The 115343-nt window shown below is 64.0% G+C and carries 92 protein-coding genes and 1 riboswitch (2 of these 93 only partly in view); of the genes, 52 read left to right on the forward strand and 40 right to left on the reverse strand.

All coding sequences use genetic code 11. The features are described from left to right. The 4 genes from glmS to M2343_RS02145 form a co-directional block, all read left to right on the forward strand. Nucleotides 1-1151 carry the 3' portion of a glutamine--fructose-6-phosphate transaminase (isomerizing) gene (gene glmS, locus M2343_RS02130; RefSeq protein WP_264575414.1) on the forward strand. The gene continues 673 nt to the left of window position 1, outside the view, so 1151 of the gene's 1824 nt are visible here — the last part of the coding sequence; its start codon lies beyond the left edge, outside the window; the stop codon is at nt 1149-1151. Nucleotides 1152-1621: 470 nt separating this feature from the next. Continuing rightward, a complete protein-coding gene (locus M2343_RS02135; protein WP_264573218.1) occupies nt 1622-1963 on the forward strand; it encodes a hypothetical protein in 342 nt (113 codons plus the stop codon). Nucleotides 1964-1983: 20 nt separating this feature from the next. Further along, nucleotides 1984-2877, forward strand: coding sequence for a hypothetical protein (locus tag M2343_RS02140; protein WP_264575415.1), 894 nt, complete (start codon nt 1984-1986; stop codon nt 2875-2877). Beyond that, the gene (locus M2343_RS02145; protein ID WP_264575416.1) at nt 2874-3905 is read left to right on the forward strand and encodes a tetratricopeptide repeat protein; all 1032 of its coding nucleotides are present in this window, start codon (nt 2874-2876) and stop codon (nt 3903-3905) included. The genes M2343_RS02140 and M2343_RS02145 overlap by 4 nt, the downstream gene beginning before the upstream one ends. Before the next feature lie 94 nt (nt 3906-3999). Here the strand turns inward: M2343_RS02145 and M2343_RS02150 are convergent, their stop codons facing one another. Continuing rightward, entirely contained in the window at nt 4000-4665 is a 666-nt protein-coding gene (locus M2343_RS02150; RefSeq protein ID WP_264575417.1) for a GntR family transcriptional regulator, read from the reverse strand. Between the two features lie 111 nt (nt 4666-4776). Between M2343_RS02150 and M2343_RS02155 the strand changes: the two genes are divergently transcribed. The 11 genes from M2343_RS02155 to M2343_RS02205 are packed head-to-tail and all read left to right on the forward strand — an operon-like array spanning nt 4777 to nt 19498. Beyond that, the gene (locus M2343_RS02155) at nt 4777-6513 is read left to right on the forward strand and encodes a CocE/NonD family hydrolase (protein ID WP_264575418.1); all 1737 of its coding nucleotides are present in this window, start codon (nt 4777-4779) and stop codon (nt 6511-6513) included. 35 nt (nt 6514-6548) lie between these two features. Continuing rightward, nucleotides 6549-9233, forward strand: coding sequence for a TonB-dependent receptor plug domain-containing protein (locus M2343_RS02160; RefSeq protein ID WP_264575419.1), 2685 nt, complete (start codon nt 6549-6551; stop codon nt 9231-9233). 13 nt (nt 9234-9246) lie between these two features. Next, nucleotides 9247-10362 carry a CapA family protein gene (locus M2343_RS02165; protein WP_264575420.1) on the forward strand — a complete coding sequence of 372 codons (1116 nt, stop codon included), beginning with the start codon at nt 9247-9249 and terminating at the stop codon, nt 10360-10362. Beyond that, nucleotides 10359-10811, forward strand: coding sequence for a TRAP transporter small permease subunit (locus M2343_RS02170; RefSeq protein WP_181560754.1), 453 nt, complete (start codon nt 10359-10361; stop codon nt 10809-10811). Before M2343_RS02165 ends, M2343_RS02170 begins: the two co-directional genes overlap by 4 nt. Next, complete coding sequence (locus tag M2343_RS02175) at nt 10808-12118, forward strand: TRAP transporter large permease (RefSeq protein WP_264575421.1); 1311 nt, start codon at nt 10808-10810, stop codon at nt 12116-12118. The genes M2343_RS02170 and M2343_RS02175 overlap by 4 nt, the downstream gene beginning before the upstream one ends. A gap of 2 nt (nt 12119-12120) precedes the next feature. Continuing rightward, nucleotides 12121-13005 (forward strand): hypothetical protein, encoded by an 885-nt coding sequence (locus M2343_RS02180; protein ID WP_264575422.1) that lies wholly within the window; start codon nt 12121-12123, stop codon nt 13003-13005. After that, nucleotides 13002-15086, forward strand: a complete 2085-nt coding sequence (locus tag M2343_RS02185; RefSeq protein WP_264575423.1) for a CaiB/BaiF CoA-transferase family protein — start codon at nt 13002-13004, stop codon at nt 15084-15086. Before M2343_RS02180 ends, M2343_RS02185 begins: the two co-directional genes overlap by 4 nt. Further along, a complete protein-coding gene (locus M2343_RS02190; RefSeq protein ID WP_181560752.1) occupies nt 15083-16384 on the forward strand; it encodes a 2-hydroxyacyl-CoA dehydratase subunit D in 1302 nt (433 codons plus the stop codon). Before M2343_RS02185 ends, M2343_RS02190 begins: the two co-directional genes overlap by 4 nt. Further along, on the forward strand, nt 16381-17418 hold the full coding sequence (gene dctP, locus M2343_RS02195) for a TRAP transporter substrate-binding protein DctP (protein WP_264575424.1): 1038 nt from the start codon (nt 16381-16383) through the stop codon (nt 17416-17418). The genes M2343_RS02190 and dctP overlap by 4 nt, the downstream gene beginning before the upstream one ends. Then, nucleotides 17415-18338 carry an alpha/beta hydrolase family protein gene (locus M2343_RS02200; RefSeq protein WP_264575425.1) on the forward strand — a complete coding sequence of 308 codons (924 nt, stop codon included), beginning with the start codon at nt 17415-17417 and terminating at the stop codon, nt 18336-18338. Before dctP ends, M2343_RS02200 begins: the two co-directional genes overlap by 4 nt. Then, nucleotides 18335-19498, forward strand: coding sequence for a CaiB/BaiF CoA transferase family protein (locus M2343_RS02205; RefSeq protein ID WP_264575426.1), 1164 nt, complete (start codon nt 18335-18337; stop codon nt 19496-19498). The genes M2343_RS02200 and M2343_RS02205 overlap by 4 nt, the downstream gene beginning before the upstream one ends. Before the next feature lie 519 nt (nt 19499-20017). Here M2343_RS02205 and M2343_RS02210 read toward each other — a convergent pair. Then, entirely contained in the window at nt 20018-20503 is a 486-nt protein-coding gene (locus M2343_RS02210) for a MarR family winged helix-turn-helix transcriptional regulator (protein WP_264575427.1), read from the reverse strand. 293 nt (nt 20504-20796) lie between these two features. Between M2343_RS02210 and M2343_RS02215 the strand changes: the two genes are divergently transcribed. Next, complete coding sequence (locus tag M2343_RS02215) at nt 20797-23616, forward strand: TonB-dependent receptor plug domain-containing protein (RefSeq protein ID WP_264575428.1); 2820 nt, start codon at nt 20797-20799, stop codon at nt 23614-23616. Beyond that, complete coding sequence (locus M2343_RS02220; protein ID WP_264575429.1) at nt 23613-25001, forward strand: MFS transporter; 1389 nt, start codon at nt 23613-23615, stop codon at nt 24999-25001. The genes M2343_RS02215 and M2343_RS02220 overlap by 4 nt, the downstream gene beginning before the upstream one ends. Nucleotides 25002-25582: 581 nt before the next feature. On the opposite strand, the gene M2343_RS02225 is transcribed toward M2343_RS02220, so the two are convergent. The 3 genes from M2343_RS02225 to M2343_RS02235 form a co-directional block, all read right to left on the reverse strand. Then, nucleotides 25583-26602 carry an aromatic ring-hydroxylating dioxygenase subunit alpha gene (locus tag M2343_RS02225; RefSeq protein WP_264575430.1) on the reverse strand — a complete coding sequence of 340 codons (1020 nt, stop codon included), beginning with the start codon at nt 26600-26602 and terminating at the stop codon, nt 25583-25585. A 25-nt stretch (nt 26603-26627) separates the two neighbouring features. Beyond that, a complete protein-coding gene (locus tag M2343_RS02230) occupies nt 26628-27566 on the reverse strand; it encodes a fumarylacetoacetate hydrolase family protein (protein WP_264575431.1) in 939 nt (312 codons plus the stop codon). 116 nt (nt 27567-27682) lie between these two features. Beyond that, nucleotides 27683-28612 (reverse strand): VOC family protein, encoded by a 930-nt coding sequence (locus tag M2343_RS02235; RefSeq protein ID WP_264575432.1) that lies wholly within the window; start codon nt 28610-28612, stop codon nt 27683-27685. 130 nt (nt 28613-28742) lie between these two features. On the opposite strand from M2343_RS02235, the gene M2343_RS02240 reads away from it, so the two are divergent. From M2343_RS02240 to M2343_RS02255, 4 genes are all read left to right on the forward strand, one after another. Further along, nucleotides 28743-29672, forward strand: a complete 930-nt coding sequence (locus M2343_RS02240) for a LysR family transcriptional regulator (RefSeq protein WP_264575433.1) — start codon at nt 28743-28745, stop codon at nt 29670-29672. A gap of 146 nt (nt 29673-29818) precedes the next feature. After that, nucleotides 29819-30487, forward strand: a complete 669-nt coding sequence (locus M2343_RS02245; protein ID WP_264575434.1) for a TonB-dependent receptor plug domain-containing protein — start codon at nt 29819-29821, stop codon at nt 30485-30487. Nucleotides 30488-30520: 33 nt separating this feature from the next. Then, nucleotides 30521-32242 (forward strand): TonB-dependent receptor, encoded by a 1722-nt coding sequence (locus tag M2343_RS02250; RefSeq protein WP_264603854.1) that lies wholly within the window; start codon nt 30521-30523, stop codon nt 32240-32242. Nucleotides 32243-32317: 75 nt separating this feature from the next. Then, nucleotides 32318-33370 carry an aromatic ring-hydroxylating dioxygenase subunit alpha gene (locus M2343_RS02255; protein ID WP_264575436.1) on the forward strand — a complete coding sequence of 351 codons (1053 nt, stop codon included), beginning with the start codon at nt 32318-32320 and terminating at the stop codon, nt 33368-33370. 9 nt (nt 33371-33379) lie between these two features. Here M2343_RS02255 and M2343_RS02260 read toward each other — a convergent pair whose 3' ends face one another. From M2343_RS02260 to alr, 3 genes are read right to left on the reverse strand one after another with little or no spacing between them, the layout of a single operon-like run. Further along, nucleotides 33380-33727 carry a RidA family protein gene (locus M2343_RS02260; RefSeq protein WP_264575437.1) on the reverse strand — a complete coding sequence of 116 codons (348 nt, stop codon included), beginning with the start codon at nt 33725-33727 and terminating at the stop codon, nt 33380-33382. A gap of 37 nt (nt 33728-33764) precedes the next feature. Continuing rightward, nucleotides 33765-35021: a D-amino acid dehydrogenase gene (locus M2343_RS02265; RefSeq protein WP_264575438.1), complete on the reverse strand. Its 1257-nt coding sequence runs from the start codon at nt 35019-35021 to the stop codon at nt 33765-33767. After that, nucleotides 35018-36157 carry an alanine racemase gene (alr, locus tag M2343_RS02270; RefSeq protein ID WP_264575439.1) on the reverse strand — a complete coding sequence of 380 codons (1140 nt, stop codon included), beginning with the start codon at nt 36155-36157 and terminating at the stop codon, nt 35018-35020. Before alr ends, M2343_RS02265 begins: the two co-directional genes overlap by 4 nt. 137 nt (nt 36158-36294) lie before the next feature. Here alr and M2343_RS02275 point away from each other — a divergent pair, with 137 nt between their 5' ends. The 3 genes from M2343_RS02275 (at nt 36295) to M2343_RS02285 (ending at nt 37778) form a co-directional block, all read left to right on the forward strand. Continuing rightward, nucleotides 36295-36762, forward strand: coding sequence for an Lrp/AsnC family transcriptional regulator (locus M2343_RS02275; RefSeq protein WP_264570985.1), 468 nt, complete (start codon nt 36295-36297; stop codon nt 36760-36762). Nucleotides 36763-36885: 123 nt separating this feature from the next. Beyond that, nucleotides 36886-37401 carry a hypothetical protein gene (locus tag M2343_RS02280; protein ID WP_264570984.1) on the forward strand — a complete coding sequence of 172 codons (516 nt, stop codon included), beginning with the start codon at nt 36886-36888 and terminating at the stop codon, nt 37399-37401. Between the two features lie 11 nt (nt 37402-37412). After that, on the forward strand, nt 37413-37778 hold the full coding sequence (locus tag M2343_RS02285; protein WP_264570983.1) for a c-type cytochrome: 366 nt from the start codon (nt 37413-37415) through the stop codon (nt 37776-37778). 80 nt (nt 37779-37858) lie between these two features. Here the strand turns inward: M2343_RS02285 and M2343_RS02290 are convergent, their stop codons facing one another. Together M2343_RS02290 and M2343_RS02295 are read right to left on the reverse strand one after the other, a co-directional pair. Then, complete coding sequence (locus M2343_RS02290; protein WP_264575440.1) at nt 37859-39265, reverse strand: amino acid permease; 1407 nt, start codon at nt 39263-39265, stop codon at nt 37859-37861. A 47-nt stretch (nt 39266-39312) separates the two neighbouring features. Next, nucleotides 39313-41310, reverse strand: coding sequence for an NAD(P)/FAD-dependent oxidoreductase (locus M2343_RS02295; protein WP_264575441.1), 1998 nt, complete (start codon nt 41308-41310; stop codon nt 39313-39315). 655 nt (nt 41311-41965) lie between these two features. Here M2343_RS02295 and M2343_RS02300 point away from each other — a divergent pair. Then, the gene (locus M2343_RS02300; protein WP_264575442.1) at nt 41966-44569 is read left to right on the forward strand and encodes a TonB-dependent receptor plug domain-containing protein; all 2604 of its coding nucleotides are present in this window, start codon (nt 41966-41968) and stop codon (nt 44567-44569) included. Between the two features lie 156 nt (nt 44570-44725). Here M2343_RS02300 and M2343_RS02305 read toward each other — a convergent pair whose 3' ends face one another. Further along, complete coding sequence (locus tag M2343_RS02305; protein WP_264570979.1) at nt 44726-45070, reverse strand: tRNA-binding protein; 345 nt, start codon at nt 45068-45070, stop codon at nt 44726-44728. A gap of 175 nt (nt 45071-45245) precedes the next feature. Here M2343_RS02305 and M2343_RS02310 point away from each other — a divergent pair, with 175 nt between their 5' ends. Continuing rightward, nucleotides 45246-46730: an NAD-dependent succinate-semialdehyde dehydrogenase gene (locus M2343_RS02310; RefSeq protein WP_264575443.1), complete on the forward strand. Its 1485-nt coding sequence runs from the start codon at nt 45246-45248 to the stop codon at nt 46728-46730. Nucleotides 46731-46759: 29 nt separating this feature from the next. Further along, nucleotides 46760-47830: a tartrate dehydrogenase gene (locus M2343_RS02315; RefSeq protein WP_264575444.1), complete on the forward strand. Its 1071-nt coding sequence runs from the start codon at nt 46760-46762 to the stop codon at nt 47828-47830. A gap of 46 nt (nt 47831-47876) precedes the next feature. Here the strand turns inward: M2343_RS02315 and M2343_RS02320 are convergent, their stop codons facing one another. Genes M2343_RS02320 through M2343_RS02330 form a run of 3 tightly spaced genes read right to left on the reverse strand, consistent with a single transcriptional unit; the run spans nt 47877 to nt 50488 of the window. Continuing rightward, entirely contained in the window at nt 47877-48371 is a 495-nt protein-coding gene (locus M2343_RS02320; protein ID WP_264570976.1) for an Lrp/AsnC family transcriptional regulator, read from the reverse strand. Between the two features lie 28 nt (nt 48372-48399). After that, nucleotides 48400-49125, reverse strand: a complete 726-nt coding sequence (locus tag M2343_RS02325; RefSeq protein ID WP_264575445.1) for a haloacid dehalogenase type II — start codon at nt 49123-49125, stop codon at nt 48400-48402. Next, on the reverse strand, nt 49112-50488 hold the full coding sequence (locus tag M2343_RS02330; protein WP_264575446.1) for an aminotransferase class III-fold pyridoxal phosphate-dependent enzyme: 1377 nt from the start codon (nt 50486-50488) through the stop codon (nt 49112-49114). The genes M2343_RS02325 and M2343_RS02330 overlap by 14 nt, the downstream gene beginning before the upstream one ends. A 425-nt stretch (nt 50489-50913) precedes the next feature. On the opposite strand from M2343_RS02330, the gene M2343_RS02335 reads away from it, so the two are divergent. The 3 genes from M2343_RS02335 to M2343_RS02345 all read left to right on the forward strand — a co-directional run bounded on the left by M2343_RS02335 (nt 50914) and on the right by M2343_RS02345 (nt 64415). Continuing rightward, nucleotides 50914-52056, forward strand: a complete 1143-nt coding sequence (locus tag M2343_RS02335; RefSeq protein WP_264575447.1) for a pyridoxal phosphate-dependent aminotransferase — start codon at nt 50914-50916, stop codon at nt 52054-52056. A 279-nt stretch (nt 52057-52335) separates the two neighbouring features. Then, nucleotides 52336-52410, forward strand: a riboswitch (cyclic di-GMP riboswitch). A gap of 191 nt (nt 52411-52601) precedes the next feature. Beyond that, entirely contained in the window at nt 52602-58658 is a 6057-nt protein-coding gene (locus M2343_RS02340) for an autotransporter domain-containing protein (RefSeq protein ID WP_264575448.1), read from the forward strand. 258 nt (nt 58659-58916) lie between these two features. Next, nucleotides 58917-64415 carry an autotransporter domain-containing protein gene (locus M2343_RS02345; RefSeq protein ID WP_264575449.1) on the forward strand — a complete coding sequence of 1833 codons (5499 nt, stop codon included), beginning with the start codon at nt 58917-58919 and terminating at the stop codon, nt 64413-64415. A 111-nt stretch (nt 64416-64526) separates the two neighbouring features. Here the strand turns inward: M2343_RS02345 and M2343_RS02350 are convergent, their stop codons facing one another. Together M2343_RS02350 and M2343_RS02355 are read right to left on the reverse strand one after the other, a co-directional pair. Next, complete coding sequence (locus tag M2343_RS02350; protein ID WP_181560134.1) at nt 64527-64712, reverse strand: hypothetical protein; 186 nt, start codon at nt 64710-64712, stop codon at nt 64527-64529. 105 nt (nt 64713-64817) lie between these two features. Continuing rightward, nucleotides 64818-65720: a LysR family transcriptional regulator gene (locus tag M2343_RS02355; protein ID WP_264575450.1), complete on the reverse strand. Its 903-nt coding sequence runs from the start codon at nt 65718-65720 to the stop codon at nt 64818-64820. A 143-nt stretch (nt 65721-65863) separates the two neighbouring features. On the opposite strand from M2343_RS02355, the gene M2343_RS02360 reads away from it, so the two are divergent. From M2343_RS02360 to M2343_RS02370, 3 genes are all read left to right on the forward strand, one after another. Further along, nucleotides 65864-66565, forward strand: a complete 702-nt coding sequence (locus tag M2343_RS02360; RefSeq protein WP_181560132.1) for a nuclear transport factor 2 family protein — start codon at nt 65864-65866, stop codon at nt 66563-66565. A 65-nt stretch (nt 66566-66630) separates the two neighbouring features. Beyond that, a complete protein-coding gene (locus M2343_RS02365; protein ID WP_264575451.1) occupies nt 66631-68727 on the forward strand; it encodes a PQQ-dependent dehydrogenase, methanol/ethanol family in 2097 nt (698 codons plus the stop codon). A gap of 50 nt (nt 68728-68777) precedes the next feature. Further along, nucleotides 68778-69677: a formylglycine-generating enzyme family protein gene (locus M2343_RS02370; RefSeq protein ID WP_264577474.1), complete on the forward strand. Its 900-nt coding sequence runs from the start codon at nt 68778-68780 to the stop codon at nt 69675-69677. A gap of 39 nt (nt 69678-69716) precedes the next feature. On the opposite strand, the gene M2343_RS02375 is transcribed toward M2343_RS02370, so the two are convergent. Next, entirely contained in the window at nt 69717-70385 is a 669-nt protein-coding gene (locus tag M2343_RS02375; RefSeq protein WP_181560131.1) for a GntR family transcriptional regulator, read from the reverse strand. 234 nt (nt 70386-70619) lie between these two features. Here M2343_RS02375 and M2343_RS02380 point away from each other — a divergent pair, with 234 nt between their 5' ends. Genes M2343_RS02380 through M2343_RS02390 form a run of 3 tightly spaced genes read left to right on the forward strand, consistent with a single transcriptional unit; the run spans nt 70620 to nt 72957 of the window. After that, on the forward strand, nt 70620-71630 hold the full coding sequence (locus M2343_RS02380; RefSeq protein WP_264575452.1) for an amidohydrolase family protein: 1011 nt from the start codon (nt 70620-70622) through the stop codon (nt 71628-71630). Continuing rightward, nucleotides 71627-72301, forward strand: a complete 675-nt coding sequence (locus M2343_RS02385; protein WP_264575453.1) for an RraA family protein — start codon at nt 71627-71629, stop codon at nt 72299-72301. Before M2343_RS02380 ends, M2343_RS02385 begins: the two co-directional genes overlap by 4 nt. After that, a complete protein-coding gene (locus tag M2343_RS02390; RefSeq protein ID WP_264575454.1) occupies nt 72298-72957 on the forward strand; it encodes an RraA family protein in 660 nt (219 codons plus the stop codon). Before M2343_RS02385 ends, M2343_RS02390 begins: the two co-directional genes overlap by 4 nt. Before the next feature lie 13 nt (nt 72958-72970). On the opposite strand, the gene M2343_RS02395 is transcribed toward M2343_RS02390, so the two are convergent. From M2343_RS02395 to M2343_RS02435, 9 genes are all read right to left on the reverse strand, one after another. Further along, nucleotides 72971-73615 carry a GntR family transcriptional regulator gene (locus M2343_RS02395; RefSeq protein ID WP_264575455.1) on the reverse strand — a complete coding sequence of 215 codons (645 nt, stop codon included), beginning with the start codon at nt 73613-73615 and terminating at the stop codon, nt 72971-72973. Nucleotides 73616-73709: 94 nt separating this feature from the next. Continuing rightward, nucleotides 73710-74816, reverse strand: coding sequence for a zinc-dependent alcohol dehydrogenase (locus tag M2343_RS02400; protein ID WP_264577475.1), 1107 nt, complete (start codon nt 74814-74816; stop codon nt 73710-73712). Nucleotides 74817-74854: 38 nt separating this feature from the next. Then, nucleotides 74855-75715 (reverse strand): amidohydrolase family protein, encoded by an 861-nt coding sequence (locus M2343_RS02405; RefSeq protein WP_264575456.1) that lies wholly within the window; start codon nt 75713-75715, stop codon nt 74855-74857. Nucleotides 75716-75898: 183 nt separating this feature from the next. Next, the gene (locus M2343_RS02410) at nt 75899-77068 is read right to left on the reverse strand and encodes a WD40/YVTN/BNR-like repeat-containing protein (protein WP_264575457.1); all 1170 of its coding nucleotides are present in this window, start codon (nt 77066-77068) and stop codon (nt 75899-75901) included. A gap of 55 nt (nt 77069-77123) precedes the next feature. Next, on the reverse strand, nt 77124-77930 hold the full coding sequence (locus M2343_RS02415) for an amidohydrolase family protein (protein ID WP_264575458.1): 807 nt from the start codon (nt 77928-77930) through the stop codon (nt 77124-77126). Nucleotides 77931-78010: 80 nt separating this feature from the next. Further along, nucleotides 78011-79417 (reverse strand): MFS transporter, encoded by a 1407-nt coding sequence (locus M2343_RS02420; protein WP_264575459.1) that lies wholly within the window; start codon nt 79415-79417, stop codon nt 78011-78013. 30 nt (nt 79418-79447) lie between these two features. After that, nucleotides 79448-79651: a hypothetical protein gene (locus tag M2343_RS02425; protein WP_181560124.1), complete on the reverse strand. Its 204-nt coding sequence runs from the start codon at nt 79649-79651 to the stop codon at nt 79448-79450. Between the two features lie 18 nt (nt 79652-79669). Beyond that, nucleotides 79670-80119, reverse strand: coding sequence for a hypothetical protein (locus tag M2343_RS02430; RefSeq protein ID WP_264575460.1), 450 nt, complete (start codon nt 80117-80119; stop codon nt 79670-79672). Nucleotides 80120-80157: 38 nt separating this feature from the next. Then, the gene (locus tag M2343_RS02435) at nt 80158-81393 is read right to left on the reverse strand and encodes an acyl-CoA dehydrogenase family protein (protein ID WP_264575461.1); all 1236 of its coding nucleotides are present in this window, start codon (nt 81391-81393) and stop codon (nt 80158-80160) included. Nucleotides 81394-81591: 198 nt separating this feature from the next. On the opposite strand from M2343_RS02435, the gene M2343_RS02440 reads away from it, so the two are divergent. Then, nucleotides 81592-82584, forward strand: a complete 993-nt coding sequence (locus M2343_RS02440) for a protocatechuate 3,4-dioxygenase (RefSeq protein ID WP_264575462.1) — start codon at nt 81592-81594, stop codon at nt 82582-82584. Nucleotides 82585-82620: 36 nt separating this feature from the next. On the opposite strand, the gene M2343_RS02445 is transcribed toward M2343_RS02440, so the two are convergent. Further along, entirely contained in the window at nt 82621-83214 is a 594-nt protein-coding gene (locus M2343_RS02445) for a hypothetical protein (protein ID WP_264575463.1), read from the reverse strand. A gap of 54 nt (nt 83215-83268) precedes the next feature. Beyond that, entirely contained in the window at nt 83269-83562 is a 294-nt protein-coding gene (locus tag M2343_RS02450; protein ID WP_181560119.1) for a hypothetical protein, read from the reverse strand. A 135-nt stretch (nt 83563-83697) separates the two neighbouring features. On the opposite strand from M2343_RS02450, the gene M2343_RS02455 reads away from it, so the two are divergent. Next, entirely contained in the window at nt 83698-84960 is a 1263-nt protein-coding gene (locus tag M2343_RS02455; RefSeq protein ID WP_264575464.1) for an aromatic ring-hydroxylating dioxygenase subunit alpha, read from the forward strand. Continuing rightward, nucleotides 84960-85250: a YciI family protein gene (locus tag M2343_RS02460; RefSeq protein WP_264573187.1), complete on the forward strand. Its 291-nt coding sequence runs from the start codon at nt 84960-84962 to the stop codon at nt 85248-85250. Before M2343_RS02455 ends, M2343_RS02460 begins: the two co-directional genes overlap by 1 nt. Nucleotides 85251-85265: 15 nt before the next feature. Here M2343_RS02460 and M2343_RS02465 read toward each other — a convergent pair whose 3' ends face one another. After that, on the reverse strand, nt 85266-86153 hold the full coding sequence (locus tag M2343_RS02465) for an MBL fold metallo-hydrolase (RefSeq protein ID WP_264575465.1): 888 nt from the start codon (nt 86151-86153) through the stop codon (nt 85266-85268). Nucleotides 86154-86259: 106 nt separating this feature from the next. Here M2343_RS02465 and M2343_RS02470 point away from each other — a divergent pair, with 106 nt between their 5' ends. After that, nucleotides 86260-86739, forward strand: a complete 480-nt coding sequence (locus M2343_RS02470; protein ID WP_264575466.1) for a hypothetical protein — start codon at nt 86260-86262, stop codon at nt 86737-86739. After that, nucleotides 86736-86879, forward strand: coding sequence for a hypothetical protein (locus M2343_RS02475; RefSeq protein WP_264575467.1), 144 nt, complete (start codon nt 86736-86738; stop codon nt 86877-86879). The genes M2343_RS02470 and M2343_RS02475 overlap by 4 nt, the downstream gene beginning before the upstream one ends. Nucleotides 86880-86887: 8 nt before the next feature. Here M2343_RS02475 and M2343_RS02480 read toward each other — a convergent pair whose 3' ends face one another. Further along, nucleotides 86888-88213, reverse strand: a complete 1326-nt coding sequence (locus M2343_RS02480) for a sugar porter family MFS transporter (protein ID WP_264575468.1) — start codon at nt 88211-88213, stop codon at nt 86888-86890. 130 nt (nt 88214-88343) lie between these two features. On the opposite strand from M2343_RS02480, the gene M2343_RS02485 reads away from it, so the two are divergent. The 3 genes from M2343_RS02485 (at nt 88344) to M2343_RS02495 (ending at nt 92529) form a co-directional block, all read left to right on the forward strand. Beyond that, on the forward strand, nt 88344-89252 hold the full coding sequence (locus M2343_RS02485) for a dienelactone hydrolase family protein (RefSeq protein ID WP_264575469.1): 909 nt from the start codon (nt 88344-88346) through the stop codon (nt 89250-89252). Between the two features lie 49 nt (nt 89253-89301). After that, nucleotides 89302-90825: a carboxylesterase/lipase family protein gene (locus M2343_RS02490; protein WP_264575470.1), complete on the forward strand. Its 1524-nt coding sequence runs from the start codon at nt 89302-89304 to the stop codon at nt 90823-90825. A gap of 132 nt (nt 90826-90957) precedes the next feature. Further along, nucleotides 90958-92529 carry a tannase/feruloyl esterase family alpha/beta hydrolase gene (locus M2343_RS02495; RefSeq protein ID WP_264575471.1) on the forward strand — a complete coding sequence of 524 codons (1572 nt, stop codon included), beginning with the start codon at nt 90958-90960 and terminating at the stop codon, nt 92527-92529. Nucleotides 92530-92571: 42 nt separating this feature from the next. Here the strand turns inward: M2343_RS02495 and M2343_RS02500 are convergent, their stop codons facing one another. Further along, entirely contained in the window at nt 92572-93714 is a 1143-nt protein-coding gene (locus tag M2343_RS02500; RefSeq protein ID WP_264575472.1) for an alpha/beta hydrolase, read from the reverse strand. 135 nt (nt 93715-93849) lie between these two features. Here M2343_RS02500 and M2343_RS02505 point away from each other — a divergent pair, with 135 nt between their 5' ends. From M2343_RS02505 to M2343_RS02530, 6 genes are all read left to right on the forward strand, one after another. Then, a complete protein-coding gene (locus M2343_RS02505) occupies nt 93850-95283 on the forward strand; it encodes a sialidase family protein (protein WP_264575473.1) in 1434 nt (477 codons plus the stop codon). A gap of 131 nt (nt 95284-95414) precedes the next feature. Continuing rightward, on the forward strand, nt 95415-96044 hold the full coding sequence (locus M2343_RS02510) for a hypothetical protein (RefSeq protein ID WP_264575474.1): 630 nt from the start codon (nt 95415-95417) through the stop codon (nt 96042-96044). A gap of 84 nt (nt 96045-96128) precedes the next feature. Continuing rightward, nucleotides 96129-98999 (forward strand): TonB-dependent receptor plug domain-containing protein, encoded by a 2871-nt coding sequence (locus tag M2343_RS02515; protein WP_264575475.1) that lies wholly within the window; start codon nt 96129-96131, stop codon nt 98997-98999. Between the two features lie 73 nt (nt 99000-99072). Then, nucleotides 99073-99621 (forward strand): hypothetical protein, encoded by a 549-nt coding sequence (locus M2343_RS02520; RefSeq protein WP_264575476.1) that lies wholly within the window; start codon nt 99073-99075, stop codon nt 99619-99621. A 6-nt stretch (nt 99622-99627) separates the two neighbouring features. After that, nucleotides 99628-100791 carry a hypothetical protein gene (locus M2343_RS02525; protein WP_264575477.1) on the forward strand — a complete coding sequence of 388 codons (1164 nt, stop codon included), beginning with the start codon at nt 99628-99630 and terminating at the stop codon, nt 100789-100791. Between the two features lie 322 nt (nt 100792-101113). Then, nucleotides 101114-103924 (forward strand): M10 family metallopeptidase C-terminal domain-containing protein, encoded by a 2811-nt coding sequence (locus M2343_RS02530; RefSeq protein ID WP_264575478.1) that lies wholly within the window; start codon nt 101114-101116, stop codon nt 103922-103924. A gap of 33 nt (nt 103925-103957) precedes the next feature. Here the strand turns inward: M2343_RS02530 and M2343_RS02535 are convergent, their stop codons facing one another. From M2343_RS02535 to M2343_RS02560, 6 genes are all read right to left on the reverse strand, one after another. Beyond that, nucleotides 103958-105451, reverse strand: coding sequence for a carboxylesterase/lipase family protein (locus M2343_RS02535; protein WP_264575479.1), 1494 nt, complete (start codon nt 105449-105451; stop codon nt 103958-103960). 12 nt (nt 105452-105463) lie between these two features. Beyond that, nucleotides 105464-106852 carry an MFS transporter gene (locus tag M2343_RS02540; protein ID WP_264575480.1) on the reverse strand — a complete coding sequence of 463 codons (1389 nt, stop codon included), beginning with the start codon at nt 106850-106852 and terminating at the stop codon, nt 105464-105466. 76 nt (nt 106853-106928) lie between these two features. After that, a complete protein-coding gene (locus M2343_RS02545) occupies nt 106929-107558 on the reverse strand; it encodes a dipeptidyl peptidase 3 (protein WP_264570769.1) in 630 nt (209 codons plus the stop codon). 97 nt (nt 107559-107655) lie between these two features. Then, nucleotides 107656-108735, reverse strand: coding sequence for a TAXI family TRAP transporter solute-binding subunit (locus tag M2343_RS02550; RefSeq protein WP_264575481.1), 1080 nt, complete (start codon nt 108733-108735; stop codon nt 107656-107658). Nucleotides 108736-108942: 207 nt separating this feature from the next. Beyond that, nucleotides 108943-110046 (reverse strand): aromatic ring-hydroxylating dioxygenase subunit alpha, encoded by a 1104-nt coding sequence (locus tag M2343_RS02555; RefSeq protein WP_264575482.1) that lies wholly within the window; start codon nt 110044-110046, stop codon nt 108943-108945. Between the two features lie 152 nt (nt 110047-110198). Next, nucleotides 110199-110492 (reverse strand): 2Fe-2S iron-sulfur cluster binding domain-containing protein, encoded by a 294-nt coding sequence (locus M2343_RS02560; protein ID WP_264575483.1) that lies wholly within the window; start codon nt 110490-110492, stop codon nt 110199-110201. Nucleotides 110493-110657: 165 nt separating this feature from the next. On the opposite strand from M2343_RS02560, the gene M2343_RS02565 reads away from it, so the two are divergent. Beyond that, nucleotides 110658-112244, forward strand: coding sequence for an FAD-binding protein (locus M2343_RS02565; RefSeq protein WP_264575484.1), 1587 nt, complete (start codon nt 110658-110660; stop codon nt 112242-112244). A gap of 21 nt (nt 112245-112265) precedes the next feature. On the opposite strand, the gene M2343_RS02570 is transcribed toward M2343_RS02565, so the two are convergent. From M2343_RS02570 to M2343_RS02580, 3 genes are read right to left on the reverse strand one after another with little or no spacing between them, the layout of a single operon-like run. Then, nucleotides 112266-112835 carry a MarR family winged helix-turn-helix transcriptional regulator gene (locus tag M2343_RS02570; RefSeq protein WP_264575485.1) on the reverse strand — a complete coding sequence of 190 codons (570 nt, stop codon included), beginning with the start codon at nt 112833-112835 and terminating at the stop codon, nt 112266-112268. Further along, nucleotides 112832-114190: a methylenetetrahydrofolate--tRNA-(uracil(54)-C(5))-methyltransferase (FADH(2)-oxidizing) TrmFO gene (gene trmFO / locus M2343_RS02575; RefSeq protein ID WP_264575486.1), complete on the reverse strand. Its 1359-nt coding sequence runs from the start codon at nt 114188-114190 to the stop codon at nt 112832-112834. Before trmFO ends, M2343_RS02570 begins: the two co-directional genes overlap by 4 nt. Then, nucleotides 114187-114543 carry a DUF952 domain-containing protein gene (locus tag M2343_RS02580; protein WP_264575487.1) on the reverse strand — a complete coding sequence of 119 codons (357 nt, stop codon included), beginning with the start codon at nt 114541-114543 and terminating at the stop codon, nt 114187-114189. The genes trmFO and M2343_RS02580 overlap by 4 nt, the downstream gene beginning before the upstream one ends. On the opposite strand from M2343_RS02580, the gene M2343_RS02585 reads away from it, so the two are divergent. Further along, nucleotides 114542-115343, forward strand: partial view of an acyl-CoA thioesterase gene (locus M2343_RS02585; RefSeq protein ID WP_264575488.1) — the 5' portion only. It continues 206 nt past the right edge of the window; 802 of the gene's 1008 nt are visible here — the first part of the coding sequence; its start codon is at nt 114542-114544; its stop codon lies beyond the right edge, outside the window. The two genes, M2343_RS02580 and M2343_RS02585, sit on opposite strands and share 2 nt — an antisense overlap.

Here is a 115343-nt window from a genome sequence, read left to right on the forward strand (position 1 = left end):
CCAACAATCCCGTCGAGCGCGCGGTCACCATTTCCGGCGTGTCCGGCGCGATGATCGATAAGGGCAATCACCGCCACTTCATGCTCAAGGAGATTTACGAGCAACCCGTGGTGGTGGCGCAGACGCTGCGCAGCTACCTCCGGCGGATCGACGACACGCTCTCGCTGCCGATTCCGGACTTCGACCTGTCGGCCATCGGCCGGGTTACGATTGTTGCGTGCGGCACCAGTTTCTATGCCGGCATGGTCGCCAAATACTGGTTCGAGCAGTTCGCCCGGGTGCCGGTCGATCTCGATTTCGCCTCGGAATTTCGCTATCGCGAGCCGGTGATGGAGGCGGGCGGCCTTGCCCTCTTCATCTCCCAGTCCGGCGAGACGGCCGATACGCTCGCGGCGTTGCGCCATGCCAAGGCGGAAGGGCAGAAGATCGCCGTCGTCGTCAACGTGCCGACCAGCTCGATGGCGCGCGAGGCGGACCTGCTGCTGCCGACCCATGCGGGCCCGGAGATCGGCGTCGCCTCGACCAAGGCCTTCACTTGCCAGCTCGCCGTGCTCGCGGCGCTCGCGGCCAATCTCGCCCGCGCCAAGGGGCGGCTGACGCGCGAGGAAGAGCAGCGGATCGTCGGCCACTTGGCCGAGGCCCCGGCCGCGATCAATCAGGCGCTGATGCAGGACGAGGCGATCCAGGCCCTCGCGCCGCATATCGCGCCCGCGCGGGATGTGCTCTATCTGGGGCGCGGCACCGATTATCCGCTGGCCCTCGAAGGTGCGCTGAAGCTCAAGGAAATCAGCTACATCCATGCCGAAGGTTATGCGGCGGGTGAAATGAAGCATGGCCCCATCGCGCTGATCGACGAGGCGGTGCCGGTCATCGTCATCGCGCCCTCAGGCCCGCTGTTCGAGAAGACCGTCTCCAACATGCAGGAAGTGCAGGCCCGCGGCGGCAAGGTCGTGCTGATCTCGGACGAGGAGGGCATCGCCGCCGCCGGCGAAGGCTGCCTCGCGACGCTCGCACTCCCCAAGGTCCACCCCCTCATCGCGCCGATGGTCTATGCCGTACCCGTGCAACTGCTCGCCTACCACGTCGCGGTGCTCAAGGGCACGGATGTCGACCAGCCCCGGAATTTGGCGAAGAGCGTGACGGTGGAGTAGGTTCGACCTCTGAGCGTGGCCCCTTGCGGCGCGTATAGTTTTTTAAATGGCGATTAAAATTCGCCGATTTCGAATTTGCGACAATTAAAATTGTCAGATTATTCCGAAATAATATAAGTATTTAGGCATTGGTATCTTCAAAAGTGCATCTTGTCGAAAGGGCATGCCAGTGGCCGGGTGGTTAGCATCTGAGCAAGAATGATAGTACAGATCGGCCATGCACCGGACCTCCGGTCTTAACGCCGATCCGCTAGTTGCGCAGGGTGGCTGCTGCTCATGCGTGCCCACGCAACCACGGCACCTTACTGGCGGCCGAAGTAGGGTGTGCGTGTTTCCGTCGACCGTCGTGCCAACGGCAGCGTCGCACGGCTGGACGATCGATTGGGAAAAACAGTTTCATATCCTGCGCATCGGTGGCCACAAGAGCCTGTTTCCGCTTGTAGAGGTCTCATCCTATGCTCATGATAACAATGCTGGTCGCTGCCGCGGCCCCACCGCAAGATGTGGTGAGGGCAGATCCTGTCGCCGGCATGCTGCCCGCCGGTATCGGCGAAGATGAGGTCGTGATTGCCGGGATCACGGATAGCGCCGTTCAGAAGTGCGTTCGGTTTTTCGAAGAAGAGCTGGCGCCGGAGGCGGGCATGCGTATCGACCGCAGTGCGATGACGTCCAGCCCGGAGCAAGGGCAAATCTGGCGGGCAGATGCGGTGAGCGTGCAACCGCCCCTGCGCGCGTCGCGGTTTACCTGTACCAAGGACGGCAAATCCATTGAGCCGCTAGGCGCGCCAGAGGCGGAATCGCCCGGCAAATGACCATGAGGAAAGGACAGCTGTTGAACGGCAAAATCGGTACGTTGCTATGCGGTCTGCTCGCGCTGGCGCCGATGGCCGCCCAGGCGCGCTCTTCGCAGTGGTGGTTCGTGGCACAGGGTGCAGACCGGGTTCTTTTCGTTGATGTGGGCTCCATCGAGCGTGAGGGCGATATCGTCCGGTATCAGGCCAGCCAGGTGATCCGCGATCCCAATGATCCAGCGGCCCTCATCCGCGCCTATATGGTGACCGACTGCAAGAAGCGCACCGAAAGCTGGGATATGGCGATGCGCTATGACGCTGAGGATCAACGGCTCGACGAGACCGCCGTGAGCTTTCCGACCGAAGCCGTCCTGCCCAACACGATCGGCGATGCGCAATTGCAGTTCGTCTGCGCCGCGGATCGCGCGCAGAGTGACGGCTTCCCCCTGCAGATCGACGAAGTCGCTTTTGCCGAAGCCCTGATCGCTGACACCCAGGCGTCGGAAAGCCCGGCGGCAATCCACGAACGCATGCGCCTTGATCCCAAGGTGCCAGTCATTCGCTCGAAGGCGCCCGGCGTTGAAACCTTCGGCACCCCGCAGACCACGCGGGCGGGACATGCCGTCGTTCCGCCACGGGATTATGCGAAGGGTGTGCAGATCCCCATCGCCAGTGATTACGACACGGATGTGGTCGGGCAGATTTATGACATTGCCTATCTGGGCGTGAAGAATGGCGAGTTGGTGTTCGAGAAGCGTGGCTACAGCATCGACGACCTCGCTCATGCCGGTTCCGGCCAGCCCATGCGCTTTCCGCGAGCGCAAAAGACAGTTCATATCGGCGACTTCATGATCGACGTGCTTGAGGCTACGCCGCAATCGCTGCGCTTTCGCGCACAGCTCGTCCGGGAGGGCGCCGAGGGACAAGGCGGATGACCTCGGCCTTGCGGCCCATGGTCGTCCTCGCGCTGGCAATCGCCTCCGTGGTGCCTCCTGCGCAGGCGCAGGAAGTCGCGACAGCAACGCAAGCGCCCCCAGGAATGGAGGCGTCACAAGAGGACGCGCTGACCTCCGTGCCGGACCTTGTCACGCGCTGCGACGGAGAGGATGCGGACAGTTGCGCCGAACTGGGCGAGCGCTACCGTGAAGGCCGGGGTGTCGCCCGCGATCTGGTGCGGGCGACCTATTTTGCCGGCAAGGCGTGCAATCTTGGTGATATGGCAAGCTGCACCATGGCCGGCTTCGCTTATGGGCAGGGGCAGGGCGTTGCCCTGTCGATGGACCGAGCCACCGCTTATTATGCCTATGCCTGCCGGAGCGGCGATGCCACCGGATGCTCGAACCTCGGCCTCGCTTATATTCGCGGGGATGGCGTTACGAAGGATGACGTCCGCGCCGCTGCTCTCTTCAGGCAAGCCTGCGACAAGGGATCGTCCGACGGATGCATGAACCTCGGCGCTGCCTATTCGCTGGGCAAGGGATTGCGCCGGAATCATGCAGAAGCCGCGCGCCTGTTCCGGCAAGGCTGCGACGCGGGCGATGACAAATCATGCTATAATCTCGGCGTTCTCTATCGGGACGGCCTCGGCGTGCCGCGTGACTATGTGCGGGCTACGGAATTGTTCGAGAAGACGTGTCAGACTGGCGACGCGAGCGCTTGCGGCAATCTCGCGATGATGATCCACCGGGGTCAGGGAGTCCGTAAAGACCGTAGCGGCGCGCTCGGCATGTTCGACAAGGCGTGCGGGCTCGGGGAGGCGGAAAGCTGCTTCATGCTTGGGAAGGCCGAGTTGGACGGGAAGCAAGGTCGTGATCGCAATCATGCGCGAGCGATTGCCTTGCTGGAGCGATCCCTGAAGCTGGACCCGAAGGCCTCCTTCGCCGGCAAGGCGAGGAAGGCGCTCGCCGATGCACGCGCTGCGGCAAGCGCTTCAAGCGCGGTCGAGGATGGCGGAGAGGAATAGCGCTGAGGTGCGCGCCCCGGATTTATCGCGGGCTAGGCCGATTCTGTCAGTGGCCACCGTTCCTGACAATCGATGAACACCGCTCTCACGAACCTCATCGATAAAATTCACTCTCGATTTTTGACAGTGTTTTGAACCCGTCACCGATGTGGCTGCGCATGGCCGTTTCGGCCGCATCGGCCTCTCCGGCCAAAATGAGGCGCAGCATGTTCTGGTGGTCCGCGTTTGCGGTACGCAGGCGCTCCTCATCGTAGAAACTCTCGAACAGCATTCGGTGAATGGGAACATTCAGGCGTTTGAGCAACTCGGCAATGACCGTGTTGCCTGAGCCTTTCACAATGAGTCGATGCCACTCGATATTCAGCCGCCCAAACTTATCCGGCGCCCGATCGTTCACGCATTTGTCGAGTTGCTCCTGGACGATGCACAACTGGTGCTTCTGTTCCTCCGAGGCGTTTCGTGTGAAGTCGGCGGCGCAGATACCTTCTAGGGCAAGACGCGCCCGATAAATTTGCGCAGCTTCCTCAAGGCTGGTGCTTCGGACGGATGCCCCGCGGAATTCTTCGATCAGCACCAGGCCTTCGCCTTCCAGCCGCTGCAACGCTTCGCGCACCTTCGACCGACTAGCGCCGGTTTGCCGGATGATGTCCACTTCGACCAACCGCTGGCCGGGCACAAAACGGCCTGTGCGAATGCGGTCACGCACCCAGTCGGCGACCTCGACGGCCGAGGGTGCCCGCTTGTCCAACTGCTCGTTCATGTGAGGAGCGTCTAATCTCCTGACAATATTGTCAACAATATTGTCATCTGTTTTTTGATTGCATCCGGCGGGTTGATCGCTGATGAAATTGTCAACAATAGGAGAGCGAGGATGCGGGCGGTTGGATGGATCGGCGCGCTGGCTGCCGTTACGGCAGCCGTGCCGGGTCCGGCTAAAGACTATGCAGATGTGCAACGCAGCTCGCTCTACGTGCCTGTGCGGGACGGGACGAAGCTGGCCGTCAATATCTATCGACCGGCCAGTGACGGCAAGGTGGAAGAAAAGCGCCTTCCGGTCATCTTCGTGTTCACGCCCTATCGCGCTCGTTTCAAGGATAAGGACGGCGCGATCAGGGAAGCCGCGCTGGAGGACGGCCTGGCGCTGCGCTCGCTGATTTCGGCCGGTTACGTGGTCGCAGTCGCCGATATTCGCGGCAAGGGCGCGTCCTTCGGCGCGCGGCGGGGTTTTCAGGACCGCACGGAGGCGAAAGATGGCCATGATCTGGTCGAGTGGCTGGCGCGCCAGCCCTTTGCCAGCGGCAAAGTCGGCATGATCGGATGCTCCTATCTGGGGGGCACAACATTTCACACCGCGACCACTGCGCCCCCGGCGCTCAAGGCGGTTTTCATTGGTGCGTCGGACCTCGACAAATATGCTTTCGTGCGGCGCGGCGGTATCACCGCACAGTTCAACACCCGGCCGGACGAGCCGTTGAGCGACGATCTGGCGAGCGTCCCGGTCGATGGCGACGCGGACGGGCAGCAGCTTAAATCAGCCGTTGCCCAGCATGCCCAGAACACGCCGATGGCCGCCCTCTGGTATGGAATGCCCTATCGCGACAGCGTTTCCGCCTTCACTGGAAATCGCTTCTGGGAGGAAGTCGGCGTCTATAATTATCTCGACGCGATCCAGCGGGCGGGCATCGCCACTTATTTCTGGAGCAACTGGCATGACGAGCCAACGGCCCAGTCCATCTTAAGCGCGGCGAACCTCAAGGGATCGAAGTTTCTCGCGGGGCCTGGCAGCCACTGCGTGCCGCCGCCTGGATTCGACTTCACTGGCGAAGTCGTGCGCTATTTCGACCATTATCTCAAAGGCGCGGACAACGGCATCGAGAAAGAGCCGCGTGCGACTTATTGGGTCGAGGGATTGGACGGGAAAGGTGGCTATGCCCGCTCCGACGCGTTGCCGGGTGCCAACGTCACGCCAATGCAGTGGTTCCTGAACGGCGGTCGCAGTGGCACCGCGCGATCGGTGAACGACGGAACGCTCGGTGCAAAGCCGGATCGCGCGGGCGCGGACAAGTTCACGGTGCGCTACGACTTGCCCGGCGCAGACTATTTTGCCTTCTGGGCCAAGCCCATGGACGACAAGGGGCTGAGCTATACCAGCGCCCCGCTGGACGAGCCGCTCAAGCTGATCGGCTATCCCGTCGTGAACCTGCGCGTCTCGGCGGACAAGCCCGATGCCGATGTTTTCGTCTATCTGGATCAAGTGGCGGCCGACGGACAGGCGGAGGTCGTGGCCTTCGGCCGGCTGGCACTAGCGCATCGCAAGAATGGCAAGGCACCCTATGACGTCATGGGTCTGCCCTGGCACTCAGGGCGCAAGGCGGATGTAGCACCTCTCCCGGTCGGCCAGCAGGCCAATCTGGTGATCGATCTGACGCCGGTCTCGCGGATCGTGCCGGCTGGCGCGCGTTTGCGCGTGACCATCGCCGGTGCGGACCCCCGCCAGCGCAATCTCAAGGAAATACAACAGACTCCCGCCCCGGTTTTCACGGTCGAGCGGGGCAGCGCGGGCGGCTCCTGGGTCAAATTGCCGGTCGCGAACGGAAACGTCGATTAAACATAAAAGCCGCAGGGGCGGTGAGGGAGGTTGGGATGAGCAAGGATTATAAGGGCAGGATCACTCCAGGAACGGCACTGAAGCTGGGCAGCAGCCTGATAGCACTGGCTCTGCCCGCCATGGCGGTGGCGCAGAACGAGGAGGCGGCAGCGCCGGACATCGTCATCACCGGCAGCCGCGTGCGCGGCGAAGCGCCGGTCGGGTCGACTGTCACGACACTTGGCCGGGCCGAGATGGAGGCCTCGAGCGCGGTCACCGTCGATCGCATGATTAAGGAAATCCCGCAGGTCTTCGACCTCGGCGTCTCGGAAAATTCGCGTGGCCAGTCGGGCGGAAGCGGCAACATCACCTATGGCAACTCGGTGAACCTGCGCGGCATCGGGCCTTATGCGACGCTGGTGATGATCGACGGGCACCGCGTGACCAACAACAGCCGTTCGATTGATCCGTCGGTCCTGCCGTCGCTGGGTGTCGAGCGGGTCGAGGTGGTCGCCGACGGCGCATCCGCCATCTACGGTTCGGATGCGGTCGCGGGCGTGGTGAATCTTATTCCCCGTCGGTCACTCGACGGCGGCGAGGTGTTCGCGCGCTCGGGCATATCGTCGCGGGGCGACTTCCATGAGACGACGCTGGGCGCCGCCCTCGGCAAGGTGTTTGAACGCGGGCAGATCATGGTCGCCTACGAGCATGTCGAGCGCTCGAACCTGAGTGGCGACGATCGCGGCTTCTTTACCAGCAACCAGACGAGCTTCGGCGGCGGGGATTACCGGATCGTGCGGTGCGCCCCGGGTAACATCAATGCGAACGGTACGACCTACGCCATCCCGGCGGGGGGCGTGACCCAAGCGACGGCAGGATCGCTGGCGGCAGGCACGCTCAACAGGTGCGACGAGCTGGACAATCAGGATCTCATTCCGGAGCAGCGCTACGACTCATTCAATAGCACGGGTCGCTTCGACCTGACCGACTGGCTGAGCGTCTTCTATGACGGCTTCTATTCAAAGCGTAATTTTTACCGGAATTCCGCCTATTCCAACGCGCGCCTGACGGTGCCGCAGACGAACGCCTTCTTCGTGCGGCCCGCTGGCTTTAGCGGGACCAGCTATACACTCGACTATAATTTCGGCAGCAGCGTGCCGATCAATGACTCGTTCGGTTCTGCGGAAAGTTGGCAAATCACGCCCGGCCTTCGTGCTAAGCTGCCCCATGACTGGGAAGCCGAAGTGCTGTTCGGCTATGGCAAGACCAATGATTTCTCAGGCTCTTATCACGGCATCAACAACGCCGCGCTGAACGTCGCGCTCGCCAGTAGCAACCCCGCGACGGCGTTTGACCCGTACAGCCGTGGTCGCACCAGCGCCGCAGTGCTGGCCGGGATTGCCGACCAGATCTTCCTGGCTCCAACCAATGGCCACCTGACGACCTATGAAGGTCGCCTCAACGGCTCGCTCTTCGCGCTGCCGGGCGGCGACGTGAAGCTGGCGGCGGGTTATGAGCGGCAGGACTTCAACGTCGCGCTTGGCTCCGCTCGCGGCGGGCCGACGACGCCGATTACCTACCGCTATTTCGGCCGCGAGGTGGACTCCTTCTATGGCGAACTCTACATCCCGATCTTTGGGGCGAACAACGCGGTTCCCGGTTTCGAGCGGCTGGAACTCAACGCCGCCGTGCGCCACGACAAGTATAGTGACGTGGGCAGCACCACCAACCCCAAGTTCGGCCTGAACTGGCAGCCGGTGCGCGGCGTCAAGCTGCGCGGTAGCTACGGCACGTCGTTCCGTGCGCCGACTATCCCCGAGATTTACGGCAACTCGAACAACATATTCGGCCAGAGCTACCAGAACCCGGCGGGCGGTGCGCCGCTGCAGGGCTATGCGCTTTCCGGTCCCAATCTGGACCTGAAGCCGGAGACGGCGACCACCTGGTCGGTCGGCTTGGACTTCGAGCCGACATCGAATCTGAGTTTCGGCGTCACCTATTGGGATGTCAAATATGAGAATCAGGTGCTGGCCAACCTCTCCAACCTCACCATCCTGGGTAACGAGGCGCAATATGCCGGCACGGGCATAATTCTGCGTGGATCGGCGGCGGCGGCGCGGGTGCAGCAGTTGCTGAGCCAGGGCGTCGCGCTGGCCGGAGGTTCCTTCCCCGGCGGCGATCCGGCCAATGTGACACTGTTCGTGGACGGACGCAGCCAGAATCTGGGCGTGTCGATCACGCGCGGGATCGACTTCAGCGGAACCTGGAAAGCGGACATCGGTGCGGACGACCATCTGCTCTTCAACGTGTCGGGTACCTACCTCACCAAGTATAACATCGCCGTGACGCCAGCCGCGCCGCTGGTCGACCGGCGCAACGTCATCTTCAATCCGCTCAAGTTCAAGGCGCGGGCCAGCATCACCTGGGATCACGGGCCACTGAGCGCGCGTGTTCTGGCCACGCATGTTGGTGGATACACCAACAACCTTTCCAACCCGGTGCAGTCCGTGAAGAGCTATACCCCTGTCGATTTGACGCTGACGTGGCGCATCGGGGATCCACAGGCGACCGGCTTCTTCGAGAAGGGGCTCACGCTCGCGATGGAAGTGCGCAACGTCTTCGATATTGCGCCACCCTATGTCAATCTGGCGCCCAACGGCAATGGCGGCGGTGGCTATGACGCGACGGCGAGCGATCCCATTGGGAGGCTCTTCGCCGTCAGCGTGCGCAAGTCCTTCTAAGGGAGCGGAGTGCGTGGCGAAGGAGGCGATCTCGATTGTGCTGGCAGGCGATCTGGTTCTGGATGAGCCGGATGGCGCCTATTGGCTGGCTGGGATCGCCCCCGCCCTGCGCGCTGCCGACCTCGCAGTGGGGCATCTGGAAGTGCCCCACACGGCGAGTGTCGTCGAACTGAAGGGAGATGTGCCGGCGCCCGGTGCGCCGCCCGAAAATCTCGCCGCCATCGCGCAGGCAGGGTTCGGGATGCTCAGTCTTGCCGGCAATCACATCGCCGATTGCGGCTCGCAGGGCATTGCCGACACGCTGGCCGGTCTCGATGCGCAAGGCGTGCATCACACCGGCGCGGCGCTGACGCTTGCAGCCGCCCGCGCGCCAGCGATCGTGACGCGCGGTGGCCATCGGATCGCGCTGCTGAGCTATAATTGTGTTGGCCCGGAAAACAGTTGGGCCGGTAAGGATACTGCCGGCTGCGCCTTTCTGCGGGTCGATACGGCAGACGGCGCGCCGATTGCGCCGGCGGCTGCGCTCACCACGCTGACCGCAGAGGCCGTCGCGACCTTGCGGGAGGATATCGCGGCCGCGCGCCAGCAGGCGGACATCGTGCTCGTGGCGCTCCACAAGGGTATCGTCCACACACCCGCGCAACTCGCGCCTTACGAACGAGCGGTTTCCCACACTGCAATCGATGCGGGGGCGGACGTCGTGATTGGTCATCATGCGCATATCGTGCGCGGTATCGAATTTTATCGTGGGAAACCGATCTTCCATGGACTTGGCAATGGCTGCGTCGTCACCAGTGCGCTCAGTCCGGCGCAGGATCATCCGGCACGCGCGGAATGGGCGGATCGGCGGCGCAAGCTTTTCGGTTTCGAGCCGGACCCGGCCTACACGCTCGCGCCCTTTCATCCTGAAGCGGTGAACGCCTTTCTCGGCACCATCCGTCTCCATGGTGGCGGCGCGATGGACGTGGGCATTATCCCCGTCGATGTCGACGCGCCGGGGCGGCCCGTGCTTGCTTCGCCAGCCCGCGCGGCGGACATCCGGACCTATGTCGAGCGTATCACGCAAAAGGCGGGACTGCCTGCCATCGCAATAGCGGCCGATGGTCGCGTCGAAGAGGTTGGCGCATGAATTCTGCCAGGGTTGCCATGGTCTGGATCGGGGGGGGCGCCCTGATCGCGGCCGCGCTGTTGAACCTGCTCGCCGTGATCGGGCGGCACACGGGCCTGCCGCTCAAGGGCGCGATCGAGCTGGTTCAGGTCGCGGTTCTGGTCGCCGGAGCGCTGGCGCTCGTGGCGGCGACGATCGCCCGGAACCATGCCCGCGTGCATCTGATCCTCGATCGGCTGACGGGCGTTCGGCGCGACATTGCCGAGCGCACCTGCACGGCGCTCTCGATCGTCTTCTATGCAGGGTTGCTCGCCGGCTCCTGCTGGCTCGCGTCCGATCTCTGGAATAGCCAGGAAGTGAGCGAACTGGTCGGCGTGCCATGGCGGTGGATGCGCGCCTTCCTCAATGCCTCGCTTGTTGTCGTCATTGTCCTGCTGGTCCGCCAGCTCGCCGAGCGGCCCCGCTCATGATGTTCGCCACACCCGAGACAGGCTTTATCGGCCTGCTGATTCTGTTGACCATTCTCATGGCCGGCTTGCCGATCGGCGTGTCGCTCGGCCTTGTCGGCGTAGGCGGCTTGATGATCGTGCTGGGGCCGGAAGCGGCGCTCATCAAGGCGGGCGTCGTCGTGGTCGAGACGCTGACCCGCTACGAGCTGGGGACGCTGCCGCTCTTCATGCTGATGGCGCATCTCTTCTTTTCCGCCAATGCCAGCAGCGACCTGTTCGATGCCGCGGCCAAGATGATCGGTCACCGGCGCGGCGGCCTCGCTTATGCGTCGGTGGGCGGGTGCGCCGGCTTCGGATCGATCAACGGATCGAGCCTGGCGACGGCGGCGACCATCGGCCTCGTCGCCCTGCCGGAAATGCGCCAGCGCGGCTATTCCGACGCCCTGGCGACCGGCACGGTCGCGGCGGGCGGCACACTGGGCCAGATGCTGCCGCCATCCGGCGCGTTGATCGTTTATGGCATCATTGCCGAGCAATCGATCGGCAAGCTGTTCACTGCGACGCTGATCCCGGGCATCTCGCAGATGCTCTTCTATTGCCTGGTCATCTGGCTGCTCTGCCGCTGGAAGCCCTCGATCGCCCCGGCCAGCGCGCGTGCTAGCTGGCCCGAGCGTGGCCGGGCGATGCTCAAGATTGCAGACATGCTGCTGCTGGTCGCCGTGGTGCTGGGCGGCATCGTGCTGGGCTGGTTCAGCCCCTCGGAGGCCTCGTCCATCGGCACGGCTGGCGCGCTGGTCATCACGGCCTGGCGTGGCCGCCTGAATCGGGATGTGCTGTTCCGCGCCTTCTCGGAGACCTTGCGCACTGCCGGCCTTATCTTCCTCGTCATCATCGGGGCGATCACCTTCTCGGTCTTCATCAGCGTCACCGGTCTCACCGAGGCAGTGGGCAGCAGCGTGACGCAGATGGGCCTCGGCACCATCCCCACGCTCCTCGTCGTGGCGGTTCTGCTGCTGCTGCTCGGATCGGTGCTGGATGGCCTTGCGCTGATGCTGCTCACCACGCCGATCCTGCTCCCGATCGTCGAGAGCGTGGGCATGTCGCCCATCTGGTTCGGCATCTTCATCACCCGCGCGATGGAGATCGGCTTCGTCCATCCGCCGCTCGGCATGAACCTCTACGTGATTCAGGGCGTGGCGAAGGATGTGCCGCTCGGCCGCATCTTCCGGGGCGTGATGCCCTTCCTTGCCAGCGATCTCATCCACCTGCTGCTCATCATTCTCTTCCCGGCCATGGTGCTGTGGCTGCCCACCGTATTTGGACAATGACCATGATCGCTTATGTCGGCCCCGATCTGCCGCAAGACTTGCTCGCCGCGACGGGCGCCTGTTCCGGCCCGGTGGCCTGGAATGTCGATCGCGCCATGCCCACTGCCGACCGCTGGCTGGAAAGCAAATTTCCGCTCTGGGCGCGATCTATTGTGCAGGACTGGGCGGATGGGGTCCTGGACAGTCTCGACGCCGTCATCTTCTCCCGAGCGGACGACGCTGCGCAGCGGCTCTATTACTATATCTGCGAGCTACGCAGACAGGGAGAGGTCAGGGGCCCCAAGCCGCTGATCTTCGACGTGGCGCGGATCGCCCGCTCGAGCAGCGCGGCGCATATGGTGGCCGCTGTCCGCCAGCTTGCCGATCGGCTGGGACTGGATGCCCCCGCACTGGAGCGTGGCATCGCCGAAACGAACCGGCGTCGCGCATCGGCCAACGGGATGGCGGGCATGGCTGCGCCTTGTTGCCTGCTGGCTGGCACGCCGCCGCCTGATCGCCGTCTCCATGCCGTCATCGAGGCGGCCCGCTGGTCCGCATGCGGACCGACGCTGGCGGACGCCTGGCAAGATCCGGGCGTGGCGATTGAGGAGGCGAGCGGCGATCCGATAACTGCTATCGCGCGCCAGCTCCATGCCGCCTCGCAGAGCGGCCGCGCCTTTTTCGATCGCGCATCGGATCTGGTCGACAGGGCGCGGACACTCGGCACCTCGGCGGTCGTGCTCTGGTTTGCGGAGGAGGATGAGGCGCGCATCTGGCATCTGCCCGCGCAGCGTGAGGCCTTGTCACAGGCCGGCATTCCCCACCTCATCATGACGCGGCGCGACTGGCGCGGAACTGACCGCGCGGCCGGCGAGATTACGCAATTTCTGAAGGAGCTTTCTGCATGATGCCGTTATCCGGTCATCGCGTCGCCATTCTGGGCGGCATGGCGGATCGGCCACTGGCCCGCTTCCTGGCTTCGATTGGGGCGGAGCTGGGCGGTCCGGTGGAGGGCGCATCGTTCGTCATCGACGATATTGGGCTGGAGGGGTTGGGGGGCATTGCCATCCCGGAGACTGCCGTGCACGTGTCAGTCACCAGCTTCGGCTCGGGTGGTCCACGGTCGCAATGGAAAGGCGGCGAGCTGGTGGCCTCTGCCATGGGAGGTGCCCTCCGCGTCACCGGCGAGCCGGATCTGGCACCGGTGAAGGAAGCGGGGGATGCCTGCACCTTCCACGCGGATATGGTGGCTGCGGCCGGGGCAATGGCCGCTCATTATTCGCGCGGCACGCACGGAAAGGGGCAACATGTCGATGTCTCGATCCAACAGGTGGCCTTCAGTCGCAATTTCAACGGCGTGCTGTGCTGGCAGTTCGACCGGCGCAAGCTCACGCGCGTGGGCGGTGCGCTCGCTTATGGCAAAGCGACCGTGCGGGCCATCTGGCGGCTGGCGGACGGCTGGTGCTTCCACTCGCTGATGACCGGGCGGCTCGGCGCGCCCGCCAATCAGGCCCTCTCGGACTGGATGGACGAAGTCGGTGTTCCCAATCCGCTGCACGGCACCGACTGGCTGAGCTACAATCGCTCCACGCTGCCGGCCGACACGCGGGCGCTGTGGGAAGCGGCGATCGCCGCCTTCTTCCTCTCGCGTACCAAGCATGAGATCGCGACCGAAGGGCTGAGGCGCGGCATCAATGCCTGCGTGGCGAACGAGCCAGGCGATGTGCTGGCCGATCCGCATCTGGCGGCGCGCCACTTCTTCGATACGCCTTCGGGCCTGCCGGAGCGCTTCGCGACGATCCGCAAGGGCGCTGCCATTGCCGCGCCCGCCATCCACACCGGCGAGCGGCCGGGGCCGCTGGCGGGCGTTCGGGTGCTGGATTTCGCCTGGGCACTGGTCGGATCGATCACGACCAAGACGCTCGGCGATCTTGGCGCGGAGATCGTGAAGATCGAGAGCCGCACGCGGCCCGATCTTGCCCGTCTCGACGTGCAGGTTTCCGTGTCCAGCCCAGGCAATTGGGACGACAAGCCCTGGTTCGCGCATCTCAACAGCTCCAAACGCAGTTTGTCGCTGAACATGAAGAAGCCTGATGCGCGTGAACTCATCGATCCGCTGATCGACTGGGCCGATGTGGTGGTCGAGAATTTCTCCCCCGGCACGATGAAGAAGCTTGGCCTCGATTATGATGCACTGGCGGCGCGCAACCCGGGCATCGTCATGGTGTCGGGCAGCGTGTTCGGCCAGACCGGTCCGCTGGCGCAGGAATGGGGTGTCGACGGGACCGGTGGCGCGCTCTCCGGGCGGACCTTCCTCACCGGCTATTCCGACCGCGACCCCGTCATCCCTGGCGCGGTGCCCTATGGCGACGTCATCGTGCCTTTCGTCATGGCAGGATCAGTGGCGGCGGCGCTGCAGCATCGCCGCGAAACCGGGCTTGGTTGTCATATCGATGCCTCGATGTACGAGATCTGCGTGCAACAGATGCGGGACTATCTGGCGGCGGCGCGGCGCGGCGAGCGCCCGCAGCGCTCGGGCAATGCGGATCCCGCTGTCTTCTTTCAGGATGTCTTCCAGGCGCAGGGCGAGGATCGATGGGTGGCGATCAGCCTGAGGGACGAAGCAGAGCTTGCCAGACTCCACGCCATTGCCGGCGGCGACGTCGCGGCGTGGGTCGCGCAACGCGCTGACCATGCCATTATGGCCGAGCTTCAGGCCGCCGGCATCGCCTGCGGTGTGGTGCAGGATTGTGAAGACATGATCGATCACGATCCGCAACTTGCCGGGCGCGGCGCGTTGGTGACGCTTGACCACCCGCTGCTTGGGCCGTTCGGCCACATCGCAACCCCCATCAAGTTTTCGCATGATCGCTTGGAGCCGTTCCGCGCGCCGCGCATGGGCGAGCATGCTCACACCATCGCCCGCGACACCTGCGGCCTCTCGGAGGCCCGCATCGCACAGCTCGACGCTGCAGGAGTTTTTGAATGAGCCAGGATGTCACGACGCGGGCAACAGGGCAGCGCAGCCGCAAGGATCTGGCCTGCACGGCAGCAGCCAGCGCCTATCAGAAGCAGTTCGGTGCGGATCTGCGGCGACGGGTCGTGGATGAGGGCGAGCCTTTTGCTATCGTGCAGGCCGACACGCCGCACGAAATCTTCCACGTGATGGATATTCCGATCATCACCAACCAGTGGTGGTCGGCCTATATTTCGGCAAAGCAGCTCTCGAACCAGTATTTTGAGGTAATGGCCCGGCATGGCTATCCCGAGAATAGCTGCAAATATTGCTCGCTGGGCCTCGCCTGCACGCTCGCTAACGATCCTAAGACCGCCCCCTGGGGAGGCCTGCCCACGCCGACCGTGCTGGTGGCGCGGCTGACCTGCGACTGCATCCAGCATGTCTTCGGCCAATGGGCGCAGGCGCTGGGCAGCGAATTTTTTGCGATGGAGGCGCCGGCATGGGAGCACAAGGACCCGCGCTGGTTCGAGCATAGCCGGGGCGACTGGCGCCAGGTCTACGATGCCGATCGTATCGCGCTGATGGTCGCGGAGATGCGTGATCTTATCGCCCTGCTGGAGAACCGCACCGGGCGAAAGTTCGACGAGGCGAAGCTCCACTATCTGATGGAACGGATCAACGAGCAGGAGGGCTATATCTGGGAGGCGGCGCAGGCCATCGGCCGGGCGCGGCCTTGCCCCGTGTCGATCGCTGAGCAGATGCCCAACACGATGATCCCGCAATGGCATCGCGGATCGGATTGGGCGGTCGCCCATGCCAAACGTTTCCGCGATGAGGTGATGGAGCGCATCGCAAATGGTACCGGCTCTGCCAGCAACGAGAAGGTCCGCCTCATGTGGATCGGCGCGGGTGTGTGGCACGACCCCGGCTTCTATCAGGCCCTGGAGGAACGGCTCGGCGCGGTCTTCGTCTGGTCGATGTATATGCCGTTCGCCGGGCCGCAATATATCCGTGAACTGCAGGGCGAGCCAATGGATGCGCTGGCCAGCCGTATCTGCTCCATGAACGAAGTACTGCACCTGCCGCCTTGGATGAACGGCTGGATGACCAGCGAGGCGGAGCGTTGCGGCATCGACGCCTGCGTTGTGTTGCTCCCGCCGGACAACCGCCTCTCGCAATCGGGCACAAAGCTGACCGCGCTGTCGCTGGAGGCAGCAGGCGTGCCGGTGCTGACCATTGACGCCGACATGGTGGACGCCAAGAACTGGGACCATGACAGGATGGTGGCGACGGTGGCCAGCTTCCTTGCCGAGCGGGGGCTTGCATGAGGCTGCGGGCGTTCCTGCCTTCGCTACTGCTGCTGCTGGCGTCCTGCGCTCGGCCCGTGTCGCAGGATGTGACGGAACTCACTTATGCAACGCCCTACAGCCCCAATCATCCGTTTAGCAAAGCGGATCAGGCGTGGATGGCGTTTGTCGAGCAGCGCTCGCACGGCCGCATCCGCATCCGGCCGAGCTGGTCCGGGGCGCTGCTTTCGTCCGACATGTCGATGGAGGAACTGCGCCACGGTGTCGCGGATGTGGGCCTCATCACGCCCATCTACGCGCGTGGCGGCGCCCATCTCATCCGCATCCAGACGGGTTTCTACAGCGGTGCGGACAGCATTGAATCCCAACTGGCGCTCTATCGTTGCATCGCGGCGGCGAACCCCGAAATTGGCCATGAGCTGGAAGGGCTCAAGGTGTTGGCGGTGCAGGGCGGATCGCTGGCCGGCGTCGTCACCACCAGCAGGCAGGTGAACACCTTGGCCGATCTGCGCGGCCTGCGTCTGCGCGCGCCGACGGAGCTGCTGAGCGTGCTCGAATCCCTCGGCGCCGATCCGGTGAACATGCCGATGGCTGACGTCTATTCGGCCATGGCGAAGGGTGTGATCGATGGCGTCATCGCACCTGGCGACACGTTCAAGTCGCTACATTTCGCCGAGGTCGCCCGCCACTATAACAACCTCGCTATTCCACGCGGCGCCTATCCTGCTCGGGCGATGGGGATGGAGCGCTGGAATCGGCTGAGTGCGCAGGATCGGGCTATCCTCGAGGAGTCGCAAGCGGTCTGGGAAGCAGCGCTCGCGCGCGAGATTTATGCTGCGCTTGAAAAGGGACTGGAAGAAGCGCGCGCGCAGCATGTGACGATCAATGGCGTGTCGCGTCAGGAGCAGGCGCGATTCGATGCGCTCTATCTGCGCGATTCGGAGGGCAATGCCCGCGACCTGTCCCGCTTCGGCATTGATGGTCTCAGGGCGTTCCGCACCGCACGCGCTTCCGTGCAGGGTCGCGACAAAATCCAGTGTGGAGGAAATCAATGAAGCACGTCGCGCCGCTGCTCTGTGCTTTGGCTGCCATCCTGCAGGCCCCGTCCGCATCGGCCCAGATACCTTCTGGCATCATCGGAGCGCCCGGCGGAACAGGCGATCTGCCCGCGATTGCGGAAGGGCGAGCGGACGCGCCCGGCTACACCATCTATCGCCCGGCGAAGCTGCCACAAAGACGCCTGCCGTTGGTGCTGTGGGGTAATGGTGGCTGCCGCAATGACGGGCTGTCGGCCAGTGGCTTCCTGCGCGAGATCGCCAGCCATGGCTACATCGTCATCGCCAATGGGGCTCCGAAAGGGGAGAGGCCCTCGACGGAACCGGCTGCTGGAAACCAGCGGGGACCCGAGCCGCCCATGCCGCCACCCACAACCGCGGACGAAACCTCAGTGGACCAGCTCCTCGCTGCAATCGACTGGGTGAAGGGTAGCCCCTACGGACGCGACGTCGATACCAAGCAGGTTGCCGTGATGGGACATAGTTGCGGTGGCCTGCAGGCGCTTGCCGCCGCTGCCGATCCGCGCATTCGCACGGCCGTCATCTTCAACAGCGGTGTGTACAACCGGCCAGGCAATGGCCTTAGCCGCGTCTCGATCGCCAAGGACGATCTGCGCAAGCTGCATACACCGGTCGCATACATCTTGGGCGGGCCGACCGACATCGCCTATCCCAACGGGAATGACGATGTGGGCCGCATTGCTCATGTGCCCGTTTTCTACGCCAACAAGAACACGGGCCATGGCGGAACGTTCGGCGCGGTGAACGGCGGGGACTATGGCCGGATCGCGGTGGCGTGGCTCGATTGGCAACTCAAGCGTGACGCGAAGGCGGGTCAACTCTTCACGGGGGCGTCCTGCGGCCTTTGCAAAGACCCCGCATGGACGATCGTTCGCAAACAATTTCCGGAAAAACCATGACCCAACCGCTTGCGGGCATCCGCATCGCCGATTTCAGCCATGTGATGGCCGGGCCTTATGCGTCGCACCTGTTGCGGCTGATGGGGGCCGACGTCATCAAGATCGAGTCGCCCAAGGGCGACAATTTCCGCAGTTACGGATCGGATCCGCGCTTTGAAGGTCTCTCACCTGCATTCATTGCGGCCAATGCAGGGAAGAAGTCGATCATGCTGGATCTCAAGGATCCCGCCGACCTCGACATCGCCCACGCGATCGTGGCGCGGTGTGACGTGATGCTGGAGAACTTCCGGCCCGGCGTCATCACACGTCTCGGCCTTGGCTACGAGGCAGTTCGAGAACTGCGGCCGGATATCATCTTCTGCTCGGTGTCCGGCTATGGGCAGGACAGTCCTCAACGCGACTGGCCGGCCATCGACAATATCGTGCAGGCGACCAGCGGGATGATGATGCTGAGCGGCGAAGAGGGTGACCCGCCGGTGCGCGTCGGCTTTCCCATTGTCGATACGCTGACCGGCCAGACCGCGGCACTTGCCATCCTGTCCGCACTGGTGCGGCGACTGCAGGGTGGCGGCGGCAGTTATATCGATGTGTCGATGTTCGATGCCAGCTTGGCCTTCATGACGTCGGCCGTGACGCCTTATCTGCTGACCGGGCAAGCGATGTCCCGCATGGGTAATACTGGCTATAGCGGCCTGCCCACCGCTTCGTTGTTCACAGCCAGGGACGGGCGGCAGATTTCGCTCGGCGTCGTGCAGCCCAACCAGTTTGCCGCGCTTGCCCGGTTCACCGGACGAGAGGACTGGCTGACTGATCCACTGTTCGCCACGCCAGAAGCACGGCGGGCCAATTTCGACGCCATGAAGGCGGAACTGGAGAGGGTGTTCGCCACAAGGGATGCGGCCGCCTGGGAAGCAGGATTGAGCGAAGCTGGCATCCCTTGCGGGATGGTGCGCCGGGTCGATGAAGCGGCCGAACTGGCGCGTCCGGATGCGCTTGTATCCTTCGATATCCCCGAGGGACCTCTTACGGGACCAGTGCGCTACCCCGGTGCCGGCTTCCGCCTCACTCCCGGCCTTCAAGTCGGCGAAGTCCCGCCTCGCCTCGATGAAAATCGGGCCGAGATTCTTGATTGGCTCCTCCGGACGGAGCCAGGCCACTAGGCGACATGGACACACGCTTGTCACGAAGGCTGTCAGCAACCGCGACAAGAGCGACACCGCCGCAAAGGTCGCTTGGCGGATGGAGCACTTGCAGAACAATATCGCTCGGTGTCTCGACGCGCTCGATTGTCCGATCGCAAGAAGAGCGCCATTGCAGACCGAAGACGAAGCGATTGACAGAGAAGATGTCCGGTTGCGTGTGCAGATGCGCGACCGTGCGGCACGTGAGGATGAAGTTCGCAATGCGCCGGGCCAAAGGCAAGAAAAGTGTCGCTTAAATTGCTTTAGACACATCATTTCTGATCGGGCTCGCTGCGCTGGTTTCCAGCCGTGCATATCTCGTTCTGGCGCTGCGGGGATCGGCGCACGAGATGGATATCGGACGGCAAAGTCGTGTCGCACCTCGCGGATGGGTAGCAGGCAGCGGTTGATCGCATCGCGGTTGCGGTGCAGGGGAGAGGTTGGGACGTTCGCCAGAGGCGCTATGCCGGGACCGTCTTCGACGGAGCAACCTGAGCTCTATCCCTCGCCTCGCCCATAATTCTCGATCGCCTGGCTAACCCGCTGGAGGACGGAGAGACAGGTCTCCAGCTCCGAGCGGGAGACGTCGCTGAGCAGCGCGTCCCTTATGTCGCTGACCTCCTGCGAGATCGCCTCGATGATCGGATGCGCCGCTGGCGTAAGATGCAGGTTCTTGACCCGGCGATCCGTGCTGCTCTCGCGCCGCTCAAGCAGCCCCTGACGGACGAGCTCGTCCACGATGGCCACCAAAGTGGCGCTGGTGACGGACATATGTTCCGCCAGTTCGGTCTGGGTAATCCCCGGCTGCAGTCGCGCCCAGGCGAGCACGCGCCAGCGGGGCTGTGTCTGGCCCGCGAAGCGTAGATGTTCATCCAGCAGATTGCGCCACGCGCGGCCGGTGCCGACCAGCCACCACGACATCTGCACCCGCAAATCAGCATCCGAACCGGGTTCCTGGCCACGGGCCGGCGGCGGTCCTGGCACGAACCGCGCCTTCGCATCCTTTGCAGAAAAGGGCGTGATTTTCGGCGAATCCTTTGCGTCTTTCGACCTTCCCATCATCGCCCTCCTGCCTTGTTGGTCTTGATGCTTCAACACCCATTGCCTTCACTTTAAAAGATAGGATATGAATTACTAGTCGCCCTAAACATTAGGGCGGTAAATTCAATGTCTATACGTGCTCTACGCCGTGCCGCACAGGCGCGGTCGAGCGAACGATATGGGCAGAGACTGGGGAGAGGATTGCAATGCTGGCGCTTCGTCAACGAGTTCGGGTTTTGAGAAATTCTGCGGCCATTCTGGCGATGGCTGCGATCGGCGTGGCCTCTGCTGCGCACGCGCAGGATCAGGGCGGTCCAGCACCGCAGGCCGAGGATCAGGCCGCATCCGGTTCGCAGGAGATCGTCGTGACCGGCTCGCGCATCACGCGTGGCGGTTTCACCGCGCCGACTCCCGTCACCGCGATTGGCCGCGACCGACTCGAGACGACTGCCGCGACGAATATTGGCGACGTGCTGAGCCAGTTGCCCAGCTTTCGGGCCACCTCCAGCCCTTCCGCCACACAGACGACGCCCGGCAATGCCGTCGGCTCCCGCGTGCTGGAACTGCGCAGCCTTGGCAGCGAGCGCACCCTGGTGCTGGTCAATGGCCGTCGGTTCGTGCCGACGACAGCGCGCGGGACGGTCGACACCAACTATATTCCCGGCATCCTCATCGATCGCGTCGACGTCGTGACCGGCGGTGCATCGGCGGCCTATGGTTCGGACGCGGTTGCGGGCGTCGTGAACTTCATCCTCAACAACAAGCTCGATGGCCTTCGCGCCGAGGCCCAGTCGGGCATCTCGCAGCGCGGCGACGACCGCACGATCTTCCTCTCGGCGGCCGGCGGCACATCCTTCGCCGGTGGCCGGGGCCACGTCGTGTTCGGCGGGGAGTATGAAGACAATGATGGCCTGGCGGACTGCTATCAGGCCCGCTCGCTGTGCGCGCAGGAGTGGACGCTCGTCGGCCGCCCGGCTGGCGCGGCCGGTGCGGGCGCCCCGGCGCTGAGCATTCTCAACAACGTCCACACCGCCACCATAGCCCCCGGTGGCCTCATCCTCAGCAATGGCCCGCTCAAGGGCCTCCAGTTCCTGCCGGATGGGACGACGGCGCCCTATGAGGTCGGCAGGCTCGCGGGTTCACTGTTTCAGCAGGGCGGCAGTGGGAAGGGCCAGAACGCCTTCCTCGCCGGCCTGCTTCTCAAGGTGCCGGTCGAGCGCTTCAGCACCTATGGCCATGCCGAATATGAATTCAGCGACGCGCTCAAGGCCACGCTGGAAGCATCCTATGGCGAAGTCCGCGCGTTCTCGGTGAGCGCGCAGCTGCGCGACAGCACAGGCTCGCTGATCGGTCCGGTCCGCCGCGACAATCCGTATCTCCCGCGGTCGGTCACGGACGTCATGGATGCCAACGGCATCACCCAGTTCAACATGGGCCGCGCCGGGCTCGACCTCGGCAATGCCCGCGGCGCGACCAAGAGCACTGCCTTCCGCATCATCGGTGGCCTCTCCGGCGCCATCACTGATAACTGGACGTGGAACGCTTACTATCAATATGGCCGCAGCACCTATCATCAGGAAGCGACCAACAACCTCATCCGCTCGCGCCTGCTGCTCGCGGCCGATGTTACCTCGGGCCCCGGCGGCACGCCAATCTGCCGCTCGACGCTCACCAACCCGACCAATGGCTGCCAGCCGCTCAACCTGATCGGCGCGGGCCGCTTCAGTCAGGAGGCGCTGGCCTATGTCACCGGCACATCGATGCTCGACCTGAAGATCACCCAGCAGGTTGCCGCGCTGGACGTGCAGGGCGACCTCATCGACTTGTGGGCCGGCCCGCTGTCGCTGGCGGCTGGCGCCGAATATCGCCGCGACGAGGTGAAGGGCTCGACCGACCCGCTCTCGCCCACCGGCGCCTTCTACGTCTCCAACTTCGCTGCTTCCAACGGCAAGGTCGAGGTGAAGGAAGCCTTTGTCGAGGCGGTCCTCCCGCTGCTCAAGGACAGTGCGCTGGGCAAGAGTCTGGAGCTGAACGGCGCCGCGCGCCGCACCGACTACAGCACGAGCGGCGCGGTCACCACTTGGAAGCTCGGCGGCGTCTATGAGCCGGTCGATTTCCTGCGTCTGCGTGGCACGCTCTCTCGCGATATCCGGGCGCCCAATGTGAACGAGCTGTTCGGCTCGGTCACGCGCAGCTTCTCGTCCTTCACCGATCCGGTGACGAGCAAGCAGGGCCTGATCGAAATCGTCTCGGGCTCGAACAATACGCTGCGCCCGGAGAAGGCCGATACCTTCACGGCCGGCGTGGTGCTGAGCAACCTGTCGTTTCTGCGCGGCTTCAACCTCTCGGTCGATTATTACAATATCCGCGTAAACGACGCGATCGCGCAGATCGGCTCATCGACCATCGCGACGCGCTGTCTGGTGAACAACGCAACCGAGTTCTGCCCACTGATCACGCGGAACGGGGCAGGCGAAGTGACGCTGATCAACGACCGTCTGCAGAATGTGAATGGCTTCAAGACCCGGGGCCTGGACATCGAGGCGAGCTATCGCACCCGCATCGGGGCCGCCGCATCGCTCGACCTGCGGCTGCTGGCGACCAAGACGTTCGACCTCATGATCATCGACAGCGCCGGTTCGGTCGACCGCGCCGGCCAGACCGGCTTCCGCGCCAGCAACACTCCGGGCGTGCCGGATTATGTGCTGGACGGCATGGCGACCCTTAAGGCCGGGCCGTTCAGCCTGAGCGCGCACGGCCGCTACATTCCCGAGGGCAAATTCCTCGTCGAGTTCGTCGGTCCCGAGGATGCAGGCTATAGTGTCGGCCTCGCGAACAGCATCAGCACCAATCGCGTGGCTGCCCGCTTCTACGCGGACCTCACGCTGGGCTGGAACGTGAAGGCCGGCCGCAGCGATTTCGAATATTTCATCGCGATCCGTAACCTGTTTGACAAGGATCCGCCGATTGCACCCAGCGCGGTGGGCATCACCAATCAGGTGCTGTTCGATCAGGTCGGACGCGCGTTCCGCGTCGGGGTGCGCCTCAAGCGATGAGCGAGCCGGTCGGCACGCAAGCCACGGGTCAGGCGCAACCGGCATCGGCCGGCGCGTCTGGAGCCGGCGACGATTGGCCGTCGCCGGCCCGCGCCTGGTACACGATCTGGCTGATCGCCTTCGTGACCATGCTCTCCAATGTCGACCGGAACATCATCAATCTGCTGGTCCAGCCGATCAAGCGCGACCTGGCGCTCAGCGACACCCAGATCAGCCTCATCATCGGCTTCGCCTTTTCGTCGGCCTATATGGTCGTCGGCTTGCCGATGGCTCGCGTCGCGGATCAGCGCAGCCGCAAGATGATCCTGACGGCCGGCCTGACGGTGTGGAGCCTGGCCACTGCGCTCTGTGGCATGGCCAGGAGCTTCGGCGGGCTGTTTTTCGCACGCGGCGTCGTCGGGGGCGCGGAGTCCGTCGCCGGCCCCTCGTCCATGTCGATGATCGCGGACATGGTGCCGCGGTCAAAATTGCCGCGTGCCTTCGCGGTCTATCAGCTCGGCATCAGCGCCGGTCAGGCCACGGCGTTGTTGGCCGGTGGCCTGCTGGTGGCGTTCTTTGCCGGAATGGGGCCGGTCCATATCCCGGTTCTGGGCGAGATGCGCGAGTGGCAACTCGTCTTCCTCGTCTGCGCTCTGCCGGGGCTGGCGACCGCCTTGCTCTTTCTCGTCACCGTGCGCGAACCGGTGCGCCGCAATCGCCGCGGCAAGGGCAGCGTACCGCTGCGCGAAGTGGGGGCGTATCTCCTGTCAAACCGCATATTGTTCCTGCCCCTGTTCCTCAGCATCGGCATCGGCGCGATCGAGACGACGGGCCTCATGACGTGGCGCGCGGCCTTTTATGAGCGCACCTATGGCTGGGGACCGGCGCAGATCGGGCCACTGCTGGCGCTCTCGCTCCTCATCTCTACGCCGATTGCGTTGACGCTGGGCACCTGGTTCGCGGAATATATGGGCAAGCGCGGCAATCCCGATGCGATGGCGCGGGTCTGTTTCTATTCGCAAGCACTGTCCGCTCCCTTCGCGATCGCCACCTCGCTCATGCCCAGCCCCTGGCTCGCCTTCTTCTGCGGGATGATCTCCTCGATCATCGGCCTCGCCAGCGCCCCTGCGCAGAATGCCGCGATCCAGATGGTGACGCCCAGCGAGATGCGGGCTCAGATCAGCGCTGTGTATCTCTTCACCATCAGTGTCATCGGCAATGGTCTCGGGCCGCTGCTCATCGCGCTCGTGACCGATTTCCTGCTGAAGGACGAGAGCATGCTGCGCTATTCGATGGCGTTCTTCGCCGCCGTAATGGCCCCCGGCGGCGCGGCGCTCATGTATCTGGCGATCAAACCTTATGCTCAGGCTGTAAGGAGGTCTGGTTTCGAGGAGGCTTCCCGCTGAGGAGAGCCCTGACCACTGGGTTCTACGAGGCAGATTCCGGCGAACCGGCAGCTGACAGCCGCGACGCAGCTCGTGATCCATTGCGCAATCGCTGCCGGCTGGGACCTCGCTGAAGGCAAGGTGGCGTTTCTAACAGCGACATGATCGCTTCGTCCGTCGGGCCGCGCGTGACCGGCGGGCAGCGGCTGTCGGGGCGGTATAGTAGACGGTCGCTGCCCGGGCACCGGAAACTGCTCCCATCTTCGCGAGCGCAGCAATTTTGTTAATCATCTTGCGTGCTTGACCATGAAGCGGTGGATCCGCTTCCAGTAGGAGCGAGGGCGGGCGAAAATGAGTCTCCTTGGGGAAATCGGCAAGACCGATGCCCCGTACGGATACAACCGTCGCCAATCGCTTGAAGAGGCGCGTCCTTGGGGACGGCGCACCATCGAGTAGCAGCCCTAGCTCCTAATAAAGCCACGGCCCCGGAATCGCGTACCAATTGATGGAAGGCAAAGCGGCCTGCGAAGAAAGTCTCGTCGAGCGGATTTACGTCGATCTTCGGAATTGCCGCGCCCGCGCCTCAGAGCATTTCGACACGCTCAGCCCGCATGTTCGGCCGCGATCTTCGCGCTGAGCACGCGCCGCGCGCGCACGGCCGCTTCGTCCATCGGCAGCAGGGCGGGCTTGTGCGCGAAAAGATCATTCGATTTCATGCGCGAGCGGACGGCCCGGATCATGGGCTCATCCTCGTTCTCGAACGCATTCTGGGTACCGAAATACAGCATGCCGGCGACCTGCTCGTTGTCATGATGACGATTCCGGCCGGCGGCCCAGAAATAATGGGTGGAGTCCTCGGTTTCCGGCGTGAGGAAGTGGACCGTCGGAATCTTCGGCCCACCATCGGCATCGTCGGGACTGATCATCCCGGTGTCGAGATAGAGGTTCGAGGGACAGTGCCAGTGCATGTATGCGTGCAGGTCGGCCTGTTCTGCAGGGGCGCTCCACAGGATCTGAAAAAGACCCGTGATCGGCTCTCCCTCGACGTCATAAAAGGCCCGCACGACGTCGCCGTCCTGCTCGCACTGAAACTGCGTGCGCAGCGAGTTGCCGGGCGAAGCGAGGATCGGGTGGAGAAACTCGACATGGGTCAGGTCGAGCAGGTTGTCGACAACCAGCTCATAATGCGTGTTGACGTGGAGCTGGCCGCGAATCCAGGTGAACCCCTCTTCCTCGAGCCGGGGGATGTCCGGCAGCGTCACAGGGTCGGCCGTCGCAGCGTCGCCCATCCAGATCCAGACCATGCCATAACGCTGGACGAGCGGATAAGAACGGACAGACAGTGCTGCCGGGATTGTGCCCTTCCCGTGCGGGTTGCGCAGACACTGCCCGGCACCGGAGAATTCCAGGCCGTGATAGGGGCAGGCGATGCGGTCGCCGCTCAGCTTGCCTTTGCTGAGCGGCGCGAAGCGGTGAGGGCATGCATCCTGCAGGGCATTGAGCTGGCCGTCTTCCGTGCGGAAAATCACGACCGGCTCGCCCAATATGGTGCGCGCCAGCGGCGCATCGGTGACGTCATTCGCCCACCCGGCGGTGTACCAAGCATTTTTCAGGAACGACATGCCCTCAGTCCTCTTCCATATGCGGTCACCATTCGGTGATAAATGGCCCATAGGTTGGCTTACGCCCTTGAGCGTCTTCTGGGACGACCTCGTTGCGCTGGCGGCCGAGCCCCGTGATTTCGCTTTCGACGACGTCGCCAGCCTTGAGCCAGCATCCCCCATGCGACCCGGCATTGCCCGGGGGAGAGCCGGTGATCAGGAGGTCTCCCGGCAAAAGTTTGATGCGCTCGGAGGCGTAGGACAGGATTTGCGCGGGCGAGAAGATCATGTCGGAGGCCGGCCAGTCCTGCATCGTCTTGCCGTTCACCTTGAGCACGATTTGCGCGTCCCGCCAATCGATGAACTGCTTGGGTACGATGAAGGGGCCGGTGGGATAATGGTTCGGCTGGTTCTTGCTGACCCAGTCATATCCAAACTTGATGTCAGTGCGCCGGAACTCATCGACGCAACCGAGGTCATTGACCATGACATAGCCGGCGATCAAGCTCTCCGCCTCTTCGGGCGGGAGGTATCGGCCGGTCCGCGCCACCACGGCACCGAGTTCGAGCTCCCATTCCATATGCTCGCCGATGAGCGGAAGGATGATGTCATCATTGGCGCCGGATAGCGCCGAATGCAGCCCCGTCCAGAAATAGGGCATGCCCTCGGTGGCCCGCCGAGCCACCTCGGCATAGTTGCGCTTGAAGAAGTCCTCATCCGATTCGCCAGGCTGGCGGTTATGCTGATTGAACTTGTTGTTCGTCATCATCTCCGCGACATGCTGCTTGTAGTTCGAGCCGGCGCCCAGAATGTTCGGGTGCTTGAGTGCGGGGAGGATCTCCACGGTCTCGAACCGGATACCAGTCTCTCCGCCTTTTGCCGCTATCTCGCCCAGACGGTCCAGGGCGATGTCCCAATCGTCGAAGACCTCGTGGGTGTCCGCATAATATTCGGACAGGTCAAAGATGGTGCCCTCGGGCTGCACCAGGCCGGGAAAGCCCCTCTTGGAACCGGTTGGCGATACATGCCGATGCCGAAGCTGCCATGCGCCAGACCGGTCGCGGGATCATAGTTTTTTGCCATGTCTGCTTGTCCTCTAAATCAGGAAAAATAGGTCTCGTGACTGCGGTCGCACCACAGATCCATCTCCATCTTCTCGATGGGCAGGAGGTCTGCGACGGCGCTTGCATTGAGCATGTCGGTGTCCGTGAAGGTCTCGAACCGGTACCCTCCCGGTGCGCGCCAGACATCGAACACATGGCTGCCGCGCGGATGCCGGCCGACCCCCCAGATCGGTTCGTGCTGCTGCCGCGTCATCCAGCGGTGCGCCATGAACTGGGATTCGCTGTCGGCGACCTCGAAAGAGATATGGTGCAGGTCGCTCTTGCCGAAGCCGAACAGCGCGATCGTGTGGTGATCCACCCACTCGTCGCCGCGGTCGATCCGATAGAAGCCGGCGACGATGTTCTCGGGCGGCCCGGCATGCATGAGATCGCTCGGCAACAGGCCCAGAACATCGCGATACCAAGCGTCGCAGGCCTTCATGTCGCGAACGAACAGCCCGACATGGCCCATGCGCAGCAGCTGCGCCGGGCCAATCTCGGCAAAGCTCTGGCTGCTGCCCATGCGGGCCTTATGGGTTCCGTAGTTGACGACCATTGGCGTGCGTGCCGCCTCCGCCTCCCGGCGGGCGATGCCGTGAACCAGCCGGATGGTCTTGCCATCGGGATCCGTCAGCTCGACAAACTGGCCGCCGCCCGGCCCCTCGAGAGCTTGCGGAGCGGATCCGCTCGCGCGCGCTGAAAGGCGAACCAGGTCGGCCTCGCTGTCCGTTTCCAGGGCGACGGCGATCAACTGATCGGTGTCGCCGCGCTCCAGAACGACCTGATAGGCCGCCGCGCCTGCGGCTCGCAGATAGTGAACGCCGTCCACCTGCGTATCCAGAACCAGCCCAAAGTCGGCCATGAAAGCCAGGGCCTTGTCCAGCTCACGTGAGGTGAGGTGAATATGATGGAGGCCTGACAGTGCCATCGATCCGCTCCTATTCCTGATATGAAAATGGCTAGGCGGTGATCGTGCATTCAGTCCAATTGATATAAATGTTGATTGGAATAAATCGCACTTATACCATGCACGCGGGACACATTGGGGAGCAGTGGCCGTGCGGTTCGAAGGACTTGATCTCAATCTGCTGGTCGCGCTCGACATTCTCATCGAGTTGAAGAGTGTGTCGCGTAGCGCAAGGCAGCTCAACCTCACGCAGCCGGCCGTCAGCGCCGCGCTCAACCGCCTACGCGACTACTTCGGCGATGAGCTGTTGGTGACATCGGGACGCGCGATGCTGCTCACGCCCAAGGCCGAAGAACTGCGCGACCCAGTCCGCGAGGCGCTCATCTTCATCCACTCCAAAATCACGACGCCAGCATCCTTTGACCCCAAAACCGCCGAGAGGCGGATAGTCCTCTGCGGGTCGGATTATAGTTTCGACGTGCTGCTTGCAGAGGTCTTGCGGCGATCGGCGAAGATCGCGCCGGGCCTTACCTATGATTTCATCCCTATTGACTGGCGCGCCGGCGAGCGGCTGGAGCGCGGGGAAATTGACCTCTACCTCACGATTTCCGGCTATCTGCTCTCCGGCCATCCGAAGGAGACGCTCTGGGAAGACGAGCAATGCGTCATCGCTTGGAATCAAGGCAGATATGCGGAGTCGCTCACCGCCTCGGATTTCGCGGAGGCTGGCCACGCCGTTGCCTATTTTGGGCCGGATCGGCAGCAATCGATCGCGGAACGCAACTATCAGGCGCTGCATGTCGAACGGAGAGTTGAAGTGCGGCTGCCGAACTTTTCGCTCCTTCCCGCCGCGGTCATCGGCACGGACCGGGTGGCGACGATCCATCGTCGTCACGCACGGCACTATGCGCGCCTGCTCCCGATCGTCATCCATGACGCGCCCATCACGCTGGACCGGGTCGTGGGCGAGGTGCAGTGGCATCGACTGCGTACCAGCGACGCAGCCATCAGCTATGTGCGATCGATGATCGTCGACTGCGCAGCGGAGATCCTCGGGACGCCCCAGGCCAGCCATGAATAAATTCTGCTTATTCCTGCCAGCAATTCAATCGATTTTTGTTTTGATCTCGCAAGGGCTAACCAAAAAGGCGGGCCTAGATCGACGATAAAGTCGACTGCAGGCCGCATCCTAGGGGAGGCCGTGCTGTGAAAACCGCTCAGATTCTTATGATTTCGACATCGCTTGCCACGATGATCTGCTGTTCGCCTGCGTCTGCGCAGACTGGTCCGCAGCAGGCCGCCGAGCAGAATGTGGGGCTCGACGTGATTGTGGTCACCGCCCAGCGAAAGTCGGAGGATGTGCAGAGGGCGGCAGTCCCCATCAACGTCGTCTCAAGTAAGGACCTGGCCACGGCCGGCGCCGCTGACACCACCGTTCTCAACAAGGTGGCACCATCGCTGTTCATTTCCCGCGGCGGTGGCGCGCTGACCTCGTTCTTTATCCGAGGTGTCGGCAACTTCACCAACAACAGCTTCAGCGATCCGGCGGTGGCTTTCAACTATGACGGTGTCTACGTCGCGCGGCCCTCGGCGACGGCAAGCACCTTCTTCGATCTGGAGAGGATCGAGGTGCTCAAGGGGCCGCAGGGCACGCTCTACGGTCGCAACGCCACGAGGGGCGCGGTGAACCTCATTCCCGCGCGTCCGCAGTTCGGCACGTTCGCGGCGAGCGGGTCGTTCGGCTACGGAAACTATAATGCCTTCGACCTCGAGGGCATGGCCAATGCTCCGCTCGGGGAGGACGCCGCGATCCGGTTATCGGGACGCATGGTGAAAAACGACGGATACAATGCCGACGGCACGGATGATACGAACGTCAAGGCGGTCCGGGGCTAGGTCGCCTGGGAGTCCGGAGATCTGAGCGTGCGCTTGTCGGCCGATTACGCACACATCGGCGGCCAGGGCCCCGGCGCGTCGTTCGAAGGCGCATTCTCCTTTGCGCCCGCAGCGCCGGCGAGCGCCACCGCGCCGGCCAACTACGTCTTCACGCCGGTCTCGCTCGGCGAGCGCCCCGGCATGTTCACGCCGGCAGCGCGCGCCTATTTCGCGACGCGGGTCAACGCCGGCGCTTTCAACAATCCTGCCCCGATCGACACGCAGTTTATCGACAACACGACCTGGGGAACGCATGCTGAGGCGAACCTGGTGACCGGCATCGGTACCTTCACCCTCGTCCCTGCCTATCGCGCAGGCACGGTCAACAACCGTTTCAGCGGCCCGGCCTTCCGGGCAGGCTGGTCAGTCGAGAATGGCCATCAGGCGAGCGTGGAGGCGCGGCTCGACGGCAAGCGGCTCGGTCCCATCGAATGGCTCATCGGCGGCATCTATTTCGATGAGACGATCAGTGCGAATGCGGCCTTCAATCAATATACGGTCGAGAATATCCAGAATTTATCGGTATCAAACAAATCATGGGCCGGGTTCGGTCGTCTGACGTTCCACCTCAGCGACGCGTTTCGACTGACTGGCGGTCTGCGCTACACGAAGGACGATAAGTCGCTCACGGCCAACACGATCGCCGTGGTTAACCAGTGCACGCGGCCTATTGTCCCGCCCAACTTCGCACCCTGTGCGGGTGGCCCGTCGCTGCCGTCCGCCCTGTCGCTTGCCGATCTGCAGCAGGCGATTCCGGCCTCGGATCTGCCGGCCGGCTTCCCGGCCGCACCGTTCACGGCGGCGCCATATGGGACTTTTGGCAATGTGATCCTCTACGTGCCGGCCGCCTATAACTCGAACTTCAACAAGGGCGAGGCAACCTTTCGCCTGGCTGCTGAAGCCGATCTGTTCGAGAACTCGCTGGGTTATGCGAGCTACGAGACGGGCTATCGGTCGGGTGGCTTCAATCTGACGTTCGGCAAGGAGACCTACGCGCCAGAAACGATCCAGGCGTTCACAGTTGGGCTGAAGAACCGCCTGCTCGACAACCGCGTCCTCCTGAACATCGAAGGCTTCTACTGGCGCTATCGCAATCAACAGCTAGCGCATCTGGGCCTGGATGCGCGCGGGGCGTCGTCCTTCTTCACCGAGAATATCGGCCGGTCGACGATCTGGGGCATTGACGTCGATGGTGCGTTAAAGGTCGGCAGCGGCACCGTTCTGACAGGCGCGGTGCAATATCTGAATACCAAGACCGATAACTTCATCTACACAGAGCCGGACAGCGGAAATTCCGGCATCCCGCCCGCAACCACCTGCCCATCTGTCGATAGTGGCGCGTTCTTCACGGTGAACTGCAGCGGAAAGCCGCTGCTCAATTCGCCGAAGCTATCGATCAACGCCGGACTGGAGCAGACGTTCGAGCTTGGCTCGGGCCACAAGCTGATCTTCAACCTCAATGGCCGTTACCGGTCGAATCGCATCATCGGGTTCGACAATCTTCCCCAGCAGAACAGCGGCGACACCTTCGAGGCGGACGCTTCGCTGCAGCTTGCCCAGATCGATGACCGCTGGGCCGTGACAGCGTGGATCCGCAACCTGACGGACGAGAGGATCCCGACCCTGTCGCAATATAACAGCATCTCGGGCGGGGTGCTGAACACAGTCTACCAACCGCCGCGGACCTACGGCGTGAAGGGCTCGTTCAAGTTCTGAGACGCGACGGCCGGCTGCCGAGTCGACCCGGCGCGGCAGCCGACTGCCATCCTTGATCGCATGATGGAGAAATGAATGTATCCGTTCGGGTTCGAAACGCTGATGGTGCGAAATCGCTGGTACATCGCATGCTTCGCCAGCGAGATTGACGACGGGCCGATCGAGCGGACCATTCTCGGCAAGCCTGTGGCGCTCTATCGCACGGAGGCGGGCGTCGCGACGGCGATGTATGGCATCTGCCCCCATCGCTATTATCCGCTGGCCAAGGGGCGCGTGCGCGGCGACGCGCTGGTCTGCGGCTATCACGGCTTCGCCTTTGCAGCCGATGGCAAGTGCGTGGACATCCCGTCGCAGGGCACCGGCGCGAACTTCTGCCAGCCCGTCTTTCCCTTGTTGGAGCGCGGCCCATTCTGTTGGATCTGGATGGGGGACGGCGAGAAGGCGGACCCCGATCTGCTGCCGCCCTATGAGGATTTCGGACTGGACCAGCCGGGATGGCGGGCAAGCTCGTTCGACTATTTTCGCGTCGGTGGCCGCGCCCAGCTGTTGATCGACAATCTAATGGATCTGACTCACCTGCCTTATGTCCACCATCATATCGCGGGTGGCGACAGCATGGCGCGGACCGCGATGCGGGAAGAGCCGCGGCCGCGCAGCTACCGTCTCGTGCGCCAGAGCAAGGTGCCTTGGACCCCGTTTTTCGACCATCTCTATGGCGCCGGGAACCGGTATGAGGGCCTTGCCGATTTTGAGAGCATCACCGATTTCTACGGGCCTGAACTGATCCGCACGAACCTGCCGCTTCTTCGCCGGATTGACGGCATGGAAAACGTGCCGCCTGCGCTGGGCGAGCTGCACCTGCTGCACGGCATCACGCCCGAATCCGAGACGTCATGTCACTATTATGGCGTCTCGGTCAGGAACTTCAGGCTCGATTCCGAGGAAGTCGATCAGTTCGAGCTTGAGTCCGACATGCATATTCGCGGGCAGGACAAGGCCGCGATCGAAGCGGTCGAGGCGCGTCTCGACGCATCGGCGGCCTTGCAGCGCGAGCTGCTCGCGAAGTCGGACACGCCTGCCGCGAAGGTGCGCGCGCTAATCAAGCAGATGCTTGAGGCAGAACAGTGAGAGGCGCCTTCAGTCTCGCGCCGCGATGATAATGATCTCGACCTTGTAGTCGGGCGTGGCGAGTCTGGCTTCGCCGGTGGCGCGGGCTGGGGCGCCCCTGCCGCCGACCCAGCGATCCCAGACGGCATTCATCTCGGCGAAGTCGGCCATGTCGGCGAGCCAGATGGTGGCGCTCAGGATGCGCGACTTGTCGCTCCCAGCGCGGGCGAGCAGCGCCTCGATCTGCGCCAGCACGGCCTGCGTCTGCGCAGTGACACTCTCGCCCGGCGCACCGACCTGGCCGGCAAGGTAGATGGTGTCGCCATGGATGACGGCCTGGCTCATGCGTGGGCCCTGATCGAGACGTTCGATGCTCATGCTTACTCCTTGTCGATAAAAATGATCGCTTGCGGCGTCAGGCTGCATAGCGCGAAATGGCCAGGTCGACGGCCTCGATTTCCGTGGGTCGAGCCGAGATGATGTCCGCGACGACCTGGGCCGAGCCGCAGGCCATTGTCCAGCCCAGCGTGCCGTGACCGGTATTGAGGAACAGATTACCGTAGCGCGTCTTGCCGATCACAGGCGTGCCATCCGGCGTCATCGGCCGGAAGCCCGACCAGTAAGTTCCCGCGCCCATGTCCGCGACACCGGGGAACAGGGTGCCGAGCGAGAGTTGGAGCGTCTCGCGCTGGGCGGGGCGCAGGCGGCGATCGAACCCGGCGATCTCCGCCATGCCGCCGACCCGGATGCGCGAACCCAGACGCGTGATCGCAATCTTGTAGGTCTCGTCGAGGATCGTCGAGACAGGCGCGCGGGCCTCGTCGACGATGGGCACCGTGATCGAATAGCCTTTCACCGGATACACCGGCAGGCGGATACCGAGCGGACGCAGCAGGGCGGGCGAATAGCTGCCGAGGGCTACGACATAGGCATCGGCACGCATGAATCCCTTGCTGGTGCGCACGCCCGTCATCCTGTCCGCATCAACCTCGATCCCGTCGATTGCCGTGCCATAGTCGAAGTGCACGCCCAGCCTCTGCGCCAGCTCGGCAAGGGCGTTGGTGAACAGGAAGCAATCGCCGGTCTCGTCATTGGGCAGGCGCAGGCCGCCGACGAATGTTCCGCAAACATCGGCAAGCCCGGGCTCGGCGCGTATGCAGCCCTCCCGATCCAGCACCTCGAACGGTACGCCATCGGCCTGCAGCACAGCGACATCCTTGGCGATGCCGTCCATCTGCGCTTGCGTCCGGAAGAGCTGGAGCGTGCCCTGCATGCGCTCGTCATAGGCAAGGCCGGTGTCGGCCCGCAGGGCGATCAGCTTGTCACGGCTATATTCCGCGATCCGCACCATGCGCGCTTTGTTCACCGCATAGCGCGCGCCCGTGCAGTTGCGAAGCATCTGCGCCAGCCAGAGCAGTCGCGCCGGATCGAGACCGGGCCGCAGGATGAGCGGCGAATGCTTCGAGACCATCCATTTGAGCGCTTTGAAGGGAACGCCGGGCGCGGCCCAGGGCGAGGCGTAGCCGGGCGAGATTTCACCGGCATTGGCGAAGCTGGTTTCCAGCGCCGGGCCGGGCTGCCGGTCGACGACATGCACCTCGTGCCCGGCCTTGGCGAGATAATAAGCGGAGGTGACGCCAATCACGCCGCTGCCGAGGATCAGCACCTTCATGACATTGTCTCCAATATGGGGGTGGGGCAGGCGAGGGGGAGGACATGTCGGGCATAGCGGGCGCCGAGGTTCGTCAGGATCTCATAAGCGATGGTGCCGCCATCGCGCGCGACCTGTTCAAGGCGCTGGTGCGGGCCGATCAGCTCGACGAAATCGCCTTCCGTCAGCGCGCCGGGCGCGAGTGCCGTCACATCCACGGTCATGCTGTCCATCGACACGCGACCCGTGATCGGCAGGCGGACGCCGCCGGACCATGCCGCTCCGCGATTGGAGAGGGCGCGTGGCCAGCCATCGGCATAGCCTACCGATAACGTCGCAAGGCGCCGTTCCCCGCGCGCTTGCCAGTCGAGCCCATAGCCGACCCCAGCGCCGTCCGGCACAGTGCGGAGCTGGATCACTCTCGCATCGAGCCGCACCACGGGGGCGAAGGGCGCCTCCGCGCTATCGGTAGGGTCGGCCCCGTAAAGCGCGATGCCGGCGCGGGCGATGTCGCCATGAAACACGCTGTCGAGCAGGCAGCCGCCGGAATTGGCGAGTGATCGGGCGGCAGCGGGGAACAGCTCGGCCAGTTTCTCGAACTGCGTGCGCTGGCGATCGTTCGCAGCATTTTGCGGTTCGTCTGCACAGGCGAGATGGCTCATGATCGCGCGGAGCGGCACAGAGAGGCGGAACTGCTCGTCGCCGGCGAGTTGCCGGGCCTCCTCCGGGGAGAGGCCCAGGCGCGACATGCCGCTGTCGACTTGCAGAATGGCGGATAGTGGGCATTTGCGCTGGATCGCCAGATCGCGCCAGCGCCACGCCTGGCCCAGGCTGTTAAGCACCGGCACGATAGCATGGTCGGCGCATATCGCCTCGGCGCCGGGTGTCAGCCCGTTCAGCACATAGATGGTGCTGTTTGCCGACACGAGTGGGCGAATGGCGAGCGCCTCGGCCAGATGCGCGACGAAGAAATGGCTGCACCCGGCCGAGACGAGGGCGGGCACCACGATGCTCGCGCCCAAGCCATAGGCGTCCGCCTTCACCACGGCCGCCAGTTCGGCGGGTGCGACCCGGTTGCGCAGCCGGGCATAATTGGCGACCAGCGCGGACAGATCGATCGTCAGAATCGCGCCTTCGATACTGTCGGAATTGTCCATTGGTCACCCCGCGTCTGATGGGGGCAAGGGATATCAGCAGGCGCTTCGAATGTTCTGCCCAACAGATGCAGAAGTTGCCGTTTCAAGCCGGAATTCAGTAGAAAAGAGGCGCAGGTGCGCAATATGCTTCGACGATCATGGACAAGATCGACAGACATATCATCCGGCTGCTGCGTACCGATGGCCGTATCTCCAACCAGAGCCTGGCGGAAGCGGTCGGCCTGTCTCCTTCCGCCTGCCTGCGCAGGGTCAGGATTCTCGAGAAATCAGGTGTGATCCGTGGCTATGTGGCCGTGGTGGGGCTGCCGGAAGAAGATGAGGCGACGGTGGCGATCGTGCGCATCACGCTGGAGAAACAGACCGAGGAATATCTCCGCCGGTTCGAGAGCGCGGTGCGGCGGCATCCGGAGATACGGGAATGCTACCTCATGACGGGCGATGCGGACTATAGCATTCGCGTCGCGACGGGCAGCGCTGCGGCCTACGAGGACTTGCATACCAACGTCCTCTCGCGCCTGCCCGGCGTCGCCCGCATTCATTCGAGCATTGCCATGCGCAAGGTGCTGCCTGGCGGAGCGGTAACATCCCGCAATTCCACTCCCTGACGGGCTCCTCCCCGCAGAGACGCGCGCGCATCACTGCGCAATCGGCAGAAAATGTCGCGGACCCCTGCGAATATTCCTTCCGATATTCTGCCGCCACTGCGCGGCCTTTGCTGGAGGATCGGTATGAATTCCTGGATCAGAACCCTGCTCGCCGGAGCCATGATGGCAACCAGCCTCTCCGTATCGCCCGTTTCGGCCGCCGAACCGGCGCAGTCGCTCCGCGATGCGCGGGAGCAGGCCCCCGCGGGCATCATTGGCCTGTGGAAGGTCGATCTTGCAGCCTCCACCTACAAGGGCGCCAAGCCGCAGGCCGCAATCCGCAGTTTCGCTTATACGGAGGATGGCAAGATCCTCGTATCATTCACGACGCTTACAGCGTCTGGCGCGCTTACCTCCGGCCATTGGGCGGCGCAGGTCGATGGCACGCCCGGCATCGAATATCACAGTACCGCCGGGGGCCTGGCCTATAATGTCGTCTCGCTGAGGAAAGTCGACGACGCGACGCTGAGCCTGACCGTGACTCGTCACGGAAAGGTCGACCTGCAGGCGACCTACAAGATTTCGCCGGACGGCAAGACGCTGACCTATAGCTACGATGGCAATATCCTGATCTATCGTCCCTGGAACCTGTTGAGCTGAGTGGAGACCAGATGCGTATCGCGACCTTTGTTCTGAGTGCAGTTCTCACCTTGTCATCCGCGCCCTTGCTCGCCCAGTCGGCGGACAAGGGCCGGGCGGCCTTTGCTCAATGCGCCGTCTGCCACGGCACGAAGCCCGGCGAGAAGAAGCTGGCGCCGAGCCTTGCGGGCGTGGTCGGACGCAAGGCCGGCGTCGTGCCTGGCATGACCGCACCCTCGCCGGCGCTCGCGAAGTGGGGCAGGACATGGTCGACCAAGGAACTCGATACATTCCTGACCGCGCCGGCCAAGCTCGTGCCCGGCACGCGGATGGCCATCAGCGTGCCGGACGATGGCAAACGTGCGGACATCATCGCCTATCTGAAAACGCTGAAATAGGCCGGTCCGCCTGAGCGGCGGCGAAATGCAAAAACCCGTGCTCCCGCGAAGGCAGGAGCACGGGTTTTTGGTCGTTGCCGTCAGGCGGCTGGCGCCTCGTCGGTGCGGCGGCCGATCCACTGATAGATCACCAGCCCGACGACGTTCCAGATGAGGAAGAAGAGTTTCGTCGTGCCGGGGAGGCTCCAGAACAGATAGAGGCAGCCAATGATCGCGAGCGGGCCGACCACCCAGGGCAGCGGCGTGGCGAAGATGCGCGCACGATCGGGTTCGCGGCGACGCATGATCAGCATGCAGGCGGCCACCGCGATGAAAGCCGCCAGCGTGCCGGCATTGGCCAGCGCGGCGATCGCATCGAGCGGAACGAGGCCGGCCAGCACCGACACCACCAGGGCGGTGACCATGGTCATGCGGATCGGCGTGCCGGTCCGGGCATTGACCCGGGCCAGTTTCGCTGGGAGCAGCCCGTCACGCGCCATGACGAAGAAGATGCGGCTCTGCCCGAAGAGGAATGCCAGGATCACGGTCGGCAGTGCGATGATCGCGGCCGCGCCGATGATCGCCGCGACTTTGCCCTGACCCAGCGAACGCAGGATAAGCGCCAGCGGCTCGGCGCTGTTGGCATAGTTGGTGTAGGGCATGGAGCCGACCGCGACCGCCGCGACGCCCACATAAAGCGCTGTGCATATGAGCATGGAGCCGACGATGCCGATCGGTAGGTCGCGACCGGGGTTCTTGGTTTCCTCCGCGGCCGTCGAGATGGCATCAAACCCGTAGAAGGCGAAGAAGATGATCGCCGCTGCCGCCATCACGCCATGCTGCACGCCGTTCACGTCATGCGCGGCGAAGCCATAAGGCATGAAGGGATGGAACTGGCCGGCGTCATAATGGGGGAGGGCCACGGCGATGAACAGGACCAGCGCCACGATCTTCATGACCACCAGGATGGCGTTGACGACCGCGCTCTCCCGCGTACCGAGCGCGAGCAGCCCGGCCACCGCGAAGACGATCAGCACCGCCGGCACATTCAGCAGGCCGCCCGCATGAGGGCCGGCGCTGATCGCCGCGGGCAAGGGGATGCCGAGCGAGGTGAGGAAGCCGGCGGTATAACCCGACCAGCCGACCGCGACCGCGCTGACAACCAGCGAATATTCAAGGATGAGGCTCCAGCCTACGATCCAGGCGACAAGCTCGCCGATCACCGTATAGCTGTACGTATACGCTGACCCCGATGCAGGGATCATCGCCGCCACTTCCGCATAGCAGAGCGCCGCGCAGGCACAGACCGCGCCCGCGATCGCGAAGGACAGGATGACTGCCGGACCGGCGAGGCCGGCACCGATGCCGACCAGCGTATAGATGCCTGTACCGACGATGGCACCAACGCCCAAGGCGATGAGGTGCCACCAACTCAGCGTCGGGCGCAGGCGATGCGCCGATGAAAGCGTGTCGAGCGCCATCGGCTTGCGGCGATTCCAGTTACGCATGTCTGCCCCTTTATCTGCCGGGCGATGTGTGATCGCCCGGCGTCGCGTCAAATCTGTTCGTAGAAGCCAATCTGGTTCTGCTCGAGTTCGCGCACGGCCCGGAACGCCTCGTCAATGGCGGTGCCGGCGGTGGAGACGCCACCCGCATCCGAATTGGCGATGGTGATCCGCCCGAACGGCGCACGCGCCGTCACGACAGGAGAGGTCTGGCCCAGCTTATCCGGCTCGAAGAGCGAATTGCGGCCGGTTGTGAAGCCATGCGCCCAGCGATTGACCGTGATAGCGAGGATGTCCCGCGCGGGATCGAAGCCGGTCCCGCTCAGCGCGGCAGCTGCCTGGCTCCGGATCGCGCGCTCGAAATGCTCGAACGGCGTCTGGAGCAGGCCCATCCGCGCCATGCGGAACTGGTCGTCGGCCGGTGTGCCGGGTTCGGGCGGCGATCCGCCCATGAGCTCGCCAAGCATGGTGGTGTTGGAGCAAATGCCCGAATTGGCACCGGTGCCGAAGCTCACGACAATGGGCTCAGACGGCGTGCGCGAGGGCACTAGCTCGCCCAAATAGCGCTGGGCGGCCAGGCTCATGCGCCCATAGAAGCTGTTCGGGAAGGTGACGGCGTTGGTCTTGAGCTTGGCGAAGGGCTCCCAATTGCGGAACAGCACGTTCGTTTCCTGGTTGACGGCGCGGACTGCTGCATGGAGCGCCGTCTTCTGATCCTCCGGCAGCTCCGGCACCAGATAGGGCACGATATTGTTCATGCAGGCCAGCACCACATTCGCGCCGCGAACCAGCTTCGCCTTACCGCCGGACATATAGGTGATTTCGCATTCGCTGTTGTCCGGATCGAACAGGCGCCCGGCAGTGGCGGCATGCTTCACCCGGATGACCACGCTGGACAGGCGGATCCGCGTCGGTTGCTGTGCGCGGTCCAGTGCCGCATAATTGACTCGCTTGGTTTCGACCGCCGCGAAATGGCCCGGCGCGAGGGCGTCCGGAATGAGCGCGCGCACGATGAGGCGGGCAATGTCGCTGTTGCCGGCCGGCAGCGAAAAATCGTCCAGCCGATGCTCCTCGCTTTCGGGCGACAGCGCCGGCCGCTCAAGCCCGAGGCCCTGAAAGCCGGGCCGCATGCGGAAGAAGGCGAACCAGGCCGTGCCCATATCGGCACCCAGGCACCACATGCCCTGCATCAGAGGCACGACGTCGGGATGCACCTTCGCCACGTTCAGCAGATAGTCGCGATAGCTCATAGCCTGCAGCCGGGCGGTCTTCTCCGCTGGGGTAAGCCCACTCATATAGTCGATGCTGGCAGTGGTGATCCGCAGCAGATCGTCCTTCACCTGCTTGGGAAAGGGCGTCTGTGCCAGCCACTGCGCGGTCGGACTGGTGGGTGTGCCGCCGGGCACCAGCTTGTCCGCGCCATAGACCTGCTTGCGGAAGAAGGTGGCGGGCTGCATGCCGAGCGAGCGGTAGAGCTGGCCGTCCACCCGGTCGGTGGGGGTGCCCTTCTCGATGCCCAGCTCACGGATCAGCGAGATGGATTCATAGGTCCATTTGGATGGCGCCACCATGTAGGACGAGCCGCCGTTCGCGATGAGCTGCTTGCCGTTGTACAGGAACTCGTTGCGCTTGGCGTGGCCGCCGAAATCGTCATGATTGTCGAGGATCAGGATGCGCGCATTGGGGCCGGCGCGCTTGCGGAAGAAATAGGCGGCTGCAAGGCCGCTCAGGCCGCCGCCGACCACCACCAGATCGTAGCTTTCCTTGGTATCCTCAGCGCCCGGAAAGCTCTCGCCGTCGCGCAGCGCATGCGCGCCCTCGAATGCGCCGGGATGCTGGCCGCGCATGCCGGTTCGCAGTGGCGGGTAGGTCTCCGGTGTGGCGGAGCCGTCAGCATTGGCGAACGCGGCTGCGCGGGCTTTCGCGGCGATGGCCGGGCCGGCGCTGGCGGCCGCCATGGCGCCCCCCGCCGTGACCGCCACGCCTTGAATGAAGTCGCGCCGCTGGATCGGGCGATCCATTCCAAGGTTCTTGTCTCCAACGCTCATAGATGATTCCTTCGTGCAGCGGGAAGATAGCATCGCCTTCATGACGAACCCTTGTTCAGGGATCGCCAGGCTGACCGCTGGTCCTTGCTGGATCCTGTGCGGAGCGCCCGATCCTCCCCCGGGCCTGGAAAGCAAACGCTATCAGCGCGATCTTCGCGATGTTGCCGAAAGCGGGCCATGGCGAAGCATTTTATGCCGAAAAGGGACGTCTCCGTTCGCCGTTTCACGCAGAATCGCTCGTGGCGGGACCTTTGGCCCGAAGGTCACCGCCCGCCTGCGGGACAGGCGCGCAATCCTGCTCGCAGCCGGGCCACCGTCACCCCGCTTCCCTCGCGCGCGGGATTCTTTTGACTGGATGCAATATACCGAAACCCGCAGAAAATATCGGTTCATGCGGATGTTCCAGAAGCGGGGTGGTGCTGCATCGTCCGACCATGCGGTCATATACGACGAAAGACGTATTTCAGATTGATCGCCCTGCTGCCGCTCGCTGCGATGGCATATTCTTCCAGCGATCCGTCAAAAAACGGCAACACTCGCTCATGGGCCCGACCTTACTATTCCCCTCATGGCGGCCGGCCTTTCGGGGCCTCATCCTCCACCGGACAACAGACGATCCGGGGCAAAGATAAGCAACGGTCAAAAAGGGGTTCTCATGAAGCATTTCGCGAAACGCTTGGGTCTCGCTTCCCCGTCTCTTCTAGCGCTCACGCTCGCAATGCCAGCGATCGCGCAGACCGAGACGGCTCCCGCAGACAATTCGGGAGAGGCGGACGTGGACATCGTCGTGACCGGCGTGCGCGGCACCCCGCGCACCGTTCAGGACTCGCCTGTTCCCATCGATCACTTCAACCAGGAGGATATCGAGAAGATCTCCAGCACCGACACCGTCGCGGTGATGCAGACGCTGGTTCCCTCCCTCAACGTTACGCGCCAGCCCAACTCCAGCACCGGCACCTTCGTCCGCCCGATCACGCTGCGCGGCCTGCCGGAAGACAAGACCCTGCTGCTGATGAACTCCAAGCGCCGCCATAAGTCGGCCAGCGTGGCCATTTCCGGCACCGGCGCGCAAGGAGCCGATTCTGCTGTCATCCCGTCGCTCGCACTCAAATCGGTCGAGGTGCTCCGCGACGGCGCGGCCGCCCAATATGGGTCGGATGCGATTGCCGGGGTGATCAACTTAATGCTGAAGGACGACGATCATGGCGGTTCGCTGACCGCCCAGGCCGGCCAATATTATGAGGGCGACGGCGACAGCCTGATGGTCGCGGGCAATGTCGGCATGAAGCTCACGGAAAACGGCTTCGTCAACGTCACGGCCCAATATAGCCGAGACGATTACACCACCCGGGCCAACCAATATACCAGCACCACCTTCGACGCCCGCGCTTATGCGGCAGCGAACCCGGCCTATGCCGCGCTGGTCGATCTGGACACCCCGCTGCAGAAATGGGGCCAGCCCAAGACCGAGGCGTTTCGCGCCGTCGTCAACTCGGGCATCGACATCAGTGACACTGCGCAAGTCTATGCCTTCGGCAACTTCTCGCGCTCCAAGGGCTCGGCCTATGCCAATTATCGCTACCCGGCGAATAATCAGCCAGTGAACGGCGTGCCTGTCCGCCTGCAGGACGGCAGCGTCTTCTCCTTCACAGACATCTTCCCCGCCGGCTTTAGCCCTGTCTTCTCCGGGGTTGTAACGGACTGGAGCGCGGTCGCCGGCATCAAGGGCACCACCGCCTCCGATGCGCTCAGCTATGACATCAGCGCGCGCTACGGTTGGGACAAGCTGGCCTATGAGATCGTTGACACGGTCAATGCCTCACTGGGCCCGAACTCGCCGCGCTCCTTCAAGCCCTCGACCTACATCGACAGCGAGCTCGCGCTGAACGCCGACCTTTCTTATTCGATCCCGGTCGCTGCGTTCGAGACGCCGCTCGTCGTCAGCTTCGGCGGCGAGTATCGCAACGAGGAATATACGATCCGGCCGGGCGAGCTCGATTCCTATCGCGGGGGACCGTTCGCGGCGACCGATCCGTTCGATTTCTGCAACGAGGCGACACGGACATTGAACCCCGGCGCGCCAACCAACAAGGGCATCAACTGCGCCAATTACCAGGCCGGCACAGCCGATGGCTTTGCCGGCATTGACCCCGCCTATAATGTGTTGCCGGTCGGTTCGAACGGCGTGAACGGCGTGCCGCCCTCGGCCGCCGGTACTTGGGGTGTCAAAAGCGTCTCGGCCTATCTCGAATTGTCGACTGATCCCATCAAGGGGTTGTTCGTCGACCTTGCCGGCCGCTTCGAGCATTTCTCGAACTTCGGCAACACGGTGAACGGCAAGGCGGCCTTCCGCTACGAGTTCACGCCGGGCATCGCGATGCGCGGCTCGATCGGCACGGGCTTCCACGCGCCGTCCCCGGGCCTCATCAATACCACGTCGGTTTCGATCCGAACGGTCAATGGCGTGTTTACGCAGGCCGGCCTCTTCCCTGCCACCAATCCCGTGTCCCAGTTCCTGGGCGCGAAGGAACTGGAGCCTGAGAAGTCCACCAACTACACGCTGGGCCTGACCCTGGCACCGATGCCCGGCCTCAGCCTCTCGCTCGACGGCTATATCATCAAGATCCGTGACGCCTTCTACTCCACGCGCAATGTCGCGGTGACGGACGCGCTCAAGGCGCAGATGATCGCGGCGGGCGTGGTTGGCGCGGACAGCATCGCCAGCGTCAACTTCTTCCAGAACGCCTTCGATTCCGACACGCGCGGTTTCGACGCGATCCTGACCTACGACCATCGTTGGGGCGGGGGCATAAAGACCAACTTCGCCGCCAGCTTCAACGCCAACTGGTACAAGATCGAGAGCCTCAAGATCCCGTCGCTGTTTACCGTCTATCAGGACTACAACTTCCGCAACGCGGCGCCACGCTGGCGCGGGACGCTGTCGGCGGTCCACAGCATGGGCGCGGTCTCGCTCATGGCGCGGGCCAACCTGTTCGGTCCCTATACGGCCATGGCCACGGCGCCGTCGGAGACGGTCGCCAATCCCACCCAGTCGTTCAAGACACAGGCCCAGATCGATCTGGAGGCGAGCTACACGTTCGACGAGAGCTTCACCATCTCCGTCGGCGCGCGCAACATCCTCGATCACTATCCCGCGCCGGATCTGCTCCAGCCTACGGCTGGCCGGATCTACCGGACGGACTCGGTCGTCGATTGGCAGGGTGGCTTCTACTACGCTCGCCTCAACTTCAAATTCTGAGTTCGCCCCCCGAGCGATGCGGGGCCCGGGAGACAACTCCTGGGCCCTTTGCGTTTGAGGAGGGGCCCCGCACAATTGATCATCGTGCATTTAGCTCTTTACAACATCCGTTCGTGTGTCGACTTCGCTCGACCGAAAAGGGGCGCCAAGGCCCGTTTAAAACACCGTTTCCCCGATCGGCACGGCGCTGCGAGGCGTCAGCAAGATAACGTTGCCATCGGTGTCGCGCGCGCCGAGGATCAGGATCTCGGACTGGAAGCCGGCGATGTTGCGCGGGGCGAAGTTGACCACGCAGCAGACCTGCGTGCCGATCAGCGCTTCGGGTGCATAGCTGGTGATCTGCGCGCTCGACCAGCGCGTACCGAATGCGCCGAAGTCCACCTGGACCTTGTAGGAAGGATTGCGCGCCCGAGGAAAGGGCTGCACGTCGAGGATCGTCCCGACGCGGATGTCGAGCCGCTGCCAGTCGTCATAAGTCGCTTCATCCTTCGCTTCGGACATGATCTTCCTTTCCTGTGTCGTTCGTTCGGTCTGTGGCCTGTGTCACATCCGCCGCGCAATCTTGTTCCGAAGCAGACAGGATTTTCGGGCCGATCTGCCGCGTCCTGCGAGAATCGAACAGCCGGACCGTGCGCTGCCTCCCTAAAATTGGCCGACAGACAGGAGTTGTGTGCCGATGAATGCAGTTGTGGCCAGAAGGGGCATTGCGGGACTGGTCAGGACCGACTTGTTGATCGAGCGCGCGTTGATCGGCGGGGCGTGGGTCGAGGGGGTGTCCGGTGGCCGGCTGACGGTGACCGATCCTGTGGACGATGTGGCCATTGGCACGGTGCCGGCTTGCGACGACATTGATACGCATCGCGCCATCGAGGCGGCGGACGCGGCGCTGCCGGACTGGCGCGCGCGCACGGCCGGCGAGCGATGCGCGATCCTGGAGCGCTGGCACGCGCTGGTGATGGAGAATGTCGACGATCTGGCGCGCATCATGACCGCCGAGCAAGGCAAGCCACTGCCCGAGGCGGCGGGAGAAATCCGCTACGCCGCCACCTTCATCAAATGGTTCGCGGAGGAAGGCCGCCGCGTTTCGGGCCATGATGTGCCAGCGCCTACGCGCGACCGCCGCATCCTGGTGCGCAAGGAGCCGATCGGCGTCTGCGCCGCGATCACGCCCTGGAACTTCCCAGCCGCGATGATTACCCGCAAGGTCGCCCCGGCGCTGGCCGCCGGCTGCACGATGATCGTGAAGCCCTCCGAGTTGACGCCGTTCACGGCCCTGGCAATCGCGGCGCTCGCGCAGGAGGCGGGGCTGCCGGCCGGGGTGCTCAACGTCGTGACTGGCCTGCCCGAGAGCATTGGCGCGGCACTGACCGGTAGCCCGGTCGTGCGCAAACTGTCGTTTACCGGTTCGACCCGGGTGGGATCGCTGCTGATGCGGCAATGCGCCGACACAGTGAAGAAGCTGAGCCTCGAGCTGGGCGGCAATGCGCCGTTCATCGTTTTTGACGATGCCGATCTCGATCTGGCCGTCGAAGGTGCGATGGCGAGCAAGTTTCGCAATGCCGGCCAGACCTGCGTCTGCGCCAATCGCCTGCTCGTGCAATCGGGCATTCACGATGCCTTCGTCGCGCGGCTCGGGCAGGCCGTGGCGACGTTGCGGGTCGGCTCCGGCACGGCAGAAGGCACTACCATTGGCCCCCTCATCAACGCGGCAGCCAAGGCGAAGGTCGCCGCGCACGTGGCGGACGCGCTTTCCAATGGCGCCAGCATTGCGGCGTCGGCCGAAGCTCCCGAAGGCTATACGCAACCGGTGGTCCTCACCGGTGCAACCGAGACGATGTTGCTCGCAAGCGAGGAAACGTTTGGGCCCATCGCGCCCATCTTCCGCTTCGAGGATGAGAAGGAAGCGATCGCCTTGGCCAATGCCACGCCTTATGGTCTTGCGGCCTATTTCTACACCAATGATCTCCACCGCGCCTGGCGCGTGGGCGAGGCGCTCGATTTCGGTATGGTGGGCCTTAACACCGGCACGCTGGCGATGGAGATGGCGCCCTTTGGCGGGACCAAGCAATCCGGCCTCGGGCGCGAGGGCGGCGCGGAAGGCATTGAGGAATATCTCGAGATCAAGACGTTCCATTGGGCCGGCTTGAAACCGGCGGCTTGAAACCAGACCGACAGGAGCAGCGCACGCATATGACGCGCCATTACAAGATCGCGGTGATTCCCGGGGACGGAATCGGCAAGGAAGTCGTGCCCGAGGGCATCCGGGTGCTGGAAGCCGCCGCCAAAGCCCATGGCTTCACCATCGAGCAGCAATGGCATGATTTCGCCTGTTGCGATTATTATGCCCAGCACGGCGTGATGATGCCGGAGGACTGGAAGGCGCAGATCGGCGATGTCGACGCGATTTTCTTCGGTGCGGTCGGTTGGCCGGACACGGTGCCCGACCATGTCTCGCTCTGGGGCTCGCTCATCCAGTTCCGCAGGGAATATGACCAATATGTCAATCTGCGCCCAGTGCGGCTGATGCCCGGTGTGCCTTGCCCACTGGCGGGCCGCGCGCCTGGCGACATCGATATGATGATCGTGCGCGAGAATACCGAAGGCGAATATAGCGCGATCGGCGGCATCTCCTTCCCCGGCACGGACCGTGAAGTCGTGATGCAGGAGACGGTGATGACCCGCTTCGGCACCGACCGCATCCTGCGCTATGCCTTCGACCTGGCGCGCAAGCGGCCTAAGCGGCATCTGACCTCGGCCACTAAATCCAATGGCATCGCCATCACCATGCCATGGTGGGACGGTCGCGTCGAGGAGATGGCGCAGGCCTATCCCGAGGTGCGAACGGACAAATATCACATCGACATCCTGGCCGCGCAGTTCGTGATGAATCCGGATCGGTTCGACGTGGTGGTCGCCTCCAACCTGTTCGGCGATATCCTCTCGGACCTCGGCCCGGCCTGCACGGGCACGATCGGCATTGCGCCATGCGGCAACATCAATCCCGACCGCTCGGTGCCCTCGCTGTTCGAGCCAGTCCATGGCTCCGCGCCGGACATTGCAGGGCAGGGGGTCGCCAATCCCATTGGCCAAATTTGGTGCGGCGCGCTGATGCTGGAGCATTTTGGCGAGCAGACGGCTGCTGACGCAGTCCTGCGTGCCATCGAGGATGTGCTGGCACAGGATGAATTGCGAACCCGCGACCTGGGCGGGAAGGCGGACACCGCCACATGCGGCAAGGCCGTGGCAGAGCGATTGGCGTGAAAACCCCTCTCTTCGGAAGAGAGGCGATCAAGCTTTGCTATCTCTGTCAGCGCATTGAAGGAACGTGCAGCTTGACCGGCGGCTGGCCGCGCACGACAGCGGACTTGATCACGATGTAGGAGAAATATTTGGAGACGCCGATATTGCTCTCCAATATCTCCTCCATCATCTCCTGATATTCCGCGATGCCACGCACGACGAATTTCAGCATATAGTCGAAGCCACCGCTCACGAGGTGGCACTCGACCAGTTCCTCGAACTGGGCGATCTTCTGCTCGAACTTGGCGAAGTCCGCGCGCCGATGATCGCCCAGCGTGACGGAGGTAAAAACGATCTGGCTGCCGCCGACCTTCGAGAGGTTGATGATCGCGCTGTAGCCGGAGATGTAGCCCGCCGTTTCCAGCCGCTTGACCCGCGAGAGGCAAGGGCTTGGTGACAGGCCCACCTTGTCGGCGAGCTGGGCGTTCGTGATCCGGCCGCTGCGTTGCAGCTCGGCCAGGATGTTGATGTCGATACGATCCAACTTCGGCGCGTTGATCATCGGCGTGAGCGACCTCCCTCGGGCGGTTTTATCCGTTGCGGATTTCTTCCTGGTGAGCTTTCACCAAGTCGGCCATCGAATTGAAGCGGAAATCGATGTCGGGGGCCTTTTCCGGGGTCATGGTCGCCCCGAAACCTTCCTGCGCGTGGCGGCGGAAGATCCAGCAGCTCGCCAGGCCATGCCGATTGGCGGGGAGGTGATCGTGGAACAGGCTTTCCGCGGTGTGGAGCACATCGCCGGCCTCCAGCCCCAGATCGGCCAGATGCGCCTTCATATAGTCGAAGTTTGCGTCCGACGGCTTGTAAGCACCGACATCCTCGGCCGTATAAATGGCGTCGAAATCGACTTCGAGCCGGGCATTGCTGTAGCTGAAGGTGCGATTGTCCACGTTCGAGAGGATGATCAGCTTGTAATATTTCTTGAGATATTGAAGCGCGCCAGGGGAATCCACGAAAGCGGGCCAATCGCGCACCGACCGACCATATTCCTCGCACTCCTCGACCGTCACCGGCACGCCCCACTGCTCGGCGAGGCGCTTGTACACGATCGGCAGAAGATCGCGGTAGAGCTTGCCCGGCGTCTGGGCCTGCTGCTCGGACTCGTGGCGCGCGTGGGCCTGTAGGATCTCGTTGCGCGAGAGCTGCACGCCGGCGCGCGCGACGAGGCCGCTCAGCGCCTCGACCATGCCCGATTCCCAATCGATCAAGGTCCCGTAGCAATCGAAAGAAAGGGCCTTGAAATCAGTCAACCGCATCGCGGATCTCCTTGATGGTAAGCAGTTCGTCCAGGGTCTGGCGGAAGCGGTCAACCAGCAGGTCGACCTCGTCAACCGTGATGCAGATTGGCGGCGCGAACCCGATGATGCCATCGCCAAACGCCCGGAAAATCAGCCCGTTCTTATAGCCGATCCGCGCCATGCGATCGGGCAGGGCGAGTTCCTTGGCGGGGCGCGCCTTTGTCACCTTGTTGGTGACGAGCTCGACGCCGGCCAGCAGGCCGAGCGAACGCACGTCGCCCACCAGCGGATGATCGCGCAGTTCCTGAAGCCGTGTGCCGAAATGAGCGCCGGCCTTCTGGCCATTGGCGAGCAAGCCGCCTTCCTCGTACAGCCGCAGAACTTCAAGGCCGACCGCAGCGCTGACCGGGTGGCCGGAATAGGTCTGGCCATGGCCGATTGGGACGTCCGAGGGCGTGTTGTCGGCGATGGCTCGATAGATGCGATCGGACATGAACAGCGCCCCCATGGGCACGTAGCCGGCCGTCAGGCCCTTGGCGACTGTCATGAAGTCCGGCTCAACCCCCTCATGCTCGCAGGCGAACAGAGGGCCGGTGCGGCCGAATCCGGTGATCACTTCGTCGACAATGAACAGGATGTCGAGATCGCGGCAGGTCGCCTGCATGGCGGCGAGCCAGCCCCGCGGAGGTACGATGACACCGCCCGAACCGATCACCGGTTCGGCAAAGAAGGCAGCGACATTCTCCGCGCCCAGGGCCTCGACCTTCGCCCGCAGCTCCGCCACGCACAGCGCGATCAACTCGGCATCGTTCGCCGCATCCGACCGATACGCATAGGGTGGCGCGATATGATGCTGGGTCGGCCCCGGCACGTCGAAGTTGAGATGGAAGGAGGGCAGGCCGGTCAGGCCTGAGCCGGTGGTTGAGGAGCCATGATAGCCGCGGTCCAGCGCGATCATGTGCTTCTTCGACGGCCGGCCGGTCGCATTGTAATAATAGCGGATGAAGCGAATGACCCCGTCCACCGCGTCCGAACCGCCCAGCGTGAAATAGACGTGATCGAGATCGCCCGGCGCCCGTTCGGCGAGCTTCTGGGCAAGCAGGATGGCAGGCTCGCTGCCAAAGTGGAAATAGCCCGTCGCGTAGGGCAGGCGCCTCATCTGCTCGGTCGCGGCGGCAACGATGCTCTCCTGACCATAGCCGACATTGACGCACCAGAGCCCGGCGAACCCGTCGAGCAGCTCATGGCCTTCGATATCGGTCAGATAGGCGCCTTTGCCAGAGCGCAGGACCGTTACGCCGCGCTCCTCATGGTCACGCCATGGAGCGACAGGGTGTATCCAGTGCGCCCGATCTAACTCGATGAGCGAATTGAGGGACATTCACATCTCCTTTGAATGTCACCAACCTAATCTAACGACGCCCGGCCATATCCTGATTGCGTCGTGCCGTGCCGCCTAATCTTCCGTTTTTGCGGTTCGGCGGAGTGGAATCTGCTTCGTACTCATGAGAAGCCGCCAATTGCGTGAGTTGTGTGCAGCAGACCATGCCGTCAGTGGCCGCAGGGGGACCCACGGGATGGTTGCTTGTAACTGGAGCGAGGCGGAGATCGCTTGCAATCGGATCATTTGTAAGGTGGGCATGAGGTTCGACGCGATAGCGCAGTGGTGCGTGCTCCAGCTTATCGGGCGATCGCAGGTGGCAACGCCGGACCACAGCCGGCCTTCCCAGGCATCTGTCTCCGGTCCGAGTGGGGTCGCACCGTTGGCATCTGCGCGCCCGCCGGCTATCGGCGCTGTACCGAGCGATGGAAGATCTAATGGAAGTCGAGCCGTTTCAGGCCATAGAATTGAGCAAGTTGGCCTATCGCCTTGGCGCGGAGGGGCGCTCCGTTCTCCATATGGAGTTTGGCCAGCCCTCCACGGGGGCGCCGCAGGCTGCGCTGGACGCTGCGCGCGACGCGCTTGGCATCGATCCGATGGGCTATTGGGAGAGTCCTGCGCTGCAGGCGCGGCTCGTCCAGCTGTATCGGGAGCGGTACCGCATGGCAGCCGAGCCTGATCAATTCCTGCTTACCTGCGGGGCCTCGCCGGCATTGGTCCTTGCGCTGAGCGCCCGGTTTAAGGCGGGCGACCGTATTGTCATGGCGCGACCGGGCTATGTGGCCTACCGCAACACCGTGCGCGCGCTCAACATGACGCCGGTCGAGATCGAATGCGGCGAGCAGGATCGCTTCCAGTTGACCGCATACGCGTTGGCAGCGCTCGATCCAGCGCCGCAGGGCGTGATCGTCGCCAGCCCGGCCAACCCCACCGGAACGATCATCGCGCCTGCCGAACTGGAGGCGATTGCCCGACTCTGCGCAGAGCGCAGCATCGCAATCATCTCGGACGAAATCTACCATGGCCTCAGCTACGGCGCGCCTTGCCGCTCGATGGGAGAATTCGCAGCCGATGCGATGATCGTCAGCAGCTTCTCCAAATATTACTGTATGCCCGGCTGGCGGCTCGGCTGGCTCTATGTGCCGCGCGCCATGGTCGAGCGTGCCCGCGCCTATATGGGCAGCCTGTTCCTGACCGCGCCGTCGATCAGTCAGCATGCCGCTTTGGCGGCGCTGGACTGCACGTCGGAACTGGAAGCGCATCGCGCCACTTATGCCCGCAACCGGGACATTTTCATGGAAGCCTTGCCAGCCCTTGGCCTGCGACGCATCGCGCCGCCGGATGGCGCCTTCTACATCTATGCGGATGTTAGCGACTTTACCGATGATAGCCCGGCGTTCTGCAAGAAGCTGCTCGTTGAGACTGGGCTCGCCACGGGGCCGGGTGTCGACCATGATCCGGTCAATGGCCATCGGTTCATCCGGCTGAGCTTTGCGATCACGGAAGCCGAAGTGCGGGAGGCAGTGCGGCGCCTTTCGGCGTGGTTGCCCGACCAGCGACGGCTGTAACGATCTCGTCGCGGGGGGCAACCATATTTTAGAGCGACGGATGCAGCGCAATCGACGTCGTGCTTGCGTTGAAGTTAACTATAGTTATCGGCTTAACACGGCCGGTTATGACCCCGCTCCAGACCGAGGGCGATAATTTTCACACGACAAATCAGCTGCATGGCTCCGATCTGCATGCGCGCCATCTCGACAAGGCCGGGCTTTTTTGTTGCGCTGCCGCTCAGCTAACGTTAATATTCCTCCTGAAGATGACGGCTCCGCCTCACGGGCGTTCGTTGCCTTCGACAAGGGCAAACTGTCGGTAACGGCGGGACGCAAAGCCTCCGGCCCCAATGGGGTAGCGGGGCTACCGGGGGATGAAACAGAGCATTTTCGGATATCGTGTGTAGCCTGCTGTGAGAAGGTCATGGGGTTCGTTTGAACCTCAGGCTGCGCTCCCTGTCGTCGCGCTTCGATCCCTGTCTCAATTCCCGTTGAACCGCACCTGCATGGCGGTTTGCCCTTCACATCATCTGGGCGGTGGGCCCACACGAGGGGATTTCGTAATGCAGGGTAAGGCAATCAAAACGCGCAGCGCCGTTCGGCAGGCTCTCAAGGCAGGTCTGTTCAGCAGCGTCGGCATTGCGGGGATGTTGGCAGGCGCATCGGCCGCCCACGCCGAGCCTGGCATTTGCCAGACTGAGGGTAATCTGACCCTGTTTTTCTGCGAACCCTCGTCGGTTAAGGCTCGTATTGAAGGAGGCGATACCAGCCTCATTGTGAACGGCGCACAGGACGAATGGAGTATCACGGGCGATGGCGTCAGCTATTATACGTGGGGCAATACAGCCTCTGGCGACATTACGTCGACGCTGCTCATCACCAATTCCACGATCAGCACCACTGATAATGGCGGCGTAAACGTCAGTTCCAATATCCAGGGTCGGAACGACATCTCGGTCACCTTGGGCCCGGACGTCACGGTCAACAGCGTGGGTGGCAACGGTGGCATTTGGGTTCGCAACCAGATCGCGGGCGACATCGCGATCGAGAATGGCGCCGCGCTGACGGTCTCAGGCGTGGAAACCAATGGCATCTCTGCCACCACCAACGCAGGATCGGTGAACATCACCAATAGCGGGGCCATCACGGTCCAGCAAACCAACGGGGCCGCAGACTTCACCCAGCGGGGAATTTACGCCGACGGCGGTTTCAACGACGCCGAGCCGGTCGAGGTGACCGTGACGAACACTGGCCAGGTGGAGGCTCAGGCGGCGGGTATCCGCGTCGTCAATTACAACGGTTTGGCGAAAATCACGAACAACGCCTACGTGTCTTCGGTGAACAATCAGGCGCTGGTCGGCTGGACGCCGAACGGCGAAGTGGTGATCGACAATCAGGAGCAGGGTGAGGCTATCTCGGCCAACGGCCCGGCGATTCAGGGCGCCTCGCAGATCGGCAATATCACCATCACCAACGCAGGCATTGCGGAGGGCACCACCGGCATTCTCGCCGTCGCCGGCTTCGACGAGGATGCGCCCGGCTCTGGTAAAATCACCATCACCAACAGCGGCATTGTCACCGGCAGAACCGGAAGCGCAGTTCAGGCGCGCACGCCGCTTGGCGATGTGGTTATCAGCAACACCGGCACGCTGCAATCGCTGAGCGGGATCGCGGCTGTCGATGCAGACACGCTCAGCGGCATGGTCCAGATCACCAATTCCGGGTCGATCCTGGGTGAAACCGGTATCGTCACCAACAGCCCGGCGACCATGATCACCAACTCGGGCACCATCGAGGCCTCGCCTTCCTTCGGCCACGCCATTCTGATGGGCGCCGGCGACGTGACGCTGGAGTTGCATGCCGGCTCCAACATCATCGGCCTCGTCGCGGATGCGGATATCGCGAGCGGTACCAATACCCTGGCGCTGGGCGGCGTGATCGACGCATCGTTCGATGCCGGATTGGTCGGCACGCAATATTATGATTTCGATGAGTTCGTGAAGGTAGGGACCGGCACCTGGACGCTCACGGGGACAGGGACGACCGGCTGGACGGTCCGCGAAGGGACGCTGAACGCTGCCAGCAGCGACGCATTCGGTGTGGGTCAGGCCTATGTCGTCGAAGGGGGCGTGCTGGGCGTGGGTGGCTCCACCTATCAGGCGACCCTGGGCTCGCTCACTGTCGGAGAAGCTGGCCTTGTCTCCACCGATGGCGGCGTGCTCGTGCTCGACCAGAGCGGCGACACCGTCTTCGCCGGCACGTTGGTCGGCCAGGGCAGGTTCGTCAAGGCGGGCGAAGGTGCGCTTGCCTTCACCGGCAATGGCGCTCTCTTCAACGGTGCGCTGGATGTCACCGGCGGTGCCTTTGACCTCACGGGCGACTTCAGCGCCAGCACGGTGACCGTGGGCGGCGCGGAGCTGGCTTCGCTCAATATCAAGGCGGCGGGGCAGCTCAACTCTGTCTCGGCGGCCATTGGCATGAATGGCACCGCGGGGAGCGTTACCGTTGACGGCGGCGCGAGTTGGATCAACTCAAGCCTCATCGAGATCAGTCGCAATCCCAATTCCTCCGGGTCGCTGACCATCACAAATGGCGGCTCGGTCGAAACTGTGAATGGCAGCATTTACATGGGCGCGGGCGGCTCGGTCAGCATCAGTGGTCAGGGTTCGGCGCTCCGTGTCGGTACGCTGCATTCCGAACTGCCGGCCGACTGGGTTTCGGCCGATGGCTGGTTCAGTGCGGATGAGGGCAGCATCTCGGTGACCGACGGTGGTTTGCTGGAGGCTGACGGCAGCTATATCGGCGGAAACGGGTCCGGCACGGCGACGATGATCGTCGACGGTGCCGACACGGTGTGGCGCAACGGCCTCAGCCTGTACATCGGCGGCACCGGCAACGACACCGTTGGCCAGGGCAATGTGACGGTGTCCGGCGGCGCAGAAGTCACGTCCTACACCAGCGCGCTTGGCGTCGACACCGGCTCGAGCGGAACGCTGACCCTCACCGGCGAAGGCACGACCTACAGTGTTCTCGCCCGTAACGGTTACGCCGGCAACATGCGGGTCGGCTACAGCGGCACGGGCACCGCCACGGTTTCCAACGGCGCCCTGCTGTCGGCAGCCGCCCTGATCGATGTGGCGAGCCAGGAGGGCAGCAGCGGTACGCTGACCATCGAGGCGGGCGGCCGGGTCACCGGCGAATCCCTGCGAATCGGTGGGGCTCAGTCCGCTGTCGGTAGCGTCAGCGTCGATGGAGCAGGCTCCACGCTTGAGATCGGCAGCGGTCGCATCGGTATCGGCATCTCTGGCGAGGGCACGCTCATGGTCAGCAATGGCGCCTCGGCGAGTTCGCAAGGTGCGATCATTGGCTGGGAGTCGACCGGTCAGGGCACGGCTACCGTGAGCGGCGCGGGCAGCACGTGGACCAATGACGGCATTCTCTACGTCGGCAACGTCGGCGAAGGAACGCTCAACATCGCGCAGGGCGGTCGGGTCACCAGCACGGATGGCTATGTGGGCACCGTCAGCGGCTCTACAGGCGCGGCGAACATCAGCGGTGCCAACTCGGTCTGGGACATGAGCGGGCTGTTCATTGCCGGCAACGAGGCGGGGGCACAGTCGACGATTTCGATCTCCAATGGCGGCACATTGCGCGCGGTGCAGGGCACGCTCGGCAATCTCACGGGATCGCAGGCCAGCATGATCGTGACCGGCGCCGGCTCGACTTGGAGTGCCTATAACGACGGCCTGACGAACTGGGCGGGTTACATTAATGTCGGCCTGTTCGGCAGCGGCACGCTGGAGGTTTCGGACGGCGGCAAGGTAGAGGCGGTGCGCGTCTACATCGGCAATGATGTCGCCTCGAGCGGCAGCGTGACGGTGAGCGGCGCATCTTCGGCGATCCGGACGGAGGAAGGCCTCTACATCGGTGCCGAGGGGGCCGGCGTCCTGACGCTGGCCGATGGCGCAGAACTCAGCGCCGAGGTGATCAAGATCGGCAATCGCGCCGGCTCCACCGGCACGCTGAACATCGGCGCGGCGGCAGGCAGTGCGGCCCAGGCAGCTGGTGTGATCGATGCCGTCAACGGCATTCAGTTCGGTGCCGGGGCTGGCAAGCTGGTCCTGAACCACAGCGGGACCGATTATGCACTTGCCGCCAGTCTGTCGGGTAATGGCGTGGTCGATGTTCTTGCGGGCACGACGGTGCTGACCGGCGATGGCAGCGCCTATACCGGCGCGTTGAATGTGAACAGCGGCAAGCTGGTGCTGGCCAACGCGATGAATGCCAGCTCGACCGCGATCGCGGCGGATGGCACCCTGCAGATCGGTAATGGCGGAACGGCCGGCACGCTGACTGGCGACGTCCACGCCAACGGCACGCTGGTGTTCAACCGCAGCGATGTTTCCAGCTATGGCGGCAGCATCACTGGGCACGGCACGATCGTGAACGCCGGGTCGGGCCGGCTGGTACTGGCCGGCGATAGCAGCACGTTCGCAGGTCAGACGAAGGTTGATGCCGGGACGCTGCTGCTCACGGGCAAGCTGAATGGTGCCGTGACCGTCAACGCCAATGGCACGTTGCAGGTTGGTGATGGCATTCACAATGGCGAGCTGACCGCCAGCACGACCAACGACGGCACGCTGATCTTCAATCAGGTCGCAGACTATGATTACACGGGCGCTCTTTCGGGCAACGGCAGCCTGATCAAGCAGGGTGAGGGCACGCTGCTGCTCTCGGGCGACTATGGCTATACCGGGTCGACCGTGGTGCAGGCGGGCCGGGTGCGGCTGTTGGCGCAGCTCGACAGCGCGACCGATCTGGTCGTGGACGATGGCGAGTTTGACCTGAGCGGCACCGACCAGACCGTTGCGGGCCTGAGTGGCGCGGGCGGGACGGTGAGCCTGGGCACGAGCACGCTGACCGTCAACCAGAGCAGCAACACGCTGTTCGGCGGCAGCTTCAGCGGCAGCGGAACGATTGCTCTCAATGGTCCGTCCAGCGCGCCCGTCAGCATCAACCTGACCGGGGAGAGCTTTGGCTCGTTCACCGGTGCGCTCAACCTTGAGGGCATCGTGACGCGGGTGAACGGCTCGATGGGCGGCACGATCACGGTCGGCAGCGATGCGGCCCTGGGCGGTCGCGGGCAGGTGAACAATATCGTGGTCGGCAATGGCGGCACGCTCCTGCCGGGCAACTCGATCGGCACGCTCACCGCAGCGGGCAATGTCGTGTTCCAGGCAGGCTCGACCTATGAGGTGGAGGTCAATGCCGAGGGCGAGAGCGACAAGCTGATCGTCGGCGGGACGGCGACCATCCAGGGCGGCACGGTCTCGGTGCTGGCGGCTGCGGGCAACTATCGCTTCAGCAATGAGTACACGATCATCACGGCCGCGGGCGGGGTGAGCGGGCAGTTTGCGGCCACCGATGTCGACCTGCCGTTCCTGACGCCGGAGCTGAGCTATGACGCCAATAATGTCAGGCTGGTGCTGACGCGCAACAATCGCAGCTTCGAGAGCGTGGCGGTGACGCCCAACCAGTTGGCCGTGGCCCTCGCGCTGGATGCGAGTGACGACAATGCCAGCCTGTCCCGTGCGGTGGCCGGGCAGCTTGAGGAAGCCGGCGCCGTCCGGGCGTTCGATGCGCTCTCGGGCGAGCTGTGGGCGACCACGGGCACGCTGATGGTGGACGGCACCCGCCGGCTTGGCGACATGGTGATCGGTCGCATGGAGCAGGCCGATGTCGTCAGCCGCACGCTGGCCGGTGCCGGCTCCTCGGCCCGCACGCTGCGCGATGGCAGCACGGCGGTCTGGGGCCAGGGCATCGGTGCGTGGAGCACGCTCAAGAGCAATGGCAATGCGATCAAGGCGACGCAGAGCACCTTCGGCTTCATCACCGGTGTCGATACGGGCCTTGGTGGCTGGCGTCTGGGCGTGGCCTTCGCGCATGAGCAGAACAAGGTGCGCATCGATGGGCGCAGCAGCGAGGCGACCGTCAACGGCAACAGCGCGCTGGTCTATGCCGGCGGGGGCTGGGGCGCCCTGCGCGCCCGGATCGGCGCTTCCTATAGCTGGCTCGACGTGAACGGGACGCGCAAGGTGGCGTTCCTGGGCGTCAATGATGCGCTGGCGGGCGATTATGATGCCAGGAGCGCCTCTGCCTTCGGTGAGGTGAGCTATGCTCTCCCGCTGGGCGCGGTAACCGCCGAGCCCTTTGCCGGCGTGACCCATGTCCATCTCAAGAGCGATGCCTTCACCGAGACGGGCAGCGCCCTGACCGCGCTGGGCGTCACGGACAGCACCCGCGATGTGACCTACACCACCCTGGGTCTGCGTCTGGGCGGGGCGGTACCGGTCAGCGCCACCACGGTGCTCAGCCCGCGCGTCTCGGCGGCGTGGCTGCGCAGCTTTGGCGATGTCGATGCGACCAGCCGCAACATCCTCTCGACCGGTGAGGCCTTCTCGGTCGCGGGCCTGCCCACGACGCGCGATACCCTGCGCCTTGAGGGCGGCGTGCAGGCCAACATCATGCCCGGCGGCTCCATCGGCGCCACCTACGTGGGCAACATCGGCGACCAGTGGAAGGACCACGGCGTCAAGATCGGCTTTAGCTACAGCTTCTGAGGCCATTCCGACCGTTAAAACGAAGGGCGCGAGCAGTTGCGTCCTTTGAATCGAGATGAATTGAGAGGTGCGGCCTAAGTTGCACCTCTCCTTTTCCGAAATGACGTGTCGTCGTAATTCAATATTTCAGCCAAATATATCGAAATAAATAAATTATTTTAACTAATTATTTATAATCAATGCCCATCCGTTGGTATGATTATCTCGTTGAGATATATTGAATATTTATAGTTGTTAATTTGAACGTGGGGTTATTGCATGTTTCATCCCGTCGGGAATCGCCGGACGTCCTTCAAATCCATTCTGCGCTGCTCGGTGGCGACGACGTTCTTGGTCGCGGTGGGCAGCCTGCCTGCACATGCGTCGGACGGCGCGGGTGGTATGGCGGGGGATAGTACTTTCACGAGCGCAGGCGGGAGCGCAAGCACTACGTCAACGGGGAACAGCGGGACGGACGGGGTCGGTTCTGAATCGAGCTATCTCTCCGGCGGTGCCGGTGGCGGTAGCGGCCTGACGGGCGGCGATGGCGGGGCTGGCTCGGGCGACAATGCAGGCGTTGGCGGTGCGGGTGGAACTCTCGCCGGTGAGGCGGGCACGGACGGCTCCAACGGTGGCGACAACAGTTCGGGTGGCGGCGGCGGTGGCGGCGCGCATGGCTATGTCGGGCTTATTACCGATCTGCCCAGCTCGGGTACGCTCACGGGCGGCAACGGGGGTAATGGCGGCCTCGCAGGTTTTGCTGGATATGGTGGCGGCGGTGGGGGCGGCGGCTTCGGCGCGGTCGTCACCGGTCTTAACGACTCTTACGACGCAATCACCGTCAGTGCCACCGGCGGCGCAGGCGGCGCCTATGGCTGGGCTGGCGTGGGCGGCAATGGTGGCAGCGGTCTGGTTATCGATCAGCCGGCCGGCAATACGGCCATCAGCATTACAGACAGCATATTGACCGGCGGCGCGGGCGGCGGGAGCCGCGAAGGTCAGTCCTTTGGCGGTAATGGCGGCTCTGCCCTTGTGCTCACCGGCGGTACCGGGAGCAGCACTGTTTCGATCTCCGGGGGTAGCATCACGGGCGGTGATGCCCAAGGCGGCAACTTCGGCGGGGCCGGGGGCTTTGGCATCCTGATCGAGAACATGAGCGGCCTTACCACCCTCACGATCGACACAGCGGTGACAGGCGGCGCCGGTGGGGCCGGGATGTTCACGAACGGTGCGGGCGGCGCAGGCATTCAAGGCGAGAACCTTGCTCTTTCCATCGGGACTGGCGGTTCCGTATCCGGCGGCCTTGGTGGCAATGGCGAGCGGGCCGCGGCCCTGAATTTCACGGGCGGTACCAACAGGCTGACACTCGCCAGCGGCGCCACGCTGAACGGTGGTATCGTCGTTGCGACCAGTGCCACGAAACTCGAATTCGCCCAGTCTGAGAATTACACGCTCTCCAGTGCGATTTCAGGCTCGGGCTCTGTGATCAAGACCGGCAGCGGAGCGTTGACCCTCACGGGCGACAATAGCGCTTTTGCTGGCAACATGATGCTCACCGGCGGCGCGACGGTCATCGATGGCAGTACGACGAGCGGGAACATCGTCTTCCTGGGCGGGCTCGACGGGGCGTCGCTGACCGTGGTGAATGGCGGCACCTTCAACGCCCCCAACATCATCGTCAGCAACAGCACGAATTCGGCAATGCCGGGCATGGAAGATGAGAGCGGTTCGCTGCTCGTCACGGGAACGGGGTCGACGGTCACGACCGAATTCCTGACGGTCGGCTATTATGGCGACGGCAGCGTGGCGATCGAGAATGGCGGTACCGTCGTGGTCAACACCTCCACGTCCGTCGGTGCGGTCGAGGGCAGTGTCGGCTCCATCACCGTTTCGGGTGAAAATAGCCATCTGCAGAGCGGCTCCCTGCAGTTTGGCGGGAGCGGCCAGGGCACGCTCATCCTGTCCGGCGGCGCGACGATGCAATCCACCAGCGGGAGTTTCGGCGTAAATGCCGGATCGCTCGGCACCGGCACCCTCAGCGGCGTGGGAACGCGCTGGGAAATTGGCGCAAGCGGCTTGGGGATCGGCACCAGCGGCGAAGGCATCCTCACCGTGACGGATGGCGCGACGATTGCCGCCTCCGGCAGCGATGCGGATGTGAGACTTGGCGCAAGCGCCAACGGCAACGGTCAGATGACAGTCTCAGGCAGCGGGTCCAGCGTAACGACCGACCGGAACATGACTATCGGCAGCTATGGATCAGGCACGGCCACCGTGACGGACGAGGCGCTGCTGGGCGGTGACAAGCTGATTGTCGGCTTCGTGGATGGCAGTCAGGGCACTTTGAACATCAGCGGTGAAGGCACGCTCGCGCGAGGCACGTCTTACGTCATGGTCGGCACATATGCCGGGAGCAGCGGCGTCGTCACCGTCTCCGATGGCGCGACCCTCAAGTCTGACGGCAATCGCGGCATCACGCTGGCTTATGAGGCCGGTTCGACGGGCACGCTGAACATTGGCGCGGCTGCAGGCAGTGCGGCCCAGGCGGCTGGCGTGATCGATGCCGTCAATGGCATTCAGTTCGGTGCCGGGGCCGGCAAGCTGGTCCTCAACCACAGCGAGACCGATTACACGCTGGCCGCCGGCCTGTCAGGCACCGGCGTGGTCGATGTGCTGGCCGGGACCACGATCCTGACCGGGGACAGCAGAAACTACAGCGGCGCGCTGAACGTGAGCGCCGGCACGCTGGTGCTGGCCAACACGACGAGTGCCGCAAGCACGATCATCGGGCAGGACGGCACGCTGCAGATCGGCAATGGCGGCACCAGTGGCTCCTTCGACGGCGACCTTGTGAACAACGGCCTGCTGGTGTTCGATCGCTCCGACGCGCTTCATCACAACCGGGTCATTTCCGGCACGGGCGATCTGACCGTGGCGGGCGGGGCGATCACCTTGAGCGGGATGAATACCTTCACGGGCGCCACGACGATTGATGCCGGTGCGACACTGGCCCTCTCCAATCAGGGCCGGGTGAACCAATCGAGTTCCGTAACGGTCAATGGTACCTTCGACCTGACCAGTGCAGCCAGCGCACAGATCAAGGATCTTGGCGGCAGCGGAACGGTGATCGTCGGTGATGCGGGGTTGATGCTGGTCAATGCCTCGCAGGTCTTTTCCGGACGGATCACTGGAACGGGCGGTTTGAACGTGTCTGCCGGCACGCTCACCCTGACCAACGCCAGCGATTTCGAAGGCGGTTTGGGGATCAGCAACGGCGCCACGGTCAACCTCGGCAACGGCGGCACGACCGGCTCGATCACTGCCAATGTCACCAATTACGGCACGCTGCTGTTCGATCGTGCGGACGATGTGAGCTATCTCGGCCAGATTTCCGGTCAGGGCACGGTGATCAAGACCGGCGATAATATAGTGACCTTCGGCGGCTCGATGAGCGGCGTCCAGCTTGACGTGCAGCAGGGTACGGCTCTGTTTGTTGGGACGATCAGCAACAATGTCAATGTCGCCGAACAGGGCGAACTGGTGTTCGCCAACCCCGCGACCACGAGCTACAAGGGCAGGCTGAGCGGCACGGGCACCGTGCTGAAAACGGGCACGGGCACCATCACCTTCTCGGGCGACAGCAGTGGTTTTGCAGGCGATGCGACCATTGATGGCGGCACGGTGCTGCTAACGGGCAAGCTGGGCGGCACTTTGCTGATCGACACTGCAGGTACGCTGCAGGTGGGCAATGGCTTGAAGAATGGCGATCTGCTGGCCGATGCCACCAACAATGGCACGCTGATCTTCAACCAGATTGGCGACTATGACTATACCGGCGCTCTTTCGGGCAATGGTGGCCTGATCAAGCAGGGCGAGGGCACGCTGCTGCTCTCGGGCGACTATGGCTATACCGGGTCGACGGTGGTGCAGGCGGGCCGGGTGCGGCTGTTGGCGCAGCTCGACAGCGCGACCGATCTGGTCGTGGACGATGGCGAGTTTGACCTGAGCGGCACCGACCAGACCGTTGCGGGCCTGAGTGGCGCGGGCGGGACGGTGAGCCTGGGCACGAGCACGCTGACCGTCAACCAGAGCAGCAACACGCTGTTCGGCGGCAGCTTCAGCGGCAGCGGAACGATTGCTCTCAATGGTCCGTCCAGCGCGCCCGTCAGCATCAACCTGACCGGGGAGAGCTTTGGCTCGTTCACCGGTGCGCTCAACCTTGAGGGCATCGTGACGCGGGTGAACGGCTCGATGGGCGGCACGATCACGGTCGGCAGCGATGCGGCCCTGGGCGGTCGCGGGCAGGTGAACAATATCGTGGTCGGCAATGGCGGCACGCTCCTGCCGGGCAACTCGATCGGCACGCTCACCGCAGCGGGCAATGTCGTGTTCCAGGCAGGCTCGACCTATGAGGTGGAGGTCAATGCCGAGGGCGAGAGCGACAAGCTGATCGTCGGCGGGACGGCGACCATCCAGGGCGGCACGGTCTCGGTGCTGGCGGCTGCGGGCAACTATCGCTTCAGCAATGAGTACACGATCATCACGGCCGCGGGCGGGGTGAGCGGGCAGTTTGCGGCCACCGATGTCGACCTGCCGTTCCTGACGCCGGAGCTGAGCTATGACGCCAATAATGTCAGGCTGGTGCTGACGCGCAACAATCGCAGCTTCGAGAGCGTGGCGGTGACGCCCAACCAGTTGGCCGTGGCCCTCGCGCTGGATGCGAGTGACGACAATGCCAGCCTGTCCCGTGCGGTGGCCGGGCAGCTTGAGGAAGCCGGCGCCGTCCGGGCGTTCGATGCGCTCTCGGGCGAGCTGTGGGCGACCACGGGCACGCTGATGGTGGACGGCACCCGCCGGCTTGGCGACATGGTGATCGGTCGCATGGAGCAGGCCGATGTCGTCAGCCGCACGCTGGCCGGTGCCGGCTCCTCGGCCCGCACGCTGCGCGATGGCAGCACGGCGGTCTGGGGCCAGGGCATCGGTGCGTGGAGCACGCTCAAGAGCAATGGCAATGCGATCAAGGCGACGCAGAGCACCTTCGGCTTCATCACCGGTGTCGATACGGGCCTTGGTGGCTGGCGTCTGGGCGTGGCCTTCGCGCATGAGCAGAACAAGGTGCGCATCGATGGGCGCAGCAGCGAGGCGACCGTCAACGGCAACAGCGCGCTGGTCTATGCCGGCGGGGGCTGGGGCGCCCTGCGCGCCCGGATCGGCGCTTCCTATAGCTGGCTCGACGTGAACGGGACGCGCAAGGTGGCGTTCCTGGGCGTCAATGATGCGCTGGCGGGCGATTATGATGCCAGGAGCGCCTCTGCCTTCGGTGAGGTGAGCTATGCTCTCCCGCTGGGCGCGGTAACCGCCGAGCCCTTTGCCGGCGTGACCCATGTCCATCTCAAGAGCGATGCCTTCACCGAGACGGGCAGCGCCCTGACCGCGCTGGGCGTCACGGACAGCACCCGCGATGTGACCTACACCACCCTGGGTCTGCGTCTGGGCGGGGCGGTACCGGTCAGCGCCACCACGGTGCTCAGCCCGCGCGTCTCGGCGGCGTGGCTGCGCAGCTTTGGCGATGTCGATGCGACCAGCCGCAACATCCTCTCGACCGGTGAGGCCTTCTCGGTCGCGGGCCTGCCCACGACGCGCGATACCCTGCGCCTTGAGGGCGGCGTGCAGGCCAACATCATGCCCGGCGGCTCCATCGGCGCCACCTACGTGGGCAACATCGGCGACCAGTGGAAGGACCACGGCGTCAAGATCGGCTTTAGCTACAGCTTCTGATCTCAGGCGCTGCGAGAGAGAGAACGGAAAGGGGCGCGGAATGACCGCGCCCCTTTTTTATGTGCCTCTCAACTGGACGGGTGCTGGCCGACTCTCGGCTGCAACCCCGGTTCAGAATGCCATATTGGGCTGTTCGTCCTGACCGACGCCGCGCGGGGCGCGTGTGTCCGCCTGTTCAGGGGAAAGCTCGGCGAGGGTGCTTTTGGCGCGCGCGATATAGGGATCGAGCTTGCCTTCATCGTAGAGCTTCTTGCCGAAATAACCAATCGCCGCGCCGGCGAGCAAAGTTTTCATCATGTGCGGTCTCCTTGATCGCTAGCACAATGAGCAAGAGCGCGGAGCGTTCCGTGCCGCGCCATTGAGATGCGCCGGAGTGAAGAGGGCAGGCGTCGGCCGGTACCCTCAGTTGGCGGCGCGTCCGGCCTGCAGCGTGCGCCGCAGATGATCGATGGCCAGACGCCCGCGGGCATCGTCAAACCCCTTGCGCGAGAGCATCAGACGATAGCCCGGCTCGAAATCGACCGGGACGCGATGGAGTTGTCCGCGCGCAGTGGCAGGCGCGGCTTCTTCGTCGAACAGCATAGCAAGGCCCGTGCCATTGAGCGCCAGCCCCATCGCGACATCGGTGAACTGCGGTCGCGCGACGACATTGGACGGGTAGATGCACGCATCGGCCAGCGCGTTGATCAGCCAGTCATTATGCGGTGTGTTGTCCGGCATCATGATCATCGGGGCGGCGCTGATCCTGGCAGGATCGCTCCCCACTGCCTCGACCAGCGCGGACGTGCCGAAGAGGCTGCTGGTCACGCGCCGGAGCGTTTCGATGGTGAGATCCGGCGCGACCGGTGGCCGGCCTGTGAAGAAGGCGACGTCCACCTTGCCGCTGCGGAGCATGGAGAGCATTTCTTCGCCCGGCGCGGAGAGAATCAGCTCCACATTCGGCACCTGGCCGCGCGCGTAATAATCCGGCAGGCACGGCCTGATCCATTGATCGATAAGATAAGGGCCGGCGGCGACCCGCAGCACATAGCTCTGCGCATTGCCGGCCGTGGCGCCCAACTGAACCTTGTTCGCCTCACGCAGCAGTAAACGCGCCTGATCCAGCAAATCGCGGCCCAAAGCGGAGAGGCGCGCGGTCGATCCCCGCTGACGATCGAACAGGCGAGCGCCGGCTTTCTGCTCCAGCGCCTTGATATGATTGCTGATCGAGGGCTGGCTGATCCCGAGCCGATCGGCCGTGATACGGAAATTCTCGTCCTTCGCCGCTTCGACGAAAATCTCCAATTGCCGAATCGTGAATGCCATAAGCGATAGCCCCTCCCTTATAACTGATAGCGGACCGGGCCGTTGCTTTGCAATCGGGAGCAACCGATGCCTTGGCGGATGAGGCAACCCGGCATCCACCCTGGCGGCCCGCACAGAGCAAAAGAGCAATCAGGAGCAGGATTATGAGCGAGATCGAAGCGCTGCGCAGCGATGTAAAGGCCCTGACCGAGCGGATCGGGATGCTGGAGGATCTCAATGCAATCCGCCGGCTCCACAATGCCTATGGCTATTATACCGATTATAACCGTTCGGACGAACTGGCCGAGCTGTTCTCCGACGATGCCGAGATCATCTTTCTCTCCGGCATCTATCGCGGCAAGGTGGGCGCGCGCCGGCTCTATGGCGACTGGTTCCGCCAGTTCTTCACACAAGGGCGCCCAGGCCCGGTCTATGGCTTCCTGCTCGACCATTTCCAGATGCAGGACATCATCACCGTCGCGCCGGATCGCCGGACCGCCAAGGGCCGGTTTCGCGCACTGCTGCTCGGCGGCAATCATGAGAGCCGCGACTATCGCCCGGAAGGCCTGCCCGACCAGTTCTACGAAGCCGGCATGTATGAGAATGATTATGTGCGCGAGGACGGCGTCTGGAAGATCAAGCGGCTCGATTATGTCGTGCAATGGCAGGCGGATTATGATGCCGGCTGGTACAAGACCATCGCGCATCTCCAGCCGCTGACGAAGACCTTCCCGGAAGACCCGCTCGGCCCGGATGAACTGGTCGACAATCAGCGGCAGACATGGCCTTATCGGCAGGAACTGGCGATGCACTTCGCGCATCCGGTGCTCGGCCGGGCGCTGGCGGACGCGGAACGAACCGCATAGCGGGCGACGGGTGGCAGTGGGCCGAGGGAGAGGGAATTTTAATCGTGGGTTTGATGTTCAGGCGCATGATGGCGCTGACCGCGCTGCTGCTTGTCCTCCCTTCCGCCTGCCGCGATGCCGCAGACGGTGGTCAGGCCGCCGCCGATGCCGAGTGGCCGCTGCATGGTCGCACCGAGACGGCGCAGCGCTTTGCCGAGCTGGACCAGATCGATCGCGAGAGCGTATCGCGGCTGGGCTTGGCCTGGTCGTTCGATCTAGAGACGGATCGCGGGCAGGAAGCAACGCCGATCATGGTCGATGGCGTGCTTTATGTGGTCAGCGCCTATGATGTCGTCTCCGCCATCGATGCGCGCACCGGCAAGGGCTTGTGGACCTATGATCCACAAGTCCGCGCGTCGTCTGCGCGCTCGTGCTGCGGGCCGGTCTCGCGCGGTGTCGCGGTGGCGCGGGGCCGGGTCTATGTCGGCGCGCTCGACGGGCGGCTGATCGCGCTGGATGCCAAAAGCGGCAAGCCGGTCTGGGAAACGCAGACGATCGACCAGTCCGGCCCCTTTGCGGTGAATTACACGATCACCGGGGCGCCGCGCGTCATCAAGGGCAATGTCGTCATCGGCAATGGCGGCGCCGAGTTCGGCGTGCGCGGCTATGTGAGTGCCTATGACGCCGCGACCGGCAAGCTGGCCTGGCGCTTCTACACCGTCCCCGGGAAGCCGGGCACGAAGGACAATGCCGCATCCGACGCGGTGCTGGCCAAGGCGCAGGGAAGCTGGGCAGGGCAATGGTGGCGCTATGGCGGTGGCGGCACGGTGTGGGATGCGATCGAATATGATCCGGCGCTGGACCTGATCTACATCGGCACCGGCAATGGCTCGCCATGGAACCATGCGATGCGCTCGGACGGGAAGGGCGATAATCTCTTCCTCTCCTCCATCGTCGCGCTGCGCGCCTCGACCGGCGAATATGTCTGGCATTTCCAGCAGGTTCCGGGCGATGCCTGGGATTATACCGCAACCCAGAATATCGTGCTGGCGGACATGGAGATCGATGGCAAGCTGCGCAAAGTGCTGATGCAGGCGCCCAAAAACGGCTTCTTCTATATCCTCGACCGCGCGACCGGCGAGTTCCTGAATGCCACCGCTTATGTGCCGCAGAATTGGACGAAGAGCATCGATCCCAAGACTGGCCGTCCGGACATCGTGCCGGAAGCACGCTATTACCGCACCGGCAAGCCGCATTTCCAGTTCCCCAGCTCGGGCGGCGGACATAACTGGCCGCCCATGGCCTTCAGCCCGCGCACGGGGCTGGTCTACATTCCGGCGCAGGACGTCGGCATGCCGTTCGGCCCCAACCCGCGGGAGGCGCAGGTGATCGGCGCCTACACGTCCGGCGTTGCGATGAGCGGCGGCGGCGCCATGAGCGCGGCAGACCGCAAGGCGCTGTATGACAGCATGAAGGCGCGGCTGATCGCCTGGGACCCGATCGCCGGCAAACCGCGCTGGACAAGCGAGGAAGCCGCGCCCTTCAATGGCGGTGTGCTCGCCACGGCGGGAGGCCTCGTCTTTGCCGGCAATGCGCAGGGGCGGCTGGTCGCCTATGATGACGAGAGCGGCAAGCGGCTCTGGTCGTTCGATGCGCAGACCGGCATCGTCGCGCCGCCGATCAGCTATCGGCTGGATGGGGTGCAATATATCGCGGTCATGGCCGGCTGGGGCGGCGGCTGGCCACTCACCGGCGGGGTGATGGCGCTCAAGGTCGGCAAGACCATCGGCCCCAACCGGCTGCTGGTGTTCAAATTGGATGGGGCGGCGAAGCTCCCTGCCTTCACGCCGGCTGAGCCGCTGCCGTTCCCCGACGTGGTGGACAAGGGGACGCCGGCCCAAATCGCGCAGGGCGACAGACTGTTCGGCCGCTTCTGCCTGCGCTGTCATGGCAGCGGGGCGGTGAGCGCCGGTGCCTATCCGGACTTGCGCCGGACGGGATTGCTCGGCACGAAGGGTTTTTCGCAAGTCGTTCTGGGCGGCGCGCTGGCGGAGATGGGCATGCCCAGCTTCGCAGGCCAGCTCACGCCGGCACAGGTCGACGCCATTGACGCTTATCTCGTCCGCCGCAGTCTCGAGGACCGACGGATCGAGGCGCAGGAAGGACGCAAGCAGACGCGATGACCGATCAGGCGCAGGGTGGCATGATGAGTGCGCCAGAGATGAAGGACGGCATGATCCGTGTGGCGGGCGGGCAGTTCTGGATGGGGTCGGACGACCATTATCCCGATGAGGGCCCCGCGCATCCGGCCTCGGTCGATGCTTTCTGGATCGATGAAACGCCGGTCACCAATGCGCAGTTCGCGCGGTTCGTGGAAGCGACCGGCCATGTGACGGTGGCCGAAACGGTGCCCGACGCTGCCGACTATCCGGGTGCCGATCCCGCGATGCTGAAGGCCGGCTCCTCCCTGTTTACGCCGCCGCCGACCCCCGTGCCGCTGCACGATCCAATGGGGTGGTGGACTTTCTCGTTCGGGGCCGACTGGCGCCATCCCTTGGGGCCACAGAGTTCCATCGACGGGCTGGCGGATCATCCCGTCGTCCATATCGCTTGCGCCGATGCGGGGGCCTATGCGGCTTGGGCAGGCAAGCGCCTGCCGACGGAAGCGGAATGGGAATTCGCCGCGCGGGGCGGGCTGGATCGCAAGGCCTTCGCCTGGGGCGACGAACTGCACCCCGGCGGGGCCATGCTGGCCAACACCTGGCAGGGCGATTTCCCGCACCAGAATGATCTCTCGGACGGCTATCTGCGCACCTCGCCGGTGCGGGCCTATGCGGCAAATGGTTTTGGCTTGTGGGATATGATTGGCAATGTGTGGGAGTGGACGAGCGACTGGTATGTCGATCGGCATGACGCGCCGACCAAGCCCTGTTGCGCGCCGCATAATCCGCGGGGCGCCAGCGAGGATGCGAGCCGTGACCCCTATAGCGGCTTTCCCCGCCGCGTGCTCAAGGGCGGATCGCATCTGTGCGCGCCCAATTATTGCCAGCGCTATCGCCCCGCCGCGCGCTATCCGCAGACGGTGGATACCTCCACATCGCATATCGGGTTTCGCTGCGCTCGCGACGCGTGAGGATCGCCCGCTAGAGCTGAGCGTGGCAGGTGGCTGGCTTTAGAGCCCGCGTGCTTCCAGCGTTTCCAGCAACATCCGCTCAAAGGATTCGCGGCGGGTGCGGCGGGCGGCGAGCAGCTTCTTGCTGTCCTGCTGGCGGATAGCGTTCAGCAACTCGCGCTTGTCCACCACCTTGCGCTCCTCACTGTTCCGGCGCGGCAGCGGCAGGAGGGCGCGGTAGCGATCGGTCAATGCCCATAGGCGGATGGCCTCGCGCACGATGGTCTTCTTGGGGGAGAGGTTGAAGATCATCGTGTGGAATTCGCGATGCTCGTTCCACCAACTCGTGCGGTCGCCTTCGTCGAGCAGCTCTTCGAGGCGCTGTTCGCGACGTTCGAGTTCGGCAAGCTCTTCGGCGTCCGGCCAGTCGACGGATTTGAGCAATTCGTCCTCGACCAGATGGCGCAGGGCAAACAGTTGCTCGGCCTCATCGCGGGAAAGCCGGGTGACGAAGAAGCCCCGGTTGGGGTCGTGCTCGATGATGCCTTCCGAGCTCAGCAGCTTGAGCGCCTCGCGCACGGGCACGCGGCTGGCATTGAATTGCTCGGCCAGTTCGGTCTGCCCCAGCCGCATCCCGGGTGCCAGCGTGCCGCGGGCGATGAGCAGCCGCAGCTCATTGGCGATCTTGGCGGGAACTCCGCGTTCGGATTTCACTGTTTCCTGCATCATGGGCATTCCTGGTTGGCCGGAGAGCCAGCGGCCTTGAAATTATGGTCGTTCCGGGCATCCCTAGCGTGGTGTCTCACAAAAATGTAGACATTTTCACGCGCTAGGAATCCCGGGCCGGTCGCGCGAGGCTTTTGGCCGACAAACACCCTCCACCCGCTTGACCGGAAATTCAGGATAGGTATACAAAAATGTATACCTATGATCTGATAACCAGCTGCGGGTGGGGATTTTGCGATGATTGTCGATTGTCATGGCCATGTGAGTGCGCCGGCGGAACTGTGGATTTACAAGTCGATGCTGCTCTCGCATCGCGGCGAACACGGCAAGAAGTTCCCCGACCTCACGGATGAGGAAATTCTCGCCTACACCAACAAGAAGGAGATGGCGCCCTGCGGCCATCTCGACATGCTCGACCGGGTCGGCACCAACTACCAGCTGCTCAGCCCCCGCCCGTTCCAGATGATGCATTCGGAAAAGCCGGGTTTTCTGGTCCACTGGTTTACCGAAGCCACCAACAACATCATCGCCCGCCAGTGCCAGCTTTTGCCGGACCGCTTCGCGCCCATCTGCGGCCTGCCGCAAGTGGCTGGCGAGCCGATCGAGAACGTTCTGCCCGAGCTTGAGCGCTGTGTGAAAATGCTGGGCTTCAAGGGCTGCCTGCTCAACCCCGATCCCTATGAGAACAGCGGCACCGAGCCGCCGGCGATGGGCGACCGTTATTGGTATCCGCTGTACGAGAAGCTGTGCGAGCTGGACGTGCCGGCGCACATCCACTCCGCCGGGTCGCGCAGCCGCCGCGCGCCCTATACGCTCAACTTCCTGCTGGAAGAGACGATGGCCGTTTATGGCCTGCTGGAAAGCGATGTGTTCAAGGACTTCCCCAACCTCAAGATCGTCTGCAGCCATGGCGGCGGCGCGATCCCCTATCATGTCGGCCGCTTCCGCGCCTCCGGCCTGCGCAAGGGCGAGGAGTTCCTCGATAAGATGCGGCACATCTATTATGATACCGTGCTCTATTCCGAGGAAGCGTTGCGGCTGCTGATCAAGACCGTCGGCGCCGACAATTGCCTGTTCGGCGCGGAATGCCCGGGCGTCGGCTCTGCGGTCGACCCCGCGACCGGCAAGACGCTGGACGACATTGCCCCGTTCATCACCGGCTTCGACTGGCTGAGCCAGGCGGAGAAGGACCAGATCATGTTCGGCAACGCCGCGCGCCTCTTCAAGCTGGACCTGCCGCCAGCATGAGCGCGGGCGATCCCCATGTCGCGCGGCTGCGCCAGCTGGATGCCTGCGCCGTGTCGGACACGTTGGACAAGCTGGGCCTGGCCGGCTGCGTGACCGGGCTGCGCTCGGCCTCGCCGGGCCGCCGCATTGCCGGGCGCGTGCACACCGTGAAGCTCAAGGCCGGCAACGCGCCCGCCGACCGTCCCCCGGTGCATCTGGGCGCCGCCGCCATCGACGCCAGCGGCCCGGATGATGTGATCGTGGTCGAGCAGCGCACCGGCATCGATGCCGGCTGCTGGGGCGGCATTTTGTCGCGCGGCGCGCAGCACAAGGGCGTGGCTGGGGTGATCTGCGAAGGCTTAGCCCGCGATGTGGATGAAGCCCGCGAGATCGGCTTCCCGGTCTTCTGTCGCGGTTATACCGCCCGCACGGCGCGCAACCGCGTCTACGAAGACGCCACCGACGTGCCCGTCACCGTCGGCGACTTCACCGTCGAGCCCGGTTTCTACGTCATCTGCGATTCCAGCGCCGCCGTGTTCATCGCGCCCGCAGATATCGCCCGCGTGCTCGATGCCGCCGAGGATATCGTCCGCCGCGAAGGCGAGATGACCCGCCGCCTTGCCACGGGCGAGAGCGCCAGCGCCGTGCTCGGCGCGAACTACGAATATATGCTCAAGGGCGACCATCAATGACAGACGACCGCAACGTCACCCGCGCCGCCGCGCTCGATACCGCCACGCTGAGTGACGCGCTCGATCGGCTCGGCATCGTCGGCCAGTGCTATAAGATCGCCGGCCGCGACCCTGATTTCCGCATGGCCGGCCGCGCCTACACCATGCTCTGCGGCCCCGCCTCGACCCCGCCGGGCACGGTGGGCGATTATATCGATGACGTCCCCCCCGGCCATGTCGTGGTCATCGACAATGGCGGCCGCGAGGATGCCACCATCTGGGGCGATATCCTCACCGAGATCGCCCATCGCCGCGGCCTTGCCGGCACCGTCATCGACGGGATCAGCCGTGACGTCTCGCTCTGCCGCGCGCTGGGTTATCCGGTGTTCAGCAAGGGCCACTGGATGCGCACCGGCAAGGATCGGGTGCAGGTCGAGGTCACCAACTGCCCGGTCAACATCGGCGGCGCGCGCGTGGCGCCCGGCGATATCCTGCGCGGCGACCCCGATGGCGTGATCGTCATCCCGCAAGCGCATGAGGAGGCCGTCCTCGCCGCCGCCGAGGAAATCCACGCGGCCGAAGAGAGCATCCGCGCCGCCTGCCGCACCGGGATGCGCCTCGATGAGGCTCGCAAGCAGTTCAAATATCACAGCCTTCAGACACGCACGCAGGGCTGAACGGGCTTGCCGCCTAGCGGCCGTGCTGAAACACCTGCTCCAGCGCACCCTCAATCTTGGCGCGGGCTTGCATATAATCGGCGAGCAGCGCGTCGCGGTCCCGCGCGGCCAGGGCGTCGATCAGCTTGCGCTCTGGGCTCTCGCCCATCGTGCGGGGCATGAGCGAGCGATAGCGGTCGGTCAGCCGCCACAGCCGGGTCGCTTCGCGCAGCAGGATTTGCTCTGGCGATAGCGCGAAGAGGGCGAGGCGCAGATTTTCCAGCGCCAGCGCCCAATTGGTGAAATCGCTCACCTGATCCATGGCATCCAGCGCATCGAACTGGCGGCGGAATTCGGCGATCTGCGCGTCGGTCGGCCAGACCGCCGTGGCGAGCAGTTCCGCTTCCAGCCACCGGCGCAGCTTGTAGAGCTGGCGGGCTTCCTCCAGTTCCAGCGGCGCCACAAAATAGCCCCGATTATGGTCGTGGCGCAGGAAGCCTTCTGCCGCCAGCAGTTTGAGGGCCTCGCGAATGGGCACCTTGCTGCGTCCGAACCGGTCGGCAAGCTGGGTCTGCCCGAGATGTTCGCCGGGCAGCAGCGTGCCCCGCACGATCAGCGCCCGCAGTTCATCCGCCACCACATTGGGCAGGGAGTCCCCCATGTCGATCTGCGTGGCCAAATATGTGCTCCTTGCGGCTGGTGGCAGTGCGCCATGGAAGAGGATTTTGGCGGGCGAGGCAATAGGCAGGGGCGGGAGGCAGCGGGGGCTGCGATCAACGCCTGTGTGGGGAGACGGTAACGTGAATTGCGCCCTCGATCCCGCGCCCGGCGGTGGCGAGGATCGCCTCATGCACCTGCTCCAGCGGGAAATCGTGGCTGCACAGCTTTTCGGCCGGCCACTTGCCGCTGGCGAGAATGTCGAGCGCGATCTGCACCGCGCGATAGCTGTGGCCCCGTGGTGCGCGCACGGTGAGGTAGCGCTTCTTGATCTCGCCCAGCGGCACCGAAGCGCTAAGACCATTGAGGCTGAGCCAGGCGCCCTTGGCCGACAGCGCCACCGCTTGCTCGGCGATCTTGCCATCGGGATCGCCGGTGGTATCCACCACCACATCCACGCCCATGCCGCCGGTCGCCCGCATGACCACGGCTGCAAGATCCTCCTGCTGCACGTCCACGGCGATGTCGGCGCCGAGGCTGAGCGAAAGGTCCAGCCGGGCCCGGTCGCGTGTCATGCCGGCGATGATGACGGTGAGCGCGCCCGCCTGCTTGGCGGCGAGCGCGCAACTGAGGCCCTGCTGGCCGGGGCCGAAGACGAGCACGGTCTTGCCCAGTCCCGCACCGCCATCCAGCACTGCCCATTGCACGCCATTGCCCAGCGGCACCGCGAGCGTCGCCAGCCGGGTATCCATGTCCGCCGGGATCTTGTGGATGACGGCATTGGGCGCGAGGTACATATATTCCGAGAAACCACCCCATAGATGCGGCGGAATGTCCGCATTGCAGGTGCCGTAGCGCAGGGTGTTGAACCGATCCTTCACGTTGAAGAAGTCGGCCTCCATGCACAGGCGGAAATCGCCCTGCCGGCACCAGTGGCAATGCCAGCAGGGGAGATACTCGTGCAGGGCGATGCGGTCGCCGGCGCGCAGGCCCCAGCGCTGCGCCGCAGCGTCGCCGATGCGGGCCACGGTGCCGACATTCTCATGGCCCATGATGCAGGGCGCCGTGTTCTCCCGCCGGTACATTTCGGGGTCACTGCCGCCGACGCCCGAGGCCTCGACTTTCAGCAGCCCGTCATTGTCGCCGAGGGGCGGGAACGGAAATTCTCTGATTTCAGATCGTTCGATATCGACCTTCACGGCAGCACGAGACACGGACTCCATCATTCCCCTCCAATTCTCGTCGCGAAGGCCCGTTGCGCTCAGGCCTTGCCCCAGCTCTTGCCGTAAACGCGCATCGCCGTTCCGCCCAGGATCATCTCCTGCTGCGCGGCCGTGAGATTGCGTACCGCTGCGCGACCAAGTGCAGCCATATAATCATAGCTGCCGGGCGATTGGGTGATGTCCGATCCCCAGATCATCCGCTCCGCGCCGAACAGATCGCATACGCGCTCGATGACGGGGCAGGGGTCGATCCCCGCCTTGTCCAGCCGCCCCAGCGGAATGGTCGTGAACTTGACGACGACATTGTCGAATTGCGCGATCGACCGGAGCCGATCATCGATGCCATGGTCCGGGCCGCCGGCATCGCTCTGAATGGAGCTGAGATGGTCGATGACGACTGTCAGGCCCGGCACTTCGCGCAATATCCGCTCCAGATGCGCCAGCCCGATGTCGCGGTTCCACGGGAAGAAATGGACGCAGACCGGCACGTCGAGCGTGGCGGCGGCTTGCCAGGCGTCGCGCGCCACCGAGGAGTCGAGCCACGCGATGTCCGAACCCTTGATGAGTTCCATCAGCCGAATGCCGACGGCGCCATGCTCGCCGACCCAATATCGCACGGCCTCCCCACAATCCGCCTGCGTGGCATCAATGGAGCAGACGGCGGCGAAGCGTTGCGGATAGCGCGCGGCGCTGTCGCAAACATAGCGACTGTCGAACCCGTAGATTGATCCGCGCTGCACGAGCACGGCCCGCTCGACGCCGGACTTGTCCATCTCCTCCAGCAGCGTCTCGGCCGTCATGAGATTGTCGAACGCCATCGGGGGCAGCAGACCGCCCGGCGGTGCCGGCGGGTAGGTGGCCTTGTCGTCGGAGACAAGATGGGCGTGGCAGTCGATCATGAGCGAAAATTGCACCCGTCAGTGAGACGAGGGACCGGCGCTGCGCGCCGCCGCATCTTGATCAGGCCGCCACATCCGAGCGCATTCAATGCGCGAAGCCAACGATTGAAGCCTGTCCAAGACCATTCCCCCCTTGAAAGCCGCCAGCGAGTCTGTCGCCCGCTGACGATCGACCGTTCTTGCTCAGGCGAACGCGTTGAGCGCGCGCAGCTTTTCTTCATAATCCGCGCGTTCATCAGGCGGCAGGAAGTGGCGGAAGTGCGGCCCCTTGGACATCGCCGGAAGCCCGTCGGCAATGCGCTGCCAACTCTGCGCCTCGTCCCGGCTTGCGTACAGCTCTCCGCAGGCAGAGCCGGCGAAGAGCTCCACCCCGCCCTCGGCAGAATCGTGCATCGCCGCGACTTCCAGATTGCCGGCGATCGGATCGGCCATGCCGACCATGCTGGTCTGCCAGGTCTTGCCATGGTCCGTGCTGATCATGAACTTGGGATAGGCCGTGCCTTCCGCGCCCCAATTGGGATTGGGGTTCATGCCGGCGCCGACCATGAACATAAGCTCCTTGCGGGGATGCACGAACAGCGGGTCCGGATAGGCGCAGGGGTGGCTGGTGTCGGTCAGGCGCTCCCAGGTCTCGCCACGGTCCGCCGTATGGTACAGGCCGATGCCGGTGGTGAGGAAAATCTCGGCGGCGTTGTCGCGGTAGAAAGTCACCCGGTGCTGGTCGCGGCGGAACTTGTCGTCCGGGCGCTCCATGGAGTTGAGCGACGTCCAGCTTTCCCCGCCATCTTCGGTGCGCAGCAGGTCGCCCTGCTCCACGCAGATGTAGATCGTCTCCGGCTCGGACGGATGGGCTGCGATATGCTTAACATGGGGCTGGGAGCGAGGGAAGAACCAGTGCTCGGTGCCCTCGACCTGCGTGCAGCCGGGATAAGCGGTCCAGCTCTGCCCCAGATCGAAGCTGCGGTAGAACATCACGGGTTCGGTCCCGACATTGAGGATCGTCCGGTCGCCGTCGTGCTGCACGAGCAGGCTGTAGACATGGCCGGATTGCAGGCCGTTGTTGCGCGCTTCCCAGCTCTTGCCATGGTCAGAACTGACCATCAGGCCGCCCTCATAATGCAGGCCGGCGAACAGCATGTCCGTCACCTCGTCATAGACGAGCGCGCTGACATGATGGCCGGGGAGCAGCATATCGGGCTGCCGGGTCCATGGCACATTGAGATTGTCTCGGCGAAAATCCACCACGCCGTCCGCGGTGGCGATCAGCATCCGGTTTGCGGCGCTTTGACTGGCGGAGCTCGTCTTTCCGTTCGCGGAAATGCAGATGATCGTGGATTTGGCAGCCTCTGCCATGGGATGTGCTCCAGCAATAGAATATATCGTTTTGTATAACAATCTATTCCAGTCTTCAAGCCTTGCGCCGGAAGAATATTCTGCCGGCATTGCCACCGAAGATTGCCGCGACGCTGGCGGGGCGGTGCTGCTCGAACACATCGCGCGTCCAGCCGAGCGCATTGGCATAGCCCTCGCGCGAGGAGACGACGGGGAAGTCGCTGCCCCACATCAGCCGGTCTGGCCCGAAGGCATCGAGCAGCTCGATCAGCGGTGCGCCGCCCGCCGGGTCGAGCACAGGCCCGGATGCAGGCAGAGGCTGACCGACGGGTCGGGCAATCAACTGCCCCAGCGCGGGGATCTTGACCGTGATATTGGGGAAGCGCGCGAGCGCGAGCAGTGCCGTCCAGGTCTCGGGCTTTCGGTCGCAGTCGGGTCTGACCCATCCCGCCAGATGCTCCAGCACGATGGGCAAGGTCGGGACGCTGCTGACGAGATCGGCGAACGCGGGCGATACAAACTGCGCGCTCGGCCCGCCGCAACTAATGACGAGGCCGTGCCGCTCCGCTGCGCGCCAGATGGCCAGCGGGTCGTCACCCGGGCTGCGGGCATCAGGACGTAAGCGCAGGCCAGCCATGCCGTCATCAGCTAGCGCACCGAGCTGGTTCGCCGCGTCAGGCGCAGCCGGATCGATGGCGCCGACGCTGACGAAGCGATCCGGATAGCGCGCAACGCAATCGCGCTGATAGCGATTGTCGAATTGTCCCAGGATCTGCGTCAGCACCGCCTGCGCGACATTGTGGCGGTCCATCTGGAAGAGCAGGGTTTCGACCGGCTCGAACCACAGGGGCGAGACGTGGCAATGGGCGTCAATCAGGAGCACGGCATATCCTCACAGGCTGTCATCGCCGGGGGTTGGCCGATATCGTTAGCGTAAAATGTTAGGCGATTCTAGCCGTCGGCTTAGTCCTCATCCCGCACGGCGAGCTGGCTCAAATGGCGCGGGATGCGCCGGCGCATGAGCAGGGTCGCGACGAGCCCGATCAGCGCCACGGCCAGCATGGCGCCCCGATACTCCATCAGCCCCGGCTCTGGATGGCCGGCAAATTGCGTCAGGAGGCCGAGCAGCAGCGCCGTGAGCGAGACCGCCAGCGCCGCGAACAATTGCATGGAAATGCTGGCGAGCACATTGCCCTGCGTCATCGTGTCCTTGTCCAGACTGACATAGGTCAGCGAGGTCATGCCGGTGAACAGCACCGAGCGGGCCAGTCCGGCGACGAGCAGCGCCAAGAAGATCAGGGCAGCGAGCCAGGGGCCTTGATCGGCCAGGGCCACCACGGCGATCGCGGCCAGCCCTGCGAAGCTCGAAAGCATCACCGGTCCCGAGAAGCCGAAGCGGTCGAACAGCGGGCGAATGAACAGCTTGGCCAACAGGTCGCCGCCATTGAGCGCCATGAGCATGACGCCGGCCAGAATGGGCGTAAAGCCATAGGCCATCTGGAACATGAGCGGCAGGCCGAAGAGCATCGCGCGCGCCGGGATGCGGACGATGGCGCCCGCGCCGATCACCGTCGTCCGGAAGCTTGGGTCCTTGAGGGCATCGAGCTTCAGCACCGGGTCCGGATGGGTGCGAATATGCTTCAGTCCGGCAAGGCACAGGACCGTGCCGACCGCGAGCAACATCCAAGGCAATGGGCGACCGACGCCGCTGGCCAGCCGGTCGAAGCCGGTGAGCAGGCAAACGAGCGATCCGCCCAGCAGCGCGGCGCCGACCATGTCCAGTCGTCTAGAGGCATCGGGCGCGCTGGCCGGGATGGTGCGCCATGCCGCGAGCAGCAGAGCAACGGTGACGGGGATGTTCAGCAGGAAAATGAACTCCCAGCGCGCATATTGCACGATGAATCCGCCAATCGAGGGACCGAGCGTCGGCGCGATGAGCATGGGCATCGCCACGATCGCCATCGCATCGACCAGTTCCTCCTTGCTGGTCTGCCGTAACAGCAGCAGCCGGGCCACCGGGGTCATCAGCGAGGCCGTGGCTCCTTGGAGGGCGCGCGCGGCAATGAACGGCCAGAAGGAGGGCGCGGCGGCACAGCAGATCGAGAAGAAGGCAAAGCCTGCCGTCGCGATCATGAACACGGTCTTCGGGCCAAAGCGCTCGGCCGCCCATCCGCTGATCGGCAGCAGCGCGATCTGCATGGTGAGGTAGATGGTGATGGCGAGGCTGAGCTCGATGGCGGGCAGGCCAAAGTCGGTTGAAATCTGCGGGATCGCCACCGCCAGCACGGACGCATCGAGCTGGACCATGAACATGGCGGTCGACGCGATGAGGATCGCGCCGCGACTCTTCAGGGACAGAAACCGCTTCAAGCCAGGTCTGTCCGCTCGCGCAGTGGCCGGCTAGCCGATGGCGTCTTCGTCTGTTTCTTGCGGAATGAACTCATGGGGGCGTTGCCGTGCGGCGGCCTTTCGGCTGAGGAACAGGGTGATCAATATGCCCATAATGCCGAAGAGCGCGCCGACCATCTCAAAATTTGTCATTTCGAGTGGATTGAGGCTCATCATGTCGACTTGGCCGTCGAGTTTGAAGCTGAAGTTCGCCATTCGCCTGTCGATCCCTGCTTAAAGTGCCCGCATCAGCCGGGAGGGCCGCTTCCAAATCGGCTGCGGCGCGGTCTTCGCCTTGAGCAGCGGCAGGAAGTAGTTGGCATAAGCCGCGAGCAAGATGAGGTGCATGACCAGATTGCGCGTCACCGAGAGCTGGATGTGGGGCAGGGGTACCCACGGGACATTGGTGAGGAAGATCATCAGCGTCACCGGCATCAGAAGCGTCAGCGCAAGCGGTACGAAGCGGTTGAGCAGCAGGCAGGCGCCGGCGGTCAGCTCGATGATCTTGGCATAGGTGAACAGGTTGAGATCGGTGGCGGCGAGCACGAACGCATTGCCGGCCGCCGCGCCCATCTTGGGCTGGGGCCAGAAGAGGATGAAATAGTTGAGGCCGGAAACGAGGTTGAAGCCGCCGAGATAATAGCGGCAGAAGACGATACCGTATTTTTCGATCACGCTCCTCATGCCGCGTCCTCCCCTGATTTCCGTCAGCCCCTCGTGACTCACTTCCCCTTGGGAATGGCGAAGGCCCCGGCCTTGAGCCCGGCGGCGGCGCGGCCATAGCCCGTCATCGCCCGATCCCAGGTGAAGGCGAAGTGCTGCGCGCCGGAGTTCATGTCGCGGAACAGCCGTTGCATGGCGCTGCCATCATAGATGGCGCTGCCGCCCGATGCCTCGAAGATCCGGTTCGCGGCATGGCGTGCGCGCTGCACGCCCCAGGCCCAGTTGCGCGAGATTTGCGCGCCCAGCAGCGGCGTGATCTCCGCGGGGTCGCGTGCCTCATCCACCATGCGGGCGTCCTCCAGGATCAGCGCCAGGGCAGCGTCGACCTCGGCGCCAATCTCCGCGATGCGGGCGAAGGTGGCGGATTGCTCGGCGACTTCCAGCGGCTCGGCGCCGTCCAAGCGTTTGCCGATATCCGCCGCAAAGCGCTGCACCATGCCCCGCGCCATGCCGAGCGGCGCGCCGACGATGGAGAAGGGCGCGATGTTGGAGAAGGGCATGCGATAGACCGCACCCTCATGCACCCGCGCACCGGGAGTGGAACCGGCCAGCATGTCGGCCAGGCTGCAACTGCGATGGGCGGGGATGAAGGCGCTGTCGATCTTGATCGAGCGGCTGCCCGTCGCGCGCATACCCATGGTGAACCAGTCGTCGACGATTTCGATCTCGGACTTGGGCAGGACGAAGAAGCGCGGCTCCATGCGGCCATCCGCCTTCTTCACGGCATTGCCGATGATCACCCAGCTCGCATAATCGATGCCGGAGCAGAAGCGCCCGGCGCCGCCTGTCAGCCGGTAGCCGCCATTTTCCTCCACGACCTCGCCACCGAGGCGGAAGACGGTGCCGATGAGTGTGGTGGGATCGTCCATCACCTCGCGCTGCGCCTGCTCGGGGAAGAGGTTGATGAGCCAGCTATGCCCGGCCAGTACGCCGAAAATCCAGGCCGCCGAGCCAGACATAGTGCCGATCTCTGCCGTGACACGCACCAGATCGGCAAAGCCCAGCTCCGATCCGCCAAGGTTGCGCGGCATGACGATGCCGAACAGGCCCGTCTGGCGGATGGCATCGACCACATGCGGGGAGAGGCGTCGGGCGCTCTCCGACTCGGCATCCGCCGCCGCGATCTGCGGGAGCAGCGCCCGAATGCGCGCAATCGCATCCGCACTGGATTCGACGACCGGGTAACGGCCCGCAATATCCAACGTCGCAACGTCCGCGCTTGCCTGGCTCGCCATGTTCGTCATCCTTCCTCCATTGCGTTCATCTTCGGGGCTTCCGTCGGCTCATTGAGCGCCGCAGCCCCTTCTGCCCGCGATTGACCCGCGATGCAGGATTGTTATACAAACAGGTATCCGATAATGAAGCGGACATCAACACCCCACGTTGCCCGTCCGTGCAACGACCACAAAAGAGCATCGGCAGGAGAGCAGAGCATGGCAGAGATCGTTCTTGGTATCGGCACGAGCCATGGCCCGATGCTGGTCACCGAAACCGAGAGCTGGGGCCTGCGCGTTCCTGCCGACAAGGCCAACAAGCATGCGTGGAAGGGCGGCACCTGGACCTACGATGAGCTAGTGGAAGCACGGGCCGGGGAGCGGCTCGGCGAGCAGACCGTCAAATCCGTGTGGGACGAGCGGCAGGCGCGCTGCCAGCAGAATATCGAGGCGCTGGCCGACCTGTTCGAGGAGGCGCGGGTGGACGTGGCCGTGATCGTCGGCAACGATCAGGACGAGATCTTTCGCAAGACGCTCAACCCCGCCTTCGCGGTGCATTATGGCGACACGATCACCAATTACGAGTTCACGCCGGAGCGGCTGAGCGAACTGCCGCCGGGCATTGCGCCATCGCTCAAAGGCTATATTCCGGCTGGCGGCGCAGATTATCCCGGCTGCCCGGACCTGGCGCTCAAGATCATCGATCAGGCAATGGCGGACGAGTTCGATGTCGCGGCGATGTCTGCCATGCCGCGACCGGAGGCGCCCCACGCCTGGGGCTTCGTCTATCGCCGCATCATGCGCGACCGGCCCTGCCCGAGCGTGATGGTGACGGTGAACACCTTCTTCCCACCCAACCAGCCGAGCGTGCGGCGCTGCTACAAGTTCGGCCAGTCCCTGCTGGAAGCGATCCGCGGTTGGGACAGCGACAAGCGCGTTGCGCTGATCGCCAGTGGCGGGCTGACCCATTTCGTCATTGACGAAACGGTGGACAAAACGTTTCTCAACGCACTGGAAAGCAAGAATTTTGATCCGGTCTTCAACATGGGCGAAGAGACGTTCCGCGATGGCACGTCCGAGATGAAGAACTGGGTGCCGGTGGCCGGCGCGATGGCGCAGCTTGGGCTGGAGGGCCATGTGCTCGATTATGTGCCCTGCTATCGCAGCGAGGCCGGGACGGGCAATGCGATGGGGTTCGTTTACTGGAAGTGAGGGCGGGGCGAGGACGGTTGGCGCCGCCCGCCTACCTCAGTGGGTCCAGTCGAGCGTCAAGCTCTGGAAATGCCAGCGCAATTGCGCGGGCGTTGCGCCATCCACATCATTGACCCGCCGCAGCACGGCTTCGCCTTCCATGCGCACTGGTCGCCCATCGCGATCCTTCCCGGTGATCGTGACGGGCGCGGTGTAGTAGCTGGAGCCCGCCGCGCCCTCCATCATGCCGTCCGGCATTGCGACCATGATATTGGAGAGGTCGGCAAAGAGTGCCGCGAACGCGCTCTTACTCCACTTTTCCTTGTCTGCCGGCGCGAGCAATGCCCAGGCTTGATCGAAAGCCCGCTGCTCGATCGCGCGCGCGAAGGAGATCAGTACGTTGCGCGCGCCTTTTACGGTGCGTTCCGCTTCCGGTGTCAGCACCGGCGGGGTGAAATTGGGCGCGGCGGCGCGATTGCTGGCCGCACCTGCTTCGTCGGCGGCAGGAGGCTCGGTTGGACCTTCCGCGTTGATCGCTGCCGGACTGGCCGCGTTGGACGGACCGATGGTCTGATTTTCTCCCGTCGGCGCACCGCCGCAGGCAGCGAGCGAGAAGGCGGGAATCAGCAGAATGAGTTTGGCGCTGTTCATGGCCAAAGAACCCGCAAGGCCAGCCGGCCGTTCCCGGCCTAAGGGTGCGGCGTTCTACCGCAGCAACGCTTCCCGCAGCACTTCCGCCGCCTCCCGGGGGCGGTCTTCCATGCCGACCAGATCATGGGCGCGGTGGACCAGATCGCGCAGATGATGAAGCTGCTCGGAATCATAATGCGTGTCGCCGCCGGCCTTGAGGGCAATGTCGATCAGCCGCCAGAGTTCGTCCAGCTCGCTCTCGCGGTAGATGCATTGTTCGGCGCCGCTGCTGCGCTGTAGCCGGTCGGCCAGCGTCTGGATCGTCAGGTCCGAGAAGTTCTCCACCGGCAGAATATCGTCCAGGTCCACGCAGTATCTCCAGTCCAGTGCGGCGGCTGCTCCGCCTTATCGGGCCGGCGCGCATGCCGGCAACTTTTGGGTAGTGACTTTTCGGGCGAGCCACGATATTTATATCTTATTGTCTAACAATGTCAGGTGCGTCAAATGCTCTCTCACGAAGATAACGAGCTGCTTTGCAGGATCGGTCCCGGCACGCCGATGGGCGAGTTGATGCGCCGCTTCTGGATGCCGGCCCTGCTGACTCAGGAGTTGCAGGCAGACGGCAAGCCGGTGCGCATCAAGCTGCTCGGCGAAGAGCTGGTCGCCTTCATGGATAGCGAGGGGCGGATCGGCCTGCTGGATGAGCATTGCCCGCATCGCGGCAGCTCGTTGGCGCTGGGCGTCAACGGTGAGTGCGGCCTGCGCTGCCTGTTCCATGGCTGGAAGTTCGATGTGACCGGCCAGTGTGTCGATACGCCGGCCGAGCCGGAAAATTCCAAGCTGGCCAAGGCAATGCGGGTCAAGGCCTATCCCACACGCGTCGCGGGCGGAATGGTGTGGACCTATATGGGGTCGAAGGAGAAGGAGCCGGTGTTCCCGCACTTCCCCTGGTTCGATATGCCGCCGGGCAGCTGCGAGGCCTTCAAGGTCATCTACGAGTGCAACTACGCGCAAGCGCTGGAAGGCGCGGTCGACAGCTCGCATGCGGGCATCCTGCACCGCGACAGCGCCTGGGATCAGCCGGCGAAATGGCCGCACGAGAAGGATCTGCGGCCAAAGCTCGAGATCGAATATACCCGATACGGCATGCGCTATTGCGCCGTCCGCAACGATGGCGAGCAGAAGCAGGGCCGCATGACGCAAGTGCCGCTGCCCTTCTACACCTTCATTCCGCCCGATGGCCCCAAGGCGCCGGAATTCCGCCGCAATCGCCGGCTGGTCAATGCCTTCGTTCCGCGTGACGACTATACCACCTGGCACATCCAGTTCTTCTACGATCCCGGCCAGACCATCGACCGCGAACACCGCATGGGCGAGGCGAACACGCCGCATGACGAACAGTTCTTCAAGACCAACGGCATGTCGGTCTGGTACAATCAGGACCGCGAGATGATGCGGACGCAGAACATGTCCGGCATCATCGGCGTGGCGCTGCAGGATCACGCCGTGAGCGAGACGATGGGCAAGATCGCCGACCGTTCGAAAGAGCATCTCGGGCGCTCGGACATGGCTGTCGTGGCGTTCCGGCGCATGATGTTGAAGGCGGCGCGGCGGCTGGCGGAGACCGGCGAGATGCCCGAAGCCGATCAGGGCCAGTTCGACTGGGGCCAGATCACGGCCGAGACGTTCAACTTCGAGCCGACGCAGAAGTGGCAGGACATCCAGCCGCTCGGCGATGATCTCCAGCCGGTGGGCGCAGCAGCCTGATGGCGCATTTTCTGGTCGAGTATCGCGAGCTTGGCGCCGCCGAGCTTCGCGAGGCCAAGCGGCCTGAGCATATCGCCTATCGCAAGGGGTTCGGGTCAGCCATGCCGCTGACCGGCCCCCTGCTGGACGAGGATGAACGCCCCATCGGTAGCGTCGTCATCATCGAGGCTGCCGATCTCGACGCCGCGCAGGCGGCGGCGCAGGCCGACCCTTATGTCGCGGCGGGCGTGCTGGAACTGGTCTCGGTCCGGCGGTTCCGGATCGCCGCGATGAAACCGCCTACGGCCTAGCCGGCGACAGGCCGATCAGCCGACGAAATCGTAGCGATAGGCGTCGCCATCACTGAGAACATGACCGACGGAATTGCCCCTGAAATGCGCGGGGCAGCATAAAGTGTCGGTATCCGCCAGCCGTGCGAGTAGCGACTGGCGCACCTGCGCGGCGGCGTTGCCGTCGTCATCGAACATCAGCTGCAGGTCGGGCCGCAGGAGCTGGACGGGGTGATGGATCACATCGCCCCAGAATGTCGCCGCCGCGCCGCCGCCCTGCGCGTGGACGAGGCAACTGCCCGGCGAGTGGCCATAGGCGGGCTCCAGCCACACGCCATCGCCAATCTCCTTGAACGCCGCGCGCGGATCGTCGGTATCGACGATGTCGGCCAGCCCGGCTTCCACCACCGGCAGGACCGAATCCTCATAGGCCTCGCGATGGGGCGGAATATCCTGCTGGGTGGACCAATGATCATAATCGCGCTTGCCGAAGATGTAGCGCGCATTGGGGAAGGTCGGCACCCAGCGGCCATTCTCCAGCCGGGTGTTCCAGCCGACATGATCCATGTGGAGATGGGTGCAGAGCACCATGTGAATATCCTGCGGGCGCAGGCCGAGCTTCGCCAGATTCTCGAGATAGGGCGTGTCGAGCATGTGGATGTCGGGCACGCTACGCGCCTTGCAATTGCCATTGCAGCTATCGATCAGGATGTTCTGGCCATCGAGCTGGACGACGAAGCTGTGCATGCTGAGCGTGACGAGGGAGGTCGCCGGGTCGCCGGTCAGGCTGTCATCGCGATACCATTGGGCAAGGCCGGCGAGATCATCCGCCGTCACCTGCGGAAAGATCATCGCGAGCGGCATGGCCGACTCCATTTCCATGACACGACTGATCGTCATCCGGCCCAGAGTCTGCGGCGTCATGAGAAATCCTAATACATGATTGCCTAGCAATTCATGCGCGTTACAAGGGCGCTGTCAACTCGAATCGGCGCAATTCGGGTGGGGTCGCGGAGCGGGAGAAGACAGTATGTTCAAGCCAATGGTGGTTTCTGCCCGGATGCTGCTCGGCATCTTCAGCCTGCTGAGCGGTCTCAACTGGTTCTTTGGGTTCATGCCGCTACCGAGCATATACATGCCGCTTGATGCACCGATGAAACATGTGGTCATCACCGAGATGATCCGGACCGGCTGGATGTTCCAGATGGCCAAGGTGGTCGAAATCCTGCTGGGCCTGTCGCTGGTTTTCAACCGGGGCGTCCCGCTGATGCTGGTGGTCGCCTTCCCGGTGATTTTCGGCACCTTCATGCTCGATGCCCTGATCCTCGATGATATCTGGGGCTGGATAAAGGGCACGGTGACCAATGCGCAGGTGCTCGCCGCCATCGGCGACATGATCATCGGCGGCCTGTGCGTGCTGCTGATCCATCTGTGGCTGATCTGGTGCTACCTCGATTATTATCGTCCCATGCTTGCCTGGAAAGCGACACCGAAGGAGGCCGGGCTATGACCGTGCAGACCACATCGCCCCGCGAGGTCCGGTCCAAGAGCCGGCGCTGGCTGCGGATCGCCTTCTATGCGTTCGGCTGGTTCGCCATCGCGCTGCAGGCCTATAATTTCTACCTGTTTGTCGGCCTGATCGGGAAGTAGCCCGGCGGTCAGGGCCGGGCGGGCTCGCTCGCCAGATCCGCCGATAGCTCCTCCAGCGAGCGGCCGCGCGTCTCGACCATCATGAACAGGGTGAAGAGCAACTGCAGCACCATCATGAAGGCGAAGAAGCCGAAGATCCATACCGGCGCGACGCTGGCGAGCACGGCGGGCATGATGAGGGTGAGGGCGGCGGCGAGCACCCAATGCGTACCGGTTCCGAGCGCCTGACCCGTCGCGCGGGCATTGTTCGGGAAGATTTCCGAGATGTAGACCCAGATGATCGCGCCCTGGCCGATGGCATGGGCGGCGATGAACAGGAAGATGAAGACCGGCACCAGCGTGTAATGCGCGCTCGCAAAGCCGTAAGCGACCATGGCCAGCGAGACGATGTAGCCGACCGAGCCGATCAGCATCAGCTTCCGGCGCCCGGCACTGTCGATCAGCGCCATGCCGACCAGCGTGAAGACCAGATTGACCACGCCGACGCCCACTGTCGCGTACAGGGTGGCGCTCGCCTCCGCGCCGGTAAGGCCGAAGATGCGGGGAGCATAATAGATGATCGCGTTGATGCCGGAGAGCTGGTTGAAGAAGGCGACCAGGAAGGCGAGCATGATCGGCCGGCGCAGATGCCCGTTGAAGAAGCGGCGGAGCGTCATCCGGCTTTCGCCGGCAGGATCGGCCGTGGCGCGGATCGCCTCGATATCGCCGCCGGCCATCGCCAGCACGCGCCGCGCCTCAGCTTCATTGCCCTTGTGGAGCAGCAGCCAGCGCGGACTCTCCGGCAGCACGACGGTGGCGAGCAGGAAGAGCGCAGCGGGAATGGCCGGGATGGCGAGCATGATCCGCCAGTCCGCCGGGTGTGCGCCGCTGATCAGCGCGTTGGAGACATAGGCGATGAGAATGCCCAGCACGATCATGGTCTGGAACAGGATACCCAGCCGGCCGCGCCAGGCCGGCGGGGCAATCTCCGAAATATAGGCGGGCGCGGCGATCGAGGAAGCGCCGATGGCGAGGCCTCCGATGATGCGGAAGGCCATGAACGACCACGGGTCCCACGCCAGCGCCGATCCGATGGCGGAGACCAGATAGAGGATGCCGATCCAGATCAGCGTCGGTTTGCGGCCATAGCGATCGCTGGGGATCGCGCCGAACAAGGCGCCGACCACCGTGCCCCACAGGGCAGAGGATATGGCGAGGCCGTGCATCGCGCTGCCCATCGACCAGGTCCGCTGAATGGCCATTTCTGCGCCGGAAATCACCGCTGTATCGAAGCCGAACAGCAGGCCGGCCAGCGCCGCCGTGAAGGCCCAGAGCGAAATCGAGCGATTGGGCATAGGGCGTCTCCTGTCCGGTCAGCGGTCGGTCAATTTATCCAGAAGAACGCTGGTGCCGATCTCGCTTTGTTATACGATCATGAATAAAGATGATTCGCAATGGATTGCAAGATGAGGATTGAGGAGAGCGATGATGCCCCCATTTCACAGGCCTGACGCCAAGCTAGCTGCGCGATTTTCCGGGGGCAAGGCGCTTTTCGCGCTCGGTGCTCTGGGCTTGCTGTTGGCCGGGTGCAACGGGGCCGCGTCGGATGCGCAGAACAATGCCGCCGCGGCGAATGCGAGCACGGTACAGACCGGCGATCTCAAGCTCACTTATGCCATGCCGCAGGCCAAGGGTGAGGAGATCGCGTACCGGGTGTTTCTGCCATCAAACTGGCGCGCAGACCGGCACTGGCCGATGGTGCTCATCCTGCATGGCTACGGCAACACGGCTGATGGCCCCTTTGACGATGCCGGGGGGGCGCTTCAGCGGGAGGCGGAAAAGCATGGCTTCGTGGTGGTCTCGCCCAATGGCTATAATGGCATGGCCGATTATGGCGCCAATCTTCCGCTCCCCTCGGCGCTGCCCGACATGGGGAAGAAAGCGACGATGACGCCGGAGCAGCAATCCGCGCTGGCCGAGGCGGATGTGCGCAACGTGCTGGCCAAGGCGATGGCGGATTATAATATCGATCCGCGCCGCGTGTATCTGATGGGCAATTCCATGGGCATGACCGGGGTCCTGCATTTCGCGCAGACCGATCCGCAGCTTTGGTGCGCCATCTCCGCGAGCGGCGGGCCGCCCTGGCCGGACTATCCGGTCGAGCAGCTGAAGCCCATCTCCAGCGTGCTGCTGGTGCATGGCGGCAAGGATGATCGCGCGAACGCATCCGACACGCAGACACTGACCGAGCGCCTGAAAGCTGCCGGCATCGACGCGCGTATGGAACTGATCCCCGAGGGCACGCATGGCGATGCCTGGGTGCGCTATTTGCCGCAGACGCTCGACTTCTTCGCCACCCATGATTGCGCGAGCGAGGGCCGCGCCAATGGTTGATCGCATGAGGAAGATCGCCGGGAGAGGCCGCTTGCTGGCAGCCCTGACGATGGCAGCTACGCTCGTGGCAGCGCCCGCTTCAGCTCAGGCGCAGGGGGCCCCGGCAGAGGCACCGCGCGCCGCGACGACCTATGGTCCTGTCGTTGGCGCTCGCGAGAATGACGTGCTTGTCTTCAAGGGCGTGCCCTATGCAGCCGCGCCGACCGGTGACCTGCGCTGGCGGCCGCCTGCAGCGCCGGCGGGCTGGACCCGGCCCCGGCAGGCGACGACCTTTGCGCCAGCTTGCCCCGGTGGCCTGCCGGCACGCAAGGATACGTCCGAGGATTGCCTTTATCTCAATGTCTGGACGCCGCAGATGGGCGCGCAGGCCAAGCGCCCGGTGATGGTGTGGATCTATGGCGGCGGCTTTCGCGGTGGATCGACTGCGCTGCCGATCTTCGATGGACGCGCGCTGGCGCAGCAGGGCGTGGTGCTGGTGAGCTTTGGCTATCGGGTGGGCGCGCTCGGCTTCCTCGCCACGCCGGAGCTGAGTGCGGAATCGCCGCATGGCGCCTCGGGCAATTACGGCGTTCTCGATGCCGTCGCCGCGCTGCGCTGGGTGCAGGAGAATATCGCCGCCTTCGGGGGCGACCCGCAGAATGTGACGGTGTTCGGCCAGTCTTCCGGCTCCGAAACAGTGAACATCCTCACCGCCTCGCCGCTCGCCAAGGGGCTATTCGCCAAGGCCATCGGCGAATCCGGCTCGTCCTTCGGGGTGCGGGCGGCCTTGCCGCTGCGGAAGGTCGAGGCCTTGGGCAAGGCTTTCATGGCTGAGCGCGGCGTGACCAGCCTCGCCGCCTTGCGCAAGTTGCCCACGGACAAGCTGCTGATCCCGGACGATCAGAAATATGAGCCAAATGTCGACGGCTGGCTGCTGCCGCGCAGCGTGCGCGAGATTTATCTGGCCGGGGCGCAGAATGATGTGCCGATGATTATCGGTGGCACCACGCAGGAATTCGGGCGCCCGCCCGAGATCAGCCGGGAGGCGCTGAATGCGGGCCTGCAGGCCGAATATGGTCCGCTGGCACCGGCCATCGCTACCGCCATCGGTGCAGATGGGGAGGCCGATCCCACCGATGCCCGCTGGCGTCTGACCAATGTCGAGTGGGGGAATTTCACCGCCGCGATGTGGTCTGGCCTGCAGACGAAGACCGGCCGGGCGCCAGTCTATCGCTATGTCTTCGATTATGCGCCGCCCCAACCGGCCGGCCGCCCGCGCACGGCCCATCATGGCGCGGAGCTGGCCTATATCTTCGGCAATTATCAGCCCGCAGGGCGGACGCTCGATGCCGAGGAGCAGATGATCCATCGGCTGCTGAGCGGATACTGGCTGAACTTCGCGCGCACCGGCAATCCCAACGGAGCCGGTCTGCCGCAATGGCCGGCTCATGGCGTGCCGGCCCATGTCGCGCTGCGCTTCGGTGCGGAAGGCGCGGCGCCGATCGGCGAGCGCGAACCCGTGTTGCTCGACCTCATCGACCGACATTATCACGGCGAGGCCGACGAAGCGGATCAGACCATAAAACCGCGTTGAACGCGAAGGTAGCGGAGAGGGGGAAAGCTTATGCGGACAAGTTGGATCAAGAGGCTGGCACGACTCGCGGTGGGCGTCATGCTCGCTTGTGTCAGCAGCGCGTCGCTTCAGTCTCAGCCCGCGAAATCCCCGATGCCGCCGGTCCATTTCACACCGCTGCCCGAGCGGCCGGTCGTGATGCCGGTCATGGCCTGCGACGCCTTGCCCACCGAGGATCTGCTGGCCATTAAGGACGCGCCGGCGCGGATCAGCAGCGCAACGCTGGAGACGCGTGACAATGGCGTGGCATTCTGCCGGATCAGGGGCATGATCGCGCCGCAGATCCAGTTTGAGCTGCATCTACCGACGGAAACCTACACCGGTCGCTACCTGCAGGGTGGCTGTGGCGGGGCCTGTGGCGTGATCTACCAGACGGTGTCGCCGTCCTGCGATAATCAGACGGCCTTCAGCGGCGCATTTGCCGTGAGCTTCAACAATAGCGGCCATGTCGGGCCGGACGCGCGCGATACGCTCTGGGCGGCTCATGCCCCGCAATTGCGGGCCGATTTTGCTTATCGCGCGGCGCATGTGACGGCGCGTGTCGCCAAGGAGATCATCGCCCGCTTCTATGGACGCAAGCCGGCTTACTCCTACTTCATGGGCTGCTCCAATGGCGGGCGCGAAGCCATGATGGAAGCGCAGCGCTATCCCGATGATTTTGACGGCATCATCGCAGGCGCGCCCGCTCTGTGGATCACGCCGGGCGTCGTCCGCATCATTCATGAGTCTCAGGTGGCCAGGAGCGCGGATGGCCAACCCATTCTCACGCCGCAATCCACCCAATTGCTTCATCGGGCAGTGATGGCGGCGTGCGATGGCCTTGATGGCCTCAAGGATGGCCAGATCGACAATCCCCGTCGCTGCCGGTTCGATCCGCGCACGCTCGTCTGCAAGCCGGGGCAGCGGGCCGATTGCGTGACGGCGCAGCAGGCCGAGACGATGCGTCGGCTTTACGAAGGGCCGAGGGATGCAGAGGGCCGGCCCTTGTTCTTTGGCGGCGAGCCTTACGGCTCCGAATTGCTGTGGACCGGGCCGGGCAGCTTCGTGGCTGACGGCTATCAACTGGCGGCGAACCAGATCAAGTTCATGATCTACAATGGCGAGGCCCATCAGGATTTCGACTGGCGCACATGGAAGCCCGATGCGGCGGCCCTGGCCGATCTGATCGACAAGGGCGGCTATTATAATGCCAGCAATCCCGATCTCGCCGCATTCAAGGCGCGCGGCGGCAAGCTGATCATGTGGCAGGGCGAGGCGGACAATGCCGCAGGATCATGGCTGCTGCCGGACTATTATCAGCGCGTCCGGGACGCGATGGGCGGCTTTGCCGGGACCGATCCGTTCATGCGGGTCTACATGTTCCCCGGCGTCTATCACTGCGCTGGCGGCTATATCGCGTACCAGCACGACCTGCTCGGGCCAATGGTCAACTGGGTAGAGCGGGGCGCGGCGCCCGGTGCTGTGGAAGGCGCTGCCATTCTGGAGGATGGCACAGTCCGCCGCCGCCCAACCTATCCGTTCCCGGTGCAGGCACGCTATACGGGCCGGGGAGACATCAACGCCGCCAGCAGCTTTGCGCCGGTGCCCATCGCCAAGGATCATGACGACCGGTTCGACTGGGTGGGCGCCGGCATGGAGGCTGGCCCGCCGCCGGCTCCCTACTGACATGCGGCGCAGACGGGAAACCGCTGCGCCGCATTCCACCCGCTACTTGCCGAGCTTCTTGTCGAAGAAGTTGACGATGACCTTGTAGGCATCCTGCGATTCCGGGATGACCGGATTGTAGAAGAAGCCGTGGAACAGACCGTCCCACACATGCAGGTCGGCATCGGCGCCGGCCTTCACCATCTGGCCATGTGAGTAGACCGCGGAGCTCAGCTCAAAGGCCCGCGTGCCGGTGATGAACAGCGTCGGCGGGAATTTGGCCAGCAGTTCGAGCGAGTTGGCCGGTGCGGCCAGCGGGTCCTTGATGTCGACCTTCTCGAGATACTGCAGCGGGGGAAGACCCTTGCCGAGCGGCGGCGGCGGTTCCGCCGGCGGGTTCGCCTCGCCGATGGCGGCGGTGGTATAATGCGCATCACCGCCGAAACCGGGGCCTTTCTCCAGCGTCATGCCGGCACAGAAAATGCCGATGGCGCCGGGCATGGGGAGTTTCTCCTTATCGAACCAGGCCATCGCCATGCCAACGAGCATGCCACCCGCCGAGCAGCCATAGATGCCGATATCAGCCGGCTTGTAGCTCTTGAGCAGTTCGCGATAGACGCTGGCGACATCTTCGCTGGCAGCCGGGAAGCGATATTGCGGTGCTTGGCGATAATCGATCGTGATGACCTTATAGCCACCGAGCGACGCGATCGGCATCGATTCCAACTCGGCGCAACCGGGGTAGCAGCCGCCGAAGCCGCCGCCATGCAGGTTGAGCAGGACGCGCTTCTGGTTCTGCGGCTTGACCCCTTGCGTAGGCGTGTAAGTGATGGCGGGCACGCCTGCGATGGTCGTTTCCTGCCGGACCAGCGGGAACATCGCCTTGGCCGAGGCCATATAGGGCTTCATGAAGAAGGGGACGCCATTTTCAGGCAGCGTCTTGGATTCCCGGTCCTGCATGTCGTGCAGATGCTCGGCCAGATAGGCCTTGGCTTCATCGGTCAGGAAGCTGGAAACCGGCACGCTCATCGCGGGCACATGCACTGTGCCGTCGGCGTCGATCTTCACTGGATTGCTGTCCGGCTTGTCAACCGTTTGGGCCGGTGCGGCGGCTGGCAAAGCCAGCGCGACGACCGATGCGCCCGTAACCGCCACCAGTCGCGACCACAGGCTGTGCGCAGGGCGCTTGGCGAATGATTCTCCCATATAAACCTCTCATTTAGTCTGATTTTTTGTGCCGCATCGCAAATTGGCATCTGGAATTGTTAGACTCACATGAATACAATCGATTGTAAAGGGGCCGTCCAAATCGGTCTTTTTGCTGGTCGAGGGAGAGTGGATATGGTCGGTCTGGCGCAGGGTAAGGGCGGGGTGCGGGCGCTTGCTGGCTTAGGAGCAGTGGCACTGGTGGCGGGCTGTCATCCTGCCGGGGCACGACCGGAGGCGCAGATGCCGATAGTCCAGCAACTCAGCACCGGCGGCGCGGCCTTTTCCGCCTCAGTGCCGGAAATCGCAGTCGACCCCGCCAACCCGCAGCGCGTCGCGGTCATATGGCGGGATCTGGCCATGACAAGGCCTGGCGAACCCGCCGGCGAGCGGGGCATGCAGTGCCACCTCTCGCTGTCCAAGGACGGCGGACGCAGCTTCGATACCCAGCCGCTGGTCTGGGCGATGGCCGACACGCCCGTGTGCAACTCGCCTTATGTGGACGTTGGTCCGCAGGGCGAACTGCTGATCGGCGCGACGCTGGCGGGCGTGCTGCCGCAGAACGCCCCGGAGGGCGAGCATGCCTCAGGGCGGGTGGTGATGCGCATTTCGACCGACTGGGGCCGCAGCTGGTCCCCGATCTCCAGCGGCATCGCGACGGGGGATGAGGCGCGGTTCGAGGCCAATGCCACGGTCCCGGCCGAAGCGACGCATGTGCCATGGGACGGGGGGCGCGGCGTGATCGACGCAGCAAGCGGGGATATCATCCTCTCCGGCGGATATCCGGCCCCGCCGGGCGAGGCGCTGCGCTCGCAGCGTTTCTACACCGTCTCGAAGGATCGCGGCAAAAGCTGGGGGCCGATCCGCGCCTTTGGTGCGCCCGGCTGGCCGCAGCGCTGGGACGGGCATTATGTCGTCGCCCACAGCACGCTCGCGTTCAGCTATCTGGCGGAAGCTGTGCCGGTCGATGGCGTGAAATGCCTCTGCGTGGTCTTCGCCACCAGCGCGGATGGCGGAGCGACGGTGCAGCGGCACCTTGTGACACAGGTCGAGTATTTCGACCGGCTGGTCCATTATCCGCCGATCGCCGCGCATCCGGCCCATGCGGGGCAATATGCGCTGGCGCTGGCGTCCGACAAGGCAGGGACGCCCTCGGTGCGCATCACGCTTGATGGCGGTGCCCACTGGCAGGCATTGGATGGCCCGGCCGCGCCTGAAGGCGTGGTGCGGTCGTCGCGGCCGGCGCTGGCCTATACGCCCAATGGGGTGCTGGGCCTCCTCTGGCGCGGCTATCATGCCGATGGCAGCTATGACCTCTATATCGCGGCGTCTGCCGATGGTGAGCGCTTCGGACCGGTGCAGCGCGTCTCGCCCGCGTCCTCGCGGGTGCCGGACGCGCTGGCGAAGGATTATTCCGCGGGTGGCGACTTCATCAGCAGTCTGGGCGCCGGGAGGGACGCGTTTCACGCCGCCTGGACAGGCTGGCCAGCAGGCGCGGCAGGGCAGGTGACATATGCGCGCGTTCCGCTGGCACCGCTGCTGGGCGACCTGCCGCCGCCGAACAAATAAGATCGTTAGTCAAAACTAAATTCAAAATGTTGACACGATGCGGGGGATGGCCCTAGCATGACCATCAGCGCTGAAGGCGTGAGGGGGACGAAGTGCCTCCTGCCTGATCCTGCGCTGGAGGGGATGCATCGATGGGGCACCAGGCAAAGATCGTCGCGGCGATACTGATCTGCATCGCGGGCTTTTCGTTCAATCTGCTGAGCTTTGATTCCTTCATCTTCTTCGGCCTGCCGATGGTGGCCGGTGTTGCGGTGGCCTGGGCGAACACGCGCCGCCATGCCGACTGGCGGACGATTGACCAGGCGACCGACGTGATGCGCATCTACTTTGGCGGGCATCTGCTCTGGTCGTGCCTGCGCTTCTGGTTCACAGACATGCAACCCTCCGGGGCGCCCATGCATCCGATTGCCGGGCCATTTCTTGCCTCGCTCTTCACGACTGGCATTTTCCCGGCGGTCAAGGTGCTGGAGGGTATTGTCGGCGTAATGCTGCTGAGCAACCGTTTCGTTCCGCTGGCCCTCGTGCTGGAAGTGCCGACGAGCATGACGGTGTTCTATCTCAACACCTTCATCACTGCGCGGCTCAGCGGCCTGCTCACCGGGCCGACCGAATTGGGCGTAAACGTGCTGCTGATGCTCGCCTATTTCCAGCATTACCGCCCGATGCTGCGCGTAAAGCCGCGCGCTGCGCCGCCTTGGGAACGCGAGGATCGCCTTGACGCCACGGCTCAATATAGTTATACAAAATCAAATAACATTTAATATACCGATGAATTCGGCGGTCTGGCGAGGTGCCAGTCGCTCAGGCATCCCGGCCATGATCGGGAGCAAGGGGAGGGAGATGAGATGAAGGCACGGAATATTTCTGTCCGCGAACGGACCGGTCTGAAACTGGCGGTTTCCGCTTCGGCTCTGGTGTTGGCGGCGCTCGGCGCAGCGCCCGCCATGGCGCAGCAGGATGCATCGCCGCAGCAGGGCAGTTCCACGGATGCCGCGGATGCCGCGATCATCGTGACCGGCACGCGCATTAAGGGCGTCGCGCCGGTCGGTTCGCCGGTCATCCCGGTCGGTCGCGAGGAGATCGAGAAGCTCGGCGTCAGCACCACCAACGATGCCCTGCGCAAGCTCCCCCAGATCGTCAACTTTGGCGGCAATAACGAGCAGCAGGGCGGATCGATCATCCAGAACACCTCGCTCAACTCCTTCGCCGCCAAGTCGATCAACCTGCGCGGTCTGGGCACGGCCTCGACGCTCAGCCTGGTGAACGGCCACCGTGTCGCCCCGCAGGGCGCCAATGGCCAGCTCTTCGACGCCGATAACATCCCCGCCATCGCGCTGGAGCGCATCGAAGTGGTCGCGGACGGCGGCTCGGCCATTTACGGGTCGGATGCGGTCGGCGGTGTCGTCAACTTCATCATGCGCCGGCCGGACAATGTGTTCGAGGTGCAGGCCCGTGCCGGTTTTGCCGACTCCGTCGAGGAGTATATCGGCTCGGTCGCCTTCGGGCGGCGCTGGTCCAGCGGCGGCTTCTTCCTCGCCTACGAGTATCAGAACCGCACCGCGCTGGAAGCCGCCGACCGGCCGAACCTGTATAACAGCGACCTCTCGCCTTATGGCGGCGCGCCCAACCCGGTGCTCACCAATCCAGGCAACGTTCAGTTCGGGTCGAGCTTCTATGGTATTCCCGCCGGGCAGAATGGCACGAACGTGACCTTGGGCAAGCTGACGGCGACGCCCAATCGCGAAAATGCATGGATCGGCGCCGATGCCATTCCTTCCGGCAAGCGCCATACGGTGGTCGGCACCTTCCGCCAGGATTTCGACGATAACGTGACGTTCGTGGCCGACGGCCTGTTCTCGCGGCGTGAACTCACCAACCGTGGCATTGCCTCGACCGCGACGCTTTCGGTGCCGAACACGAACCCGTTCAGCCCGTGCGCGCCCGGCAAGGTGGACGATAGCGCCACGCTCAATTGCCCGGCCAATGGCACGCTGACCGTGCCTTACAGCTTCCTTGAGGACCTGGGTCCGCTCACGATCACCGGCTATGAGCAGATCTGGTCGCTCTCTGGCGGGCTGGAAATGAAGCTGAGCAACGACTGGAACGCCAACGTCACCACATATTACAGTGAGAACAAGGGCTACAGCCTGGCGACCAACCAGCTCAATACCAACGGCCTCAATCGGGCGCTCGGCGCTACCGTCGCTGGCACCACCAAGCCGGCGAGCGTGCCGTTCTTCAACCCGTTCTGCGATGGGCAGCAGTTCGATTGTAATTCCGAGGCGACTCTGGCGCTCTTCCGCGCGCAGACGGAACTTGAAGTGTTCAATCGCAGCTATGGCGGCTCAGCCAATATCGGCGGCTCGCTCTTCCGCCTGCCGGGCGGTGACGTGCGCGTCTCGCTCGGTGGGGAGATCCGCTTCGACTATCTGTTCGGCAACGGCCAGCTCTCCAACACGCGCACTGCGAATGTCGATACCTTCGCGGGTGTGCCGACCTCGAACGAGCGCGACGTGCGTTCGGTCTATGCAGAAGCCTATGTGCCGCTGTTCGGCCCGGACAATGCCCGGCCGGGTCTGGAGAAGCTCGAGTTCAACGCCGCCGTCCGCTACGATCGCTATAGCGACGTCGGCTCGACGACCAATCCGCGCTTCGGTGTAACTTACGCCCCGGCATCGGGCATTCAGTTCCGTGGCAGCTATGGCACGTCCTTCCGCGCGCCCTCGCTGGTCGACGTCAACAAATATGCCACCGCCGGCTTCCTGCCGCGCACCGGCAGCGGCTCGGCCGTGGGCCTGTCGCCCGCTGCGGGCTCGTTCCAATATGTCTATCCGATTGGCGGCAATCCAGACCTGAAGCCGGAGACGGCCACGACCTGGTCGCTGGGCATGGACCTGACGCCGGAGCTGGCCAAGGGCTTCAACTTCAGCCTGACCTACTACAATATCGTCTACAAGGATAAGGTGGATACCGCCGCCTACAACGCGCCGATCGGCGCGGTGCTGAACTCGGGCGCCTATGACGATTTCATCGTCTTCAACCCGGTCTACTTCCCGAACAAGACCAACCAGACGCTGGCCCAGTATGTCGCGTACTGGAACCAGATCACGGCCGATCCGCAATTGCCGGTGCTGGGCCTGGTCGACCCGACGACGGTCATCGCCATTGTCGACGCGCGCCGCAATAACAGCGGCGTGGTGGAGACGGACGGCTTCGACGTCTCGCTCGACTATACACTCTATGGCAATGGCATCGATTTCCGCTTCGGCGCGCGGGCCAATTATGTCCTCCACTACAAGACCTCGCCGGTGCCCGGCGTTGCGCTCAAGGATGAGGTGAACCACTTCGGCTATCCGGCGCGCTTCACCGGCAAGGTGGAAGCGGGCGTGGACATCGGCGGCTTCTCCGGCACCGTGTTCCTCAACTATGTGAATTCGCGCACGATCACGCGCGACTTCCTGCCGGCAGCCGTGCCCGATCAGTATCAGAACATCGATCCGATCACGACGGTGGACCTCAGCCTGCGCTACAATTTCGGCGAAACCGGATCGATGATCACCAATGGTCTGGCGGCATCGCTGAACGTGCTCAACGTGTTCGATGCCGATCCGCCGCTGGTGGTGAATGCGGGCGGCGCCACGCCGATCCGGTTCGATTCCAGCTATTCCAGCTCGATGGGCCGGTACATCTCGTTCCAGCTCTCGAAGAAGTTCTAAAGGCTGAGGGGGGCGCCCGGACGAAGCCCAAGGGCTTCGTCCGGTCCGTCAGTTGTACCGGAGGCGATCCGCCATGGCACCCAGCACAGTCGCTTCGCCCACCGGTGGGCGCACGACCTTCGGCAGCGTCGTCTATGCCTGCCAGTTTCTCTATGGCGGCTGGTTCCTGTTCCACGGGCTGAACTACTGGCTGGAATTCTATCTGGACCGGTCGATCCAGCCCGGGCCGGGTCTCGTGCCTGCACTGGCAGAATCCGGGGTGATGGCGCTGGTCAAGGCGCTGGAAGTCACCATTGGCCTGGCCCTATTGCTCGATCTGTTCGCGGCGCTGGCGGTTGTGGCCGCCTGGCCAATCACATTGATGATTGCCTTTGTCACGGCATCGCATGGCCGCCCGTTCGGCATGGGTGTGGCGGCGATCATTATCGGGCTGAACGCGGTCATGTCTTTCGGCTATCTCCATCGCTATCGTCCGATGCTGGCGTGGAGCGCAGGTCCGCCCGGCGGTTCAACCGCCGCGCAGGGTTCGCGCATGGTGCCCGCGCGGCACGGCCTCGCCGCGGTTATGGGCATAGCCGCGGCCATCGGCATCACCTACCTCACTGTCTATCTTCGGCGCTAAGCGGGTATGACGTCTATCCGCCTGCCACTGCTCGCCTGTCTGCTGGCGGCTCTGCCGCTTTCTGTTGCGCCCGCACAGCAGAGCGCCGCTGCACCGCAGCCGCTCGTCATTGCGCGGCAGGGCAATTTCTTCGTCGGCGGGCATGAGGCGCAGACGCCGGACGGGCCGGTGATCGCCGGCGCCATGTACGTCGAATATCAGATCCCGGCGCAGCAGACGCATCCCTATCCCTTGGTGTTCTTTCATGGTGGGGCGTCCAGCGGGGCGAGCTTCTGGAGTACGCCCGACGGCCGCGAGGGCTGGGCGACGCTGTTCCTCCGCAAGGGCTATGCCGTCTATGTGGTCGATCGCCCGACGCTCGGCCGCTCACCGCATTATGAGGCGGTCGACGGGCGCAAGCTGATGCCTCCCGCCGGACTTCCCGCGCGGGAAGGGCAGGCGGCACCGCCTCCGCCGACCAGCAAGCCAGCGCATCTGCCCGGCACGAACGCCCCTGACGATCCGGCTACCGCCTACATGCGTCGTGCGCGCCAATCGACCATCGAGGTGCCCTTCGGCGCGCCCGGCGATGCGCTGGCGGTCAGCCTCTATGTCGACCGGCTGGACCGGGAGGCGGGCGCAGCGCTGCTCGACCGGATCGGCCCCGCCATTCTGGTCACCCATTCGCGGGCGGGGACGACAGGCTGGCAGATCGCCGATGCCCGGCCCGGCCTCGTCAAAGCCATCGTCGCCGCCGAACCGAATGGCCCGCCTTTTTACAACGCCCCGCCCATGGGCGCGCCGGGCGATCCGGTCGCGCGGCCCTTCGGCATCACTTATGCTGGCCTGCGCTTCGATCCGCCGGTCACCGATCTGCGCGACTTCGGGCCGCTCACTCAACTGCCGCCGGAGGATGGCCACAAGGTGGGCTGCTGGACGGTGGCGGGCAAAATGCCGCGGCTGGTCAATCTGGCGCAGGTGCCGGTGATCGTGCTGGTCGGCGGCGCATCCTATCATGCCGGTTACGATCACTGCACCGCGCAGTTTCTGGAGAAGGCGGGCGTATCCGTCGACCTCGTCCCGCTCGACGCGCATGGGTTCGTCGGCAACACCCATGGCTTCCCGACCGAGACCAACAATCATCTGATCGCCGATTTCATCGCCCGCTGGCTGGCGGAGCGCGACCTGTAGAACAAGCTGGATCGCCGGTGCTGGAGCCCATCGCGGCAGCTTGGTCCGCCTATCTGACGATGACACCCCGCTAATCAGCTTCCTGCCGCTTTCCGAAAGCGCCGCAACCCACCCTTAGCGTGGCGGTGGATTGCGCTTATTGATAAGCGCGACGGAAATAATGGTCTATTTCCTGATATGTAAAGTCAATGTATGTAAATGACTGTCTCTACAATTTTGCGGAATTCGGTGCGTCCGAGAGAGCTGAAGTCGAAGTATAAATCAAATATTTTATTTAACGATTGTTAATTTAATATAACGATCTTAACCGACCTGGATTTCAATGACGACCTCTAAATACATCATGATGAAGAACGGAGGCGATGGCCTCGCGTTTATCGATTTCATTGTGACATATGGTGGATTGGCGTTGGATGGTCAGGACATCCAGTTTCTCGGCTCCTCATTGATCGATGCCGTTTTTGTCCGCCCCGGGGCGAGCTATGTTCTGAATACGGGAGGCGGAGCGGACCGCATTTATGTCGAAGGTCAGCTCTCCGATTACACGCTGAGTCGCAATAACGCGACGCTGATCCTGACGCGCACGGTGGACGGTAAAGTGGAGACCGTCCATGTGGCAGGCGCCAACGCGACCACCGCACCCGATGTGCTGGTGTTTTCAGATGGTAGCGTGAGCGTAAACGCCCTCTACACGCATGTTGCAGAAGGAACGGCGGCTCCAGTGCCGACCAGCGAAACCTCACTGGCCCCTCAAGGCGCGGCGGCGCCCGGTGCCGTTCTGGACGCCATAGTGAAGATCGGATGCTTCAACCCTGCTGGCGAGACGGTCGCCGCTTCGAAGCCGGGCGTCGCGTTCCAGATCCTCGGCAGTGCCGGTGTCGATAGGGTGTACGTCGCCGAGGGAACCACGATCGACGCTGCCTCGCTCGGCGGCGGCGTGGATGTGGTTTACTTCCGGGGACAATGGGCCGACTACACCAAGACCCTCACCGGCGCGCGCCTGACGCTCACCCGCACCGCAGGCGGGCACGTCGAGACGGTCGTCGTGGCATCAAGCGGCGGCACGCTCAACGATCTGCTCGTGTTCGCCGATGGGGCTGTGCGCTCGCAGGTGGCCGGCCAGGGGGTGAAGGCGGATGCCAACGTCGCTCTAGCGGATCTCGCCGGCTTTGATCCGAGCGTGTTCGTCGATCTGGTCGCACCCGTGGCGCCCCGGCTATCGCTGGCCAACGATAACGGGACATCCCAGACCGACGGCCTGACCAATGACGGCCATATTCTCGTCACGCTTCTGGAGGCGGGAGCATCCTGGATATACAGTATCGACGGCGGACAGACCTGGCTCAAGGGCGAGGGGGAGACCTTCAGCCTTGCTGCGGGAACCTATGCGGCCGAGCAGATTCAGGTCCGGCAGCGCGATGCGGCAGGGAATCTGTCCGAAGCGGGTCACAATGAGACTGTCCTGACCATCGATACCACGCCGCCGGTGGCGCCCGTGATATCGGGCTTTCTCGATCCGATCGCGAGTTCGATCAACCCGTCGACGGGGGCGATCATCAACCTCGTGACGAGCCCGGTGGCTGGCGCTTCTGTTCTTCAGCAGGGCGCGACCAGTCTGCACGGAACAGGCACAGCCGGCAGCAACGTCGTCGTCACCTTCGGAGCCTCTGAACAGCGGGTGGTGACGGTGGATGCCGCCGGGGCATGGTCCCTGAATCTCACGCACGCGGACATCGTGTCATTCGGCATCGGGGCTGAGGCATTTACGGCCACCGTCAGCGATGACGCGGGTAATTCTGCAAGCACCACCGTTCCGCTGCAGATCAATGCACAAGCCTACACGACCAACGATGTCGCGGCCTCCGGCTATGGCAGTGAGTATGTCGACGCTCTGATTATCGGCGAGGCCGGCTGGTCCGGTGGCATCATCACTTATTCTTTCTCCGCCGTCTCGGGCGCTTCGGTCTGGTCGGAAAGTGAGAAGAGCGCCGTGCGATCGGCATTGGCTCTTTATGAGAATATCGCGAATTTGGACTTTCAGGAGACGGACGACTATGGCGAAGCGGCGGGCGGCGCGAATATCGCTCTCGAAAAATCGCCCGCTTCGACCTGGACCGAGCCTGGAATTCTGGCCGACTTTACCATTCCCTTCGGCGGATACAATGCCACGCAAGTCGGCCGCTTCAACTATGAAATATCCTATTGGCAGAATCTGAGCGAAGGCGGCCTCGCGTTCGACACGCTGGTGCATGAACTTGGCCATGCCCTCGGCCTAGGCCACCCCTTCACGGATACCATCAACGGCGTCACGCAGACCCAATTTCCGGGTGTCGCGGCCAATGATGCCTATGCGCTCGGGACACTGGACCTGAATCAGGGCATCTGGACGATTATGTCCTACAATTTTGGCTGGGATGTGAAGGCGCCCCCAACCAGTTATGCTTGGGGCTTGTCGAAGACACCGATGGTCTTCGATGTTGCTGCGATACAGGCGATCTATGGCGCCAATCTCTCATACCGAACCGGTAACGACGTCTACACGCTGCCCACCGCCAGCAAGTCGGGTACGGGCTGGGCATGCATCTGGGATGCGGGGGGCGTGGACACGATCAGCAATGCGGGCAGTTCGCTCAACTGCGTCATCAACCTCAATGCCTATCCGCTCACGGCCGGCGTCGACCCCACACTTTATGTATCGCGGAATCTTGGCATATCCGGGGGATATACAATCGCGGCGGGGGCCGTGATCGAAAACGCGATCGGCGGGGGAGGCCGCGACACGATCATCGGCAACCATGTCTCTAACCTGCTGACCGGGGGCGGCGCAGCCGATCAGTTCGTCTTCAACACCGCGCTGGGGCCGAGCAATGTCGACCGAATTAGCGACTTTTCTGTCAGCGCGGGTGACGTCATCGCGCTCGACAAGAGCATTTTTGACCGGCTCAGCAACCTCAGCGATCTGAGCGGTCACTTCGGTTATTCGACCCAGTCTGCGGATCCCAACCTGTTCGTCATTTACGATACCGGCAGCGGAACGCTCAGTTACCGCGACGAAGCGAACGACCTGATCGATTTCGCGATCCTGCTCAACAAGCCGCAGTCGATCACAGCCACATCCTTTGCGGTCCTCTGACGCGATCCGGCGCCGGCGCCCGAAGTAGGATCGCTAGCGTCGCGCATCGAAATAGCTGTCGAGAAAGGCTTGCGCCTCTGCGCGCGGGGTGCCGATGACGGCCGGCTGCGGGGAGAGGCGCATCAGCTTGGGCTGGGCATCGTCATAGCGCGGCCATTCCGGCAGGCCGGGGCCGTTGGGATTGCCGGTGCGCGCGAAGTTCACCCAATAATGCGAGACAAGGTCTGAGAGCTTGTGATCCTCAGGCGTCCACGGCTGATCCTCGACCTGCAGGTTGCGGAAGACATAGACGATCTCCGCTGAATGGAAGGCACCCATTTCCGGCTTGCCGGGCCAGGGCTGATCGAACCAGTAGAGCCACGCACCGGACTTACCGGTCTTGGCTTGAAGCTTGGCCCAGCTGCGCATCTGCCATTGGACGGCATCGGTCGAAGATTGGCCCAGTTGATCCTTGGATGCCCCGTAAATCCGGTCGTAAGCCGCGCCGTTAGCATCAGACCGCTGCACCCAGTCCTTGCGGATGTTCGATCCCTCCATGGAGTTGGAGCCGACCAGTGTGGGCACGTCGTTCTGCTTGCCCGCAGCAAAGATGTTGTAGACGATGTCCGGCAGCACATAGCCGTCGCGCTCGGTGGGCCAGAAGAAGGCCAGTTCCTTGGTGAACGCGTCCATCGGCAGCGCGCGGAGCTGCGCGACTGTTTCGCCGCCGAGCTTGCGGCCAAAGTCCGCGCCATAAGCCTCCGCCTCGCGCATGTCCTTGCGGCCGACGAGGCCACCATCGGGATCGAACTGGGACGTGCTCTCGCCGATCGCGCGGTGGAACAATCCCTTGGCCAGGGGCGAAGCCTGCAGGATGCTGATCGCGGTGCTGCCGGCGGATTCGCCGAACACGGTGACGTTGCCCGGATCGCCGCCAAAGGCCGCGATGTTATCGCGCACCCATTTCAGCCCCTCGATCTGGTCGAGAATGCCGTAATTGCCCGAGCCTTTATAAGGCGCTTCGGCGGTGAGGCCCGGATGGGCCATGAAGCCGAGAGGGCCGATGCGGTAGTTCAGCGTGACAAGCACGACGCCCATTTTTGCGAGTGCGGCGCCGTCATAAGCGGGTTCGCGATTGGAGCCGCTCAGAAAGCCCCCGCCATAGATCCAGACCATCACAGGCAAGGGGCCTTTATGGCTGACAGGTGTCCAGACATTCACCGAAAGGCAGTCCTCGCTCATCGGCCGCTGGTCGACCGGTGGGCGCCATTGCGGGCAGATCGGGCCAAACTGGGTCGCGTCGCGGACGCCGCGCCAGCCCTGAGCCGCCACGGGTGCTTTCCATCTGCGTTCACCCGCTGTCGATGCACCGAACGGAATGTTGAGGAACGTGCGCACGCCGTTCGTCTCGGCACCCTTCAGAGTCCCCTGACGAATGGTTACCTGCGGCGCCGCGCCGGTTTCGGCTGCCAGCGGCGTTGTGGTGCAGCTCAAGAGAAGCGCCGTGATCGCGGAGCGGCGCAGAAGCTTAGCTTGTATCATTTTCATGAGCATCTCCATTCAGGCCGCTCTGCTTGAGGGGCGTTCACGGGCGGCAAATCCAGCCAGGCCGCAGAGCGCCAGCAGCACGGCAACGACAGCGAAGAAGGCAAAGGAGCCGCCCAAATCGAGCGAAATGACCCCGGTGAAAGAGCTGAGTACCGCGCCCAGTCGGCCCGTGGCGGAGGCGACGCCCACACCGGTCGCCCGCGCTGCGGTTGGGTAGGCCGTGGCGGCCAGCGTGTAGAGCGTGTTGTGCAGCCCTGCCATGCAGAAGCCGAGCGCAACCATCACCGGCAAGATGACGAGCGCCGAGACCACATCACTGCCGAGCAACACGGCGAGAACGCCCGCGAGCACGGCAGCAGCGCCTGCCAGGCCCATATGCGCGCGGCTGAAGCCGGTACGATCGAGCAAGATGCCGCTGAACAACGCGCCGACCACGCCGCCCATATGGAAGGTGGTGATGCCGAGGCTGGTCATGGTGAGATCGAACCCCAATGTGCTCAGCATCGTCGGGACCCAGCTGAAGATGGTGTAGGAGGCCATCAGGCAGGTGAAGAAGCCGCCCCAGAGCAGCAGGGTCTGGTGGCGCAGCGCCGGCGAGAGCAGCAGCCGCAGCGGCGCGATGACCGTGCTGGCTGGCGGCGGTGCATCGAAGCGATGGGCCGGGTCATGCGAGATGCGGCAGCGCTTGAGCAGTCGCGCCAAATCCTCGTGCCGGCCGGCGCGCAGCAGGAAGCTTGGCGATTCCGGCAGGAAGACGATGAAGGCGAGGGCCAGCAGAATGGGCATGGCGCCGGCAACGAAGAACAGGGTCCGCCATCCGAACATCTCCAATACCGAGGCGCCGAGCCCGCCGGCGATGATGCCGCCAATGGGGATGAACACCATGCCGATGGCGATGGCGCGGCCCCGGCGCTTCTCCGGCGTAAACTCGGAGATGAGTGCGGCGCCATTGGGGATCGCTGCGCCGATGCCGAGACCATCGAGGAAGCGCACGAGCAGCAATTGCGTGGCGTCATGCGTGAAGCCACCCGCCACCGTCATCAGGCCGAACAGGAGGATGGCAACGATCAAGGCCCAGCGGCGGCCGATCCGGTCGCCCATGATCCCGCCGATGATCGAGCCCAATGCGACGCCGGCCAGATTGGCGGCCGTCACCGGCGCGAACGCCCCACGGGGAATGCCCCAGTCCGCGATCAGGGCCGGCAGCACGATGCCGAGAGACTGGTTGGCCAGCCCGTCGACCGCGAAGACCAGCGCGAAACAGCCGAGCAGCAGCTTCTGGAACGGGCTCCACGCCGCATTGTCGATGGCCGTGCCCAGATCATGCGATACCACAGCTGACGCCGCGCCGCTGGGCTCGGCTGGCAGTGCCGTGCCGGCTGCTGGGGTGAAGGATGCCATGCTGCTCTCTCTCCGTGTCAGGCGTTGGTCTGTGGCCGGGGGCGATTCTGGTGTCGCGCGCTCACGGCGGATGGTTTCAAAGGGGGCGGGGCGGCTCCTGCGTGTCGAGGGCGCTCTCGCCCATGAAGCGCGGTGGCGCGGCGTAGGCGCGCGCGGTCAGGAAAGGCTGGTAATAGCGGAAATAGGCCAGCAGCAGCGCGCAGTTCACGCCGATCTCCAGCGGTCCTGTGATGAGCTGGCGCGGCAGGCCGACGACGATGGCGTTGAGGTAGAAGATCGTGAAGCTGGTCGGCACCTGCAGCACCAGCATTAGCGGCACGAACCGGTTGGTCAGCAACACGATGCCGACAAGGCCCTCCATGGCCTTGATGCCCGGGAAGAGGCCCATATCGAGCAGCGACTGGATGAACGGTCCGCCGATGGGGTGGGGCACGACCGGCTGCATGTCGGTGAGCCAGTAGCGCGAGGACGACCAGATGAGATGCAGGCCGAAATAGATGCGCATCGCATCCGTCACATGGTCCGCCGTCGTGCGCTTCGGGTCCAGCCGCCGCAGGATCAGCGCGCCTACGATGCCGGCAAGGATCGGGAAGCCGAAGAACATGAACGTGTCGAACTTGCCGAATGCCAGATAGAGGCCGATGGCGCCGCTCAGCGCGGCCGGAACGATGAAGCCAGTGGTCAGCGGCTTGGGTGACGAGGTCATGATGCTTCTTTCTGCTGGCGAGCGCCTTGGGGTCGTTCGACCTGTGTCGTTGGTGGTGTCATACGCGGGTCATGTCCGGGGCTTGCGAGCCGCCCGCTCAGTCGATGTAGCCCATCTCCCGATAATAGCGCGCGGCGCCGGGATGCAGCGGAACCCCCTTGCCGTCGCCGACCGTGCGCGGATCGATGGAATAGGGCCGCACAAACCATTTGAGCTCGCCGCGTGCCCGATCGATGCCGCGTGCGGCGGCATAGGCGATGTCGTCTGGCATATCGGCGCGACCGAACACGACTTCGCCGGACCGTCCGACCGTCTTGATCGCGCGATCCACGCCGCGCAGCACGCCCCAGCGGGCGGTGGTGCGGACCATGTCCGCCTCCTTGACCATCTTGTCGAGCAGATCGTCCGGCAGATCGAGGAAGTGGAGTTTGTGCGCGACGGTCAGCGTCGTCCAGAAGGAGGATTCAGGATTGTTCGCCGGGCTGGCAAGACTGGAGATGACGACGTCGAATGGGGTCTCCGCCGTCACGTCATGCGGGCTCTGGATCGAGCCACCCCAGCTCTCCACGCTGGCCTTGTCGAGGCCGTAATAAGCGAGCACGGGCGCCTCGCTCGGCTGGCCATCGGTGAGAATGCGCACCGGCAGCTTGCGGGCGCGGATTTCAGCGAGGCTCTTGATCCCGAGTTCCGGCTTGACCGCGACCAGCAGATAGGTCGGGTCCTCGATCCGCGCGATGAGGCGCAGCGCGGGATAGGGACCGTCCTTGGCATAGATATATTGGCCGCGGTAAGCCCAGTTCATCATCGATGCCTCGGTGATGCCAAAGTCGATGGGGGCGTTGATTCGCTGGGTCGTGCCGTGGCGCACATCGCCTTCCTTCAGCGGCGGGGGCAGGGCTGCCTTGCCCACCAGACGCGGCCCTTCGGTGCGGTTGCAATTGCGGCAGAGGATGATCTCATAGCCCTCCGGCGCCATCGCATCGCGCACGAATTCGCCCAGTTCGCCCCAGGGGCAGGCTTCCGGGCAGGCGGAGGCGAGGACGAGACGCTTGGTGGCGTAACCGGTCTTGCCGACATCGGTCCAGCTTGAGTCGACGATCTTTTCCGGCTCTGCCGCGCGCGCCGGCATGCCCAGCGTGAGGCCGGCCAGGGCCAGGGCGATTGCAGATAGCAGCATGCGCATTGAAGACCGTCTCCCCTCAGGCGCCCAATCCAGTGTGTCGCGAGACTCGCAGGACAGGCAGCGGCTGGTCCAACCCCGCTTTCTTCTGGGGAAGCTTCGGTTAGGCAGCAAACAATATAAAAAATAGTATACTAATCTGGCGTCGTCAATGCCATGTGGTCGCGCGCTTTCTAATATTTGACCTGTGGGTGCGCGAGGGCCTCAGTGTGCCATCTCCGCGGGTGCGCGTGGAGCATTCAGGGAAGCGGAGGTCTCCTCGGCGCGTTCGCGGGCGATGAGATCGGCCAACATGCGGCGCGCGGAAACCGGCGCCGTATCCGTCGCAAGCAGGATGGGGTTCAACTCGTTGATGTCGCTGACCGCGCCCATATTCTCCTGCACCATCTCGATCATCGGCTCGTCCTGCTGGCGGAAAGCCATATCGAAGAAATCGAGCAGGGCTTGGTCGACCTCCGGCTCATCGCGACGGCGATTGCGGCCGTTGACGAAGAAATAATGGGAGGTGAACTCGGTCTCCGGCGTGATGATGTGGAGCTGCGGGATATGCGCGCCGCTCTCGCGCGGCTGACCGACCTCCCAACTGCCGAGCTTGAAGTCCAGCATCGCCGGCGGATGCCAGGTCATGGTGGTGTCGGTCTCCACCACAACCTTGGGGTCCATGCCGAACAGGCCGACATGCGCCGAGGAGGGGCCTAGGCCGCTACGGATGCGATGATTGGTGATCCAGCGATCGCCACGCTCCAGCCGCTGCGTGGTGGCGGCGAGCAATTGCTCTGGCGTGTAATTGCCCCCGCTGAACTGCGGGTGGATGAAGGCGGCGTGACTGAGGTCCAGCAGGTTATCCACCACCAGCTCGTAGTGGCCCTTCACGTGCAACAGCCCGCGCACCACGGCATAGTCATCGGGCTGTTCGAGGAAATCGATGACCGGCAGCAGCGCCGGGTCGGCCTTTGCAGGGTCGCCGGGCCAGAACCAGATGATGCCGTAGCGCTCCAGCAGCGGCCAGGCGCGAATGTTCGCCGCAGGGAGGCCGGCCTTGGTCTTGCTGTGCGGATTGAGCACGCATTCGCCATCCCGATTGAAGCGCAGCCCGTGATAGGGGCATTCCAGCGTGTCATCGATGATCCGGCCGGCGGAGAGCGGCGCAAAGCGGTGCGGACAGCGATTGAGGATCATAGCCGCCTCGCCATGGCTGTCGCGGAACAGCACGGCCTTCTGGTCGATCAGCGTGCGGGCCAGCGTGCCTTTGCCGAGTTCATGGGAATAGGCTGCGGCGTACCAGGTGTTTTTCAGGATCGAGAGCACTCACCACTCCATCAATATTTGATCACGGCAACCGGGGCTTCCGCAACAGGACCAGGAGGCGGGCGCAGCAAACCTCTCCTGAATCATTGGTAGACGATTATGTATACCATACGAGTTATCCGCTGTCATCCGGCAAGTCGGTTGGTCACTCATCAAAGGTCCAGCACCAGCCGCTCGGTCAGCGCGCCGGAGCAGCAGATCATCATCATCTTGCCCTCGCGCTTCTCCTGCGGTGTCAACACCGCGTCGAAATGCTCGGGCGTTCCGGCGAGCACTTCCGTCGCGCAGGCGCCGCAAGTACCCTGTTCGCAGCTTGAGCTGGCCGGAACACCGGCATCGCGCACCGCCTCGAGGATCGACTGGCCCGGCGCCACTGTGAGTTCCAGGCCGGAGCGGGCCAGTTCAACGACGATGGTGCCATCGGGGAGGGGTTGTTTTTCAGTCACGACCGGCAGTCTCTATCATGCTTTCCACCCGTCCGTCATACGCCAGAATTATCTTAGCGCTAAGATATATTGACAGGCAGCAAGGGCGAAAATACCCTCAGGGCAACTCACCGCGCGCGCCATTGCTGCGCTCGGTGCCCCCATGATGGTTTTAGGAGATGCGCAGTGGCCCGCGAAATGGTGACGGATGTTCTGGTGATCGGCGGCGGCTCCGCGGCGACGCGCGCGGCGCTGGAGGCCGCGGCGGCGGGCGTGGCCGTCATGCTGGTGGACAAGGGCACGGTCGGCGATAGCGGCTCGAGCCCGCACGCGCTGGTCGGCTTCAGCGTGCCGCTGCTGGATGAGGCGGATAGTTCCGCGCTGTTCGTCGAGGATTGGGCGAAGGCCAGCGGCGGCATTTGCGATCGCGATCTGGTGGCGCAATGCGCAGAGCATGGGCGCTTTCTGGCCGAAGATATGGAAAAGCGGGGCGTGCCCTTCATCCGCAATGCGGATGGAAGCTGGTTCATCTCCCGCCGCGCCGGCCATTCGGTGCGCCGGACCTTGCAGGCGCAGGGCCTGGGCAAGGGCAAGCACGCCAATGTCATCGCGCCCATGCGCACCGGCCTGATCGATGCCGGCGTGACGCTGCAGGAAGGAACCATGATCACGCGCCTGCTGCTCAGCGATGGCGCCGTCGTGGGGGCATATGCGGTCGGCCCGGATGGCGAGCATTTCATCATCCGCGCCAAGGCCGTCGTGCTCGCCTCGGGCGGGGTGAACCGGCTCTACACGAAGCTCTGCGACGAAGTGGTCGAGCATGGCAGCCGCACCACGGGCGATTCCTACAGTCTGGCGTTCCATGCCGGTGCCCCGCTGATCGACATGGAGTTTGTTCAGTTCCGCGATTCGCCGCCCGCCGGGCCGATCTACGGCGCCGCCTATGTGAATGCGCTCGGCGAACGGATCATGGAGAAATATGATCCCGAGAATATGGAATGCGCCCCGCGCTACATGATGGCGCGCGCCGTCTATACCGAGAATTTTGAGGGGCGCGGGCCGGTGGTCTGGCATGTCGAGGACGGGCAGGTGGCCCGCTCGCGCGCACCGGTCGGCAATTATGAGGGCGGGCAGATCGTGGAGATCACCCTCATGTTCCAGCGCCTGATGGGCGGCGCGCGCATCGATGTGACCGCTGCGACGGCGGTGCCGGGCCTGTATGCCGCAGGCGAGGCGTCCGGGGGCATTCATGGCGGCGACCGGATGCAGGGCTGCGGGTTCCTGGAGACGCAGACCTTTGGCCGCATTGCCGGGCAGAGCGCAGCGCAGCGCGCGAAGACGACTGACTTGCCCGCGCTCGATCCCGCTGCGGTGGAGGCCGAGGTCGCGCGGCTGGCGCGCAGCACGGGCGCGCAGGATCCTGTCGCCCTGTTCGAGAGGGTGCGCGAGATCATGTGGGCGCAGGTCGGCGTGGTGTCCAACCGCACCCGGTTGACCGATGCCATTGCAAAATTTCAGGAGATCCAGCGCATCGCCGCGACCGATGTCGATCAGTCCGATCTGGTCGCCGCCGAGGAACTGCGCAATCTTGCACTCACTGCCGAACTGGTGGCGACCGCCAAGCTCGCCCGCGAGGAGACGCGCAGCGGCCATGGGCGCACCGATTTCCCGCAGGAAGACCCGGCCTGGGTGCGCCACGTCCGCCTTGCGAATGCAGGGGATGGCGCGGTGGCCGTCGATACCATCCCGGTGGTCGAGTTCGCCGACGCCTGACCGGCGCTGCGCCGCCCGCGTTCAGGGCAGCGCGGCCTCGATCGAATGGAGCAGCTTGCGCAGGATCGCGTTGCAGCGCTGCCGATCCGCCTGCGTAAGGCTGCCCATCAGACGCTGCTCCGTCGCGTTAAAGGCGGCCATCGTCTGCCCGGCCAGCGCGATGCCGTCGGGCGTGAGTACGATGAGCAACGAGCGCTGATCGCTGGCATGTGAGACGCGGCGGATCAGGCCGCGCTGTTCCAGCCGCCGCGCCAGCCCGGTCAACCCGCCCGAGGTCACCGGCACATAGCGCCCGGCGAGGTCGGTCGGCGCCGCGCGATAGGGCGCGCCGATGCGCATCAGGCCCGCCAGCAGACGAAACTCATTATCGGATAGCCCCGACGCCTTGAGCACCGCGGCCGTCTCCGCGCGCAACCGATCATCGATCCGCGCGACCCGCGCCGCAATCGCCCGCACATCGGAATCCAGCGCCGGAATGACGGCCTGCCACTCCCCGACAAGCGCATCCACTGCCGCATCCAGCCGATGCGCCTCACTCTCAGCGCGCAGGTGCGCGAGGCCTGAGGCTGCAGTCGCGCCGTCTTTTGTCACATTACCGGCATTGCATCGGCATGGAGGCCGGCCTTCCATCCCGCCAGCGCCTCGCGCGCCCGGTCGGTATAGGCCTGTTTGCGCTGCTTCTTGCGCACGCTCTCGTCCTCGATGGGCGGGAAGAGGCCGAAGTTGACGTTCATCGGCTGGTAGCTCTCCGCATCGGCGCCGCCGGTGATGTGGCCGAGCAGGGCGCCCAGCGCGGTCTGCGGTGGGGGGAGGGGCATGTCGCGTCCGCCGAGGTCCGCCGCGCAGAACAGGCCAGCGAGCAGGCCGACAGCGGCGCTTTCCACATAGCCTTCGCAGCCGGTGATCTGCCCGGCGAAGCGGACATGCGGCATGGCACGCAGGCGCAGGCGATCGTCCAGCAGGTCCGGGCTCTTGATGAAGGTGTTGCGATGCAGCCCGCCCAGCCGCGCGAACTGTGCGTTCTCAAGCGCGGGAATCGTCCTGAACAGAGCGACTTGCGCCTCATATTTGAGTTTCGTCTGGAAGCCGACCATGTTCCACAGTGTGCCTAGCGCATTGTCCTGCCGCAGCTGCACGACGGCATAGGGCCAGCGGCCCGTGCGGGGATTATCGAGACCGACCGGCTTCATCGGCCCGTGGCGCAGCGTCTCCCGCCCGCGCTCGGCCATCACCTCAATCGGCATACAGCCATCGAAGTAAGGCGTGTCCTTCTCCCACTGCTTGAACTCGGTCTTGGGACCATCGAGCAAACCCTGGACGAAGGCGTCGTACTGATCCTTGTCCATCGGGCAGTTGATATAATCCTTGCCGTCGCCGTCGGGTGAACCCTTGTCCCAACGGCTCGCTTTCCAGGCAATGGACATGTCGATGCTGTCGCCATGGACGATGGGCGCGATCGCGTCGAAGAAGGCGAGCTGGTCCTTGCCGGTCGTCCGCGCGATCGCCTCGGCCAGGGGTGCGGCGGTGAGCGGGCCGGTGGCAATGATCGTCGGGCCCTCCGCCGGAATGCCGTCAACGCGCTCGCGCACCAGCTCGATCAGCGGATCCGCTTCGATGGCAGCGGTCACGCCCTGCGCGAAAATGTCTCGGTCCACCGCCAGCGCGGAGCCCGCCGGCAACTTGCACTTGTCCGCCTGCGCCATGATGAGCGAGCCGAGCGCGCGCATTTCCTGATGGAGCAGGCCGACGGCATTGCTGTTGGCATCGTCGGAACGGAAGCTGTTGGAGCAGACCATCTCGGCCAGCGCATCGGTTTCGTGAGCGGGCGTCTGCTCTCCGCTGCCCCGCATCTCGGAGAGGCGCACGCGCACGCCGGCCTGGGCGAGCTGCCACGCCGCCTCGCTGCCGGCAAGGCCGCCGCCGATGATGTGCACCTGATGGGTCATGGTTCTTCAAATCCTGCCGGGAATGCGTGTTTCCCGTCCGCCCCTAGCCGCAGCTTGCTGTGACCGGCAACCGCGCTCATCGGGATCGGGCCATAGACATGCGGGAACAGAGCGCCGCCGCGCGAGACTTCCCAGCGCACGGTGTCGCCCAGCGGCGGCAGATCGACCATGACGAGGATGGCCGGATCGACATCGGCAAACCATTTGGCTGCCGTTTCCCGCACCTGTTCGCGGGCGGAAAGGTGGATGTAGCCATCGGCCAGATCCACCGGTGCGCCGGCAAAAACACCTGAGTCGCGCCATGCCGACCATTCCTCGGGGCGCAACAGCTTGAAGGCGAAGAGTTCTGTCATGAAACGACGCTACGGCATGGGCGGGGCGCCGTCCAGCGCTTGCCTTGAGGCGGGAAACACGGGCATTCCAATCGGTGAATCGATTGAAACAGAACGGGATATGCTCTTCATGTCGAGCGACGCCACGCCCATGTCCATGCTCACCGCAGGGCTTATTCGCCTGCTCGATGTCGAGCCGGCGGGAGAGCCCGGGCATTTCCTCGGCCATCGCAAGCCCGGCGGGGCAGGGCGCGTCTATGGCGGGCAGGTGGTCGGCCAGGCGCTGGCGGCCGCGGCCAAGACGGTGGCGGCGGACCGGCCCGTGCATTCGCTGCATTGCTATTTCATGCGCCCGGGCAGTGAGGACTATCCTATCGACTATCAGGTGGACGCGGACATGGATGGCCGCGCCTTCTCAAACCGGCGGATCGTGGCCTGGCAGCAGGAGAAGCCGATCTTCAACATGATCGCGTCCTTCCATAAGGCCGAACGCGGCCCGGCGCACCAGAGCGACATGCCGCCAGTGCCGGACCCCGATGATCTCAAGGATCTCGGCGATCTCATCGAGCAGCATGAACTCCCGGCCGGCCCGGTGCTGCGCTGGATCGCCGGGCGCAACAGCCCGGTGCGCTTCCGTCCGGTGGGCGATATCCAGTCCGGCATCATCAAGATGCACGATGCCGCGCCGCAGCTGTGCTGGATGCGCGTGGGGGAGGGGCCGCTCGGCCTTGAGCAGCCCATGCAGCGGGCGATGCTGGGGTTCATCAGCGACATGCTGCTGCTGGCGACGGCCTACCGACCCCATGGCCTGCACATCGGAA

The organism is Sphingobium sp. B8D3B (assembly GCF_025961875.1).
In the GTDB taxonomy this organism is placed as follows: domain Bacteria; phylum Pseudomonadota; class Alphaproteobacteria; order Sphingomonadales; family Sphingomonadaceae; genus Sphingobium.

Bases quoted from the DNA above. Each gene is read 5' to 3' on its own strand.
- M2343_RS02135 (WP_264573218.1), top strand. From the start codon at position 1,622: ATGCTGGTCGCTGCCGCGGCCCCACCGCAAGATGTGGTGAGGGCAGAT.
- M2343_RS02145 (WP_264575416.1), top strand. From the start codon at position 2,874: ATGACCTCGGCCTTGCGGCCCATGGTCGTCCTCGCGCTGGCAATCGCC.
- M2343_RS02150 (WP_264575417.1), bottom strand. From the start codon at position 4,665: ATGAACGAGCAGTTGGACAAGCGGGCACCCTCGGCCGTCGAGGTCGCC.
- M2343_RS02155 (WP_264575418.1), top strand. From the start codon at position 4,777: ATGCGGGCGGTTGGATGGATCGGCGCGCTGGCTGCCGTTACGGCAGCC.
- M2343_RS02160 (WP_264575419.1), top strand. From the start codon at position 6,549: ATGAGCAAGGATTATAAGGGCAGGATCACTCCAGGAACGGCACTGAAG.
- M2343_RS02170 (WP_181560754.1), top strand. From the start codon at position 10,359: ATGAATTCTGCCAGGGTTGCCATGGTCTGGATCGGGGGGGGCGCCCTG.
- M2343_RS02175 (WP_264575421.1), top strand. From the start codon at position 10,808: ATGATGTTCGCCACACCCGAGACAGGCTTTATCGGCCTGCTGATTCTG.
- M2343_RS02180 (WP_264575422.1), top strand. From the start codon at position 12,121: ATGATCGCTTATGTCGGCCCCGATCTGCCGCAAGACTTGCTCGCCGCG.
- M2343_RS02185 (WP_264575423.1), top strand. From the start codon at position 13,002: ATGATGCCGTTATCCGGTCATCGCGTCGCCATTCTGGGCGGCATGGCG.
- M2343_RS02190 (WP_181560752.1), top strand. From the start codon at position 15,083: ATGAGCCAGGATGTCACGACGCGGGCAACAGGGCAGCGCAGCCGCAAG.
- dctP (WP_264575424.1), top strand. From the start codon at position 16,381: ATGAGGCTGCGGGCGTTCCTGCCTTCGCTACTGCTGCTGCTGGCGTCC.
- M2343_RS02200 (WP_264575425.1), top strand. From the start codon at position 17,415: ATGAAGCACGTCGCGCCGCTGCTCTGTGCTTTGGCTGCCATCCTGCAG.
- M2343_RS02205 (WP_264575426.1), top strand. From the start codon at position 18,335: ATGACCCAACCGCTTGCGGGCATCCGCATCGCCGATTTCAGCCATGTG.
- M2343_RS02220 (WP_264575429.1), top strand. From the start codon at position 23,613: ATGAGCGAGCCGGTCGGCACGCAAGCCACGGGTCAGGCGCAACCGGCA.
- M2343_RS02225 (WP_264575430.1), bottom strand. From the start codon at position 26,602: ATGTCGTTCCTGAAAAATGCTTGGTACACCGCCGGGTGGGCGAATGAC.
- M2343_RS02235 (WP_264575432.1), bottom strand. From the start codon at position 28,612: ATGGCACTGTCAGGCCTCCATCATATTCACCTCACCTCACGTGAGCTG.
- M2343_RS02245 (WP_264575434.1), top strand. From the start codon at position 29,819: ATGATTTCGACATCGCTTGCCACGATGATCTGCTGTTCGCCTGCGTCT.
- M2343_RS02255 (WP_264575436.1), top strand. From the start codon at position 32,318: ATGTATCCGTTCGGGTTCGAAACGCTGATGGTGCGAAATCGCTGGTAC.
- M2343_RS02260 (WP_264575437.1), bottom strand. From the start codon at position 33,727: ATGAGCATCGAACGTCTCGATCAGGGCCCACGCATGAGCCAGGCCGTC.
- M2343_RS02265 (WP_264575438.1), bottom strand. From the start codon at position 35,021: ATGAAGGTGCTGATCCTCGGCAGCGGCGTGATTGGCGTCACCTCCGCT.
- alr (WP_264575439.1), bottom strand. From the start codon at position 36,157: ATGGACAATTCCGACAGTATCGAAGGCGCGATTCTGACGATCGATCTG.
- M2343_RS02275 (WP_264570985.1), top strand. From the start codon at position 36,295: ATGGACAAGATCGACAGACATATCATCCGGCTGCTGCGTACCGATGGC.
- M2343_RS02280 (WP_264570984.1), top strand. From the start codon at position 36,886: ATGAATTCCTGGATCAGAACCCTGCTCGCCGGAGCCATGATGGCAACC.
- M2343_RS02285 (WP_264570983.1), top strand. From the start codon at position 37,413: ATGCGTATCGCGACCTTTGTTCTGAGTGCAGTTCTCACCTTGTCATCC.
- M2343_RS02290 (WP_264575440.1), bottom strand. From the start codon at position 39,265: ATGCGTAACTGGAATCGCCGCAAGCCGATGGCGCTCGACACGCTTTCA.
- M2343_RS02295 (WP_264575441.1), bottom strand. From the start codon at position 41,310: ATGAGCGTTGGAGACAAGAACCTTGGAATGGATCGCCCGATCCAGCGG.
- M2343_RS02300 (WP_264575442.1), top strand. From the start codon at position 41,966: ATGAAGCATTTCGCGAAACGCTTGGGTCTCGCTTCCCCGTCTCTTCTA.
- M2343_RS02305 (WP_264570979.1), bottom strand. From the start codon at position 45,070: ATGTCCGAAGCGAAGGATGAAGCGACTTATGACGACTGGCAGCGGCTC.
- M2343_RS02310 (WP_264575443.1), top strand. From the start codon at position 45,246: ATGAATGCAGTTGTGGCCAGAAGGGGCATTGCGGGACTGGTCAGGACC.
- M2343_RS02315 (WP_264575444.1), top strand. From the start codon at position 46,760: ATGACGCGCCATTACAAGATCGCGGTGATTCCCGGGGACGGAATCGGC.
- M2343_RS02320 (WP_264570976.1), bottom strand. From the start codon at position 48,371: ATGATCAACGCGCCGAAGTTGGATCGTATCGACATCAACATCCTGGCC.
- M2343_RS02325 (WP_264575445.1), bottom strand. From the start codon at position 49,125: ATGCGGTTGACTGATTTCAAGGCCCTTTCTTTCGATTGCTACGGGACC.
- M2343_RS02330 (WP_264575446.1), bottom strand. From the start codon at position 50,488: ATGTCCCTCAATTCGCTCATCGAGTTAGATCGGGCGCACTGGATACAC.
- M2343_RS02335 (WP_264575447.1), top strand. From the start codon at position 50,914: ATGGAAGATCTAATGGAAGTCGAGCCGTTTCAGGCCATAGAATTGAGC.
- M2343_RS02340 (WP_264575448.1), top strand. From the start codon at position 52,602: ATGCAGGGTAAGGCAATCAAAACGCGCAGCGCCGTTCGGCAGGCTCTC.
- M2343_RS02345 (WP_264575449.1), top strand. From the start codon at position 58,917: ATGTTTCATCCCGTCGGGAATCGCCGGACGTCCTTCAAATCCATTCTG.
- M2343_RS02350 (WP_181560134.1), bottom strand. From the start codon at position 64,712: ATGATGAAAACTTTGCTCGCCGGCGCGGCGATTGGTTATTTCGGCAAG.
- M2343_RS02355 (WP_264575450.1), bottom strand. From the start codon at position 65,720: ATGGCATTCACGATTCGGCAATTGGAGATTTTCGTCGAAGCGGCGAAG.
- M2343_RS02360 (WP_181560132.1), top strand. From the start codon at position 65,864: ATGAGCGAGATCGAAGCGCTGCGCAGCGATGTAAAGGCCCTGACCGAG.
- M2343_RS02365 (WP_264575451.1), top strand. From the start codon at position 66,631: ATGATGGCGCTGACCGCGCTGCTGCTTGTCCTCCCTTCCGCCTGCCGC.
- M2343_RS02370 (WP_264577474.1), top strand. From the start codon at position 68,778: ATGATCCGTGTGGCGGGCGGGCAGTTCTGGATGGGGTCGGACGACCAT.
- M2343_RS02375 (WP_181560131.1), bottom strand. From the start codon at position 70,385: ATGATGCAGGAAACAGTGAAATCCGAACGCGGAGTTCCCGCCAAGATC.
- M2343_RS02380 (WP_264575452.1), top strand. From the start codon at position 70,620: ATGATTGTCGATTGTCATGGCCATGTGAGTGCGCCGGCGGAACTGTGG.
- M2343_RS02385 (WP_264575453.1), top strand. From the start codon at position 71,627: ATGAGCGCGGGCGATCCCCATGTCGCGCGGCTGCGCCAGCTGGATGCC.
- M2343_RS02390 (WP_264575454.1), top strand. From the start codon at position 72,298: ATGACAGACGACCGCAACGTCACCCGCGCCGCCGCGCTCGATACCGCC.
- M2343_RS02400 (WP_264577475.1), bottom strand. From the start codon at position 74,816: ATGGAGTCCGTGTCTCGTGCTGCCGTGAAGGTCGATATCGAACGATCT.
- M2343_RS02405 (WP_264575456.1), bottom strand. From the start codon at position 75,715: ATGATCGACTGCCACGCCCATCTTGTCTCCGACGACAAGGCCACCTAC.
- M2343_RS02410 (WP_264575457.1), bottom strand. From the start codon at position 77,068: ATGGCAGAGGCTGCCAAATCCACGATCATCTGCATTTCCGCGAACGGA.
- M2343_RS02425 (WP_181560124.1), bottom strand. From the start codon at position 79,651: ATGGCGAACTTCAGCTTCAAACTCGACGGCCAAGTCGACATGATGAGC.
- M2343_RS02430 (WP_264575460.1), bottom strand. From the start codon at position 80,119: ATGAGGAGCGTGATCGAAAAATACGGTATCGTCTTCTGCCGCTATTAT.
- M2343_RS02435 (WP_264575461.1), bottom strand. From the start codon at position 81,393: ATGGCGAGCCAGGCAAGCGCGGACGTTGCGACGTTGGATATTGCGGGC.
- M2343_RS02440 (WP_264575462.1), top strand. From the start codon at position 81,592: ATGGCAGAGATCGTTCTTGGTATCGGCACGAGCCATGGCCCGATGCTG.
- M2343_RS02445 (WP_264575463.1), bottom strand. From the start codon at position 83,214: ATGAACAGCGCCAAACTCATTCTGCTGATTCCCGCCTTCTCGCTCGCT.
- M2343_RS02455 (WP_264575464.1), top strand. From the start codon at position 83,698: ATGCTCTCTCACGAAGATAACGAGCTGCTTTGCAGGATCGGTCCCGGC.
- M2343_RS02460 (WP_264573187.1), top strand. From the start codon at position 84,960: ATGGCGCATTTTCTGGTCGAGTATCGCGAGCTTGGCGCCGCCGAGCTT.
- M2343_RS02465 (WP_264575465.1), bottom strand. From the start codon at position 86,153: ATGACGCCGCAGACTCTGGGCCGGATGACGATCAGTCGTGTCATGGAA.
- M2343_RS02470 (WP_264575466.1), top strand. From the start codon at position 86,260: ATGTTCAAGCCAATGGTGGTTTCTGCCCGGATGCTGCTCGGCATCTTC.
- M2343_RS02475 (WP_264575467.1), top strand. From the start codon at position 86,736: ATGACCGTGCAGACCACATCGCCCCGCGAGGTCCGGTCCAAGAGCCGG.
- M2343_RS02480 (WP_264575468.1), bottom strand. From the start codon at position 88,213: ATGCCCAATCGCTCGATTTCGCTCTGGGCCTTCACGGCGGCGCTGGCC.
- M2343_RS02485 (WP_264575469.1), top strand. From the start codon at position 88,344: ATGATGCCCCCATTTCACAGGCCTGACGCCAAGCTAGCTGCGCGATTT.
- M2343_RS02490 (WP_264575470.1), top strand. From the start codon at position 89,302: ATGGCAGCTACGCTCGTGGCAGCGCCCGCTTCAGCTCAGGCGCAGGGG.
- M2343_RS02495 (WP_264575471.1), top strand. From the start codon at position 90,958: ATGCCGCCGGTCCATTTCACACCGCTGCCCGAGCGGCCGGTCGTGATG.
- M2343_RS02500 (WP_264575472.1), bottom strand. From the start codon at position 93,714: ATGGGAGAATCATTCGCCAAGCGCCCTGCGCACAGCCTGTGGTCGCGA.
- M2343_RS02505 (WP_264575473.1), top strand. From the start codon at position 93,850: ATGGTCGGTCTGGCGCAGGGTAAGGGCGGGGTGCGGGCGCTTGCTGGC.
- M2343_RS02510 (WP_264575474.1), top strand. From the start codon at position 95,415: ATGGGGCACCAGGCAAAGATCGTCGCGGCGATACTGATCTGCATCGCG.
- M2343_RS02515 (WP_264575475.1), top strand. From the start codon at position 96,129: ATGAAGGCACGGAATATTTCTGTCCGCGAACGGACCGGTCTGAAACTG.
- M2343_RS02520 (WP_264575476.1), top strand. From the start codon at position 99,073: ATGGCACCCAGCACAGTCGCTTCGCCCACCGGTGGGCGCACGACCTTC.
- M2343_RS02525 (WP_264575477.1), top strand. From the start codon at position 99,628: ATGACGTCTATCCGCCTGCCACTGCTCGCCTGTCTGCTGGCGGCTCTG.
- M2343_RS02530 (WP_264575478.1), top strand. From the start codon at position 101,114: ATGACGACCTCTAAATACATCATGATGAAGAACGGAGGCGATGGCCTC.
- M2343_RS02535 (WP_264575479.1), bottom strand. From the start codon at position 105,451: ATGAAAATGATACAAGCTAAGCTTCTGCGCCGCTCCGCGATCACGGCG.
- M2343_RS02540 (WP_264575480.1), bottom strand. From the start codon at position 106,852: ATGGCATCCTTCACCCCAGCAGCCGGCACGGCACTGCCAGCCGAGCCC.
- M2343_RS02545 (WP_264570769.1), bottom strand. From the start codon at position 107,558: ATGACCTCGTCACCCAAGCCGCTGACCACTGGCTTCATCGTTCCGGCC.
- M2343_RS02550 (WP_264575481.1), bottom strand. From the start codon at position 108,735: ATGCTGCTATCTGCAATCGCCCTGGCCCTGGCCGGCCTCACGCTGGGC.
- trmFO (WP_264575486.1), bottom strand. From the start codon at position 114,190: ATGACCCATCAGGTGCACATCATCGGCGGCGGCCTTGCCGGCAGCGAG.
- M2343_RS02580 (WP_264575487.1), bottom strand. From the start codon at position 114,543: ATGACAGAACTCTTCGCCTTCAAGCTGTTGCGCCCCGAGGAATGGTCG.